74 protein-coding genes and 2 pseudogenes are annotated in these 84,342 nt (G+C 45.7%); 32 read left to right on the plus strand and 44 right to left on the minus strand.

Annotated elements, in window-relative coordinates; all coding sequences use genetic code 11:
* Positions 1–233 precede the first annotated feature (233 nt).
* Both B092_RS0110045 and pgi read right to left on the minus strand, forming a co-directional pair.
* Complete coding sequence (locus B092_RS0110045) at positions 234–1,340, minus strand: glycosyltransferase (protein ID WP_018575108.1); 1,107 nt, start codon at positions 1,338–1,340, stop codon at positions 234–236.
* 12 nt (positions 1,341–1,352) lie between these two features.
* Entirely contained in the window at positions 1,353–2,927 is a 1,575-nt protein-coding gene (gene pgi / locus B092_RS0110050; RefSeq protein ID WP_018575109.1) for a glucose-6-phosphate isomerase, read from the minus strand.
* A gap of 132 nt (positions 2,928–3,059) precedes the next feature.
* On the opposite strand from pgi, the gene galU reads away from it, so the two are divergent.
* From galU to B092_RS0110065, 3 genes are all read left to right on the plus strand, one after another.
* The gene (gene galU, locus B092_RS0110055) at positions 3,060–3,902 is read left to right on the plus strand and encodes a UTP--glucose-1-phosphate uridylyltransferase GalU (RefSeq protein ID WP_018575110.1); all 843 of its coding nucleotides are present in this window, start codon (positions 3,060–3,062) and stop codon (positions 3,900–3,902) included.
* Between the two features lie 8 nt (positions 3,903–3,910).
* Complete coding sequence (locus B092_RS0110060) at positions 3,911–4,780, plus strand: acyl-CoA thioesterase (protein ID WP_018575111.1); 870 nt, start codon at positions 3,911–3,913, stop codon at positions 4,778–4,780.
* 156 nt (positions 4,781–4,936) lie between these two features.
* Complete coding sequence (locus B092_RS0110065) at positions 4,937–6,247, plus strand: hemolysin family protein (protein WP_018575112.1); 1,311 nt, start codon at positions 4,937–4,939, stop codon at positions 6,245–6,247.
* 71 nt (positions 6,248–6,318) lie between these two features.
* Here B092_RS0110065 and B092_RS0110070 read toward each other — a convergent pair whose 3' ends face one another.
* On the minus strand, positions 6,319–6,996 hold the full coding sequence (locus B092_RS0110070) for a Crp/Fnr family transcriptional regulator (RefSeq protein ID WP_018575113.1): 678 nt from the start codon (positions 6,994–6,996) through the stop codon (positions 6,319–6,321).
* 173 nt (positions 6,997–7,169) lie between these two features.
* On the opposite strand from B092_RS0110070, the gene B092_RS0110075 reads away from it, so the two are divergent.
* The 7 genes from B092_RS0110075 to B092_RS0110105 all read left to right on the plus strand — a co-directional run bounded on the left by B092_RS0110075 (position 7,170) and on the right by B092_RS0110105 (position 15,578).
* Positions 7,170–9,107, plus strand: a complete 1,938-nt coding sequence (locus tag B092_RS0110075; protein ID WP_018575114.1) for an AMP-dependent synthetase/ligase — start codon at positions 7,170–7,172, stop codon at positions 9,105–9,107.
* A gap of 12 nt (positions 9,108–9,119) precedes the next feature.
* Positions 9,120–9,908 carry an ABC transporter ATP-binding protein gene (locus B092_RS0110080; protein WP_018575115.1) on the plus strand — a complete coding sequence of 263 codons (789 nt, stop codon included), beginning with the start codon at positions 9,120–9,122 and terminating at the stop codon, positions 9,906–9,908.
* A 12-nt stretch (positions 9,909–9,920) separates the two neighbouring features.
* Positions 9,921–10,850 (plus strand): branched-chain amino acid ABC transporter permease, encoded by a 930-nt coding sequence (locus tag B092_RS0110085; RefSeq protein ID WP_018575116.1) that lies wholly within the window; start codon positions 9,921–9,923, stop codon positions 10,848–10,850.
* A gap of 23 nt (positions 10,851–10,873) precedes the next feature.
* Complete coding sequence (locus B092_RS0110090) at positions 10,874–11,938, plus strand: branched-chain amino acid ABC transporter permease (RefSeq protein ID WP_018575117.1); 1,065 nt, start codon at positions 10,874–10,876, stop codon at positions 11,936–11,938.
* Between the two features lie 101 nt (positions 11,939–12,039).
* Positions 12,040–13,374: an ABC transporter substrate-binding protein gene (locus tag B092_RS0110095; RefSeq protein WP_018575118.1), complete on the plus strand. Its 1,335-nt coding sequence runs from the start codon at positions 12,040–12,042 to the stop codon at positions 13,372–13,374.
* Between the two features lie 33 nt (positions 13,375–13,407).
* Positions 13,408–14,265 carry an ABC transporter ATP-binding protein gene (locus B092_RS0110100; RefSeq protein WP_018575119.1) on the plus strand — a complete coding sequence of 286 codons (858 nt, stop codon included), beginning with the start codon at positions 13,408–13,410 and terminating at the stop codon, positions 14,263–14,265.
* Between the two features lie 14 nt (positions 14,266–14,279).
* Entirely contained in the window at positions 14,280–15,578 is a 1,299-nt protein-coding gene (locus B092_RS0110105) for a phenylacetate--CoA ligase family protein (protein WP_018575120.1), read from the plus strand.
* A 93-nt stretch (positions 15,579–15,671) separates the two neighbouring features.
* On the opposite strand, the gene def is transcribed toward B092_RS0110105, so the two are convergent.
* Entirely contained in the window at positions 15,672–16,196 is a 525-nt protein-coding gene (gene def / locus B092_RS0110110; RefSeq protein WP_018575121.1) for a peptide deformylase, read from the minus strand.
* Positions 16,197–16,342: 146 nt separating this feature from the next.
* Here def and dprA point away from each other — a divergent pair, with 146 nt between their 5' ends.
* On the plus strand, positions 16,343–17,254 hold the full coding sequence (dprA, locus tag B092_RS14195; RefSeq protein WP_018575122.1) for a DNA-processing protein DprA: 912 nt from the start codon (positions 16,343–16,345) through the stop codon (positions 17,252–17,254).
* A 64-nt stretch (positions 17,255–17,318) separates the two neighbouring features.
* Here the strand turns inward: dprA and B092_RS0110120 are convergent, their stop codons facing one another.
* From B092_RS0110120 to B092_RS0110165, 10 genes are all read right to left on the minus strand, one after another.
* Positions 17,319–18,230, minus strand: a complete 912-nt coding sequence (locus B092_RS0110120) for a hydroxymethylglutaryl-CoA lyase (protein WP_018575123.1) — start codon at positions 18,228–18,230, stop codon at positions 17,319–17,321.
* A gap of 27 nt (positions 18,231–18,257) precedes the next feature.
* Positions 18,258–18,704, minus strand: a complete 447-nt coding sequence (locus B092_RS0110125) for an HIT family protein (RefSeq protein ID WP_018575124.1) — start codon at positions 18,702–18,704, stop codon at positions 18,258–18,260.
* A gap of 14 nt (positions 18,705–18,718) precedes the next feature.
* A complete protein-coding gene (gene trpC, locus B092_RS0110130) occupies positions 18,719–19,519 on the minus strand; it encodes an indole-3-glycerol phosphate synthase TrpC (RefSeq protein ID WP_018575125.1) in 801 nt (266 codons plus the stop codon).
* A gap of 23 nt (positions 19,520–19,542) precedes the next feature.
* A complete protein-coding gene (gene trpD, locus B092_RS0110135) occupies positions 19,543–20,583 on the minus strand; it encodes an anthranilate phosphoribosyltransferase (protein WP_018575126.1) in 1,041 nt (346 codons plus the stop codon).
* A gap of 61 nt (positions 20,584–20,644) precedes the next feature.
* Positions 20,645–21,220, minus strand: coding sequence for an anthranilate synthase component II (locus B092_RS0110140; RefSeq protein ID WP_018575127.1), 576 nt, complete (start codon positions 21,218–21,220; stop codon positions 20,645–20,647).
* A gap of 25 nt (positions 21,221–21,245) precedes the next feature.
* Positions 21,246–22,769: an anthranilate synthase component I gene (gene trpE / locus B092_RS0110145; protein WP_018575128.1), complete on the minus strand. Its 1,524-nt coding sequence runs from the start codon at positions 22,767–22,769 to the stop codon at positions 21,246–21,248.
* Positions 22,770–23,144: 375 nt separating this feature from the next.
* A complete protein-coding gene (locus tag B092_RS0110150) occupies positions 23,145–23,858 on the minus strand; it encodes a phosphoglycolate phosphatase (RefSeq protein ID WP_018575129.1) in 714 nt (237 codons plus the stop codon).
* A 1-nt stretch (position 23,859) separates the two neighbouring features.
* Entirely contained in the window at positions 23,860–24,564 is a 705-nt protein-coding gene (gene rpe / locus B092_RS0110155; RefSeq protein ID WP_018575130.1) for a ribulose-phosphate 3-epimerase, read from the minus strand.
* A gap of 37 nt (positions 24,565–24,601) precedes the next feature.
* Positions 24,602–25,792, minus strand: coding sequence for a 2-methylaconitate cis-trans isomerase PrpF (gene prpF, locus B092_RS0110160; RefSeq protein WP_018575131.1), 1,191 nt, complete (start codon positions 25,790–25,792; stop codon positions 24,602–24,604).
* Positions 25,793–25,912: 120 nt separating this feature from the next.
* Complete coding sequence (locus tag B092_RS0110165) at positions 25,913–26,278, minus strand: pyrimidine dimer DNA glycosylase/endonuclease V (protein WP_026253727.1); 366 nt, start codon at positions 26,276–26,278, stop codon at positions 25,913–25,915.
* Between the two features lie 435 nt (positions 26,279–26,713).
* On the opposite strand from B092_RS0110165, the gene B092_RS15460 reads away from it, so the two are divergent.
* Positions 26,714–26,851, plus strand: coding sequence for a hypothetical protein (locus tag B092_RS15460; protein ID WP_018575133.1), 138 nt, complete (start codon positions 26,714–26,716; stop codon positions 26,849–26,851).
* Positions 26,852–26,860: 9 nt separating this feature from the next.
* Here B092_RS15460 and B092_RS16145 read toward each other — a convergent pair.
* Positions 26,861–27,040, minus strand: a pseudogene (locus tag B092_RS16145) (IS1634 family transposase); the annotation flags it as partial.
* Between the two features lie 138 nt (positions 27,041–27,178).
* Complete coding sequence (locus B092_RS0110175; protein ID WP_018575134.1) at positions 27,179–28,765, minus strand: DEAD/DEAH box helicase; 1,587 nt, start codon at positions 28,763–28,765, stop codon at positions 27,179–27,181.
* 511 nt (positions 28,766–29,276) lie between these two features.
* Here B092_RS0110175 and B092_RS0110185 point away from each other — a divergent pair.
* The 6 genes from B092_RS0110185 to ubiM all read left to right on the plus strand — a co-directional run bounded on the left by B092_RS0110185 (position 29,277) and on the right by ubiM (position 38,113).
* Entirely contained in the window at positions 29,277–30,101 is an 825-nt protein-coding gene (locus tag B092_RS0110185) for a hypothetical protein (RefSeq protein WP_018575136.1), read from the plus strand.
* A 158-nt stretch (positions 30,102–30,259) separates the two neighbouring features.
* Complete coding sequence (hemE, locus tag B092_RS0110190) at positions 30,260–31,330, plus strand: uroporphyrinogen decarboxylase (RefSeq protein ID WP_018575137.1); 1,071 nt, start codon at positions 30,260–30,262, stop codon at positions 31,328–31,330.
* Positions 31,331–31,420: 90 nt separating this feature from the next.
* Positions 31,421–33,619 carry a primosomal protein N' gene (locus tag B092_RS0110195; RefSeq protein ID WP_018575138.1) on the plus strand — a complete coding sequence of 733 codons (2,199 nt, stop codon included), beginning with the start codon at positions 31,421–31,423 and terminating at the stop codon, positions 33,617–33,619.
* A gap of 15 nt (positions 33,620–33,634) precedes the next feature.
* Positions 33,635–34,627, plus strand: a complete 993-nt coding sequence (locus B092_RS0110200; RefSeq protein ID WP_018575139.1) for an asparaginase — start codon at positions 33,635–33,637, stop codon at positions 34,625–34,627.
* Between the two features lie 29 nt (positions 34,628–34,656).
* On the plus strand, positions 34,657–36,777 hold the full coding sequence (locus B092_RS0110205; protein WP_018575140.1) for a UvrD-helicase domain-containing protein: 2,121 nt from the start codon (positions 34,657–34,659) through the stop codon (positions 36,775–36,777).
* 136 nt (positions 36,778–36,913) lie between these two features.
* The gene (gene ubiM, locus B092_RS0110210; protein WP_018575141.1) at positions 36,914–38,113 is read left to right on the plus strand and encodes a 5-demethoxyubiquinol-8 5-hydroxylase UbiM; all 1,200 of its coding nucleotides are present in this window, start codon (positions 36,914–36,916) and stop codon (positions 38,111–38,113) included.
* Here the strand turns inward: ubiM and mnmM are convergent.
* Positions 38,099–38,713 carry a tRNA 5-(aminomethyl)-2-thiouridylate-methyltransferase MnmM gene (gene mnmM / locus B092_RS0110215; protein WP_018575142.1) on the minus strand — a complete coding sequence of 205 codons (615 nt, stop codon included), beginning with the start codon at positions 38,711–38,713 and terminating at the stop codon, positions 38,099–38,101. The genes ubiM and mnmM overlap by 15 nt on opposite strands.
* An 84-nt stretch (positions 38,714–38,797) precedes the next feature.
* Between mnmM and B092_RS0110220 the strand changes: the two genes are divergently transcribed.
* On the plus strand, positions 38,798–39,328 hold the full coding sequence (locus B092_RS0110220; protein WP_018575143.1) for a copper chaperone PCu(A)C: 531 nt from the start codon (positions 38,798–38,800) through the stop codon (positions 39,326–39,328).
* A gap of 48 nt (positions 39,329–39,376) precedes the next feature.
* Here B092_RS0110220 and B092_RS0110225 read toward each other — a convergent pair whose 3' ends face one another.
* From B092_RS0110225 to B092_RS0110275, 10 genes are all read right to left on the minus strand, one after another.
* Positions 39,377–40,171, minus strand: coding sequence for an alpha/beta fold hydrolase (locus tag B092_RS0110225; RefSeq protein ID WP_018575144.1), 795 nt, complete (start codon positions 40,169–40,171; stop codon positions 39,377–39,379).
* 52 nt (positions 40,172–40,223) lie between these two features.
* A complete protein-coding gene (ybgF, locus tag B092_RS0110230) occupies positions 40,224–40,889 on the minus strand; it encodes a tol-pal system protein YbgF (protein ID WP_018575145.1) in 666 nt (221 codons plus the stop codon).
* Positions 40,890–41,089: 200 nt separating this feature from the next.
* The gene (gene pal, locus B092_RS0110240; RefSeq protein ID WP_018575147.1) at positions 41,090–41,575 is read right to left on the minus strand and encodes a peptidoglycan-associated lipoprotein Pal; all 486 of its coding nucleotides are present in this window, start codon (positions 41,573–41,575) and stop codon (positions 41,090–41,092) included.
* A 287-nt stretch (positions 41,576–41,862) separates the two neighbouring features.
* A complete protein-coding gene (gene tolB, locus B092_RS0110245) occupies positions 41,863–43,146 on the minus strand; it encodes a Tol-Pal system beta propeller repeat protein TolB (protein WP_018575148.1) in 1,284 nt (427 codons plus the stop codon).
* 75 nt (positions 43,147–43,221) lie between these two features.
* Entirely contained in the window at positions 43,222–43,557 is a 336-nt protein-coding gene (locus B092_RS0110250; protein ID WP_018575149.1) for a TonB C-terminal domain-containing protein, read from the minus strand.
* Positions 43,558–43,608: 51 nt separating this feature from the next.
* Complete coding sequence (tolA, locus tag B092_RS0110255) at positions 43,609–44,790, minus strand: cell envelope integrity protein TolA (RefSeq protein WP_018575150.1); 1,182 nt, start codon at positions 44,788–44,790, stop codon at positions 43,609–43,611.
* A 12-nt stretch (positions 44,791–44,802) separates the two neighbouring features.
* Entirely contained in the window at positions 44,803–45,243 is a 441-nt protein-coding gene (tolR, locus tag B092_RS0110260) for a protein TolR (protein WP_018575151.1), read from the minus strand.
* Position 45,244: 1 nt separating this feature from the next.
* Positions 45,245–45,922, minus strand: coding sequence for a protein TolQ (gene tolQ, locus B092_RS0110265; RefSeq protein WP_026253730.1), 678 nt, complete (start codon positions 45,920–45,922; stop codon positions 45,245–45,247).
* A gap of 14 nt (positions 45,923–45,936) precedes the next feature.
* Positions 45,937–46,377, minus strand: coding sequence for a tol-pal system-associated acyl-CoA thioesterase (ybgC, locus tag B092_RS0110270; protein ID WP_018575153.1), 441 nt, complete (start codon positions 46,375–46,377; stop codon positions 45,937–45,939).
* Between the two features lie 71 nt (positions 46,378–46,448).
* Positions 46,449–48,188 carry a proline--tRNA ligase gene (locus tag B092_RS0110275; RefSeq protein WP_018575154.1) on the minus strand — a complete coding sequence of 580 codons (1,740 nt, stop codon included), beginning with the start codon at positions 48,186–48,188 and terminating at the stop codon, positions 46,449–46,451.
* A 224-nt stretch (positions 48,189–48,412) separates the two neighbouring features.
* Between B092_RS0110275 and B092_RS0110280 the strand changes: the two are divergent.
* From B092_RS0110280 to B092_RS0110295, 4 genes and pseudogenes are all read left to right on the plus strand, one after another.
* Positions 48,413–48,994, plus strand: a pseudogene (locus B092_RS0110280) (RNA pyrophosphohydrolase); the annotation flags it as partial.
* A gap of 372 nt (positions 48,995–49,366) precedes the next feature.
* Positions 49,367–50,656, plus strand: coding sequence for an arsenic transporter (locus B092_RS0110285; RefSeq protein WP_018575156.1), 1,290 nt, complete (start codon positions 49,367–49,369; stop codon positions 50,654–50,656).
* A gap of 34 nt (positions 50,657–50,690) precedes the next feature.
* Entirely contained in the window at positions 50,691–51,413 is a 723-nt protein-coding gene (gene arsH, locus B092_RS0110290) for an arsenical resistance protein ArsH (protein WP_147277851.1), read from the plus strand.
* 76 nt (positions 51,414–51,489) lie between these two features.
* Positions 51,490–51,801 (plus strand): ArsR/SmtB family transcription factor, encoded by a 312-nt coding sequence (locus B092_RS0110295; RefSeq protein ID WP_018575158.1) that lies wholly within the window; start codon positions 51,490–51,492, stop codon positions 51,799–51,801.
* A gap of 22 nt (positions 51,802–51,823) precedes the next feature.
* Here B092_RS0110295 and B092_RS0110300 read toward each other — a convergent pair whose 3' ends face one another.
* Genes B092_RS0110300 through gshA form a run of 5 tightly spaced genes read right to left on the minus strand, consistent with a single transcriptional unit; the run spans position 51,824 to position 59,874 of the window.
* Positions 51,824–53,350, minus strand: a complete 1,527-nt coding sequence (locus B092_RS0110300) for an efflux transporter outer membrane subunit (protein WP_018575159.1) — start codon at positions 53,348–53,350, stop codon at positions 51,824–51,826.
* A gap of 22 nt (positions 53,351–53,372) precedes the next feature.
* Positions 53,373–54,500 carry an ABC transporter permease gene (locus B092_RS0110305; RefSeq protein ID WP_018575160.1) on the minus strand — a complete coding sequence of 376 codons (1,128 nt, stop codon included), beginning with the start codon at positions 54,498–54,500 and terminating at the stop codon, positions 53,373–53,375.
* A 3-nt stretch (positions 54,501–54,503) separates the two neighbouring features.
* Positions 54,504–57,269, minus strand: a complete 2,766-nt coding sequence (gene rbbA / locus B092_RS0110310) for a ribosome-associated ATPase/putative transporter RbbA (RefSeq protein WP_018575161.1) — start codon at positions 57,267–57,269, stop codon at positions 54,504–54,506.
* 32 nt (positions 57,270–57,301) lie between these two features.
* Entirely contained in the window at positions 57,302–58,270 is a 969-nt protein-coding gene (locus B092_RS0110315; RefSeq protein WP_018575162.1) for an HlyD family secretion protein, read from the minus strand.
* Between the two features lie 20 nt (positions 58,271–58,290).
* Positions 58,291–59,874 carry a glutamate--cysteine ligase gene (gshA, locus tag B092_RS0110320; protein WP_018575163.1) on the minus strand — a complete coding sequence of 528 codons (1,584 nt, stop codon included), beginning with the start codon at positions 59,872–59,874 and terminating at the stop codon, positions 58,291–58,293.
* Positions 59,875–60,027: 153 nt separating this feature from the next.
* Between gshA and B092_RS0110325 the strand changes: the two genes are divergently transcribed.
* The 7 genes from B092_RS0110325 to B092_RS0110355 all read left to right on the plus strand — a co-directional run bounded on the left by B092_RS0110325 (position 60,028) and on the right by B092_RS0110355 (position 67,064).
* Entirely contained in the window at positions 60,028–60,627 is a 600-nt protein-coding gene (locus B092_RS0110325; protein WP_018575164.1) for a hypothetical protein, read from the plus strand.
* A gap of 94 nt (positions 60,628–60,721) precedes the next feature.
* Positions 60,722–61,885: a homoserine O-succinyltransferase MetX gene (gene metX / locus B092_RS0110330; RefSeq protein ID WP_018575165.1), complete on the plus strand. Its 1,164-nt coding sequence runs from the start codon at positions 60,722–60,724 to the stop codon at positions 61,883–61,885.
* On the plus strand, positions 61,882–62,532 hold the full coding sequence (metW, locus tag B092_RS0110335; protein ID WP_018575166.1) for a methionine biosynthesis protein MetW: 651 nt from the start codon (positions 61,882–61,884) through the stop codon (positions 62,530–62,532). The genes metX and metW overlap by 4 nt, the downstream gene beginning before the upstream one ends.
* Positions 62,533–62,550: 18 nt before the next feature.
* Positions 62,551–63,831 carry an AmpG family muropeptide MFS transporter gene (locus B092_RS0110340; RefSeq protein ID WP_018575167.1) on the plus strand — a complete coding sequence of 427 codons (1,281 nt, stop codon included), beginning with the start codon at positions 62,551–62,553 and terminating at the stop codon, positions 63,829–63,831.
* A 194-nt stretch (positions 63,832–64,025) separates the two neighbouring features.
* Positions 64,026–65,696, plus strand: a complete 1,671-nt coding sequence (locus B092_RS0110345; RefSeq protein ID WP_018575168.1) for a carbon starvation CstA family protein — start codon at positions 64,026–64,028, stop codon at positions 65,694–65,696.
* An 80-nt stretch (positions 65,697–65,776) separates the two neighbouring features.
* Entirely contained in the window at positions 65,777–66,040 is a 264-nt protein-coding gene (locus tag B092_RS0110350) for a cory-CC-star protein (protein ID WP_018575169.1), read from the plus strand.
* A 16-nt stretch (positions 66,041–66,056) separates the two neighbouring features.
* Entirely contained in the window at positions 66,057–67,064 is a 1,008-nt protein-coding gene (locus B092_RS0110355; protein ID WP_018575170.1) for an ArsA family ATPase, read from the plus strand.
* A 51-nt stretch (positions 67,065–67,115) separates the two neighbouring features.
* Here the strand turns inward: B092_RS0110355 and B092_RS0110360 are convergent, their stop codons facing one another.
* From B092_RS0110360 to B092_RS0110370, 3 genes are all read right to left on the minus strand, one after another.
* Positions 67,116–67,868 carry a 3'-5' exonuclease gene (locus tag B092_RS0110360; RefSeq protein ID WP_018575171.1) on the minus strand — a complete coding sequence of 251 codons (753 nt, stop codon included), beginning with the start codon at positions 67,866–67,868 and terminating at the stop codon, positions 67,116–67,118.
* A 9-nt stretch (positions 67,869–67,877) separates the two neighbouring features.
* On the minus strand, positions 67,878–69,761 hold the full coding sequence (locus B092_RS0110365; protein ID WP_018575172.1) for a DUF294 nucleotidyltransferase-like domain-containing protein: 1,884 nt from the start codon (positions 69,759–69,761) through the stop codon (positions 67,878–67,880).
* A 137-nt stretch (positions 69,762–69,898) separates the two neighbouring features.
* A complete protein-coding gene (locus B092_RS0110370; RefSeq protein WP_018575173.1) occupies positions 69,899–71,608 on the minus strand; it encodes a sulfate adenylyltransferase in 1,710 nt (569 codons plus the stop codon).
* Positions 71,609–71,851: 243 nt separating this feature from the next.
* Between B092_RS0110370 and B092_RS0110375 the strand changes: the two genes are divergently transcribed.
* The gene (locus tag B092_RS0110375; protein WP_018575174.1) at positions 71,852–75,328 is read left to right on the plus strand and encodes a hybrid sensor histidine kinase/response regulator; all 3,477 of its coding nucleotides are present in this window, start codon (positions 71,852–71,854) and stop codon (positions 75,326–75,328) included.
* Between the two features lies 1 nt (position 75,329).
* Here B092_RS0110375 and B092_RS0110380 read toward each other — a convergent pair whose 3' ends face one another.
* The 3 genes from B092_RS0110380 to B092_RS0110390 all read right to left on the minus strand — a co-directional run bounded on the left by B092_RS0110380 (position 75,330) and on the right by B092_RS0110390 (position 78,076).
* Positions 75,330–76,001: a response regulator transcription factor gene (locus tag B092_RS0110380; RefSeq protein ID WP_018575175.1), complete on the minus strand. Its 672-nt coding sequence runs from the start codon at positions 75,999–76,001 to the stop codon at positions 75,330–75,332.
* A 102-nt stretch (positions 76,002–76,103) separates the two neighbouring features.
* A complete protein-coding gene (gene actP, locus B092_RS0110385) occupies positions 76,104–77,765 on the minus strand; it encodes a cation/acetate symporter ActP (RefSeq protein ID WP_018575176.1) in 1,662 nt (553 codons plus the stop codon).
* The gene (locus B092_RS0110390; protein ID WP_018575177.1) at positions 77,762–78,076 is read right to left on the minus strand and encodes a DUF485 domain-containing protein; all 315 of its coding nucleotides are present in this window, start codon (positions 78,074–78,076) and stop codon (positions 77,762–77,764) included. The genes actP and B092_RS0110390 overlap by 4 nt, the downstream gene beginning before the upstream one ends.
* A 231-nt stretch (positions 78,077–78,307) precedes the next feature.
* Between B092_RS0110390 and B092_RS0110395 the strand changes: the two genes are divergently transcribed.
* Positions 78,308–78,742 (plus strand): PaaI family thioesterase, encoded by a 435-nt coding sequence (locus B092_RS0110395; protein WP_018575178.1) that lies wholly within the window; start codon positions 78,308–78,310, stop codon positions 78,740–78,742.
* Positions 78,743–78,756: 14 nt separating this feature from the next.
* Here B092_RS0110395 and B092_RS0110400 read toward each other — a convergent pair whose 3' ends face one another.
* The 6 genes from B092_RS0110400 to tnpA form a co-directional block, all read right to left on the minus strand.
* Entirely contained in the window at positions 78,757–80,001 is a 1,245-nt protein-coding gene (locus tag B092_RS0110400) for a DUF445 domain-containing protein (RefSeq protein WP_018575179.1), read from the minus strand.
* Positions 80,002–80,112: 111 nt separating this feature from the next.
* A complete protein-coding gene (locus B092_RS0110405) occupies positions 80,113–80,550 on the minus strand; it encodes a hypothetical protein (protein ID WP_018575180.1) in 438 nt (145 codons plus the stop codon).
* Between the two features lie 114 nt (positions 80,551–80,664).
* Complete coding sequence (locus tag B092_RS0110410) at positions 80,665–81,894, minus strand: nucleoside recognition domain-containing protein (RefSeq protein WP_018575181.1); 1,230 nt, start codon at positions 81,892–81,894, stop codon at positions 80,665–80,667.
* 42 nt (positions 81,895–81,936) lie between these two features.
* Positions 81,937–83,442 (minus strand): tripartite tricarboxylate transporter permease, encoded by a 1,506-nt coding sequence (locus B092_RS0110415; RefSeq protein ID WP_018575182.1) that lies wholly within the window; start codon positions 83,440–83,442, stop codon positions 81,937–81,939.
* A 20-nt stretch (positions 83,443–83,462) separates the two neighbouring features.
* Positions 83,463–84,014: a tripartite tricarboxylate transporter TctB family protein gene (locus B092_RS0110420; RefSeq protein WP_018575183.1), complete on the minus strand. Its 552-nt coding sequence runs from the start codon at positions 84,012–84,014 to the stop codon at positions 83,463–83,465.
* Positions 84,015–84,158: 144 nt separating this feature from the next.
* The coding region (gene tnpA / locus B092_RS15175; protein WP_018575184.1) for an IS200/IS605 family transposase at positions 84,159–84,342 on the minus strand (184 nt) is incomplete at its 5' end.

Raw genomic sequence — 84,342 nt, forward strand, 5'->3', positions numbered from 1 at the left:
CACTTTCAATCACTTGCTTACGCAAGGACTGAAAGACCTTATCCATCTCCTCAGGCGTCATCTTTTCTTTTACGATGGCTTGAGCTAATTCAGTTATTTTGTCGTTATCCATGTCAATACTCTCATCCTATCTATAGGTTATAAGATTAATTAAATATCGACATTTACACAAAGGATTTTATAGTCTCTTATATGGTGATACATTAGGACCGGTACAGAGGGTTCCACTAAGTTCATTTGATAAGTTGCTCCAGCCAGCGTCTGTAGCTGTTAATTGTTAGTTTCCCAACTTTATCCAAGGTAAATCGTTCATCATCGATAACAAATTGATAACCCGCCTCACCCATTTGTGATCTGAGTTCGGGAGAGGTGATGAGTTTCTCTAACGCCTTTCTAAAGGCTGAAATATCCTGTAAAGGTACTAAAAAGCCACTGACTCCTGGTTTAATCATTTCAGGAATACCGGTTACCTCATAGCCTACTGTTGGCAGCTTAGCTGCACCGGCTTCAGCAAAAACCGTACCAGACGCTTCAGTGTGCGAGGCGAGTGCAAAAACATCAAAATCACCCAGCAGAGCAGGGACATCATTGCGCCGACCGAGTAAATGCACTTGTGCGTCTATATCTAAGTCTTGAACTTGTTGTTTTAAATTGTTTAAGGCTTGACCATCACCAACGATGACTAAGTGTAATAGTCGATGCTGTTTAATTAAGGGCGCCATGGCTTCAATTAGCTCATCCATGTGCTTTTCTTTGCGAAGAACAGCCACGCTGCCCACAATAATGGCGGATTTATCTAAGTTTAGTTCTTTACGTAGTATTGGCTCAGGTAATGGCTTAGGTAAATTGACCGGAGGGCCGATTACGTCAATGTGCTCAGGCATAACGCCTTTATTGATTAGCATTTGTCGTACGAACTGACTTGGCGTGATTACTCGATGCGGAATGATGTTGTAGGAAAGCAAAGAACCGATAGGCTTGGCTAAGTGACGTGTCCGTACAATTAGCGGTATCCTCGCTAAACGTGCCGCTAGGCCTGCGAGGATCGTGTCTTGACGACTATTGGTGTTGACCACATCATAAGCTTTGTTACGCATTAATTTTCTCATTGAGAAAACGGCCGGCCAACCGCGTATGCCCTTGCGGATATCAACGGTATGAACTTCGAAACCGTCATCTCTTAAGTGACTAACCAATTCTGCGTTCGGCATACATAAAGCTTCTACATGATGCCCGTTTTCACGCAACTTTAACATGAGTCGATGAATGTAACGCTCTTGGCCGCCGTAGGCATTGGCATGCTCTGTAAAAAGAATTTTCAGGGGTCGTTGTGAAGACATAAAATTTCCTTTTTAAGCTTTAAACTGATTGATCCAATACTGGGTGGATTGGTCCAGATTTACGTGTTTTTCTTGTTTAGTCTTTCCAACACTTAAAAGCTCATAAATATCATCCGCCAGGACCTTACCTAATTCCACACCCCATTGGTCAAAAGGGTTAAGCCCCCAAACTACTGCTTCTACAAAGACTTTATGTTCGTACATGGCAAGAAGTGCGCCAAGAGAGAAGGGTGTTAATTGGGGCAAGACAATCAGGTTGGAGGGTCTACCACCGGGTTGCTTGCGATGTTGGGCTAACCAGCGAGCTTTATCAGGCTCCATGCCCTTACTTAGATTTTCATTTTCTGCCTGAGTAGTTGATTTGCCGTGTAACAAAGCTTGGCGTTGAGCTAAACAATGGGCTAATAGCTTTTTATGGTGCTGCTGCCACTGGTGATCGGCTTCTTTACAAACGATAAAATCGACCGGTGAACCTTCGCTACTTTGGTGCAGCCATTGGAAGAAAGTGTGTTGTGCGTCGGTGCCAGGCATACCCCAAACTACAGGACCCGTTGGAACTTTGATGTCTCTACCTTGGTGGTCGACGGATTTGCCTAGCGACTCCATCTCTAATTGTTGTAGATAGGGGATTAAATAGCTAAGTCTGGAATCATAAACTGCTAAGTTGCGAGAACCATAGCCAAGCACGCTTCGATTGGCTAACTCTGCTAAAGCTAATTGAATTGGCGCATTTTCTTCAAACGGTGCATTGAGGAAATGTCGGTCCATCGCATGAGCGCCACTTTGTAGTCCGGCCAATACGCTTGAGCCTACGGTTAAGCCGGCAGCTACGCCGACAGCTGACCAAAGTGAAAAACGACCACCAACCCAATCCCAGAAGCGGTAAACATTGTGTCTGGGAATGCCCGAAGCCTCTGCTACCTCAGGATTGGCAGTTACGGCAATCATATTGTTGCCGGCATTGACTCCTGCTGCTTCAAACCATTCACGAGCGCGAGCGGCATTTTCCATGGTTTCAGCGGTACGGAAAGATTTAGTAGCGACAACTACTAGTGTATCGTGGGGGTCTAGGCCTGCCAATCCACCTTCGATTGCGTGGCCATCAATATTGGATACAAAACGGATTTGACGCCACGAACCAGCATAACCAAAAGCTTGAGTGGCTAAGCGTACGCCCCAATCACTACCACCTATGCCAATATGGACAATATTGCGCCAGCGGCGATCGTTATCTACGCGACGCACTAGTTCCAGCACGCGTAGACGCTCACTTTGTACCTCATTCAAGGGTTGTGGTTGGCGCAACATAGTATGCCAAGCTGCTCGGTCCTCAGTGGTGTTAAGATGTTCGCCGTCAAATAAAGCTTGTCTTAAGGTGTTTAGCTGTCTGGCTTTTAGCAAGTCTTGACCAGCCTGGTTTAACTCGGTAGAGCTACGTTGCGCGCTTAGATCAATACTTAAGCCTGCGGCATCGAGAATTACAGTCTGCTCACAGTTAATCTTGGCACTTAAGACGGATTGTTTAAACTGCTCCCATTGAGGCAGTTGGTCCAAAGGCTCAAGCTGTTTTAATACATCGTGCTTCATAAAAAGTTTTAGTACCGGGTTAATTGAGGGTAAATAGCTTTACTTAATGTTCTCTGATTTTATATTATAATCCGAGAATTAAAAGTTAAATTAGCGGATTTGATAAGTACATTGATATTTTAAAGGATAAAAATGAACCCTGTTCGTAAAGCCGTATTTCCTGTCGCCGGGTTAGGTACCCGCTTCTTGCCAGCAACTAAGGCTATGCCAAAAGAAATGTTGCCAGTTGTGGATAAACCTTTGATTCAATATGCGGTAGAAGAAGCAGTTAAGTCAGGTATTACTGATTTAATCTTTATTACAGGCCGTCATAAGCGTTCCATTGAGGACCATTTTGACTATATGCCTGAGCTTGAACACGAGTTGGAGCAAAAGGGTAAAGAGGAGTTACTTGGAATTGTTCGCGGTATTTTACCAAGTAATGTGAATTGTATTTATATCCGTCAGCCAGCACCTCTGGGTTTAGGGCATGCAGTATTGTGCGCAGAGCCGGTCGTGGGTAATGAACCATTTGCGGTATTGCTGGCCGATGACTTGATTGATGCCGATGTACCGGTAACACAGCAATTAATTGATGTGGCTCATGCTTTTGGTGGTAGTGTTTTAGGCACCCAAGTGGTGCCACGAGAGGACACTAAAAAGTACGGTATTATTGCCGGTCCATTGGTTGGCGATAGCGTACGGCGAGTGGAGCAGATTGTCGAAAAACCTGCACCTGAAGATGCACCATCTACCTCTGCAGTTGTGGGGCGTTATATTTTAGAGCCGGAGATCTTTGAGCATCTGAGACACACTCAAAAGGGTGCCGGTAATGAAATACAGTTAACCGACGGAATTGCAGCAATGTTGCAAAGTCGTAAGGTCTTTGGTTTTGATTATGATGGCGTACGTTATGACTGTGGCTCCAAAGAGGGTTTCTTCCGAGCCAATATTGCTTTAGGTCAAAAGTATCACGGACTAACGTTTGAAGACTAGCTATTAGGATGAGTATTTTAGATCGTTTGATTTCTCAACTTGCACTTGAGCAGGTCGATGAGATGCGCTACGTAGGTCGTAGTACAGATATCTTTCTTTCGGGTCGAGTCTTTGGTGGTCAGGTCTTGGGTCAGGCATTGATGGCAGCTAATTACACGACGCCGGATGATCGCTTTGCGCATTCGATGCACGCTTACTTTGTGCGAGCAGCCGATGCTTCATTACCTATTGAGTATGTTGTCGAAAATATCCGCGATGGTGGCAGTTTTTCTGTGCGTCGGGTGAGCGCCAGTCAGCAAGGTAAGTTTATTTTTACGTTGTCCTGCAGCTATCAGACAATAGAAAGCGGTTTAGAGCATCAAGTGATGATGCCGGCGGCTCCTGCACCTGAGGACTGTGTCTTAGAGCAGGATATACAGCAGGAATTAGTCGAAAAAATCGGTGTGACCAAGTGGAATGCCCGCCTCAAGCGTGAGCGACCGCTGGAGGTGCGTTTAGTACATCCGGAGTTGCAGTTGGAGCTTGGTCATCATGAGCCTAAAACGATGTATTGGATTAGAACCAATGGCGTGATGCCGGACGATCAGCGTTTACATCAGGGCATGTTGGCCTATGTCTCAGATTTTTATCTAATGAGTACGGCATTATTGCCACATGCTCGTCGACATTTTGACCCGGATATGCAAATGGCAAGTCTCGATCATGCACAATGGTTTCATCGTCCTATCAATATGAATGAGTGGGTGCTGTATGTCGCTGAGTCCACTTCTGCTCAGGCTGCACGCGGTTTAGTGCATGGTACGTTCTTTAATCAGGCAGGCGAATTAATTTCCAGTGCAGCCCAAGAGGGGCTAATGAGGCAGCGGATAATTAAGTGAGTTCACAGAATTGTCATTTAATTTTGCTAGACTCATCCGTCTAATTCCATTAAGCTATTTACATTGTACTTAACGTTTTTTTACCTAAGCTTATTTTTAAAGACAAACTTAGGTACTTGTCAAAAGTTTCCGCTTGGAGGTTTAGCTTAAACACGTATGATCGGTGTTCTGATTATTTTATTTTTAATTTTGGTCAATGGCGTTTTTGCCATGTCCGAAATTGCCCTTGTATCAGCAAAGCGCATGCGCTTACAGCAGCAAGCAGATCAAGGTGATGCATCTGCGGCTGCCGCCCTTATTTTAGTAGATAATCCCAGTCGTTCTCTATCTACCATCCAGATTGGTATCACGCTAATCGGCATCTTTATGGGTGCCTTTGGTGAGGCATCGATTGTTACTCATTTAGCCCCGGTGTTCGAGGGGATAGGCCTTAGCGAGCAAACCGCTAGAGCCGTAGCCATGTCTTTGGTCGTGTTGGGTATCACTTTCTTTTCCTTGATTTTTGGTGAGTTAGTGCCAAAGCGTGTGGCCATGAATCACGCTGAGGGCATTGCCACCTTTGTTGCCCGCCCGATGACTATTCTATCCAAAGTGATGGCACCTTTTGTGTGGGTTTTATCCGTGGTGACGGATTTGGTCTTACGAGTCTTACGTGTCGACAGCAAAGATGACCAGCTGACCGAAGAGGATATCAGCGGTATTTTAAAAGAGGGCGCGACCGCCGGTCTATTTGAAAAGACAGAGCATGATATTGTTACTCGTGCGCTTAGCTTGGATGATCAAAGTGCGCTGACCATCATGACGCCGCGCAATGATATTGCTTATATTGATTTACAAAACCCGCTTAATGAGACCTTGCTCTACATCGCGGATAGCAGTTATTCGCGTTTTCCGGTTTGTGATGGTGGGTTGGATAATATCATTGGCGTGATTGATGCCGGTACACTTTTCGAGCAGCAAATCCGCGGTCAGGCGATCGATATCCGGGCACTGGTGACACCCGCCCGTTTCGTTCCTGAAACCAACTCTGCCATGGATATTCTGGAGTCATTTCAGGAGTATCGTTCGGAGATGCTGATCGTTATTAATGAGTATGGCGAGGTCGAGGGCTTAGTGACTTTGCGTGATGTGCTTAAGGTCCTGGTTGGCTATAAGATTCCTATGCATGATGACGGAGAGCTTGAAATTGTGCAGCGTAAGGACGGCTCGTGGCTGATCGATGGCGGAGTGACTCTTGACCGTTTTAATGAGCTGTTTCAAGTGGATTTAAAATTCCCGGATCATGAGGATAATTACCATACCTTGGCCGGATTTATTCTCAATCAGTTGGGTCGAATCCCTTCAGAAGCTGAGAGTCTCGAATGGAGCGGCTTCTATTTTGAAGTTGTCGATATGGACAAATATCGTATTGACCGGTTGTTAGTCAGAGGCCCTGAATACGCTGAGAGCACGACCGACGAGGCGTAGCACATCTCAGGTTTAGCTTTAAAAGCCTACGTTATGCAGACCAATGACATTGGTGCGTACGTAGGCTTTTTTTATATTTCTTCTAATGATTCTAAGCCGTGTAAATCATTAATTACCACACTGCGATATTGCAATTCGATAAAACCCGCAGCGGTCAGTTTTTTTAGTGCACCGTTAGTGCGCTGTCTGGAAACGCGTGCTAAATAACCGATTTCTTCTTGGGTGATATTTAATTGGCGATTATAGTTATCATCAGCGTAGTTGGGCATACGTACCAATTCGGCAATGCAACGAGCCACTCGAATGTCGGCATTAAACAAGCGATCAGACTCAATACGACCGATAAACTGCCCCATCCGGTGATTGAATTGATCTAATAAGAAGCGGTTGAAGGTAATGCTATTGTCCAATAGCCAGAAAAAAGTATCCACCGGCATTTTAGCGATTTGGCTGTCACGTAATGTGACCAAATCATAGCGTCTGGGCTCATGTTTCAATAAAGCGCCTTCACCTACCCAACCTCCCGGCGGTACGCCGGTTAAGGAAGCCAGTTTGCCGTCGGCGGTGCCAACGGAGATACGTACTAACCCTTCGATAACACCAATCCAATGGCGTGATGGGTCACCCTTTCTTGCAATGAATGACCCTGATGGGTGCTCTTGTAAAAGAGTCTCATCAATGACGCGCTGCTGCTGTTCAGCAGTCAAAATGGTGAACCAAGGAGTCGTAGATAGACGTGTTTTAAGCATCAGTACTTTCCCTAAAATCTGGTTAAATGTCACTATGGGAACAATTAGATTACATTTAAAAGCATATATTTTCAATGTGATTATTACAAATAGTAAATTTTTAATCGTGTGTCTAAGCCATAATTAGCACATTTAAAATAATTAAAAGCACCATATTAAGGAGACAATTAGATATGGTCACTCAGCAAAATACGGCAGATACTTTTGCCAAGTTGCTTTTAAAGCATGCCAAGGAGCGTCCTACGCAGCCGGCTATGCGCGAGAAGGACTTAGGTATTTGGCAGACCATCTCTTGGGCGGAGATGGCTGATGAAGTGCAAAGTCTCGCTCATGGTTTTATTACCCTTGGTGTTCAAAGAGGTCAGCACGTTGCGATCGTCGGTGAAAATCGTCCTCGTCTGTACATGAGCATGATGGCAGCACAGAGTTTAGGCGCTATTCCGGTACCTATGTATCAGGATGCCGTGGCACAAGAGATGGTTTATGTCCTCAAGGATGCGGAAGTCAGTGTTGTGGTAGTGGAGGATCAGGAGCAGGCAGATAAGATGCTGGAAGTGCAGGAGCAGTTACCTCTTTTACGCCATGTTATTTACGATGATCCTCGCGGTATGCGTAATTACAGCGAAGATATATTGACAGCATATACCGACTTCTTAGCGCAAGGTAAAGCTCACCGCCAACAGCACCCTGATCTATTTATGCAGCACGTGGAGTCCATACGTGCCGATGATACGGCAGCTATGTTTTATACCTCAGGTACGACCGGCAATCCTAAGGGTGTGGTGTTGACTCATCATGCGCTGATTGATCGTGCCGCAGTGATTGAGCGTTTAGAAAACTTAACAGCAAAAGAGGATGTGCTAGCTTATCTACCACCTGCGTGGATTGGTCAAAATATGTTCTCTTATACCCAGTTCTTGGTGACCGGCTTTACGGTGAATCATCCCGAGTCGCCGGAGACGGTGTCTATCGATATGCACGATGTGGGTCCGACCTATTATTTTTCACCACCGCGTGTCTTAGAAGAGCTCTTGACGACTGTCAGTATTCGCATGGAAGATGCGGGTCGCTTTAAAAAGTGGTTGTACAAATACTTTATGGGCGTCGCCACCAAAACCGGTCTGCGTATTTTCGATAAGGAATCGGTAGGATTCAAAGACCGCCTGTTATATGGATTGGGCAACTTCTTTATTTATGCACCGTTACGTAATGCACTTGGAATGAATCGTATCAAGGTAGCGTATACGGCGGGTGAGGCGATTGGTCCCGATCTTTTCCGTTTTTATCGTTCGATCGGGGTCAATTTAAAGCAGCTTTATGGTTCAACTGAAACATCCGTGTTTGTCTGTGTGCAAAAAGATGGTCACGTCGAGGCAGATACCGTAGGTCCGGCATGTGAAGGTGTCGAGTTGCGTATCGTTGAGAGTGGTGAGCTACAGATTAAAAGCCCCGGTTTATTCCGTGAGTACTACAAAAACCCTGAGTCAACCGCCGAGTCCTTTACCGAGGATGGTTGGTATCACACAGGTGACGCAGGTATTTTGACTGAAGATGGTCAATTAAAAATTATTGACCGTGCCAAGGATGTTGGCAAACTCAACGATGGTCGTATGTTTGCGCCGAAGTATATGGAAAATAAGCTTAAGTTTTTCCCATTTATTAAAGAAGCGGTTGTTTTTGGGGCCAATAAAGACTACTGCACCGGCTTCATTAATATCGACTTAGAAGCGGTAGCTAACTGGGCTGAGCGTCGTAGTTTAGCCTATGCAGGTTATACCGATTTGGCCTCTAAAAAAGAGGTTTATGCATTGATCAAAGAGTGCGTTGAAGAGGCCAATGCAGATGTCGCGAGAGACGAGCAATTATCCGGTTTACAACTTCATCGTTTCTTAATTTTACATAAAGAACTGGATCCCGATGACGGTGAATTAACACGTACACGTAAGGTGCGTCGTAACTTCATTGTTGAAAAGTATGGTGTATTAATTGATGCTCTTTTTGAGGGCAAACCCAGCCAATACATCGAAACTGAAGTGCGTTATGAAGATGGTCGCATCGGTAAAATCAGTGCTGATCTTAAGATTGAATCAGCCAAAGTGGTTGCAGTATAAGGGAGCGATAAAATGCAGCATCAGCGTAACATTGGTGAGGTTATCCTAGACCTAGATAGCATTTCGCTTTCTTTTGGTGGGGTAAAAGCGCTAACAAATATTTCTTTTGATATTAGAGAGCATGAGATCCGCGCGATTATCGGTCCTAATGGTGCCGGTAAGAGTTCGATGCTTAACGTGATTAATGGGGTGTATACACCTCAAGAGGGCAAAATCACACTGGACGGTGTGGTTTTCGAAAAAATGACGCCGCGTCGTGCGGCCACTAGAGGTATCGGTCGAACTTTCCAAAACTTGGCCTTGTTTAAGGGCATGAGTGTGTTGGATAACATCATGACAGGCCGTAACCTACGTATAAAAAGCAATATTCTTTCTCAGGCGTTCCGCATTTTTGGCGCTGAAAAAGAAGAAACTCAGCATCGTGAATTTGTTGAAAATATCATTGATTTCTTAGAGATTCAGGCCTATCGCAAGGTGCCTGTCGGGCGCTTACCTTATGGTTTACAGAAGCGTGTTGACTTGGGTCGTGCCTTAGCAATGGAGCCAAGACTCCTACTATTGGACGAACCGATGGCAGGTATGAACATTGAGGAAAAACAGGATATGTCGCGTTTTATTCTTGACGTCAATGATGAATTCGGTACGACCATTGTCTTAATTGAGCATGACATGGGTGTTGTGATGGATATTTCTGATCGTGTGGTCGTTCTGGACTACGGTAAGAAAATCGGTGACGGTACGCCTAGCGAGGTACGCAATAACGAGGAAGTTATTCGTGCTTATCTTGGTGCAGAAGCGTAGGGAGGAGCCAACATGTCTTATTTATTAGAAACTCTGTTTGGCGGCCTCATGAGTGGCATGATGTACGCCTTAATCGGTTTAGGCTTTGTTCTTATTTTTAAGGCCTCCGGTGTATTTAACTTCGCCCAAGGGGCCATGGTGTTGGTCGCTGCCTTATCAATGGCGCGTTTTTCAGCTTGGTTACCACAATGGCTGGGTTTTGAGAGTCTGATTCTGGCTAATGTCTTAGCCTTTATCATCAGCGCCATCTTGATGATTATCTTTGCGATTGCTATTGAACGGTTGGTGTTGCGACACTTGGTTAATCAGGAAGCAACGACTTTGTTGATGGCGACCTTAGGGATTAGTTATTTCTTAGATGGTTTTGGTCAAACTCTCTTCGGTAGTGCGATGTATACCATTGATGTGGGTATGCCCAAAGATCCTTTGTTTGTCTTGGACCAGGTGTTTGAGGGCGGTATATTATTGAGTCTCGAAGACTTGACTGCCGCTGTGATTGCTGCGGCTTTAGTGGCGGTCTTAGCTTTATTCTTCCAATTTACACCGACCGGTCGTGCGTTGCGTGCCGTCGCAGACGATCATCAAGCGGCTCAATCTATCGGTATTCCATTAAATAGAATTTGGATCATTGTATGGGCCGTTGCCGGACTGGTTGCGCTCGTGGCAGGTATTATCTGGGGGTCCAAGTTCGGTGTGTCCTTCACGCTGTCAACAGCCGCGTTACGCGCGTTGCCGGTCGTTATCTTGGGCGGTTTAACCTCTGTTCCGGGAGCGATTGTTGCCGGTTTAATTATTGGTGTCGGTGAGAAGCTTTCAGAAGCTTATTTAGGTCCCTTCTTGGGTGGTGGTATCGAAAATTGGTTCGCTTACGTACTCGCTTTAGTGTTCTTGTTATTTAGACCACAAGGGTTATTTGGCGAAAAAATTATCGACCGTGTTTAGTTAGGGCCTAAGGAGTATACAACATGTTTTACCGTGAAAATGGTCAGTTTAAAACCAGTTATAGAGCAGATCAGCAGATTTTTCCGATTCGACAGGACCGCATTGCGATTTTGTTAATCATTGCCTTTGCTCTAATCATTGTGCCGCTATTTGCTTCGAATTATTTCTTAAGTGCGATTTTAATTCCTTTTTTAATTTTGTCATTAGCAGCCATTGGATTAAATGTCCTCGTTGGTTACTGTGGACAGATTTCTTTAGGTAGTGGCGCATTTATGGCAGTGGGTGCCTATGTAGCTTGGAACTTTGGTGTACGGATTCCGGAGCTTCCCTTGATTGTCCAACTATTGATTGGTGGTTTTGGGGCAATGCTGTTCGGTATTCTGTTCGGTATTCCGAGCTTAAGAATCCGTGGTCTTTATTTGGCAGTTGCGACCCTTGCAGCACAGTTTTTTGTTGATTGGTTGTTCTTAAGAATCCCTTTCTTCACTAATTACTCAGCATCGGGCAGCGTGTCTGTGGGTCGTTTAGACTTTTTTGGCTTACCGGTGCAAACGCCAATACAAAAGTACATTTTTGTTTTGTTGATTGTTATCGCCTTAGCCATATTAGTTAAAAACTTAGTGCGTGGTGCGATTGGTCGTGAATGGATGGCGATTCGTGATATGGACGTTGCTGCCTCTGTGATTGGTATTCGTCCGATGTACGCTAAGTTAAGTGCATTTGCTGTGAGCTCTTTCATTATCGGTATTGCCGGCGGTTTGTGGGGCTATATCCACTTAGGTTCTTGGGAGCCGTTAGCGTTTGACTTGAATCGTTCACTACAGCTTTTATTCATGGTGATTATTGGTGGTCTGGGTTCGATTTCAGGTAGCTTCTTTGGTGCTGCGTTTATTGTGTTGTTACCGATTTTCTTAGCGCGAGTGCCTGAACTATTTGGCCTAAATATTCCGGTCGATACAGCAGCACATATTGAACACATGATTTTTGGTTCGTTAATCGTGTTTTTCCTGATTGTGGAACCTCATGGATTAGCTAGATTATGGGCGATTGCACGAGAAAAACTAAGAATCTGGCCATTCCCACACTAATCGCAAAAAAGTGATAAACAGCTACGTTAAGAAGAGCGAAATTAAAACTAAAAAAGAGATATATCTTATTAAAACAATGACTTCATTGATAGGAGACAAAGATGAAGAAAACTATTGTAAAAACATTAGCTGCCTCTATGCTGGTTGCGGGTACTTTCGGTGTCAATGCCGCCCTTAAAGCGCAAACTGCAGAGCAATATGTGCCGCTGCTGACTTACCGTACCGGTTCCTTTGCGCCTTTGGGGATTGCTTGGGGTGACGGTAAAATTGACTACCTTGAATTGGTCAATGCACAAGGCGGTATCAATGGCGTAAAGATTCGCTTTGAGGAGTGTGAAACAGCATACGCCACAGACCGTGGTGTGGAGTGCTATGAGCGTATGAAGCATGCTCATGGCGGTGCCGCTGCTTTCGATACACAGTCAACCGGTATTACCTTCGCCGTAACAGATAGAGCGCCTGATGACAAGGTGGTTGTGCAAACGACTGGCTATGGGCTTTCACAGTCAGCCGCCGGAGCCTACTTTGAGTGGAACTTCCCATTATTAGGCCACTACTGGACTGCTGCTGATGTCGCGATTCAGCATATTGCTGAGGGTATGGGCGGACTCGATGGCTTAAAAGGTAAGAAAATTGCACTTGTTTATCATGACTCACCTTATGGTAAAGAGCCGATTCTTTTATTACAAAAGCGTGCTGAAGCTCATGGCTTTGAATTACAGCTTTACCCGGTCACTGCCCCGGGCGTTGAGCAAAAGTCAACGTGGTTGCAGATTCGTCAACGTCGTCCCGATCATGTGATCCTATGGAGTGCGGGTGTGATGACGCCGACCGCTATTCGTGAGGCTCAAGCAACAGGTTATCCACGTGACAAAATCATTGCTATTTGGTGGGCCGGTTCTGAAAATGACGTCAAAGACATTGCTCAAGTGGCAAAAGGCTATAAGACCATCACCTTACACAACTCCGTGGGTAAGGATTTTGGGGTATATAAACTGCTAGAAGATGAGGTTTATGCTAAGGGTAAGGGCGTGGGCAAAGGTAATGATACCTATGGCACCATTGCTTATAACCGAGGCATGATGATTTCTTTTCTAACAACAGAAGCTATCCGTACGGCTCAAGAAAAGTACGGTGTCGGTCAGCATATGACGCCGGAGCAGATTCGTTGGGGTTTTGAAAACCTCAATATTGATGATGCGCGCTTAGAAGAAACCGGTATGGCGGGTATGGTGCGTCCGGTGCATACGACATGTGAAGATCACGTGGGTGGTGACTGGGCTCGCATTGCACAATGGAACGGTTCAGAGTGGGATGTTATCTCTGATTGGATGCAAGCAGATCAGGAGTTTGTTGCGCCAATCGTAAAAGAAGAAGCCGAGAAGTATGCTGCCGCTAAAGGCATGACTCCTCGTGATTGCTCTACCGTAGAGTAATTTAACGTTAGTTAACAGTAGTTGGAGGTTGTTATGCAAAGCCAAGTAATACAAGAGAGCCAAAAGACCGTTGCGGTAGTACCTGAAAATGACATCATATTGGATGTTAACGGCATCGAGGTTATTTATAACCACGTTATTTTGGTGTTGAGAGGGGTTTCTCTCGCTGTACCCAAAGGGAAAATAGTGGCTTTACTGGGTGCTAACGGTGCCGGTAAAACGACTACTTTGCGTGCGATCTCCAACTTGTTAAAAAGTGAACGCGGAGAGGTCACCAAGGGTAGCATCACTTATAAGGGTGAAGAAATCCAAAATTTAACCCCCGCTGATTTGGTCAAGCGTGGGGTTATTCAGGTGATGGAAGGGCGTCACTGCTTTGAGCATTTAACCATTGAAGAAAATCTACTAACCGGTGCGTATACTCGCAACATGAGTCGGGGTGATTTAGATGCCAGTCTAGAGATGGTGTATCAATATTTCCCCCGACTTAAGACACGGCGAGCCAGTCAAGCCGGCTATACCTCTGGCGGTGAGCAGCAAATGGCAGCGATTGGGCGAGCGCTGATGGCCAATCCGGAGATGATTTTATTAGATGAACCTTCGATGGGTTTAGCACCACAAATTGTTGTTGAGATTTTTGAAATCGTTCGGGATTTAAATACGCGCGAGGGGGTAAGTTTTTTATTAGCTGAACAAAACACGAATGTGGCACTACGTTACTCAGATTATGGCTATATCTTGGAGAGTGGCCGGGTGATGCTCGATGGGTCAGCAGAAGAGCTTTTAAATAATGATGACGTAAAAGAATTCTATCTAGGTATTGAGAGTGGTGATCGCAAGAGTTTTCGCGAGGGCAAGTTTTATCGCCGACGTAAACGCTGGTTAGCCTAAAGGAGGGGCGATATATGGATAGTACAGTTAGGCAACGCAACAAAGAAAGTGCTTCGCCCTATTACAGCACACGTGAAATAAGAACAGAGGAAGAAAGAGAGTTTGAGCTGTTTGCTCAACTACGCCATAATCTGCGTGCGTTAATATCAACCACGCCGCGTTTGGCTGAACAGCTCGACGGTATCGATATTAGTCAGATACAGTCGCGAGAGGATTTAGCGGCAATCCCGGTTGTTCGAAAGTCTACTTTAATGTGCCAACAACATAAATTGCGTGGTGCTGAGGAAGTTGGGACGGGTGTATTTGGTGGTTTTACCGATATTTCTTGGGGGCAGGTCGCACGAGTGTATGCTTCACCCGGTCCGATTTATGAGCTAGATACGAATCGCCCTGACTATTGGCGTATGGCTCAAGCCCTATATGCTGCCGGGATACGACCAACTATGTTGGTACATAATTGTTTTTCTTATCATTTTACCCCCGCCGGTAATATGCTTGAAAGTGGTGCATTAGCCCTTGGTTGCTCTGTATTTCCGGGTGGGATCGGGCAGACCGAGCTGCAGGTGAGAACAATGCTGGATCTACGGCCACAGGCCTATACCGGGACCCCCAGTTTTTTAAAAATTATTCTTGAAAAGGCAGAGGAGTTAGGTGAGAAGATAGATAGTCTGAAGTATGCGGTCTTAACCGGGGAGGCAGTTACCCCGACGATGCAAGCGTGGCTTGCGGAAAGGGGGATTGATGGTTATCAGTGTTATGGTACGGCGGATTTAGGATTAATAGCTTATGAAACAAATGCGCGTGATGGTCTAGTGGTCAGTGAAGATATTATTGTCGAAATTGTACGCCCGGGTACGAATGAAGCAGTCGCCGTTGGTGAGGTTGGTGAACTCGTTGTCACAACGCTCAATCCGGACTATCCTCTGTTGCGTTTTGGGACCGGTGATATGTCGATGATTCTCAGTGGGCCTTCGCCATGTGGGCGGACTAATATTCGTATCAAAGGCTGGATGGGTCGAGCCGACCAGAGCGTCAAGGTGCGAGGTATGTTTGTCCATCCGGAGCAGGTGGCCGAACTCAGTAAGCGCTTAGATGGAGTAGTTAAAGCGCGCATGATTGCCGATGGCAAGGTGGGTAGTGACAATCTCACGCTTCAGCTTGAGCGTGCGGACAATGCAGATGAGGCTTGGCTTGCTAAAGCAGCAACAGTTGCTCGCGAAGTAGTCAAACTGCGTGTTGCCATTGAGGTTGTGCCGGTTGGCTCTTTGCCAAATGATGGGACAGTGATTCAAGATAGTAGGGATTACGAATAGGTAGTTCAATGCAGTTAAACGACACATGGCAAGAAATTTACTTTCTTGCCATGTGTTTGTGGACCGCACTGAAGCTATCTTGTGTTGAAGCGATTACACTCGTTGTGTTTCTTTAATTGCTTCACGTTCTGCTTTTTTAAGCTTGGTTCTGATGCGGTTTTGTTTGAGGTTTGACAGATGCTCTACAAATACTTTACCTACCAAGTGGTCAAGTTCATGTTGAATACAAATAGCTAATAGACCATCGGCATCAAGTGTGAACTTCTCGCCATGCTCGTCAAGTGCTTCAATGGTCACTTCAGAAGAGCGTTCGACCTTGTCATAAATGCCGGGCACGGATAAACAACCCTCTTCGTAGACTGTTTTTTCATCGCTACGAGCAATAATTTGAGGGTTGATCAGAACTAATAACTGGTCACGCTCTTCAGAGACATCGATGACGACAATACGCTCATGAATATCAACTTGAGTGGCGGCTAGACCAACGCCCTCAGCATCGTACATGGTCTCAGCCATGTCTTTGACGATCTGACGGACACGATCATCAACTTCCGAAACCGGCTTAGCAATCTTGTGTAAGCGAGGATCCGGGTACTTAAGAATAGGTAATAAGGCCATTATTTAATATATAAAAATCATTAAGATACGCCTATTTTAACATTTTAAGATAGATGTTTTGAGCCATGTAGTGAAATCATTTCAATGATAATGGCAAAATATATACAGCTGTAGATGAGCGTGAGTGATCTTTTTGAGGATATTGGATGTCAGCTATTCACATTGAGGAAATTAAAGCGTGGTTACGTTTTAGTATGGAGCCGGGCATTGGTTCGGTCAGTGGCCGGGAGTTACTGAGTAAGATTGGTTTACCACAGTTGATTTTTGACGCTTCGTATTCTACTTTAGCGTCTTTTTGTTCATCTAAACTAGCTCGACAGTTAAGTACTCCAGTGAGTGATGAGATAGAGGCTCGTATCGAGCTTACGTTGCAGTGGCTTCAAAGCAGCCCTTTGCACGGGATATTGACCTGGCCGGACGAGATGTTTCCTCGTGAGTTGTTTGAGTTGCATGATGCTCCGCTTCTGCTTTACTATGCCGGGCAAATTGAGACCTTAAGCAAACCTAAATTGGCCATTGTCGGATCGCGCCACTCCACTGCCGGGGGCAATGATAATGCACGTGCTTTTGCGCGCTATTTTGCTAATAAGGGGTGGGCGGTAGTAAGCGGTTTAGCCTATGGTATTGACAAGGCTGCGCACGAAGGCGCTTTGGCATCAGGTGACCCACATTCAACAATTGCCGTGATGGCGACAGGGCTGGATATTGTCTATCCGGGTGAGCATACAGAGCTAGCCGTACGCATTCGTGATAATGGCTTGTTATTAAGTGAGTATGGCATCGGTATGCAAGCAAATGCTTTTCACTTTCCTCAGCGTAACCGTATTGTTGCCGGTGTAAGTCAGGGAGTTCTAGTTGTTGAAGCAGCTCGTCGTAGCGGTTCCTTAATTACTGCCAAGCAGGCTTTGGAGTATGGTCGGGAGGTGTTCGCTATACCCGGCTCCATTCATTCGCCGTTGGCCCGTGGTTGTCACCAGCTCATCCGTGAGGGGGCGAAGCTGGTTGAGAGAGCTGCTGATATTGAAGAGGAGTTGAGAGCGGCTGACATCCCTTCATAGCCATCGCAGTAAAAGTACAGGAAGCGCCAAGAGAGGCGCTCCCTGTAATAGACCTAGGGAGTGCCTAGTTGGTAGCACACTTGGCGATCATCGCACGGCCTACGCTGCTCGCATTTTGGCGACCAATAATGTCAGAGATCCACTGACCGATTTGTACTGTTTTATCTAAATCCATACCGGTTTCAATCCCCATACCATGGAGCATATAGAGTACATCTTCGGTGGCGACATTACCCGTAGCCCCCTTAGCGTATGGGCAGCCACCTAAGCCTGCGACAGATGAGTGGAAAATGCTGATTCCTGCTTGCATTGAGGCGAGGATATTGGCTAAGGCTTGTCCATAGGTATCATGGAAATGACCGGCAACTCTTTCTTTGGGGACAATTTCAGTGACTTTGCTCATCACTTCATAGACATGCGCAGCCGTAGCAACACCGATAGTATCGGCAATGTCAATTTCGTCACTGCCCAGATCCTGCATACGCTTAGTGATATCCAGTACGGATTCGACGCTGACTTCACCTTGGTAGGGGCAGCCAAATGAGGTGCTGATACTTGCTCGTAGTAGTACGCCTGCTTCTTTGGCTAAGCGTGCAACATCACGAAAGCGTTCAATGGATTCAGCAATAGAGCAATTGATGTTTTTTTGGGAGAAAGCTTCACTTGCTGCACCAAAAATAACGACCTCATTGACACCATTGGCTAAGGCGCCTTCAAGGCCTCGGATATTGGGCGTGAGGGCGGCGTAAACTACCTTAGGATTACGCTCAATCCCTTGCATCACTTCCGTGGCATCCGCCATTTGTGGGACCCATTTAGGGGAGACGAAAGAAGCTGCCTCAATTTTGGGGGCGCCTGCCTCAACTAAACGGTTGACTAATTCAACCTTAGTGTCGGTTGCTACAAATTCTTTTTCGTTTTGTAGGCCATCGCGCGGACCTACTTCGACAATTGTCACCTTTTTTGGGAAATCCATTTTGTCTACACTCCAATTTATTAATTATTAATAGACTGATTTTAAACGATCTACTAAGACAGACTCATATCGAGCGAGTAAATTTTTTTGTTTGTTTAAATAGTCACTTATTGCATGATGGCTAAGTTCGTATTTAGCCGTGGACCAGATAGCGTCCGGATAGTGAGGGTCATCTTTAAAGCGTGGAATAATATGCCAATGCATATGTGGAACCATGGTGCCAAATTGGGCTAAGTTGATTTTGGCGGGTTCCAATACCTCACGTTGAACCTCTTCGACTAAATACACGAAGTCCATTAGCTCATGGCGTTGGGTTGGACTGAGCTCGCTCATTTCCTTAATATGTGATTGATATATCACACGAGTAAACGCAGGGTAGTACGTATCATTTGCATTGATAATACGTACTAAGTCGTTTTGCCAGAGTAAACGACCGCCTACCTCATTGCACAGTACACAATGTTGCTCGGACATGTACGCGCTTCCTGTTAGTCTTGAGCCATCATGGTCGCGAGCGCCTGACCCGGATCCTCTTGACGCATAAAGGCCTCACCGATAAGGAAACCGTAGATATCATTATCATTCATGAGCTTGACGTCATCTTTGTGCAAAATGCCGCTCTCTGTAATAAGGAGACGGTTTTGCTCTTCAGACACCATATCTTTGAGGCGAATGGTGTTGTGAATGTCTGTTTCAAAGCTGCGGAGGTCACGATTATTAACACCGATTAAAGGTGATTTAAGCTTGAGTGCGCGTTCCATTTCTTTTTCATCATGGACCTCAACCAACACGTCCATTTTAAGTTCAGTGGCAATTTGCTCAAAGTCATGCAATTCCTTATCATCTAAAGCCGCTACGATCAATAAGATGCAATCGGCACCGAAGGCACGAGCGCGATAGATTTGATAAGGGTTGACCATAAAGTCTTTACAAAGTACGGGTAAAGAGCAAGCAGCACGTGCACGACGTAAGAAGTCATGAGAACCTTGGAAAAACTGTGTTTCGGTCAGTACTGACAGGCAGGCTGCGCCTCCTGTCGCGTAGCTCATTGCAAGTGCATCAGGTTCAAAATCTTCTCTGATAATTCCCTTAGAAGGTGATGCTTTTTTGATTTCTGCAATGACTGCATTTTGTTTGGCATCAATACGCTCTTTGAGTGCATTGGCAAAGCCTCGAGTATCTTGACGGGCCTCAGCCTCTCTTAGAAGGTCATTGCTGCTGCGTATTTTTTTGAGCTCAGCAACTTCTTCTCTTTTTACATCAAGAATTTTTAATAAGATATTGTCCATTATCCCTCCATTACTTCTATTAACTATGACAATTGTGGTTTTAGCGTTTGGCTAAATTCACAGAATTTCTGCATTGTGTTGAAAGCCGCACCGCTAGCTAAAAGCTCTCGAGCAATCTCAATACCCTCTTTGATTGTGTCAGCTTTATTGCCGGCATAAATGGCAAGACCTGCATTTAAAATAACAACATCCAAGGCCGGACCCGCTTCGTTTTTTAGGACGCTAAGGATAATATCTCTGGATTCTTCTTTATTTGTTACGCGGTAGCTACGATTAGAAACCATTTGCATACCAAAGTCTTCAGGGTGAATTTCATATTCGGTGACCTCACCGTCTTTGAGCTCACCGACCAGTGTGGTTGCTCCAAGCGTGGCTTCGTCCATGCCATCTAAGCCGTGAACGATGAGTACGTGATTAGAACCAAGTTGCTTCAATACACGTACTTGAATACCAACTAAGTCGGGGTGAAAAACGCCCATCAGTTGGTTACCGGCACTGGCAGGGTTAGTCAAAGGGCCAAGAATATTAAACATGGTACGGACACCAAGGAGTTTGCGTACCGCGGAGACGTTTTTCATGCTGCTGTGGTGATAAGGCGCAAACATAAAACCAATGCCGGTGTTTGTTATGCTCTCAGCAACACGTTCAGGCGGTGTTTCCACAAAAGCGCCAAGCGCTTCTAAACCATCGGCGCTACCGGCAGGACTGGAGGCACTACGATTGCCATGTTTGGCAATCGGCACACCGGCGGCTGCCGCGACAAACATCGCTGTCGTGGAAATGTTAAAGGTATTACTGCCATCGCCACCAGTACCGCACATATCGAGGGCTTCTTCCGGTTTTTCTAAAGTCACAGTTTTGCTGAATTCACGCATGACTCGGGCGGCGGCGGTGATTTCATCCACCGTTTCTTTTTTGACACGCAGCCCCATTAAAAAAGCAGCAGCGATTTCCGGTGGCATCTCACCTTGCATAAGATTGCGCATCAGGTCGACCATCTCGTCTTCGAATATTTCACGATGCTCGATAAGACGTGTTAGGGCTTCTTGATAAGAAATTTTCATTTGATTACTCCGCACGGTAGCTGGATCTAAGAAAAAACATAGCTATACCGGCTTATTACTATTATTTAGCGTATTTTAAAAAATTATTAAATAACTCGTGACCATAGTCACTAAGCACGGATTCAGGATGGAATTGCACACCGAAAACAGGCAGTTCCTTGTGTGCAACGGCCATGATTTCACCATCGTCTGTTTCTGCTGTGATCTCTAAACATTCGGGCAGTGTGTCACGCTCAATGGCTAAAGAATGATAGCGAGTCACCGTGTACGGCGAAGGGATATCAGTAAATATATCGGTGCCGTGATGGGTGATAGTCGAAGTTTTGCCATGCATTAATTGCTTGGCGCGAATGACATGACCTCCAAAAGCCGCACCGATTGATTGGTGGCCTAAACAAACCCCCAAAATGGGTATTTTGCCGGCAAAATGCTTAATTACTTCAATCGAAATGCCGGCTTCAGCAGGCGTACACGGACCGGGAGAGACGCAAATCAGATCGGGATCCATTGCTTCAATTTCTTCAATGCTGATTTCGTCATTGCGAGCAACAATCACCTCAGCACCGAGTTCACCAAAATATTGCACGATGTTATAGGTAAAAGAATCGTAATTGTCGAGCATAAAAAGCTTAGTCATTATTATTTTCCTTACTAAGTTCTGATTAAATCGGTTGATCGAGGCCGTATTGAACCTGCTCTGCTGCACGTAATACGGCACGTGCTTTGTGCTCTGTCTCTAACCATTCGTTTTCCGGGATGGAGTCAGCGACGATACCGGCCGCGGCTTGTACGTAAAGCATGCCGTCTTTGATGACTGCAGTACGAATAGCAATGGCCATGTCCATTGAGCCATTGTAGCTAAAGTAGCCTACAGCACCACCGTAAATACCACGACGTACCGGTTCCAGCTCATCAATTAGCTTCATCGCCTGGACCTTGGGTGCTCCGGTTAATGTGCCGGCAGGGAAGGTGGCTCGCAGTACGTCAAGCGCATCCAAGTCGTCTTTCAAAACTCCCTTGACATTTGAGACAAGATGCATGACGTGAGAGTAATTTTCTACAGTCATCTGCTCAGTGACTTCCACCGTACCGGTTTTTGATACGCGACCAATATCATTACGAGCTAAGTCGATTAACATCACATGCTCGGCAATTTCTTTAGGATCATTTTGTAGCTCTGTGGCTAACGCCTTGTCTTCTTCCGGCGTTTTGCCGCGAGGACGGGTACCTGCTAATGGGCGGATAGTGACTTCTGTTTCCTCTTTACCTTCAGTGTTTAGGACGTGCTCCTGGCGTACTAAAATCTCCGGCGATGAACCAACAACATGGAACTCACCGAAATTGTAGTAGTACATAAACGGTGATGGGTTGAGGGAGCGTAACGAGCGATATAAAGAGAGTGGTGAATCACGGAAAGACTTATTGATTACTTGACCGATTTGGACTTGCATCAAATCGCCTGCGGCGATGCGTTCTTTTGCTTTAATAACAGCAGCTAAAAAGTCCTCTTTGGCAAAAGTGCGCTCTTCTTCTGTGACTAAACTGGCTAAGCTGTATGGAATAGCCACTGGTTGGCGAAGCATACGACGAAGTTCTAACAATCGCTTTTTGCCTTTGGAGTAGCTGTCACTTTCGGAAGGGTCAGCATAAACTAATAAGTAGGTGCGCCCAATCACGTTGTCGACGATGACTGCTTCATCGATATGCATCAACATGATATCCGGAGTGCCTTCACCTTGACCGTGTGGAAATGGCTTAACTGCCGGGCCTAAGCTGGGTTCCATATGGCGTACTGCATCGTAGCCGATATAGCCTGCTAAGCCACCGGTAAAACGTGGAACCCCCGGGCGATTAGCGACCTTAAAACGATCCATGTAGTTGCGGATAAACTCAAAAGGGTCGCCTTCGTGAGTTTCTACGACCTGACCATCCGTAATTAACTCAGTGGTTGTGTCTTTGCTGCGAATGACTGTACGTGCCGGTAAACCAATAAAGGAGTAACGCCCAGAACGCTCACCGCCCACGACGGACTCGAGTAAGCAAGTCATTTTTCCGCCATTTTTATCGTTATGAGCAAGTTTTAAATAAATGCCTAAGGTAGTGTCTAGGTCAGCGTAGGTCTCCTGCATTAGAGGTATGCGATTGTAGCCTTGGGCTTTTAATGCGTTGAATTCTATTTCAGTCATTTTATTTACTCTCATGTAATGGTTTTTTAATTGACCGGGAGTTAGTGCACTTTGCTTTAAATGTAAAAAAACCCGGTCATGTAGGATGTACCGGGTTTAATACGTTAGTTTGTAATGTGTGGCTTGTTGTCAGAATGAGTTGTTTAACTTGAACTTATAACTCTAAATGACGCAGCCTCAGAACGCGATTAACCCAGCACGCAGCAGCCACCAGCGCCAGTAATAGGCGATGTTGTTATAAGCATAAGCGATAGGATTAAATTGCATCATAGTGAAAATAGGCTTGTCTAAGGACAAAATATTGCGATTAACGAAAATGGTAACACAGATTTATGAAGAAAGTATGACAGCGTTTGATTTTTAAACAAAAGCTGCTTAATTGTTGTTCTTCCTTTTTGTGTTTTCAGCATGAATCCAATTAATTGCCATATGCATATCGTCTACCAGAGCACCGGGCTCAGGTTGGTTAATAGTTTGACCCTCGTTGTAGCCATAAGGTACGACCAGGCAAGGTAGGCCGGCAGCGTTGGCGGCTTGTGCATCATTTAGTGAATCGCCGATAAGTACCGCCGTGTCAGCCGTGCTGCTAAGCTTTTCTAAAGCTAATAAAACGGGTGCCGGGTGAGGTTTTTTGTGCTCACACGAGTCACCACCAATGATCGCATCAAAGTAATGGCTGATCCCTTTTTTATCCAGCAAGGGTAGGGTGAACTCAATCGCTTTATTGGTGACAACGGCGAGTTTATAACGCTCTGTCTTGAGTTGCTCTAAAGCCTCGGTGACTGTCGGATAGAGCTCGCTAAAGAGGCCGTTGTTGGCATGATAATGGCGACTAAATACCTCTTTAGCTTCTTGTAAAAGATCAGGCGCTACTGTCTTGGCATTAATGTCATTAGCTAGGAATCGAATAATAAGACGTTCTAAGCCCTTACCAACAAAGGTGCTAAGCGTTTCAATAGGGAGGGTGGGGCGACCCATCTCCGCTAGACATTGATTAGCGCAATAGGCGAGCTCGGGCATGCTGTCAATTAACGTGCCATCTAAATCAAATAGCACCGTGTCGATAAGTGGGGTAGTTTCTTTCGTCATACTAAGTATTGATTAATTTACCATCTGCCAAATCAATTTCTTTACGCATTTGCTGGATCACTGTTTGGTAATTGTCCGATCCGAAAATAGCTGAGCCGGCGACAAAGGTGTCTGCCCCAGCAGCACGAATAGCGCCGATATTGTCCGCTTTGATGCCGCCATCAACCTCTAAGCGGATAGGCTGTCCGCCAGCGGCAACCCAATCATCAATGCGTTGGCGAAGTTGGGTGATTTTGTCCATGGTTGACGGAATGAACTTTTGCCCGCCAAAGCCCGGGTTAACAGACATTAATAAGACCATATCTATTTTGTCCATCACGTAATCCAATACGCTTAAACTGGTCGCAGGGTTTAGTACTAAACCGGCTTGGCAACCAAGTTCGCGAATTAAGTTTAATGAGCGGTCGACATGCTTTGAAGCCTCGGGGTGGAAAGTGATCATATCAGCCCCCGCTTTTGCAAATAGTGGAATAATGCTATCAACAGGCTCAACCATCAGATGTACATCAATCATGGCATCAGTGTGTGGACGAATAGCTTCACAGACCAAGGGTCCAATTGTGAGGTTCGGTACATAGTGATTGTCCATTACATCGAAGTGAATCCAATCAGCGCCATCAGCGATGACTTGCTTAACCTCTTCGCCTAAGCGAGCAAAGTCAGCTGATAAAATACTGGGAGCAATGATGGCAGGAAGCTTATTCATAGTTGATGCCTTTTATTTGTAGAATGTGTTGAAAAGTTTAAAAGCAGTCGCTGGGTATATGAACCCAGCCACTCATTAATATACGGGCGCTGCGACTCATAATGGCTTTTTTAACTTGCCATTGCCCATTGTCCAGTACCGCTTCTGCGCCGACGCGTAAGGTGCCTGATGGGTGGCCAAAAGTAACGCTCTGGCGATCACCGCCACCTGCCGCTTGGTTTACCAAGGTGCCCGGAATAGCAGCAGCGGCGGCAATAGCAACAGCAGCAGTGCCCATCATGGCGTGGTGTAACTGACCCATCGATAGCGCACGTACATGCAAATCAATGGTGTCGGCTGTGATTTCTTTGCCACTCGATGTGGTGTAGTCTTTTCTGGGAGCGACAAACGCTATTTTAGGTGTGTGCTGGCGATCTTTTGCTTCTTGAACGTCTTTGATGAGACCCATTGCTTTAGCACCGTAGGCTCTAATTTTTTCAAAACGTTCGAGGGCCTCAGGATTGCCATTGATATCGTCTTGTAATTCAGTGCCCTGATAACCTAAATCATCTGCGTTTAAGAAAATAGTCGGAATCCCGGCGCTAAGCATGGTTGCCGGGAAGGTGCCAATGCCGGGAACCTCCAGCTCATCGACTAAGTTGCCGGTGGGAAACATGGTCGCACCTTTGTCGCCATCGTCATCTGAAGGATCGATAAATTCAATCACAATTTCAGCGGCCGGGAAGGTTACGCCATCTAATTCAAAATCACCCGTTTCCTGTACTTGCCCGTTGGTGATGGGTACGTGGGCGATAATTGTTTTTTGAATATTAACTTGCCAGATTTTGATCGTACAAATGCCATTGTCGGGAATTTTAGCAGGGTCAATCAGTCCGGCATGAATCGCAAAGGGTCCAACGGCAGAGCTGAGGTTGCCGCAATTACCGCTCCAATCAACGAAGTCGTTATTGATGCCGACTTGACCAAATAAATAATCTACATCATGATCGGCAATGCTGCTTTTGCTGATGATTACTGTCTTGGAGGTTGATGAGGTGGCGCCACCCATGCCGTCTATCTGCTTGGCATAAGGGTCTGGACTGCCAATCACACGTTTTAATATGGCATCTCGCGCAGGGCCCGCTTGTTGAGCCGCATCGGGTAAATCAGTTAGGCTGAAAAATACTCCCTTGCTAGTGCCTCCACGCATATATGTGGCAGGGATTTTAATCTGTGCGGCGTAAGTCATATTCATCTCCATGTCAGTTGTTTTTAAGTTTTATTTACCTGAATGATTATAGTGCTTTTGCATAAAAATTTCCGCTGGTGTTTTGCTCACTATGCCGGATTTGATTACGTTTGCAATGAGCTACTTACTACGCTCCTTGATACGTTGGCGATTGATGGCTTGAGCTTCTGCGGTTGGCACCCAGTCCTTCCAAAAGTGATCTGGAATATTTGGAAAATCTTCACGCTGTACACCATTAAAGGAAGGATTGTAGTTACGCCTTTTCATTTCTTGAATGAGCTCAGCATGACGTTTAACTAAATAGCCAAGGCGAGTATAAAAAAATAACATATGGCCTTTACCCAAGGTATATCTTTCAGGTTGCTCAAAACTTTTGCGTTGTGCAGCTTTTTCTGCGAGAGCAAATACTCGAGGTAACTCGCGATATTCGGCCACTAGGTGAGGGCCGCTGAGCTCTTCGACTGGAATGCAGTTAATTCGGGTCATGGTTTGATTTTTGTCAGGGAACAATTGAGAGGGGATATATTGTACGCTATTGTTTTAGCGTTCTTAAAGGGGGATAAGCTGTGATGAGGGTTATTGTTGAATTTCAATGCTTATATTAAATATTATCATTTTCTAAACTAAAGTCTGGATAAGGTACGTCTTCATGCTGGTATCATTAAAGTTATCCTTCTGGTGCTAGTGGGATAGTTTAAGACTAACGAAATTTGCTCTATTCTAAGTTCGATGTTAAAAAATGAAGAATGGCAGTATTCATATGAAACAGGCCAAGACAACCTATTTACTACTTTATTATTTTGCCTAACTCCATCGCAACTAAGAAGTCATCTGAAAGGTTCCTACAGTCGGAATACGAGAGAGTTAAGAACTTTTTAATGTCAGCCGATAATCGGCTTGAGATACAAGGTTTTATTTTATGTGTTAAAAGCCCTTGGCTTAAGCTTTGAACGTATTAATAGCGCAATTCGTATTGGGATTGGACGATTTGATACGAAGCAGGATATTTTGACGTTTGTAGATAAGGTATCGAGGGTCTTAAAAGAGTTTGAAGTGTAAGCAGTAAGGCTTCTCTTGGTAAAGCGCTATCTCCAGGGTCTTGTAAATACTGTAGGCGCTAAAGACTAAGCAGATATGGGCATGAATTCGCTTTTCTAAGCGATGGTATATTGGACGAATGCGCAGGTCGATCTTGGGCATCCGGAAGGCTTTCTCTATCTGCCAGAGCTGGCCGTAATGCGCCAACATTATTGATTTATAAGGGATGATCGGGTGATCCGAGAGAAAAGTGACGAAGATATGAAAAAAATACCGGCGCAGTCCTGAGGCTGCATCCGGTATTTAGTCTATGTGATTGTTGCTGCGCCTGATAGCGTCAGCTGAACTTTAGTATGACATACGCTCTGTTACCGCACGGTTAACTCGTTCGATTAGCGATTTGCTATCTTTGCGAAGCTTGCGGCTTGGGCGAACTCCATCTTGGTGAGCGGTGGCAGGAGCTGATTCTTGGTCGCGATTGCGTGAGCGCTGCGACGATTGGGAGGCGCGTTGTTGGCGTCCCGGTTGACCTTCTTGACGGTAGCGCGGGCGCTCTTGGCGGTCTGCACGCTCTTCATAACGGCGAGAACGAGTCTCGATCTTGCCTTCAGGGCGAGCAAAGTCGTTGTCTAAGCGCTCGAAGTCAGAACGTCTGCCACGGCTTTCGTTGCGTGGTGCACTGTCGCTGCGTTGCTCGAAGTTGCGATCTTGACGAGCACCACTGTGACGTTTAGCGCCATTACCGGCTTTGCGACGACGGTTATTAGAAGAGGTGTTTTTAGGCTTGCTGCTTTGACGAACAGGCTCTAAGCCATCGATAGTTTCAACCTCAATGGTTTGACCGGTAAAACGCTCAATTTTCTTTACTTTAAAGTTTTCAGCAAACGTGGCGAAGCTATAAGCACGACCATCGCGCCCAGCACGACCGGTACGACCAATGCGGTGGACGTAGTCTTCAGCTTGCATCGGCAAGTCAAAGTTAATAGCGTGGCTAATGCCTTGTACATCAATGCCGCGAGCAGCAACATCGGTTGCTACTAATACATGTAATTTACCATTTTGCAGTTGGGTAATAGTGCGCGTACGCTGGCGCTGATTCATGTCGCCGTGTAATGCAGCGGCTTTGTAGTCGTTATCTTTTAAGCGTTCAGCTAAATCGTCAGCACTGCGTTTGGTCGCGGTAAATACGATGGCTTGATATACGGGCTCATTATCTAAAATATGCTCAAGTAAGCGGAACTTGTGGCCTGCATTGTCAGCGTAAAGTAGAGACTGCTCGATATTCTCGTGACGTTGTGTTTGGTTGGCCACGTCAATGCGTAAAGAGTCTTTAAGCATGCTGGCGGCTAAATTCGCCAAGGTTTTCTCGAACGTAGCAGAGAACATAAGGGTCTGACGAGCGTCAGGCGTATGCGCTACGATTTCTTTCATGTCGTCTAAGAAGCCCATATCAAGCATGCGATCCGCTTCATCAAGGACTAAGGTTTCGATGTTGCTTAGATCAACTCGACCCGCATTGAGATGGTCGATAAGACGACCTGGAGTTGCTACCAATACATCAACGCGACGCTTAAGAGCGTTGATTTGTGGACCATAAGGCATACCACCAACAACAGTAGCGACGCGAATGCCTCTCATGCCTGAACTGTACTGTTTAGTCGCATCAGCAACTTGCATTGCTAATTCGCGTGTTGGTGTCAAAACTAATAAGCGCACACTTTGTTGCTTACCGGCAGGCGTGGTCGCCATGCGGTGTAATGCGGGCAATGTAAAGGCGGCTGTTTTACCACTGCCTGTTTGTGCGCTAACAATCAGATCCTTGCCTTCAAGCGCGGCAGGAATCGCTTTTGCTTGTACTTCGGTGGGTTGAGTGAAGCCAGCTTTATTTAAGGCTTCCAGTAATACTGGTGCCAATCCTAATGATTCGAATGACATAGTTTTTCCTAATAAATCTCGTGTCGGTTTATATCGAGCCGACCGGATCAACGCATGGTGGAACTACGTCAGGGGTAGGAGCGATAATATACAAAAACGATTTGTTTATAATTAAAATAATCGCAATTGTCTGATTGAACTTTGCTAAATCTTTTGTTGCGATGTGCTTTGACCCATAGATATGTATGGGTGATGTAGAGACTTGCGACGTCAGTAAATGAATGTCGAGCTTTACAGATAAGACTATCAATTATATAGGGTTTTTCCTGAGAGTCAAGGGATTCTCTTGGTTTTTTTGACGATGTTAGGTTTTTTCGATGGAACTGTTGTTTTATGGTTTGGGATCTGTCTTTGTGGCTTGTCATGAAAGGGTGGTCAATAAGGCTTGGTTGCTAGTCACCCGAATCGTCTTTTCGTTTTGTACGTATTTAAGGGTATGTTTTAAAGCGCGATTTTTCTTTAAGCTGATTAATTCATTTGGTATGTGGGATTGGCTTAATGAGGGTATGTTATGAAGCAGGTGCTTGATTGTGCTATTTTGCATTTTGGGCAGCAACTTGATCCTGGCGCAGTGACTCAACTTAGTGAGGTTCAACACAAGCTTAAGCATCGGCGTTTAAGATGTCATGAGCTTGATTTATCTGAACGGTTGATGATTTCTGATGAGTTATTGTTTAGAGAAGATGATCGGCAGTTTTTACTGATGCAGCTTTTACGCTATGATGTGGCTGTTTTTATTCTTAGTACAGAGACTTTAAGTTTAGCCAGGCGTTTTTTGTTTTATTTGCATTGCGCTGAGGAATTGAACAAGGGCTTTTGTCCAATGATTGCGCTTGCTACGGGTGTGCAGTCAGTGGCTATGATTGATTTAATGCGATTAGGCCTAAGTGATTTTATGCACTCACCGGTTGATCACGATGAATTAAGAGTGCGTCTATTTGCTTCAGTAAATAAACCGCTGTTAAGACTGCCTACTGAATCTGAGGTGGTTGATCCTCCAAGACAAAGCTCGTCTGCCACGGCCATGTCCTATTTTCCGCAGCATGAGCCTAAGCGGGAGTTTTTTGAGGGTTTGTTGCGTGATGTCGAGCAGCAAACAGGTCATTATGCCTTTGCTTTTAGCGACAGCCAAGCGGTTTATTTTGCTGAGAGTTTTAAGGAAGCTAAGCAAAATGTGGTTGATCGTTTTGAGCACGGCTATTTGAGCTATATGCTGCGTTCAACTAACGGCAATATTGCTCAAGCAGCGATACTAGCTAAAAAAAATAGGCGCTCATTTTGGGAGCTGATGCGTAAACACAAGATTGATGCAGAAGAGTTTCGTCCGGAGCTTTGATCAAATCGGTTTGTTTAAACAAGGGCAGTCGTTTATAATTTGGCATTAAAAAATAAATTTAGTAGCAGAAAAGCCAATGAAGTTCAAGGTTTATTTGGAGGTGCTCGAGCGTTTAGCACCTCTCGCCGCTGCTCCGTCTTATCGTTACCGGAGGTTTAATGTTTCCTACCTTACAAAATGATGTTTTCTTACGTGCTTTAAAGCGTGAACCAGTTCCCTATACGCCATTATGGTTGATGCGTCAGGCCGGGCGTTATCTGCCGGAGTATCGTGAATGTCGTGCTACAGCAGGTTCATTCATGGGGCTAGCTACTAACCCCGAGTATGCTTGTGAGGTGACATTGCAGCCAATCCGTCGTTTTGATTTGGATGCTTCCATTTTATTTGCTGATATTCTATTAATCCCTGATGCCATGGGCCTTGATTTGGAGTTCATTACGGGTGAGGGGCCCCGTTTTGCTAAGCCTGTGGATAGCGAAGAGCGTGTTGCTGAGATTCAGGTACCTGATATGGAAAAGCTGCGTTATGTGTTTGATGCAGTTACCCTAATCCGTAAGGAGTTGGGCGGCAAGGTGCCTCTAATCGGTTTTGCCGGCAGCCCATGGACTGTAGCTTGCTATATGGTCGAGGGTGGTTCCACTCGTGAGTATCTTAAGATTAAGACGATGATGTACCAACGTCCTGATTTGCTCAAACAAATCCTTGAAATTACAGCGAATGCGACGGCTATTTATCTAAATGAGCAGATTAAGGCCGGTGCCCAAGCAGTGATGATTTTTGATAGCTGGGGTGGCGTCTTGCCTGATGGTTTATTCCAGCAATTCTCCTTAGCTTACACTCAAAAGGTCATTGATGAGTTGACGCGTCAGCACGAGGGTGAAGATATCCCCGTTATCGCCTTTACCAAAGGCGGTGGTTTATGGATCGACCAAATTGCTAATACCGGTGCAGATGCAGTCGGTTTAGATTGGACGATGAGTTTAGCGCGCGCCCGTCAGGTAACCGGCGATAAGGTTGCCTTGCAGGGCAATATTGATCCGATGGCCTTGTTTGGTACTGAGGAGAGCTTACGACAAGAAGCTCGTCGTGTGATCGATGATTTCGGTCATGTTGGCGCGGGTGGCCACGTATTTAACTTGGGTCACGGTATTTCTCAATTTACTAATCCGGAACAGGTCGCCGTGTTAGTTGATGAGGTGCACAATTACAGTAAGCAGTACCATAAGTAATTCGTATTGCTATTTCTATTAGTAGAAATAGATCTTAGAGCCCATTTTTCTTCGGATTAGTGGGCTCGTTTTGACTGGAGAGTATTCTTTATGCGGCAGCCTTGGGTGCGAGTAGCCTTAGCTTTACCTTTAGGTGATTTATTTGATTACCGTTTGCCCGAGGGTATGGAAGCCTTAATCGGTCAGCGTGTACGCGTCCCTTTTGCCACTAAAGAACTCATTGGTCTAATCATAGAAAAGCCGTCAGAGCCTGCGTACGAGGAGTCTGCAATCAGGGAGGTGCTGGAAGTGTACGATGACTTGCCACCTATGCCTACCGATTGGATCGAGTTTGGTGGTTTTGCCGGTACTTATTATCAGCGCCCTTTGGGGGAGGTACTGCTACCAAGCATGCCAAAGCCGTTACGCAATCCAAAGGCATATACCAGTACAGCCGCTTCAGGTAGTCCGGTCAATCGCTTATTAACAAGACGAGCTAATGCAGCTAAAAAAGCAGCTAAAGCGGCGGCTAAAGCAGCTAAACTAGCCAAGAATCAATCTCAAGGTGTGGGTGTAAAAGTTGACCTTACTGCGCCAGACAAGGGAGTTGTTGGGCCGTTTCAAGAATCGGCCGTGCGCCCTCAATTATCTAAGGAGCAGCAGCAGGCTTTAGACCATATCACCCAAATTGAAGGTTATCGCACCGTGTTACTGCATGGCGTAACCGGCAGTGGCAAAACAGAGGTTTACTTGCATGCAGCCGAACAAGTGATGGCAGAGGGTAAGCAGGTGATGGTGTTGGTGCCGGAGATTAACCTGAGCCCACAGTTGCAACGTAAGTTTCAAGAGCGTTTCCCTAACGAGGAAATAGCGGTTATGCATAGTAGTCTCTCAGATGGCGAGCGTCTTGCAGCTTGGGTGGCAATACAGACTCAGCAATCCAATATCATTCTGGGTACTCGGATGGCTATTTTTGCGCCTGTACAAAATTTAGGTTTGATTGTGATTGATGAAGAGCATGATCCTTCTTACAAGCAGTTGGATATGTTGCGCTATTCAGCAAGAGATTTGGCTGTATGGCGTGCTCATCAGTTAAATATCCCGGTGGTTCTCGGTTCGGCAACGCCGTCTTTAGAAACTTGGCATCATGCCAAAGAGGGTAAGTATGACCTTTGCACCTTGACGGAGCGTGTCGGTGCGACCGCGTTTAAACCGACCTTTGAGTTGATTGATATTCGCAAAGAAAGGTTAGTGGAAGGGATTAGCCAGCCCATGCTTGATGAGATTGCTCATTGTCTTGAGCGAGGTCAGCAAGCCTTGGTTTTTATTAATAGACGTGGCTTTGCGCCGGTTTTGCATTGCCCTTCATGTGCTTGGAATAGTGAGTGTACGCGCTGTTCGGCTTTTATGGTGATGCATCGCCTAGCGAAAGGTCCTAATGGACCTAATGTCTACGGTTTGCAGTGTCATCATTGTGGTTTGCAAAGCCGTCCACCCAGAGCCTGTCCGGATTGCGGTAACCTTGATATTCAGCCCTTGGGACGAGGTACACAAAAGGTTGAGGAATATTTAGCGCAGCAGTTCCCTAACGCGCGCATTCAACGCATTGATGCGGATAGTACCAAGCGTAAGGGGCAGGCGGAGGAGTTGTTTAACCTGGTTCACGAGGGAGAGGTTGATATTCTCATCGGCACGCAGATGGTGTCAAAAGGGCATGATTTTAGAAACCTCAATTTGGTCTGCATTTTAAATGCGGATAGCGGTTTATACAGTCATGATTTTCGATCGTCAGAGCGATTGTTTGCGCAGTTATTGCAGGTGGCGGGTAGAGCGGGACGACATTTGCCGGGAGGCAAGGTGATTCTACAAAGTAATGAAGTCGATCATCCGCTCTTCCATGCTCTTAGACTGCAGGATTATGAGCTCTTTGCTGAGCATTGTTTGCAAGAACGACGGATAGCAGCATTGCCGCCTTTTTCTTTTCAGACCTTAGTGACTGCGACCGGCAGGGATATTGTCAATTGCTTGGCTTTTTTAGAAGAGATTAAGACCTTAGTCAATCAGGCAGGGAGCTCTGGCGAATCGAATCAGCAAGCGTTGGCTGAGGCAAGGCACGGGGTACGTTTTTATGATCCGGTCCCTCTACGCATTGTGAGGGTGTTTCATGTCGAACGTGCACAGTTACTCTTGGAGTCACAGTCGCGAGCAAGGTTGCAGCACTTCTTGCCTATTTGGCAGGAGTTTATTCCCGCGATTGCTAAAAAACATAGGGTCCAATACGTCATTGAGGTAGACCCTTTAGAGATTTGATTGAGGTATGACACAGTGAATCATCCAAAAATTGCTTTGATTGGTACAGGCGGCACTATCTCTTCGTTTGTAGATGACACCTTGGATGTCTTGAATTATCCGGATATCGGTCAAAAGTATGAGGTTCGGGAGTTACTTAAGCAAGTGCCTGAGCTTACGCGTATTGCTGAGATGGTGCCTCTAAATTTTGATGCAGTCAGCAGCTCACTTATCGGTCCTAAGCAATGGCTGCGAATTGCTCAGTTGATTATGGCGCATGAGCAGGATGTTGATGGCTTTGTTATCACTCACGGCACAGGTACGCTTGAGGAGACTGCCTATTTTTTACATCTTGTTTTAAAGACGACAAAGCCGGTTGTATTGGTGGGGGCGCAGCGACCTATCAGTGCCTTGAGTTCGGACGCCAAAATGAATTTAGTTGCGGCTACACGTGTGGCGGCGTCGTCTCAGGCAGTGCAACAAGGAGTGTTGGTCGTACTCAACGATGAAATACATTCGGCGCGTGATGTCACAAAAAGCTCAACGTATCGTTTGCAGGCTTTTGTCAGTCCTGATTTTGGCTTGTTGGGTCACGTTGACTCGGATAAACTTTGTTTTTATAGGCAACTAACGACTCCTCATACGATTAACACGGATTTTCATTTTGCAGAGCTTGGTGCTGATTTACCGCGAGTAGATATTTTGTACAGTTATGCGGGAAGCGATGGTGTAGCCGTTGATGCTTTTGTCGCAGCGGGCTGTCGTGGTATTGTCAGTGCCGGTTTTGCGCCGGGATTAGGTACAGCAGGCGAGTATGAGCAGTTATTGGCAGCACATGCGCAAGGTGTGTTAATTGTACAAAGTAGCAGAGCAGCTAGTGGTCGAGTGGCACCACGCCACTATTTACAAGAAAATAGAATAATCGCAGCGGGTAATTTATCACCGCAAAAAGCTCGTATATTGCTGATGTTAGCGCTAACAAAAAGCACAGAGATAGAAGTCATTCAAGACTTTTTTGATCGCTATTAAGTAATAAATCATATTTTTAAAGTTTTTGTATGTCGACGCCTCCTTTCGCTTCTTTGAGCACTCAAATTCAAGGTCTTAATCCAATGCAGCAGGAGGCCGTGCTGTATTTGGATGGTCCTTGTCTGGTGTTGGCGGGGGCAGGAAGTGGTAAGACACGAGTGATCACTCAAAAAATCGCTTATTTACTCAATACCTGTGGTTATAGCGCCAAAGGCGTGCTGGCGTTGACATTTACCAATAAAGCGGCCAAAGAGATGGTCGAGCGCTTAAAACCTTTAGTTGAACCGAGCTTAATCAAAGGGCTGACGGTGTGTACCTTCCATGCGCTAGGCGTGCGGTTTTTAAGGGAAGAAGCGCAATTCGCCGGGCTTAAGCGCGGTTTTTCAATTTTAGATGCGACGGATGCGGCGAGTATCATTCAAGAAATGCTGAGTACGACAGATAAAGGGCGTATTCGCGCAGTTCAGCAGGTTATCTCTTTGTGGAAAAACCAGCTAATTATGCCGGACCAGGCAGAAACCCTTGCTCAAACGCCTGATGAACAGGATGCGGCTAAGCTCTATCGCAGTTATGAGGCAACGCTAAAAGCTTATCAGGCAGTGGATTTTGATGATTTGATTTTATTGCCGGTGATGTTGATGCGTGAGCATGAGGAAGTGCGTGAGCGTTGGCAAAAGCGTATTACGTATTTGCTGGTCGATGAGTATCAAGACACCAATGCTTGTCAGTATGAGTGGGTTAAGTTACTCACGGATTTTCGTCAGATGTTTACCGCCGTTGGTGATGATGATCAAGCCATTTATGCTTGGCGTGGTGCGACGGTAGAAAATCTCTCGCGCTTGATGACAGATTATCAGAAAATTAAATTAATTAAGTTAGAGCAAAACTATCGCTCCGTAGGGCGGATTTTAGAAGCAGCAAATAATGTGATTGCTCATAATCCCAATGTCTTTTCTAAAAAGCTGTGGTCGGCTTTTGAAGAAGGGTCGCCGGTTCAAGTGGTGAAGATGGAAAATGACAAGGCGGAGGCTGAGACAGTCGCTATGCGCATTACTCAAGCGCGGTTCCAGCAGCGAGCAGATTGGAAAGACTTTGCCGTGCTTTATCGTGGTAATCACCAGGCTCGGGTGATTGAGCAGGCATTTAGGGAAATGCATATACCTTATGTGATTGCCGGTGGTCAAAGTTTTTTTGATAAGGCCGAGGTGCGCGATATCTTAGCGTATCTGCGGTTGCTCGTTAATGAAGAGGATGATCCGGCATTTATCCGCGCAGTGACCACACCAAAACGTGGCATTGGTCAGGCAACACTTACCGGTCTTGGTGAGTTGGCGTCTGCTAAGGGAGTTAGTCTTTATGAAGCCATTTTTGAAGATGAACTGATCAATCATATTAATGAAAAGCAATTTCAAGCCTTGCGCTCTTTTGCTCATGTCATAGAAAATATCAGATGGCAGGCGAATCGTGGTCGTTCGCCGGTGCGGGCGGTTGATTTATTGAGTAATCCTGAGTTGTATCGTAGCGAAGAGCGTAAAGCACCGGCGCTTTTAGATGAGTTGATGTCTTTTATCAATTATGAGCGTTATTTATACGAGACGCTAGAGGAGCGAAGTGCTTTATCCCGCTGGCAAAATGTCCAAGAGCTCATTACTTGGTTAAAAAGCAAAGCCCTCGAAGAGGATATGGATTTTATGCAGTTAGTGCAGCGTATCGCCTTGATTACGATGTTGGAGCGCAGTGAGGACGAGGAAGAGATTGATGCAGTCAAGCTGAGCACAGTGCATGCCTCTAAGGGCTTAGAGTATCCCTATGTGCATCTTATCGGTGCTGAAGAGGGGCTCTTGCCACACTTGGGCAAAGATGACGAATACGGTGACCCTAACAAAGAAGATGGCGGCTATAGCGATCGTATCCAAGAAGAGCGTCGCTTGATGTATGTGGCGATTACGAGGGCGCAGAAGCACCTCACTGTGACTTGGTGTAAAAAGCGTCGGCGTGCGCGTGAGGACATTATTTGTGAGCCTTCACGATTTATTGTGGAGATGGGTTTGGAGAGTGGTGTTGAAGTGGAAAAGTATCCATTTCAAGGCATGTCACCCCAAGAACGTCTGATGCGTCTGAGAGAAATGTTGACTCAAAAAAACAGTTAATCATTTGACTGGACGCAATGAAAAGACCATAACAGGATTGTCCTTATTGCCCGTAGTTGGCTAGGCTTTGTTAAACTCATATTTAGTATGAGTAGAAAAATAAAATAGGCTCAATCGAGCAGATAGAGGATTTTTGATGATACAAGAAAATCAATTAGATAGCGATATCATTGTGATTGGTGCGGGTCCCGCGGGTATTAGTTTTGCTCGAGGCGTGGCTCCTAGCGGCTTAAGAGTGACGTTGATCGAAAAAAGCCCGGAGTCGGTGTTGGCTGACCCACCTTATGATGGTCGTGAAATTGCATTGACCCATACCTCTCGCGATATTATGCAAAAGCTCGATATGTGGCAGCGAGTGCCCGATGACGAGATTTATTTCTTGCGTGAAGCTCATGTGCTTAATGGCGAGTCAGATTATTCTCTCAGTTTTCCACACCCCAAAAAAGTGCGTGGGCGTGAGATTGACACTTTGGGCTATTTAATTTCTAACCATAATATTCGTCGTTCAGCCTATGATTCGATCAAGCATTTTGACAATGTGAACTTTCAAACGGGCCAAGGCGTGGTTAAGGTCACAACCGATGCACAAAAAACTACTGTTACCTTAGAAGACGGTAAGGTCCTGACAGCCAAAGTATTGATTGCTGCCGATAGTCGATTTTCTAATACACGTCGCCAGTTAGGTATCTCAACCGATATGCATGATTTCGGACGCACAGTGATGGTCTTCCGTACCGAGCATACGTTGCCTAACAACGAAACTGCGACTGAGTGTTTCTTCTACGGTCGAACCTTGGCTTTATTACCTTTGGGCGACTATATGACAAATTGTGTGGTGACCATTGACTCTCATCGTGCCCAGGAGATTCTTGGCCTGAGTCGAGAACAGTTGGGCGCAGAGATGATGCGTATGCTCAGTAATCGCTTTGGCGAGATGAAGGTGATTAGTGATGTGCATAGCTATCCTTTAGTGGGGGTGCACGCCAGAAGCTTTGTGGCTGAGCGTAGCGCGTTGATTGGTGATGCCTCTGTGGGTATGCACCCGGTCACTGCTCATGGGTTTAATCTTGGCCTTGCCGGTGCAGATATCTTAGCAACAGTGATTAGTGAGGCCCATGCTTGTGGTGAGGATTTCTCTTCACAAGAGGTCCTTAAGCGCTACGAACGTAAGCATATGCCGCATACCTTGTTCTTGTTTCATGGTACCAATGCTATCGTGAAGCTTTTTACAAATGAGCAAACACCTGCGCGTTTCCTACGTTCAGCGGTGGTGCGATTAAGTAATAACCTACCACCGGTGAAGTTTCTTATTAGCCGTCAATTAACTGGTTTTTAGTTTTTCTACGGCCAACACATAAGGTGCAGGAGCTGCGGTGTTTTCAAACTGATAACGCAGGCTTCTGTACCGTCTTGTATCCACTTGCTTAATCCAATGGTTGAGTGCATCCTGCTCAACGCGGCCTTGTTCGTGGCCCGGATAAACCACAATAATTAATACGCCGCTCTCTTTTAGTAGCGTCAGCGCCTGTTCGATCGCGAGTAGCGTGGTATCAACTTCTGTGGTGATTAGCTTGTCTTGACCCGGTAAATACCCGAGATTAAAAAGTACCACGGACACTTCGTCATTGACGGTGTCCGCCATAAATTGGTGGCCGCGTAAATGCAATTTGCAGCGCTCTAATAAATTGTGCTCTTGTAATCGCTCTTGGGTTCTTTGCAATGCTTGAGGCTGGATATCAAAGGCATGTACAAGGCCATTGGGACCCACCCACTGTGCTAATTTGACCGTGTCATAACCATTGCCCATGGTTGCATCGATAACCGTGTCTTCGGGCTTGATGGACCTTTTGGCTAGGCTGTCTGCAAAGTGAATGATCTGCTCAAAAATGAAAGGTCCTTTGCCAAAACTGTGCTTTACCTGTTTGTCGGTGCTCATCGTGTCGATTAGAAATAAGTGGTTTTAGAATGGTAGTTGCTATATAGTATCAAAACTTATACGTTCTGACTAAGGAGTAAGGAAGTGAAAAATACTAAGTTTGTCTTGGCAGGAATGGCTGCTGTTACGATGGCGTTTACTGCATACGCTCATCAGCACCACCAACACGAGCATCTACATCATCATGGTGAGCATGCGCAGGTTGAGTTTAGTGGCCACGAAAAGGAGTTAAGTGACGTTGAGTTTTCGCGCTGTTGGGTCCGTTTAGTGCCCGGTGCCCGTCCTTCTGCGGCTTATTTTGATATCAAAAATACCGGCGCTGAAAGCATTGCCTTAGTCGGTGTACGTGCGGATAAATTCACTGATATGATGCTGCATGAGACGACGGTGGTTGATGGTGTAAGTAAGATGAGCATGGTCGATAAGGTCGTGATTGAGGCGGGTCAAACAGCCAGTTTTGAGCCTAAAGGCAATCACGTCATGCTGACCGCAGAATCAGATGATGCAGTAGCTGTTGGCGATACGGTGAATTTGCAGTTTAAGTTTGAAGGCGAGCGGGTGGCCAGTACTGAGTGCTTAGTCAAGCCAATAAATTCTTTATCATTTGAAGGCTAATTAGCGCTACGCTTATCTGCTGATAGCTATACATATCGGTGCAGGAATTTAAGCGCCGATATGCTCCAGTACAATTTGATTAAAGGCCTGCGGCATGGCTAGATTCATGCCGTGGGTGGCTTTGTCCAGGATGTGTACTGCTGTTTTTGGCCATAGCTTTGAAAGCTCCTCAATGATGTGAGGAAATGGTTCGGGGCTTTGACCGCCACCAATTAGGCTAATGTTGAGTTGACCGAGTGGGGCGAGCTCATCCCTATCAAAAAGTACAGGCGGTTCATTTTGTTGTAACACCAGGGTCTCAGCATTGTCGCGTACCATGCGCTTAAACCAAGGCACCATTTTGTGCCACGTACCTTCACCACTGACTGAATCAATAAAAATTTCTAAACCATCGTCTACTGCACCGGAAACAATCATGGTGAGTGCGTAGGCTTTGGTATAAATACTCGCTTCGAGTTCATCAGGCGTGCGTAAGCCGGGATCGGCAAGGATAAGAGAGGCTATCTTCTCAGGTGCTTGTTGAGCCATACGAACGGCAACAGCTGCTCCCCTTGAATGGCCTAGGATATGCGCTTTTTCAAGATCTAAATGGTTAAGTAGGGACAGTAAATCGGCTGCATGCTGCTCGGCACTAAACCCATTAGATTCTGGCTGTGTGACAGGCCAATAGTGCCTCAGGCTTGGGATGATAAGACGACACTCGGCAGCAAGTGCGGTTTCCTGCCAACGCCAGTAGCGATAATCGCAAAGTGAGCCATGGATTAACAAGACGGCCTCACCATTGCCCTCATCAATAAAGGCTTGGGTCAGGCCGTTAATACTAACTTCTTTTAGTTGTGACACGCTGAATATGCTTTGATCTTTAAGTTTTGCTGTCTTTAATGCTTATTTGTGCTTAGTACATTTTTAAACGCTCTTCAGCGGTATCGGCTGCCGGAGAGTTAGGGTACTGGCTAATAACGCGTCGTAAGGTTTCTTTGGAGCCTTCGATGTTATTTAGTTCGAGTTGGCTGCCCGCTACGACCAGTAGCGCATCACCTGCTTGGGGGTCTTGTGGGTAGCTGCTAACCATACGCTCTAAACGACTGATGGAACCCTGGAAGTCGCGCGTAGCATAATAGCTGCTGCCCTCGTAGAAGCGGGCACTAGGAGTCAATACGCTATTAGGATAGGTATTGGCAAAGTTATTAAGAGCTTGTGCCGCTGTTTCGTATTCGCCTTGGCGGAACAGGTTGATCGCGTTGTCATAGTCACGCTGCTCATTAGGATCGCCAACCTGCGGGTTAGGGCCGAAGTCATAGTAGTCTTGTTCAACTGACGCCTGCGTAGCAGAGTGATTGATGCTCTCTAACTGACCGCGCAACTGAGCGACTTCTTTTTGTAATGCTTGAATTTGATTTGATAGCTCCAAGCGTGATAAGCCGGCCATTTTAAGTTGTGAGCGTAGTTCTAAGATAGCTCGTCTCGCATCTTCATCTTCAAAGGCTGCTGCCGGAGTGGTAAAGCCGGCTCCTAAAAGTGCAGTACTACAAACTAATAAGGAGAGTTGACGTTTTAACATGCTTGACATTCCTTGGTGGTTTATCGTTTGGATCGCAAAATAGATTATAAGCCACTACATGAGGCTAAGTTTTATCCTAGCAGAAAGAGTGTGTTTATTGCAGCGACAGATGTTGCTGTTTGTTGCAAAAATAATGCCACAACTGAGTAGCTGCGGCATTATTACAACATCAGGTAAGTTAAATACCGGTGCTGTTGTGCTTAGCGGATGTAGTTAATGTCCGCACGGCGGTTTTGAGCGTGTGCTTCTTCAGACCAACCTTGGGCTGCAGGACGCTCTTTACCGAAGCTGACTGCTTCAATTTGAGCACCGTTAACACCGCGGTTAACTAATTGTTGAGCTACGGCAACTGAACGACGCTGACCTAATGCTAAGTTGTACTCAGAAGAACCGCGGGCGTCAGTATTACCCTCAATACGGATACGTTGCTGGCCATTGGCAGCTAGGTATTGAGCGTGCATTTGAACTAAAGGCAAGTACTGCTCTTCAACATTGTACTGGTCAAAGCCGAAGAATACAGAGCGTTGTTGAGCTAGTGGGCTGTTAGGGTTGAATGGATCCATTACTGCACCAGTTTGAGTGCCAGTAGTACCGGTGTCAGTAGTTGTTGTTTTTGTAGAGCTACACGCTGCTAATGTTGTTGCTAAAGCAGCAATAGCAAATGTTTTTACGATACGTGATTTCATGTAAAAACTCCTCTTTCATGATTAATTAAAAATTTTATTTTGCAAGCTAACAGTGGTCGCAAAGCTTGAAAACAGTTCGCTATACCGCCTAAATTGAGTTCTAGTTAACTGTGTCCACCAATGCCAGACTATGCAACAGAGCGTACTACCTCTTAATTAAAGAATATAACAGGTTTAAAGCATTTGGTGAAATAAATCGTGAAATATTTTGCGTCTCAGTGAAAAAAACTTCAACATATTGCTACAAGTGTTGTTTAGAACTCCTCACTGAGTGCTACAGATAGTTTTTATTCGACAAATGGTCCCCAGTCTGCGCTGCTGATGCCGCTGACTGTGCTGGGGATGATTTGTTGGTTGGTTCCATCGATATTAACTAAAGCTAAGTTAGAACCGCTTACGTAAAGAACTTGCATACCATTTGCTGAAAAACTTGGTGAAAGATCATTGGGGCCTCGAGTCAGTAGTTGGTCGCCTCCGCCGCCAAGATTGGTCAGAGCGATTGAGTAGGCACCACCTCTAAGGCTGGAGTTGACTAGTTGCAAACCGTCAGGCGAGATGGCACCGGATACGTTTTGTGAGCCATTAAACGTGACTCTACTTGCATTGCCGCCATTTAAGCCGCTACGGTAAATCTGCGGGCTGCCGCCACGGTCACTGGTAAAGATAATTCCGCTACCGTTAGGGAAGAAGTAGGGTTCAGTATCAATTTCTGCTGAGTTGGTGATTTGACGAGCACTTTCGCCACCGCCTGCACTGATAATGAAAATATTTGATAGGCCATTCTTACTGAGTGCAACCGCCATTTGGCTACCATCAGGAGACCAAGCCGGGGCGCTGTTGTTGCCTTTAAAGTTTGCTGCTACCGTGCGATTGCCACTGGCTAGGTCTTGTACATAAACGACGGGCTTGCCGCTTTCGAAGCTCACATAAGCAAGCTTCTGACCATCAGGAGACCATTTAGGTGAAATGATGGATGAGTTTGAAGACGCAACAACCTGAGCTCCTTGGCCGTCAGAATCAGATACATATAATTGCTTACCAGATACAAAGGCTAAACGCGTAGAAAACACACCCCGAACGCCGGTTTGGTTTTCATACACTGCATCTGCGACTCGGTGGGCTTGGCGGCGAGCATTGCTACCGGTAACCGTTTTGCTTTCAATGATGCTTTGCTGTACCGGATCAAGAAGGCCGTAATTAACAGTGCCGCCTGTACTGGAGCCATACACTAGCGGACTTGAGATCTCTAGCGCATTGATGGCGGACCAGTTGGGGGTGCCGGCTGAGTCAGTGCTGACTGCTTCAACTCGGTTAACCTCAAACTCACCGGAGCGAATTAAATCTGCTGCGACGACATCCGCGATTTCTTGGCCATTTGGACCGGCAAAGTTGGCTACCGTAATTGGGTATTTAAAGTTTTCTTGTCCGCTAGAGGAAAGAGGCACATAAAGCTGAGCATGAGCAGCGCCCATACCTAAACTTAAAGCAATAGAGGTAATAATACTACCTGCTACGCGAAAAAGGCTGGTGCGTAGGCTTTTAGCTTTGCGTGGAAATAATGCTGTAGTCATAGCAGTTCATCTCCTGAAAATAGATGCTTTGATTAAAGGTTGAATATCAATTAAGTTAACACAAGTTTTTTACAGTTAGCGCGTATATTTAAAAACGCCATTAAAACGTGAGTTACGAAGTGCTTCCGGGTATTTCGGGCAGTCTTTTAGCGCTTTGATAACCGCCTGATCAAAGGCTTTTTCTCCCGAAGGGTGGGTGATTTGAGCGTCGCTAGCCTGCAGTTTATCGTCCACAAGCACCTCGTAGTGTGCTTTTAGGTTATCTTGTCTATAGGCAAAATGCAGTTTTGCGTGAGCGCACTCAAGAATCGTCTGGTTTAATTGCTCATGATTTTTATCAGTGTCTGCATGAGCAACGTTAATACCAAGAAAAGCGACCAAGAGGGTGGTAGTAGCTATTGTTTTAATCATAGGTTTCATCTCCATAATCTACGTGATGTTAACGTGCAAACATGCTTAGTGCTAACGTGTGTAATTAAAATGGCCACTAAACTTCGAGCTGCGAATTGCTGCAGGGTAGTTTTGGCAGGCTTTTAGAGCATTAACCACTGCGTTATCAAAAGCTGGATTACCGGAACGACGGGTGATTCTGGCGTTGGTCGCTTTTAAGTTGGCATTGATCGTTACTTCATAATGCGCGGTGAGGCGTTGATTGCCTCCAAAACGGAGTAATGGTTGTACACAACGTTGAATGGCTTGGATTGTTGCGTTGTTGCCACCGCCACCACCGCGTTGATTCTGGGCATTACGACCGCCTTGAACACCGGCAATACTGGCGATATCACCACGCATTGCGCCACGCACATCCGCGCCTTGGCGATTGGCTTGGGCTTTGGTTTCTGCCGCGGCTTTGGCATCGGCAGCCGCCTTGGCCTCAGCTTTTTTCTTTTCTTCGAGTTCAGCTAAGCGTTTTTTCTCAGCTGCCGCTTTTCGCTGCTCTTCTTTTTTGCGCTCTTCTTCCTGTTTGGCAAGTTCTTGTTGGCGCTTTTCCTCGGTTTCACGCTTTTTGCGCGCTTCTTCTTGCTTAGCAAGCTCCTGCTGACGTTTTTCTTCCGCTTCTTGCTTTTTACGAGCTTCCTCTTGACGGGCTAACTCTCGCTGACGTTCTTTTTCAGCCTCACGTTTTTTGCGCTCTTGCTCTTGGCGCGCAAGTTCTTGCTGACGCTGTTCTTCCTTGCGAGCTAATTCCTGCTGACGTTTTTCCTCTTCTTCTCGTTTGAGTCGCTCCACTTCGCGCTTTTTCTCGAGCGCGATTTCAGGATCTTCTTGCTCCGCAGGCGGTACGCTTTCAGCGACCGGTGGGGTGACAGCGGGTTCAGGCTCAGGTGCTGCCTCTTCGGTCTCTGCTTCCGGCGTAGGTTCAGGTTCGGGCGCAGGCTCCGGTTCAGGATCTATCTCGTCCTCGTTGACTGTGTCTTCCTCGGCCGGATTCATCGTTGCTGTTTCGGTAGGCGCTTTGAGAATTTGCTCCGTACCCTCAGCCCAAAGCTCAAGCTGAATAGGACCAGCAGCTTGCTCAGGCTTCAGTAACAGGCTGACAATAATGAGTATGACAATGGCAGTATGAAACACCAAAGAGCCTATCAGGCCTTTGGAGTTGTCGCTGCGTTCATAGTACTCGTTAGGGTTCTCAAACTTACTCATTGACTATATTAACTACTCGTTATTGCTCTTTGTTTGATTAACCATCAAGGCTAGGCGAGTAACGCCGTTAGAGCGCAAAGTATCCATGATCTGCATAACTTCCTCATAAGGAACCTTGCCGTCAGCCGCAATGACTACGGGTGTATCCGGCTGCTGAACAAGCATTTGTACCTCACTGAGTAGCTCGTCTTTGGCAATGTCCTGAAACTCTGAGCCTGCATTGCGTAAGCGAATGCTGAGACTGCCATCTTCAGAGACCTGGATTTCTACGGGTGTAGCAGGAACCTCGGTGGCTTGACCGACGGACGGTAAATTAACCACCCCGGGGGTAATCATAGGGGCGGTCACCATAAAAATAACTAGTAGCACCAGCATGACGTCAATGTAGGGTACTACATTCATCTCATTTGTACGGCGCGTACCGCGCTGGCGACGACGTTTATAAACTTTCATTTTAGCGAAGCTGGCGTTGTAAAATATTTAAAAGTTCGTCAGAAAAACTGTCGAAACGGCTGGCAATTTTGTCGTTTTCGGTGGTGAAATAGTTGTAGGCCAACACCGCAGGGATCGCTGCAAATAAACCGATGGCTGTGGCGATTAAGGCTTCAGCGATACCCGGAGCGACAGCACTTAATGTAGCGTTAGTTGCTGTGGATAGCCCGATAAATGAATGCATAATACCCCATACTGTGCCTAATAAGCCGATGTATGGACTGACAGAACCTGTTGATGCCAAGAAGTTAAGCTTGGTGTCCAAGCTGTCAAGCTCACGTTGAGTGGTTGCTTGCATAGCGCGATAGGTGCCATCGACAATTAGGTCGCTGTCGCCTTGGGCATTGCGGCGGCTACGTAGAAACTCACCCATACCGGCATTAAAAATACGTGCTAAGGGGCCGCTCTGGTCTAAATCTCTACTGACGCGCTGATGCAAATCGGAGAGCTCCTTGCTTTGCCAAAAGTCTTGCTCAAACGCACGGGTTTGGCTCATCGCACGCTTGACTTGAAGGTATTTGCTGATGATGATTGCCCAAGATAATACAGAAGCAATAACTAATATCAGCATGATAATTTGCACAGGCAAACTAGCATTAAGAATAAGTGAAATAACCGACATAGAGTCTTGTGTTTCGATCGGTGGCATAGCGATTAATTATCCTGAACAGAAAGAAATAAACTACGAATATCAGCCGGAATAGGGGCTGGCTTAAAACGTTGAGAGTCTACACAACAAACCTGAATGGAACTTTTGACAAGTACTTCGCCGTTTCGTTCCGCGATTTGTTCAAAAGTGCATGATGAATTACCGACCTTAGTTAATCTTGTCTTGATGTTTAAAAGATCATCCAAACGGGCCGGACTGCGGTAGCGAACTTGGGTGCCAACAACAACAAAAATACGCTGTTGCTCTTCAGCTAACTTAGCTTGATTGACACCTAGTGTACGCAGCCATTCGGTTCGAGCGCGCTCAAAGAACTTTAGATAGTTAGCATAAAAGACCACACCACCTGCGTCGGTGTCTTCGTAGTACACACGTATAGGCAGAATAAAGGTGTTGCTTTGGCCTTGTGGTGATTGAATATCGCTCATAGACAATTGGTCAAGTTAGTCATAGTCTACCCTGTAAAATTAACGGGGTAGACATTAAATAAAGGGTTATATTACTGATTTTTTAGCTGTTGATAAAGATTTAAAACGTAAGCATTTAAGTCAGTGACACTCACCTTTTCAGATTCAGCAGCGGCACGCAATTGAACCTCGACTTCCTCGTTGGCTAAACCACGATCGCCGATGGTGACACGGATTGGCACACCGATTAACTCCCACTCAGAGAACATCACGCCGGGGCGACTGTCGCGGTCGTCAAGTACGACGTCTACACCTGCTTTGAGTAGGGCGTTGTAAAGTTCGGTTGCTTTTGTGCGGACAGCCTCACTCTTACCCCAGCCAATTGGGCAGATCACTACTTCAAAAGGCGCCATGCTAATTGGCCAGATAATCCCCTTATCATCATGGTTTTGTTCGATCGCAGCGGCAGCAATACGGCTAACACCAATACCGTAACAGCCCATCTGTAAATACTCCGCCTTGCCTTGCTCGTTTAAGAAGGTTGCGTTTAGAGCCTTAGAGTAGGTGTCACCTAAAAAGAAAACGTGGCCCACTTCAATACCACGCTGAATGGCTAGTGTGCCGGTTCCGTCAAGTGTCGGATCGCCGGCAACGACGTTACGAATATCAGCGATAATTGGTTCAACTAAGTCACGGCCCCAGTTGACACCACGTAAATGGTAGTCTTCTTTGTTGGCACCACAGACCCAGTCGCTCATGTTGGCAACGGTGCGGTCGGCAATAACTTGAACAGGCTTCAAGGTGTTGATAGGGCCTAAAAAGCCCGGGTTCGTACCGAAATACTCACGGATTTCGTCCTCGGTTGCTAAGCGGTAGCCGTTTTTCAGGGCATCTAATTTAGACGCTTTAACCTCGTTAACATCGTGATCACCACGAACTAATAGCAAGCAGATTTGATCCTTGCCATCATCATCTGTCGTGTGGTAGACGACAGATTTAACAGTTTGAGCTAAAGGTAACTCCAGTTGACCGGCAACGAGTTCGCATTTGTTAGCGTTAGGAGTGTGAACCTCTGCTAATTCCTCTGTTGCTTCAGCGCGTTCAGGGATTAAGCAGGTGGCTTCAGCTAATTCGATATTGGCAGCGTAGTCAGAGTTTGGAGAATAAACGATTTCGTCTTCACCTGTATCGGCAATGACTTGGAATTCATGGCTGCGTGAACCGCCAATCGCGCCGGTGTCTGCGGCAACGGCTCTGAAATCTAGGCCCAAGCGGGTGAAAATGCGCACATAGGCATCGTACATTTTGTCGTAAGAGATACCGGCGCCGGCTTCATCCTTGTCAAAAGAATAGGCGTCTTTCATAGTGAACTCACGACCACGCATGAGGCCAAAGCGAGGACGGCGTTCATCGCGGAATTTGGTCTGAATATGGTAGAAGTTGACCGGTAGCTGGCGCCAGCTTTGGATTTCGTTGCGGGCAATATCGGTCACTACCTCTTCGGACGTAGGCTGTATGATAAAGTCGCGTTGATGGCGATCCTTGAAGCGTAACAGCTCAGGACCGTAGGCTTCCCAGCGACCTGACTCCTGCCATAGTTCGGCAGGCTGTACAACCGGCATTAATAATTCAAGTGCCCCCGCGTGGTTCATCTCCTCGCGGACGATGTTTTCAATTTTGCGTAATGACCGTAATGCTAAAGGCATGTAGGTGTAGATACCGCCAGCTAGACGGCGAATCATACCGGCGCGCATCATCAGTTTGTGGCTGACAACTTCTGCTTCAGCAGGCGCTTCTTTTAATGTATTAATATGAAATTTTGACGCTAACATAGATGTGTTTTTAGATTAATTGTCTTAGATCAGTAGTTTAGACCGAATTTTACATTGTATTTCTAATATGGGCGTGCGTCCTCTGGAGTTGAGTGGAATTTAAAAAAAACACGCTGAGAATGAGAATGAATGAGCTTAAATTTCTCTTTTTGGGCAGTTTTGGTGTCACTTACAAAAAGAACCGTATAATTTAATGTAACGGAATTGATTATAGGTGGAACCTCATGTTGGATCGAGATGGTTACCGCCCTAATGTTGGAATTATTCTGCTCAACCAAAATAATGAGGTTTTTTGGGCGAAACGAATAAGAGAAAAGTCTTGGCAATTTCCTCAGGGGGGCATTCAACGAGGTGAGAGCCCTACAAAAGCGATGTATAGAGAGCTTTATGAGGAAATTGGTTTAAAACCTGAGCATGTAAGAATTTTAGGGCGAACGCGTACTTGGCTACGCTATAACGTGCCCGACCATTTTATTCGTCGGGACTCAAAAGGAATATATAAGGGACAGAAGCAGATTTGGTTTTTATTAAGATTGGAAGCTCGGGACTCGAGTATTAGTCTTAGAACAAGCCCAACCCCGGAGTTTGATGCCTGGAAATGGCATCCTTTCTGGGTGCCTTTAGATGCAGTGATTGAGTTTAAGCGCGATGTTTACAGAAACGCACTCGATGAGTTGGTGCCGCTGCTGCCTCAGGAGATGAAGCGACGACGGCCGCGTACTCAGCTCTACAAGGTGACGTCACTTAGCGTTAGCGTCACCACTGAAATCAACGTCCGTGTCAAGACCAAGACCAACGTTGAGCCTACTGAGGGTTCTAAGTCTTTAGGGGCTCAGGGTGCACCTAAAAAGCTTGCAGCCAAATCACCGAAACGCAATCAGAACTATTTGCGACGTCGAAATAAGAGTAAGCGGATAGTAAAATCTTAAACCACACTAAGTGGTTGTAAGCTTGAGATTAGTCCAGTCATGCTGTAAAACGCAGACTGGACTTCTGTTGTGTCGTTGTTGGCCACAAGGCCAAACTCTTAAGATTTTAATTCACTTTTTTAAAGAAAGAGCCTGGTTGTATAGAGCAGGTTTCTGTGTATTCATTGACATCATTTCAACTATATTTGTATTATTGAAATGATTTTAACGCTGTTTACTAAGAACTCATCTTAGCCTTAGGAATATGTTGTGTTAGTTGCTATTTTGATTTTTGTTTTGACCTTGACTTTAGTAATCTGGCAGCCCCGTGGCTTGGGTATTGGCTGGAGTGCGTTAATTGGAGCAGCGGTAGCCCTTGCTTGTGGCGTGGTGCAATGGACGGATATTCCTGTGGTTTGGGGAATTGTTTGGAACGCCACCGCAACGTTTATCGCGGTCATTATTATTAGTTTGCTCTTGGATGAGGCTGGTTTTTTTGAATGGGCTGCTTTGCATGTTGTTCGTTGGGGCAAGGGCAGAGGTATTACGCTGTTTGCGTTAATTATTTTGCTAGGGGCTGCGGCTGCGGCTTTATTTGCTAATGACGGAGCTGCGCTAATTCTGACGCCCATTGTGATGGCAATGTTAACAGCAATGGGTTTTTCTGCTGCAGCAACATTGGCATTTGTCATGGCAGCGGGCTTTATTGCCGATACGGCCAGTTTGCCCTTGGTGGTGTCTAACTTGGTCAATATTGTTTCTGCGGACTACTTTGCTATTGGCTTTACCGACTATGCGGCAATCATGGTGCCGGTTAATTTAGTGTCTGTCTTAGCAAGCCTGGGTGTGCTAGTATTGTTTTTCAAGCGAGATATTCCTATTAGCTATAGTTCAACGCATTTATCACCGCCGTTTAAAGCGATTAAGGACCCCGTTACCTTCAAGGCGGGTTGGGGTGTCTTGATTTTATTACTTATCGGTTTTTTTGGCTTAGAGCCTTTAGGTGTGCCTGTGAGTGTCGTAACAGCGATGGCGGCGGCATTGTTACTCGCGGTCGCTGCCCGTGGTAAGGTGATTAGCATAAATACAGTCTTGAGAGGTGCGCCATGGCAAATCGTTGTTTTTTCATTAGGTATGTATTTGGTGGTGTATGGCTTACGCAATGCCGGTTTAACGGATTATATTGCCTTGTTATTAAATAAATTTGCAGAAGGCGGGGTATGGGGGGCAGCATTAGGCACTGGTGTACTTTCCGCGGTGTTGTCTTCCATTATGAATAATATGCCTACCGTGCTAACTACTGCGCTATCTATAGAAGCCTCCGCTGCGAGCGGTTCAGTAAAAGAAGCCATGGTGTATGCAAATGTGATTGGCAGTGATCTAGGGCCTAAGTTCACCCCTATTGGCAGCTTGGCTACGTTGCTCTGGTTGCATGTCTTAGCGAAAAAAGGCACCACAATCAGTTGGGGGTATTACTTTAGAGTGGGATTGGTGTTAACCACGCCTGTTTTGTTAATTACTCTAGTGGCATTGGCTATACGTTTAGGTGCGTTGTCTTAAAGCAAAGATCGCTTCAGCATTTATGAAAAAGGATATGAAATTGTTAGATTTAAATTTCCCCAGTCTTGATGAATCATTATTAGAAGCCCCTGATTTAAATCGGCTATTACCCAAAAAAGTCACACCACATCCCCCTCGTCTTGTATTGCTTTATGGTTCTTTACGTGAGCGCTCATATAGCCGCTTTGTAACTGAAGAAGCCGCCAGAATATTGAATAAACTGGGTGCTGAAATCCGCATTTTTGATCCTCGGGGCTTACCGCAGCCTGATGGAACGACGGAGGATCATCCAAAGGTTAAAGAGTTACGGGATTTGGTGCTTTGGGCGGAGGGGATGGTTTGGACATCTCCAGAGCGTCATGGGGCGATGACAAGTATTTTAAAGGCGCAAATTGATTGGATTCCCTTGTCGGTTGGGGCTTTGCGACCTACGCAAGGTAAAACGTTAGCTGTCATGCAGGTGTCGGGCGGCTCACAGTCCTTCAATGCCGTTAATCAAATGCGGATTTTAGGGCGTTGGATGCGGATGATCACCATCCCTAATCAATCCTCTGTGCCCAAAGCATATTTGGAATTTGATGAGGATGGCCGCATGAAGCCGTCTTCATACTATGATCGTATTGTGGATGTGATGGAAGAGCTCATGAAGTTTACGTTACTGACTCGTGAGTGTAGTGATTATTTAGTTGATCGCTATAGCGAGAGAAAGGAAAGTGCTGACGAGCTATCCAAACGAGTGAATCAGCGTAGTATTTAGTTTGATCAGAATCGCTGAGAGCCTAGTTGTATAGGGCGGCGAAGCTGTCAATCACTCAATAGATTTTTTAATAGAGATGGAAAAAAAAGAGGCAGTAACTAAATTTGATGCATTAGCTTCAGAGCTTAGACTTGATATTGTGAAGCTACTGGTGCAGTTTGGCGAGGATGGTTTAGTAGCAGGAGAAATGAGTTCACAATTGGATATTCCACCAACGAATCTGTCTTTTCATCTCAAGACGCTAACACATGCCGGTCTTGTCTATGTAGAGCAAGAGGGGAGGTATCAGCGCTATCGTGCTAATACCTCGGCATTGATGGGCTTAGTTGAGTATTTAATGGAGAAGTGTTGCGACAAGCAAACTAAAGCAAAAACCGGGTTGTGTTAATTCTTAAAACCAAACTGGTAACTTAGCTGCTTAATGACGTGCTATGACTTCCGTCATTGAGCAGACCGCTATCGCTTTGACCTGTGCCTGTGTTGTCTTCTGCCTGCCAGCCTCCGCCTAGTGCTTTATATAAGTCCAACATCGCTTGGCTTTTAGCCAGATTTAACTCCAGCAGTTGAGTTTGTAGCTCATTAAGTTGCAGGCGTGATTCAAGTACCCGGTCCAGGGTGGCTTCTCCGTGTTCAAAAAGCTTTGTCGCTGCGGTAACTTGGCGTCGTGAGCGATTATTTGCTTCTTGTAGCTGGTCTGCTTGTTGACGTAAGAGGTATTGGGCATGATAGGCACTGTCAACATCTGCAAGTGCTGAGAGTACTGAGTGGTCATACTCCAATAAGGCTGCTCGTAGCTTGGCATCTTTGCTGTCAATATTGGCTTGGATGCGTCCGGCAGTAAAAATAGGCAGTTGCACGCCAACACTGACCAAACTGGAGAAACCGTGCATATCAGGTAAGTCACTATCTAAGCTGATCACTCCTCCTTGGCCTAAGAAATTGATTTTAAAGCGCGGTAGTAAGTCGGCCTGCGCGCTGGCTAATTGAGCCGATGCTGCGTAAACCAACGCTTGGTTGGCACGTATATCGGGTCGGCGATTAAGGACATTGGCAGGCGTTTGTCCGCTTGGCATGGGTGGTGTTTGTGTGGCTAATAGGCGTTGTGTCGGCTTCAGTTTAAAGTGTTGTGGCACTTGGCCGATTAAGACAGAAATGCGACGTTCTGCCTCTGCCTTTTGTGCTTCTAATATGGTGCGGGCAGCCGTAGCCGCCTGGATTTGAGTTTCGATTTGTAGCCTATCGTAGGCCGTTGCTTGACCTGCCTCAAAACGACCGTTGACATAGCGTAATAAGCTGTTTAAATGCTGTATTTGTTGGCTACTAAGGCGCTGCTTTTCGCCAAAGTACATCCATTGGCTATAGTAATTCGCGATGTCTGTGCTTAACAGCATCTGTGCCGCGTGCCATTCTTCAGCGCGAGCAATGGCCCCTTGGGTAGCTGCATCAATATCCGCTTGCTTATGTCCAAAAAAGTCCGGCTCCCATGATGCCGCAAGGCCCCCACTAAGGCCGGCGGCATCTAAGCTGAGGTGCTTATCGCCTAAGTTGGTGTCGAGCGTGCCTAAAAGCTCACGAGCATCACGACCGATCGGATTACGCACGCGGTTGGCAGTGCCGATAGCCGTTGCTGTAGCCCCTACTTCAGGGCCTAGATTAGCTCGAGCAGCGCGTGCCATCGCACGGGCGCTTTCCAAATTGGCACGGGTTGCCGCTAGGTCTTTATTGTTGTTGAGGGCTAATTCAATGAGCTCAGTTAATTGCGGGTCCTCCCAACTTAGCCACCATCGATCTAAGTCAACGGCCATTGAACCCAGAGAATATTCAAAACTGTCAGGTAATTCTACATCGCTTTTTAGATTGAGATCTGTGCCTGCACAAGCTGTTAATAGGCTCGTTATGAGGATTAGGGCAAGTGGTTTGGGATTGAAGTAACTCATTGGGTCATTAACCTTGGTGTTATTAGCCTTGATTGCTTAGCATTTTTTTAAAGCGAAATAGCGCTAAGGTAAAAAATACAATGGCCATGATGCTCATATAAATTAAGTTTGGCCAAATAATATCGATGCCGGCTTGGCGATTAAGGATGTTTTGTGTGGTTTGTACAAATTGTGTTTGTGGCGAAAATAATGTCATTACTTGCACCCAATCGGGCATGCCTTCGCGAGGAGATTCGCCACCTGATAAAAGTCGCATAACCACATAAACCGGTATCACTAGTAAACCGAATTGTGGCATAGTGGGTGCGATAGTACTTAATAAAATGCCTAAGGAGCTGACTGAGAATAGGAAAATCATCAAGCTCAGTAAAAATAAAGGCACTGACCCTACCAGCGGAATTCCAAGCCATAGATTGATCACCAAATATAGGGACAAGACGGATGCGATGGTAATGACAATGGAGTTACTGATGACTTTGGCCATGGCAATTTCAAAGGCCCTTACAGGCATGACTAGCAAGTGTTCAATCGTACCACGCTCTTTTTCACGAATAATGGCTGCACCTACTAACAGCATCGCGAGCAAAGACGCATTAGACACAATTTGCATGGGTCCGGCGAACCAAGTGTAATCTGCATTGGGATTGAACAGGACCTTGGTGACCATCTCCATCGGTAGCTGAGAGAGGGGATTGCTTTGTAAAAAGTAGGTCGCTGTTTCTTCCATGACGACTTGTTGTATAAATGCAGCCCCAAGGCCGGCTTGGCTAACCGCCGTTGCATCAATGAGTAGTTGTAAGTCGGGATTGCGCTGTTGAATGAGATCTTTCTCATAATTTTCGGGAATAACGAGGATAAAGGTGTATTGACTTGTATCCATTAAGCGATCGATTTCATCTTGCTCAATCAAAACAGGCGTTTGAAAATGTGGTGTTCTTAAGGCATCAATGAGACGCCAAGAGAGTGCAGAGCGGTCTTCATTGACAACAGCTACGGCGCCATTTTTTACTTCAACTGCAATCCCTTTAGCGACAGAGTAGGTCGCGACGCTAAACATGACAACAATCAGCCCCATCAGTACATAGTCACTTAGGACACTTTTAAATTCTTTTTGACAAAGATTCCAGATATTTCTTAGCGTGATCCACATACTCTATTTCTCCTGCTTTTTTAAAAAGCTGCTGGCTAATAATAAGTAGCTAATGGCAAATGCAGCGAGAATTAAATAGTAGTTCATAAAATCAGGCCAAGATAGGCCTTTGGAAAAAGAACCGATGATGATTCTTTGAAACCAAGCGCTTGGAAACAGGTGAGCAATCCATACATTGGCCCCTTCTAATGAGGAGACTGGGGTCAGCATGCCGGAGAAGTTTAAGGATGGGATCATCGTTAAAATAGCAGAACCAAAAATAGCGGCTACTTGAGAGGTGGCAAAGCAAGAGACTAATAACCCTAGTGAGGTGGCGGCCCAAGCAATGCAAAAAGCGCCAAAGAAGAGCGCGCTGAAAGAGCCGGTAATAGGCACTTGTAGAATCAGTATAGAAATCAATAGCAAGATAAAGAAGCTCAATAATGCCATCATGATGTAGGGAATTTGTTTCCCTATCAAAAACTGCATGACGGTCGCAGGTGAACCATAAAGATTCACAATCGAACCGATCTCCCTTTCGCGGACGACACCTAGCGCAGTCATCATGGCGGGTATGAGCATCATGGACATCATCATCATGCCGGGGGCGATTGAAACAATGCTGTTAAAGGATTGGTTATAGACAAAACGTGTTTGTAATTGGGCTGCGGGACTCGTACTGTGCCCCATTTCTTGAGCTAAGTTTTGGCTATAGCCACTCATGATGCCGATGAGATAAGACTTAATGTTTTCACCTGTAAATGGCATGGAACCATCCACATAAAACGACAGCTCGGGTTGGCGCTGTTGTATGAGGTCCAAACCGAAATCTGGAGGTATCTCTACTACAAGGCGAATTTTACCAGTTTGAATAATATGTTCAAATTCCTCATCATTGTGAAGTACCATGCGCTGATTGAAGTAAGGTGAGCTGCTCAGTTGCGTGATCAGCTCTTGGCTGATTTGACTTTGGTCTTGGTCATACACCGCAAAATTAATATTGCGCACATCAAAGGTAATACCTAAGGCAGAGAAAAATACCAGAACAACAGGTCCGAGCAGCACGAACAGTAGACGTACCGGATCACGCAATAATTCTTTGTTTTCACGTACCGCAAAAGCGAGAATATTATTGATGGGGCGACTTCTTGGTTTGGCTTGTTCTTGATGGGTATGGGGCGAGTTTAGTTGTGGTTTTTCGTTGGTTAATTCGGGTGATGCATGGGCTTTGTCGTGATTTTCAGCCTCTTCTAAATAGGCAATAAACGCTTCTTCAAGATTTTCTGCGTTTTGTGCTTCGACCAGTGCTTGGGGCTTGTCTTGGGCTAAGACTTTGCCCTGGTGCATAAATGAAATACGATCACACCAACCTGCCTCATTCATGAAGTGAGTCGAGACAAAAATGGTGATCTTGTCATTACGCGAGAGGTTGATCAGATAATCCCAAAACATATCCCGGGCAGAGGGATCAACGCCTGAGGTCGGTTCATCTAAAATTAAGACTTCAGGTTTGTGCAGACATGCCGCAGCGAGTTGTAATCGTTGCCTCAAGCCCAGAGATAATGAGGAGGGCAGCTCATCTTCATAGTCTTTGATTTTAAACTTCTCTAAAGAATCCTCTACTGCAGCCACGGCGTCCTGAGTGCTTAATTGGTAAAGTTTGGCGTGCAGATCAAGATTTGCGCGAACCGTTAATTCTTCATAGAGTGAAAAGCTTTGTGACATATAACCGACCCGCATGCGGGTATTGATGTCGTTGGCGTCAGTTGCTTTGCCAAGTAACTCTGCCTTACCGGAGCTGGGTTCCAGTAGACCAGTAAGCATTTTCATGGTGGTTGATTTACCGCAACCGTTAGATCCTAGAAAACCAAAAATTTCACCGCGAGGGATCTCAAAGCTGACATTGTCTACGGCAGTAAAATCACCAAACTTTTTGGTGAGATTTTCAGCCTTAATGGCTAGTGGCGCGTCTGGATCCGCTTCAAAAGGCGGGATATTGTCAAAGTCAAAATAATAGTCGCGTTCAGGCAGCAGTTTGACGTAGGCTTCTTCTAAGGTTTTACTGTTCGTGTTTTTTAACACGTTTTTTGTGCTGTCGGCCGCCAGAAGCTTACCGGCATTCATCGCCAACAAGTACTCAAAGCGCTCTGCTTCCTCAATGTACGCCGTGGAAACAATCACCGTCATGCCTTCAGATTCTGCCTGTAACTCGTCGACTAAATCCCAGAACTGACGACGAGATAAGGGGTCAACGCCGGTCGTAGGCTCATCTAAAATCAATAAGTCCGGATCGTTAATGAGTGCGCAGCATAGACTGAGTTTTTGTTTCATACCGCCGGAGAGCTTAGCGGCTTGTCGATCTGGAAAAGGATCTAAGGCGGTGGCTTTGAGTAAACGCTCGATTTTTGCTTCACGCTCATGACTGCTTAAGCCATATAAGTTGGCATGAAACTCAATATTTTCTTTGATACTGAGGGTGGGGTATAGGTTTTTGCCCAAGCCTTGGGGCATAAAAGCAACTTTAAAGGCGTTGTCTTCACGCTCGCGGCGTATGGCGACATCATTGCCTAATACCTTGATGGAACCTTGCTGTAGTATTTTTACGCCGGCAATGAGCGATAGTAGGGTGGATTTACCTACGCCATCAGGGCCGATGAGACTGATTGTCTTACCGCGTTCAATACGTAGGCTGACATTATTAACCGCCTCGGTTTTGCCATAGTGATGACTAACACCTTCAACCTCAACGGCATAGCGTTTGTTTTCGGAAAGGTCGTGTTGATTAGACATGGCAGGTAGCGTGTAAGTTTAGCGGTTTGAGTTTAAGGTAAGCTCACCTCAAGTTCTGAGGGCCATTGCTCAGCAGTGGTTTTTACATAGCCTATCCCGGTCAACCCGCTTTTTAGGTAGTTCTGATGAACGATGGCTACCTCGGCAGGTATTTTAAGCTCGACACGGTAGGTGAGTTTTTGACGTTCTTCGCTGGTTTCCACTGTTTTGGGTGTAAATTGCGCTTGCGCTGAAATAAAACTGATTGTCGCCGGCCAAACATAATCCTGCCCATCCAGCAAAATGCGTGCTTCGTCACCCAGTCCAATCCGGCTAATACTTTCTGTAGGTAGATAAAGGTACATGCGTGTATTGCTTGGGTCGAGTAGACTCATGACCGGATGGCCGGCAGCGATCACATTACCCGGTTGGGCAAAGCGATACTCGACGATGCCGTCAACGGGTGCTTGTATCACTAAATCACGGGTGGTGGCTTGGGAAGCTTTGATTTGAGCCTCCGCCTGTTGTACCGCTGCCTCGGCTTGTGCCTTGGCCGCTTCGGCGGCCTCTACCGCTGCTTGTTGAGCATTCACTGCAATTGAACGCTTATTGAGCTCTGTTGCTGAAATTAAATTATCGCGACGCAGTGCTTTGGCGTTGTCCAGCTCCACGTGTGCTAGACGCAATTGCTCTTGGTGTGCCTTAATCTCAGCGTCTGCTTGTGCGACTGCTTTTTCAGCCTGAGTACGTTGGGCAAGGGCGGCATCTAATTGACTGTCGTACTGATCAGAAGAAAGAGTGACGAGATCATCACCTTTTGCTATGTTGTCACCTTCATCTGTGAGAACCTCTGCCACACGTCCTGCATATAAGCTGGCTACATCAATTCGTTCTAGTTGTAAGCGCCCATTGGAGCGAGCAAAACCTTCAGGCTCACGGTCTAGCTGCTGTTGGTTATAGTAATAGGCACCAGCACCAACGATGATGACTAGAATAAATAGAATAATCCAGGATTTTTTCATATGCAGATCGCTTGTTTGGTTTAGATGGCTTCAGATTCACTTTCCGCTTCGGATTCGGGTTTGATCAGGCTATTTTCAAAACGAACCATATACTCTTCAAAACTGATTTGATCACTTGCTTCAATCTCTGCCTGTGCCTCTAAAGATCGTGCAGTTTCTGCTTTATAAGCGCCTTCGACGGCTGGCGTTAAATCGATATTGCGAAGCTGTGTAGAGTGCTTAAAGCTGTTTTGCTTAGTAAACTCATTAAAGCTTAAACCACTATGTTTGACTACGTCAAGGTAGCGTGCAGAAGGTGTCAAGTTGACATCCTCAAGTTTCGCTTTTTGGGCTGCCAGTGCTTGGCTATGTGCTTTAGTTTGGTATACCTCATCAAGTAGCTCTGCATAGGGTAGTAGATTGTCCATAATCTCCAGCCCCCAAGTTTTGAGCTCTACTGTGCGCCCTAAGCGCTCTAAGGTGAGTCCGGGTTTGCGACCTTCAACCACGACTTTGCTAAAGTTTCTATCCGTTTCATCGCAGTCATCGTCTGCATTAAATAGAGGACTGTTTTCAGCGGCACAATAAACTAAGAAGGTGTCTAAGAAATAAGCCGTCTCGGGACTGATGCCCAAAGGCTCAAAAGGGTCAATATCTAAGCAGCGAACCTCAATATACTGTACGCCACGGTTAATTAAGGCGTTGTTAGGGCGCTCACCGTCTTTGGCTGTGCGTTTTGGCCTAATGCTGGCGTAGTACTCATTTTCAATTTGTAAAATACTGGTGTTTAGCTGAACCCATTCGCCATCACGGTGGGTGCCAATCTCTACGTATGGCTGCCAAGGCTTGGTAACCGCGTTGTAAATCAGAGAAACATAACTTTCGACATGGTTGTAGCAGGTACGGATATTAGATTGGGCGTCACTGGTGTAACCTAAATCGCTCATGCGTAAGCTGGTCGCATAAGGTAGGTAGAGACTATCTTCATCAAAGGCTTCTAGGCCATGGTTGCGACCCTCTAAAAAACTACGATTAACTAGCGGGGAGGCACCGAATAAGTACATTAACAACCAGCTCGCACGCTTAAAGTTGCGGATTAAGCTCATATAGCCGACTGATTGGCGCTGCTTAGGATCACTGATCGTCGGTTCTAAATGCTGCCATAGCGCCGGCGGTAGGGAAAAGTTATAGTGAATGCCGGCGATGCATTGCATGGATTTGCCATAGCGTTCGGCTAAGCCTCGACGGTAGACATGCTTTAGCATGCCGCTATTAGAGGTGCCGTAGTAGCCAATTGGAATCTGCTCTTCGGGTGGTAAGGCACAGGGAATGGACTGCATCCATAGCGACTGCTCACCAATATGTTGTAAAACAAAACTATGGACTTGCTGTAAGTCTACAAACAAACTATCAACATCATGAAAAGGCTTAGTCACCAGCTCCATCAGAGCTTCGGAGTAATCAATGGTGATCGACGGGTGGGTCAAGGCAGATCCTAGCGCTTTAGGGTGAGCGTCCAGCGCATAGCTTCCTTGTCCGTCAATGCGTAGGGCCTCTCGCTCGATACCTCTACCAATTTGCGCTAATAAGTCCTGCTGGGCTTTTATTGTTGTAAATTTAGACACAATGTGATCCTGTGAAATTCTTCAAACTAAACTAACTAAAAATAGTATTTATGCTTATGTTAGCCTTATTAGTAAAGTTCCATTGTAATTCTTTCTGTGGTTGTGGGCTTTTTGTTTTAATTTAGAGATACTAATAGTTTTTAGGAATCAACTATGGCGTGGCGTGATATTCATTCAATCAAGCGGTTTTTTAATAAAACCGTCCTGATTTCTGTGAGTTTATGTTGTGTGTTGCTATTGAGCGCATGTCAGGAGCAAGCGTGGTACACCGAGAGTGACACGGTCGATGGCTATCAGATCACGGCAGAATTTCCCTCTAAACCTTCTATTATGACACGCACTTATCAATTGCTAGCTGATGAAGTCGCTGCGCCTTTGAATATGGTGCAGTGGTTCGCTACGGATAGTGAAAATAGCTTCAATGTGAGCTACATTGTGGTGCCTAACCATCTAGATACTGATGTCGTTGTCAAGGAGTTATTACGTAGTATGACATTAAAACGAGACCCTCGTTTGGGCGTAGCGCCTGCTGAGTTTGTAGCGGAGTATGAGCAGGATTTACCGGCGATAGGTGAACCGTTTGATGTCGGGGTTAGTCTAGAGTCCAGGCACCTCAGTGCGACGGCGATGGTTGTACAAGAGGGTAATTTAGTCGTGCAGCTATATGCCGCAGGCGTGGGTAGTAATAAGAACTTCAACGATCAGCGCCAGCGCTTTTTTGAGCAGTTTAAAATTGGTGCTACAATCCCTTAATTGGGTTTTAAATTTAGCTCATCATTCGTGTTTGTGACGCCGATTTGTATGCTTGCGGGCGTCTAAAAATCCCGCTAAAAAGGTTTTCATTCATATGTCTATCAGTATTTCTCCCTCATCTGTCGGTTTAGTAAGACCGGAGTATATCTCCTTTAGTGAGCCGCTCGTATTAAGCAGCGGTCAGTCTTTATCTGAGTACACCTTAGCCGTAGAAACTTACGGCACGTTAAATGAGGACCGCTCCAATGCGGTGTTAATTTGCCATGCGCTTAATGCTTCTCACCATGTCGCCGGTATTAATCCGGACGACCCCAAGGATATCGGTTGGTGGGACAATATGGTGGGTCCGGGTAAACCGGTCGATACCAATAAGTTTTATGTGATTGGTATCAATAATCTAGGCTCTTGCTTTGGTTCTACCGGTCCTGCGAGTATTAATCCACAGACTGGTAAGCCGTGGGGGGCGTCATTTCCGGTCGTGACTGTTGAGGACTGGGTTAATGCACAAGCTCGGTTAGCCGATTATTTTGGAATCAAGCAGTTCGCTGCAGTGATGGGCGGTTCATTAGGCGGTATGCAGGCATTGAGTTGGGCAATTCAATGGCCGGAACGCGTTGAGCATTGTGTCGTGATTGCCAGTACGCCCAGCTTATCGGCGCAAAACATTGCCTTTAATGAGGTTGCTCGTCGCGCTATTACCAGTGACCCTGAGTTTCATAATGGTAGCTTCTATGCGTATGACACCGTACCAAGTGCCGGTTTGTCGGTCGCTCGTATGCTGGGTCACATTACCTATCTATCAGATGACGACATGTCCACCAAGTTTGGTCGTGAGCGTCGAAACAAGGCAGAAGACGGTCGGTACCGATATGGCTTTGATGTAGAGTTTGAGGTGGAATCTTACTTGCGTTATCAGGGTGAGAAGTTTTCTAAGTACTTTGATGCCAATACCTACCTGCTAATTACGCGCGCCTTGGATTATTTTGATCCGGCCAGAATGTACGGTGACGGTGATTTAGGCCAAGCACTTAAGCATTTAAAATCTCGCTTTTTAACCGTGTCTTTTACGACTGACTGGCGCTTTCCACCGGCGATGATGCGTGAGCTCGTGCAGGCGCTATTAAAAAATCAGCATGAGGTGACTTATGCTGAAATTGATGCGCCTCATGGGCATGATGCTTTTTTATTAAATGATTCAACCTACCACGGTGTCGTGCGCGGTTATTTTGCAAAAATTGCTAAGGAGCGTGCGCTATGACTCATGTAACTAAAGCGACCAACGCCAACGGTGCGATTCGTATTGACCTCAAGGAAATAGCTGACTGGATCCCAAGCAACAGTCGAGTCATGGACTTAGGCTGTGGTACCGGTGAATTATTGAACTACTTACAGCTTAATAAAAAAGTCACAGGTGTGGGTGTAGAGATTGATAACGAGCGCATTGTGAGTTGTGTGGAGAAAGGGGTTCCCGTCGTACAGCAAAACCTTGAAGACGGTTTGGCACTTTTTGATTGTAAGCAGTTTGACGTGGTAGTGCTGTCACAGACCTTACAAGCGATGGTTAATACGGAGCATATCCTCAAGGAAATGGCACGTGTTGCAGATTATGGCATTGTTTCTTTCCCGAACTTCGGTCATTGGACCCACTGGTGGTCTATTTTCCAAGGCCGTATGCCGGTAACAGGACAAATGCCTTATGAGTGGTATAACACACCAAATATCCATCTGTGTACGCTCAAGGACTTTGAGGATCTGGCAGCACGTCTGGGCTTATGTATTATCAAACGCTCCACATACAATAATGAAAAGCGGGTTGACTTTTTACCGAGCTGGCGTAGTTCATTAGCGGTCTACTATTTTAAAACGCCACGTGAAGTTCAGGCATCAAAGCGCTCAGCCGCCTAAAACCCAAGGAATTTCTACGTGCTTTATAAGTATATCCAACCTTACCTAAGTCCTCGCGTTTTGCCCTTGTTTTTATTAGGTATCGCGAGTGGTTTACCATTGGCTCTGTCGGGTGGTACGTTCCAAGCATGGGCTACGGTGTCCAATGTCTCCCTCCAGCACATTGGTTTTCTGACCTTAGTGGGTATGGCCTATACCTTTAAGTTTATTTGGGCTCCTTTTATTGATCGCTATGTACCGCCGTTTATGGGGCGCAGGCGAGGTTGGATGGCGTTAACGCAAATCGCTCTTGCCGTTGTTTTGGTGCTAATGGGGCTGTTGAATCCTGCAGAACATTTGTTGTTGCTGGCGCTGTTAGCTACCGTATTAGCGTTTTTATCTGCTACACAAGATATTGCGTTTGACGCGTATAGTACAGAAGTCCTAATCCCCGAAGAACGAGCAGCGGGAGCGGCGATTCGTACCTTGGGCTATCGGGTAGGGATGATAATTTCCGGTGGCTTAGCCTTAATTATCGCTCCTCAATGGCTCGGTTGGGGCGGTACTTATATGCTCATGGGTGCGATCATGGCGGCGTGTGCCGTGGTCAGTTTTTTATCACCGGAGCCTGATGAGATACAAAAGCCCCGCAGCCTTGAAGAGGCGTTCGTGCTGCCTTTTAAGGAGTTTTTCTCTCGTCCTGAAGCGTGGGCTTTATTGCTACTTATTGTGTTATACAAACTGGGCGATGCGTTTGCAGGGGCGTTATCAACCACCTTTCTGATTCGAGGTGCGGGCTTCTCGCCGGAGTTAATTGGTACCGTCAATAAAATTTTAGCGGTGATTGCGACCATTTTGGGGGCGTTGGTTGGCGGTTCACTCATGAGTCAATGGGGTACTTATCGTGCCTTGATGATTTTCGGGATCTTACAGGCAATATCAAATTTTGGTTATTATGTTGTGGCTTCTTTTCCCGGTAATGTGCCGATCATGGCGACAGCCATTGGGATTGAAAATATCTGCGGAGGTCTTGGGACGGCGGCTTTTGTGGCGTTGGTGATGGGGCTCTGCGATGTCCGTTATACTGCGACGCAATTTGCGTTACTAACAGCGCTAGCCAGTGTCGGTCGCGTCTTTTTAGCCGGTCCTTTAACACCACCGTTAGTAGAGCGTTTCGGTTGGGACGGCTTTTATTTACTCACTGTCCTTATTGCTATTCCCGGGTTGTGTTTGCTCTGGTTGTACCGCGATCGTATAAAGCGTATTGATGAAAAAAAGGTGGTGCTTGAACCTCGCCCTGCTTCTACGACGGCAGATTAAATTTCTGTCTTAGGCCTTGGGATTTACCCTTGTTATCCCGTTTTTTTGCTTCAAAATGCTTCAAAAAGTAATGACACCATTATAGAATGACGTTTAGTCTGAGCTTAAACTGTATCAATTAGCCATCGCTATGAGGTGCTATCTCTGATGTGTGAGTGCTCAGCTACATTCATTTTATCGAGGAGTATTTGAATATGAACTCTGTCGTCATCCTGATTATCGGATTGGGTTTAATGTCGCTGGGATATTTTATCTATTCGCGCTTTATATCCGAGAAAATTTTTGCTTTAGATCCTGACTTTAAAACACCTGCACATGAGTTCAACGACGGCGTTGATTTTGTGCCAACCAATAAGTTCGTGCTTTGGGGACATCACTTCACTTCCGTCGCTGGAGCAGCGCCTATTGTGGGTCCAGCAGTCGCTGTGATTTGGGGATGGTTCCCTGCCTTCTTATGGGTCGTCTTTGGGACGATTTTCTTCGCTGGTGTACATGATATGGCTGCCATTTGGTCTAGTGTGCGTAACCGCGGTCTTTCTATCGGTGCCGTTTCAGGTATTGTGATCAGTAAGCGCGCAAGAGCCTTATTCTCAGTCGTGATTTTCTTATTACTCTTGATGGTTAATGCAGTGTTTGCAGTCGTAATTGCTGGCATGATGATCAAAACGCCATCTGCTGTTGTTCCCGTGTGGGGTGCTTTAGTGGTAGCCTTCTTTATCGGTCAAGCGATTTACCGCTGGAAGCTTAATCTGCCCTTAGTGTCTTTAATTGGTGTGGTCGCTCTCTATCTTCTCATTTATATTGGTCCAATGGTACCTGTTGTCTTGCCTTCTGAGATGATGGGGTTACCGGCCAATGCTTGGTGGATTATTTTCTTATTCGTCTATGCCGCCGTTGCTTCAATCTTGCCAGTATGGATGTTACTGCAGCCTCGTGACTACATTAATGGCTTGCAACTATTTATTGGTTTAATAGTTTTATATGTTTCTTTCTTGATTTATCAGCCAGAGATAGTAGCGCCTGCTTACAATACGGATTTGCCGGCTAATACGCCGTCGATAATGCCATTACTGTTTGTGACGATTGCGTGTGGTGCGATTTCAGGCTTCCATGGTATTGTCGCAACAGGTACTACCTCTAAGCAAATTAATAAAGAAACAGATGTGCGTTTTGTTGGCTACTTCGGAGCGATGGGTGAAGGGATGCTTGCTTTAGCATCGATCTTAGCTGCAACTGCTGGTTTTGCGACCTTAGTCGATTGGCAAGCGGTTTATCACTCATTTGGTCAAGGTGGTGCTGCTGCCTTTATTACTGGTGGTGCTGCGATTATACACGAGGGTGTTGGTATCAGTCCTGAGCTTTCTGCAACGATGCTCACTGTGATGGCTGCCTTATTTGCAGGTACAACCATGGATACAGGGGTACGTTTACAGCGCTATATATTCCAAGAATGGGGTGAGCAGTACAATATCAAGACCTTGAAAAAAGGTCCACCTGCGACTATTTTTGCAGTAGCTTGCTGCGCCTTATTAGCTTTTGGTGCAGGCGGTCTAGATGGTTCCGGTGGTATGATTATTTGGCCTTTATTTGGTACAACTAACCAAATCATGGCTGGTTTAACGCTCTTGGTTGTTAGTGTGATGTTGCTTAAAGCAGGGCGTCGAGTATGGTATACATTAATTCCAATGGTGTTTTTACTCTTTATGACAGTCATCGCCTTATTGCTACAGTTAAAGCAGTTCTATGCTCAAGGTAATTGGTTATTAATTGTTTTAGATATCATTATCTTAGCGTGCTCTATTCTCGTGATTTTAGAGAGTGTTTCAACACTAAAACGTTTCTGGCCTAAAAAAGCCAGCAGCTAATTAGTTCTTTGTTTTAAATAAATATAAGCCTTGTGCTCAATCGAGCATCAAGGCTTATGTTGTCAATAGGGGGTGGTTTTATGCCTATTCGAAATAAAATCCAGGCCTTTTTAGAGGGGTTGGATGAGTTTTATCACGCACCATATCGTCGCACATTAAGTCGTGCCTATCGAGATGAGCAAGATTTATTTATGTTGATCGTCTTTGCTGAAAGTTTAGGGATACCTAATAGCATGAGCTATTACACTTTAGAGCTGCAGCCTATTTTGATGGAGGAATTTCATGAGTGGCATTTACGTATGGGGATGGAGCATTCACCTTTAGATCGTTTTGGTTGTTGTTAGTGTCGAGGGAGAAATTATGGATGAGTTATTAACTGATGTGTCCAATAAGTCAGTGATATTTGTAGGTGGTAAAGGGGGCGTTGGGAAGACAACCCATGCAGCTTCTTTAGCCACACGTTTAGCCGCTAGTGGTAAAAAAGTGTTAATTGTTTCAACTGACCCTGCTCATAGTCTTGGTGATGTTTTGCAATATCAATTAAGTGGAGAAATAACCAAGATTAATGACAACCTGTCAGCGGTGGAAATGAGTCCTCACAAAATTGTCGATGAGCATTTTTCTCAGGTCATGGATACGATTAAGGGTTATGCGATGCCCGAAATGATTTCTAAGCTGAAAGAACACCTTGAGGCGTCAAAAGCTTCGCCAGGTGCGGAGGAGGCAGCAGTATTAGAAGCCATGTGCCGTTATATTGTTGATTATCCTAAGCTAGGCTTTGAGCATGTGGTTTTTGATACGGCTCCTACGGGCCATACTTTGCGTCTACTTGAGTTGCCGAAATTGATGAATGCTTGGACCGAAGGCTTGATGAGCCAACAGGGTCGCCAGCAAAAGATGCGTGAGGCGGCTAAGCCTTTTTGGGATAAAAAAGCAGATGAGCAACCTGAGTTGATGAGTGAAGACAAAAATAGTCGATGGGCCAAAGCCCTAGATGTACTGAAAAAGCGGCAAGAATTATTCCACGATGCCGGACACATTCTTGATGATCAGTCACGTTGCAGTATCGTATTGGTGATGATTCCAGAAATGTTACCACTCGCCGAAACCCGTCGTGCAGTATATCAATTGTCACATTTTAAGATGCCGTGTCATCATTTGATTATTAATCAGGTGTTGCCTGAGCCTGAAGAAGGTAATAGTTTTTGGAAAAGTCGTTATGAGCGTCAAGCAGGGATTATTAGTGAAATTGAAAAAGACTTTCCAAAGCAAAATAGATATTATTACGGCCTACAGGCAAAAGATATTCGTGGAGTGGACGCATTGGGTAGTTTGAGTACAATTTCTTATAAAAAGGCACAATCTTAAACTGTGTTGGAGTGTGACTAGGTCGTGGCGTTTGACTTGCGACCCTATATTCTACTGGGTGCCATGTAGTTGGCGATGAGTTTTTCGAGCGCGTTGCTCCATTTTATAGAGTGTTTGCAGCTCCATGCTTTGACCGATAGAAAGCGAGCTGCTGCTTTTTAGTGCTTGCTTCATGACAATTTGCATTAGCTCAGCCGTTGCAATAGCGTCAAAGACAGCATGATGTCGAGCAGGGTTTTTGATTTGAAAATGTGAGGCCCAGAAGTCCAGACTCTGACGTTTGGTACTTATGTCAGGCAAAAAGAGGGGAGCGAGGAAAGCCACATCAAACCAGGTGTGCTGCTTTAGTTCAATGCCTAGATGCTGCCTTAGCGCTTTATCCAACATGGGTTGGTCAAAACCTACATGATAGGCAATGAGAGGAGCTTTAGCCATAAATTCTAAAAACTGCATTAAGGCCTCAGCAGGCTCAATGCCAGAGCGTTGGTCACTGTCACCAATATGGTGAATAAGGATATTTTCTTTGCTGCTACTCTCATCTTGTTTCAGGATAATTTGAAAGGACTTAGCCAGAGGGATTAAACCATTTTCTATACGACAGGCACCAATGGCGATTAGTTGATCATTTTTAAAGGAAAAACCACTGGTCTCTAGGTCAAGTACCACAAAGTCGCTTTCCATAAAGGTCTTTCTTAGGTTGGTAGTAGGCAAGGCTTGCCAAGCGCTTAGTCTACGTTGAATATCTTGACTAAGCATCGGAGCGGGTGCTTTTTTTCTAGAAAAGATAGAATGCAGTAATGACATCACATCATCCTAGAGCCGATATTTGTGCGCAAGGCTATGTTGAATATTGCGCATCAGACGAAAACTTTCTCTCAGTACACGTTTGCTTAAATCATCCAGTTGCTGTGGATTGATGTTATTACTGAGCGGTAAGCCTTTGTCCTCTAATTCAAAGTGGTGCTTCATGCGGATTAACTGAATAAAAGCAAAGCTTTCAATGCAACCTTGAATTTGTTTGGCCTGTAAGTCTCCCTTAGTCATCACATCACTTAGGCGTTCCACTGTATTGGTAGCGTGAGAACCGTGCTTTAAGGCCAAAATACGGGCAATATCGACAATAATGGCTGAACCATTGAATTTTAAATTAATCGTGTCATCATCGCGTGTAGCGAATTCCTTAAATAAACCTAGTGGTGGGCGATTACGTAGGGCATTTTGAGTCATAAAGCGTAGGAATAAGCCCTCGCTAGACACAAAGTTGCTCAGCCAGTCCCTGAGTTGCTCAGCAAGTGATACATTGCCAGCAATCCCTTTGAAGTCAAAGTAAATAGTGGCGTTTAATAACGCCTCAGGGTCGGGGTTATTGATCCAGTGGCTAAAGCGTTGGCGCCACTCAGTATCGCTTAAGCAGCACTCTGGGTTCATGGCCATAATATTGCCGGTACAGAGTGGAAAACCCAACTTATCCAGGTCGTTATTAACGTCTTTGGCAAAACTCAATAAGGTTGCGCGGGTACTTGCTCGGTTGTCATTATCTTTAAAAATGATGCCATTGTCTTGATCTGTATAAAAAAGCTGTTCGTCACGCCCCTCAGAGCCCATGGCAATCCAAGCAAAATCAATTTGCTCAACCTCTGGGTGATCATTAAAGCGTAGTTTAATCGTTGCTCTAACTACTTGATCATTTAGATGTGAAATAAGATGGGTTAATTGTTCGATAGCGATGCCTTGCGCCATCATGTTTTTAGCGAGCTTTTTAATATGTTGTAGGCTGAGTTTTAGATCGTCTAAATTTTTTGCGACTTCGATGCCCTGCGAAATGTCTGTTAGGCCCACACGTTGGAGGGCAAATAGATCGCGCTCAGAAATAACGCCAAGTAGCTTTCTGTGATTGTTGATCACAAAAATATGCCTAAAACCATGCTTCGCCATAATCAGAGCAGCTTCGTAAGCTAAGTCATCAGCATATAGTGCAATGGGGTCGACCGTCATAAAGTCCGCAATTGGACTATTTAAATCTGCTTCAGGGATAGTCACTCGGCGCAAGACATCGTTAAGTGTAAAAATTCCCAGTGGTTGACTGTCTTCGTTGACAATTGCCATGGAACCGATATTAGTCTCGGCCAATATCATAAGCACTTCTTTTAGTGGTGTATCGGGTTGGCAAGTAATCACTTCACGTTTGATTACGGCACCTAGTTCGAGTGATAAGGGCTGTTCATCACTTTGCTTGTTGACATGATGGTTTTGGATAATGCGCTTAGACTCTTCTAATAAAGAGGCCAATCGCGCCACGCAAAATCCCTTAAAGATGGGGCATTCTTCTCGCAAGCGATGGAAGATAGCGGCTGGCACCTGATAGACAAAGCAATCAGTGATGGCAATAAATTGACTGGTGTTGGGCTGATTGGAAATGAGCGGTCCATAGGGGAAGGCATCACCTTCTTCATATTCAAAGGAGCTTTTTAGGTGAGCGGGGTCTTTTGCACCGCGAAGGCTTTCTACTAAGCCCTGTTTGACAATGATAAACAGGTCGGGAGGGCCATCAGTTGTTACGTCCATGATGACTTCGTTGGCTTTGAAGTAATTAGTTTCGCAGTGTTCGGCAAGCAGTGTCAAAAAGGGTGTTTCCATTTTTTGGAATGGATAGTATTGCCGTAAATGAGTGATTGTTGCTTTAATAACTTCATCCATGAATCACCTCAATTTGATTGCTGTTTACATGAAAAAGCGTAACCGCAATAATGAGAAGGCCGGTTACGCTTAAGAGTTAAGGAAACTCCTGGGCCTTAATTGATAGGGATTAAGGCCTAGGAAGTGGAGTTTAGATGTTAGTCATTATCCGCACCGCGATATCGCTTGTATTCTAAAACGTTCCAACAACGTTCAGCGAGCGTATCGATATCGATGGCTGAAGGCGCATCGGTCAGTAGCTTTTTGGCAACTTCGATCTCTTTTTCAACCTCAGCACGGTCTTGATACATAAACTCATCGGATGCAACCTCTGGCGCATTGGATAATTTCTCTTGTAAGTCAGAGATAGTGCGCTCTTGCATACGGACCATATCACGACGAGCGTCGCCACGCCATGTTGGTTGTAGCGTACGGTTATGATCAAGTAATGCGGTGTATTCACCATAGACGTCTTTGTAAATGTCGGTCGCATGATAACGCGCATCAAAGGTCGCTTGCTCTAAATCGAGGAGGGTCAACTTCTCCATCTCTAAAGGTACACGACGCTTGGAACCACCAAGACGGGTGTAGTGCGTGTAGTAAGGGTACATACTCTTAATTACCTTACCGACCGGTAAAACACCTTTGCCATCAGCATCAACACCCTTAGGCTGTACACCCTGCATACCGGCTAAAGCAGACTCCGGACGGATAACCTCTTTAGGTGGTACGAAACCGTAGCGTAGCATCTCTCGAATGCCGGTGCCGGAAATGTTTAAACGGAAGCGCTCATCGTGCGGGCATGTAGCTTCTGTCGCATGGCTTGAGCAGCGAGTGCAGTAGAAAACCTCTTGGAAAAAGCGTACATCAATACCCATTTCTTCGGGCGTGTACTCATCAAAGATGCTATGTGCTGCGTATTTGTCATAGTAGCTACCGGTACCAGCGTGGTCACGACCAATGAGAGCATGGGTACAACCGTAGTTTTTCATGAGGAGTACGTGTAAAACTGCCTCACGAGGGCCTGCAAAAATATAGGTAACGCGTAGTGGACCTAAGATAGCACGATCTTTTGGATAGTAAGTATCCAGTACGTTACGATAGGCCAACATACGATACTCATGACGTACATACTCACGCTTAGCCATTTCAACGAGTGGCTGTAAGAAAACGCCGTCAACCTCTTCTAAGGCATTACGATGAATGTACTCGTGACCGCGGTGTAGCGGGTTAGCACCGGTAATAAAGCCGGCGACACTCTTAAAACCGCGCTCTTCGTAGAACATTCTCCAGGTGTCTTTGGGCTCTAAACGAAGCTTCTCAAACGGTCCCCAGTCAGCACGCTGTAATAAGTGTAAAGTACCACCAAGGGATTTATTACCCATACGGCGATGAATGGAATCTACGCCGGGGTGATTGCGGTCTGTGGTACCAAATAAACTCTGTGCGCGATGCTCTTTATCATAGTCAAAAATATCCTCGATGGCTAAAATAGCAACCGGCTCATTAGAAGAGTCAATGAGTGCTACCTCGCTACCTACCTCTAGACCGGCGATAATCTCAGCGTTACGATCACCAATTGGAGCAAAACTGATAGGTACCGGCCAAATCGTGCCGTCACTGAGGCGTCCTTTTTCAAGTACAGACATGTAGTCATCTTTGACCATAAACCCCTTGATGGGTGATAGTACACCGGTACAAATCATCTCAATGGTGATGACTGCTTCAAGGTCAATACGGATACTTGGCAATGAGCGTGCACGCTCAATTTCAGAAGCACGCTTGTCTTCCGGTACAAGCTGATCAACTAACACACCGCCGTGAGGCTTTTGTGGGTACTTGTCAAAATTTAATTCTGGGTAAGGCATAATGTCTCCATGCTTTGTTTTAGGTTTTAATTAATTCTTGTCGATTAATTCGACCATCGTTATTTGTAGCTCTTATGGTTATAGTTTGATATCGATCAAGCGCTACTAATAAGTAGGACTTAGCGATAACACTAACTTGAGTTGTAATAGTTAGTAATAGTTATGAGCTTTTATTATCATATCTACAATATACATCCAAAGTTCTCATAAAAAACAGGGGACTCGACTAAAGTAGGAGAGCATATGTCACCAACTTGGGTGATTTTGGCCTCATTTATTTATTTGGCCATTTTGTTTGGCATTGCGTGGGCAGGTGATCGTTATCCTCTGTATGAAAAGCGAGCTTGGCTGCGGCCGACGGTTTATAGTTTAGCGCTTGCTGTTTATTGCTCTTCTTGGACTTTTTATGGTGCCGTAGGAAGCGCAGTGCGCCATGGCTGGGGCTACCTACCTATTTATTTAGGGCCATTTTTGATGATGGTTTTTTTTTGGCGTTTTTTAGAGCGCTTGGCGCTAGCTGCTCAGACCCAAAAAATCGTCTCCATTTCTGACTTTATGGCGAGTCGCTATGAGCGTTCACAGCGGTTAGCCGGCTTAGTGACGATCGTTGCTTTAGTCGCTGTCGTGCCATACCTAGCCTTGCAGTTTAAGGCCGTGACGATGAGCATTGGGGTGTTTATAGGTCATGAAATATCATCAATTATTTTCGGTGATCCGGCGCTCTATGTGGCTGCACTAATGGCACTTTTTGTGATTGTTTTCGGTACTCGCCAAGCGGATGCGACCGAGCATCGCCCCGGTTTGATGTTAGCCATTGCAGCGGAGTCATTGATTAAATTAGTCGCCTTGATAGCCGTCGGTATCTTTGCTTTTATTTGGCTGACGGTCGATGATTTAGATGCTGTGGGGGCGATTCATACCTTGACACAGCATACCTCCTCCATGAGTTTCGTCGGTCAAACCTTACTGGCTTTTGCTGCCGTCATTTGTTTGCCACGTCAGTTCCATGTGGCGATTGTTGAGAGTGGCGATGTTAGAGATATCCGCTCTGCACGTTGGATTTTTAGCCTGTATTTGGTGTTGATCGCCTTGATGGTCCTGCCTATTACGATGGTTGCATTTAATGTCTTTGAAGACTCATCGGCCGCAACTACCGCCGTGATGGTCGATAGTTATGTGTTGCTTTTGCCATTATATAAAGCACAAAAGGCGTTAGCCTTATTAGTGTATATCGGTGGCTTTTCAGCCGCTACCGGCATGATGATTGTGACTAGCGTGGCGTTATCGACCATGGTCAGTAATGACTTAATCATGCCCTATTTGTTGCGTCGTGGTTGGGCCGAAGGGAGCCGTGGCGATTACTCCAAGACCTTATTGTGGGTGCGTCGCGGAGCAGTGTTTTTTTTAGTGATGGCTGCCTATGGTTACTATGCGGGCACCGGTTCAGAAACTGCTTTATCTGCTTACGGCTTAATGGCTTTTGCTGCGGTGGTGCAGTTTGCGCCGGGCTTGATCGGCGGTTTAAGCTGGCTTGGTGCAAGTCGTCGCGGTGTTGAGGTAGGTTTAGCCATAGGCTCTTTGGTGTGGGCTTACACCTTGCTATTGCCAGCCTTAGCAGATGCCGGGTGGTTTTCTGATGCGTGGGTTGAAAGAGGTCCTTTTGGCATTGAGTGGCTCATACCGTATCGGCTATTTGGCTTTGGCAGTATGGACCCATTAACTCATGGTACGTTTTGGTCGCTCATATTTAACACCAGTTTTTTTCTACTAATTTCCTTGCTCAAAGGCCCCAGTCTTGCCGAAAGATTGCGTGCCAGAACTTTCTTGGACCCCTATGCCAAAAATCGTCGTTTAGAGACAATGAATGTACCGGGTAACTTATTAGTTCATGATTTACTCGTTATTAGTGGCCGGATTGTGGGTGAGGCGAGAGCGATGTGGTCCTTTGAAATCCACGCTAAAGAGCGGGGATTGGTACTTAGTAAGGATTTAAAGGCGGATGCCGAATGGGTTCAGTTTACTGAGTTGATGCTGGCCGCGGTGGTCGGTGCCGCTTCTGCGAGATTAGTTTTAGGAAGCGCGCTACGTGGTTCCGGGGTCGAGGTTGATGTCATTGTTTCGGTGCTTGATGAAACGAGACAAGAGCTCAGTTTTAATCGTGATGTATTGACATCAACGCTGGAAAATCTGGAACAGGGTATTAGTGTGGTTGATGCGGATATGAACTTAGTCGCATGGAATCAAAAGTATAAGGAATTCCTTGATTTACCTCCCAGCCTACTAAAGCTTGGGCAGCCGGTGTCAGATATCATGTATTTTAATGCGATGCGCGGTCGGTTGCGTTTGGTTGATAGTGGTAATGTCACCGAGTCAGTCGAGCGCCGTTTGAACTATATGCTTGAAGGCAGTTCTTATTCGGCTCAGCGCTTGATTCAAGATAATCAAGTGATTGAAATACGTGGGCGACCCCTTCCGGGCGGTGGTTACGTGACCAGCTATACCGATGTGACAGATTTTAAACGAGTCGAAAAAGAGCTGTTGGAAATTAATATGAATCTGGAGCAACGGGTTGCTGAGCGAACTGAAGCGGCTGAAAAGGCTCAGCGGTTACGTAGCTATTTCTTAACAGCAGTGAGTCATGATGTATTACAACCGATTAATGCGGCCAGATTATTCGCGACATCACTCCAAGATGTTGATGACGATGCTGAGCAAATGCGCCACTTAGCAGAGAGGGTAGATACCTCTTTGCGCGCAGCTGAAGAATTATTAGAAGGGTTATTGGATATTTCTCAGTTGGAGTCGGGCAGAATGCAGGCAGAAATTCAGGTTTTCAATGCGCAGGAGCTTTTGGACGACTTATATCAGCAATATGCGCCTTCTGCAAAGCGTAGGAAGTTACGTTTAAGTCTTCATATGAAACCGGTTTATGTGCGGAGCGATATGCGTTTATTGCGTCGAATTTTACAGAACTTCTTAGCCAATGCCTTACGTTATACCCAAGAAGGGCGGATTATTCTTGGCGGTCGAGTACGTGGCAATCAGGTTGAGTTTCAGGTGTGGGATAGTGGGCAAGGTATTCCACCTAATCACCTGGAAAAGATTTTTGATGAGTTTCAACGTTATGAACAAAGCTTTGATTGGGGTGAGCGAGGGCTTGGTTTAGGCCTGTCAATTTGTCAGCGTATCTCGGTTCTGTTAGGTCATACCTTGGCGGTCAGGTCAGAGGTAGGCAAGGGGAGTATGTTCAGTGTCAGCGTACCCTTGGCCAATGAGAAAGAGAAAAATCACCAACAAGAGCATCTCCCACATAGCTCTGCTGCGTCGTCTTTATCAGGTATGCGAGTATTGTGTCTTGATAATGACTTGGAGATTTTGCAGGGCATGCAGGTATTGTTAACTCAATGGGGAGTAGAGGTTATTGCTGCTACGACGATAGATGATGCCTTGCAGATGATGGATCAAAAGCCTCATGTGCTGTTAGTTGATTATCATCTGCATGATCGATTGGATGGTTTAGACAGTTTAGACGCTTTGCGAGACAATGCCCGCCATTTGCATGGTGCTTTGCTAACGGCCGATGGTAGCGATGAGTTGCGTAACAAGGCCAGACAACGCGGCTATATTGTGCTTACAAAACCGGTTAAAGCGGCCAGTTTACGTTCGTTTTTAACTGCCCAGTATGAGAGTGTTAAGCCTAAATTTGATGGCCTCAAATAATCTATTCATCTAAAAAATCAAGTAGCTCTTGTTCTGTTTTGTTTTGTAGCTCCAGTTCATAAGCCAGTAGAACGGCTTGCGTGCGATTATTGACACCGAGTTTGCGTAAAATGGCGGTCATATGGGTTTTAATTGTTGTTTCAGAAACCCCCAGATCATAAGCAATTTGCTTGTTTAATTGACCGCTAGTGACTTTTTGCAAAACCCGTAATTGTTGGGGTGTCAGTTGGCTAACCAGTTTTGCCGCTTCTTTTTCTTTACTGCTGACTGCTGGCGTACTTTGTGCGTTTTTAGGCAACCAAATATTACCCATCAATATTTGATCGATGGCCTCACAGAGCATATCAGTATCAGCTGATTTTGGAATATAACCCATCGCGCCGTGATCAACGGCTCGACGCATCAATACAGGATCCTCGTGCGCAGAGATGATAGCAATCGGTAATTGTGGGTGATGTGAACGTAAAAAGACGAGAGAACTGTAGCCCTCGGCACCGGGCATATTGAGGTCTAGTAATAACAGGTCGGCTTCGGCGTGAGCGTCGACTAAAGCAAATAATGAGTCAGTATTTTCAGCTTCGTAAATGTTGGCACTGGGATAATGCTTACCAACTAAACCCCGTAATGCCTCACGAAATAAAGGGTGGTCATCAGCGATTAATAATTCATTCATCTAAGTTATCCGAAAAAGCAAAAGGGGTACAATTGAGATAATTGACCCCCTTTATTATATGCATATTTAATTGCTTAAATGTACATATAGGCTAATCGCAACTTAGTGAGCAGATGCTTGGCTGACACCGAGGCCTGTTTGAGCGCGTACGCTTAGGCCGTCGAAAGCAGCTTTTTCTGTGGCAGCGTCTGCACTCTTATCGGTAACAGAGAAGAACCAAATTGAGATAAACGCTAACGGGATAGAAAGAATGCCTGGGTTAGGGAATGGTGTAATGGCCTCAGCGAAACCAAATACATCGACCCAAACGGTAGAGCTTAATACGACCCACACAGTCGCGGTAAATAAACCGATGAAGCCACCAATCGTAGCACCGCGAGTAGTACAACCGCGCCATGAGATAGATAGCACCAGCACAGGGAAGTTAGAGCTCGCTGCAATAGCGAAAGCTAAGCCCACCATGAAGGCTACGTTTTGATTCTCAAACACGATACCCAAGATAATCGCTAAGATACCTAGTGCAATGGTAGATAGACGAGAAATACGCATCTTTTGCTCTTCGGTCACATTACCTTTGGCGATGACGTTGTCATACAAGTCATGAGAAATTGCAGCGGCACCCGCGAGTGATAAGCCGGCAACAACAGCCACGATGGTTGCAAAAGTAACAGCTGCTAAGAAGCCCAGTAATAACTCACCACCGACCGCATTGGCTAAGTGAACGGCTACCATGTTGGTACCGCCAATGAGGTCGCCAATTAAGTCGAAGCTACCATCAGGGCCGCGATTAAATAGCTCAGGGTTCTGGCTGAGGTACCAAATTGCACCGAAACCGATGATGAAGGTTAAGAGGTAGAAGTAACCGATAAAGGTACTGGCCCAAATAACTGACTTACGAGCTTCTTTGGCGTTGGCAACAGTAAAGAAGCGCATCAAGATATGTGGTAAACCGGCAGTACCTAAGGCTAATGCTAAACCGAGAGATAACGCGTTAATCGGGTTAGAAATCAGGCTCTGGCCAGGGGCCAAGATACCAGGACCATCTCGGTGAATTTCCACCGCTTTTTCTAGCATGAAGTCGACGTTAAAGTTGAAGCCTTTGAGTACTAAGAAGGTCATTAAGCTGGCACCGAATAGCATCAGTACGGCTTTAATGATTTGTACCCAAGTCGTTGCGGTCATACCACCAAAAGCGACGTAAATCATCATTAGAGCACCAACGATGATAACGGCGAATTTGTAGTTAATACCAAAAAGTAACACGATGAGCTTACCGGCACCGACCATCTGTGCAATTAAGTATAAGCAGATAATGAGTAGTGAGGCACTGGCGGCTAGCGTACGCATTTGTGTTTGCTTTAAACGGAAAGCAGTAACGTCAGCAAAGTTATATTTGCCGAGGTTACGTAAGCGCTCTGCGATTAAGAACATCACCGTTGGCCAACCGAACATAAAGCCAATGGCGTACACCATGCCATCAAAGCCGCTGACATATACCATACCGGCAATACCTAAGAAGGATGCGGCTGATAAGTAGTCACCGGCAATGGCTAAGCCGTTTTGGAAACCGGAAATACCGCCACCTGCGGTGTAGAAGTCTGAGGTGGATTGAGTCTTACGTGCAGCCCACCAAGTAATACCCATGGTAGCCGCAATAAAGATTAAGAACATGATGATGGCCGGCATACTGGGGCCACCGGTAGCAGCATGAGCGATGGAGCTGGAGCCTGCTAATAAAAAGAGAGTCGCAAACAGTTTAGTCATTCTTGAATCTCCTTAAGAACTTCTTTAAGCGCTGGATCCATTATTTTGTTACAAATAATGGTGTAAATGATAATGAGGACACTTGCACTGATCAGTACTAACGTGCCTAATGCAATACCGACACTCATGGTCATATTACCGATAGGCTGACCCATGAGATGGTTGGCGAAAGCCACTAATAAGATGAATCCGGCATAAATCACCAACATGATAATAAAGAAGGTATTGTTAATACCATTTCTTTTGCTGGCCAACGCTTGATACTTCGGATTGGCTATCAACTTGGCGATATGATCGCTAGAAGTAGTCATAATTGTCTCCTGAGTAATAGTTATTATTGTGTTACTTGGTTTTAATTGAGGTTTGAAAGATTGCGTCTATTGCAATCGCTGGCGCTTTGATAGCACTCTGAAAATTAATATACTTTTAGTAGATTTTTTTGAATACAAGACTTTGGTAGTAGATCTAGGATTAGGTGGCTTCTAAGCCAGTAAGTACAGGGCTCCCAGTCTATGACAGGGTTAACGATATAGGGGTTTAGCATGAGTAGTGAGTTAAAACTTGAAAAAGCTGAGATTGAGGAAATCACCGCTTTTTTGGCAACCGATTTTCCACAAATGCCGGTTGATGTATTGAGCGTTGGTGATGGCCGTGCACGTGTACGACATGTGGTGACTGATGCGGACTTACGCCCGGGTGGCACCATATCCGGGCCCACCATGATGGGGCTGGCTGATGTGACGTTATATATTGCTATTTTGGGTGAAATCGGTATTGTTCCTTTGGCGGTCACGACCAATCTCAATGTGTCTTTTTTAAGAAAACCGGAAGGTGGTAAAAATCTAATTGCCGATTGTAATTTGCTGAAATTGGGACGTACCCTGGCGGTAGGTGAGGTTTATATTTATTCTGAGGGACAAGAGGACAAAGCAGTGTGCCACGTGGTCGGCACATACGCTATCCCGGCAAATAAGTAGTGGGTGAGAGGGACTTAGAGTAAGCTGTTAATAAAATGAATCACTAAGCCGATTAAGCCGCCAATCAGGGTGCCGTTGATACGGATATATTGTAAGTCCTTACCCACTTCCAATTCTAAGGTGTTGTTGAGTCTGTCAGCTTCCCAGTTGCTCACTGTCGTACTGATAAATAACGCGATTTGGTGACGATTTTTGCGGAAATATCGATAAGCTACTTTGTGAACCCACGGATCGAGTGTTGCCAGCAGTGTGTTATTTTGTTGCAGGTTCTCCGCCAGCCTAGTGATTTGTCGGTGTAGCTGCGTTTTGAGTGTGGATTCGTCGGCCTCTATCGCGGTGATGACTGATTGCTTGAGGCTATACCAAATATCATAAGCAAAGCGTTCCAGTTTCTCGTCTTGCATCAAGTCTTCTTTGATGGAGTTGAGGTTTTTATGCCATGTTTCGTCGGTTAGAATTTGATGTTTGAGCTCCCATAGTCGTGCAGGAATTTCTCGATAAACCGCGTGCTTCGGATCGTTTTCCAGTTCCAGTAAAAAGGTGATTAGGGAAATAGTGATCTCCTTGGCAATTTTCTTGTCTACCGCGTCAGGAATCAGCTTATAACTTTTTTCTTGGACTAAGTTATAAATGTCCTTGTGATTGTGGACTATATAGTTTCTAATCTCTTGTGAAATGGTGGTGATAAACTCTTGGTGCCATCGTTTATCCAGCACAAAATCAATGACACCGGCGGCCACTTTATGAGCTTCCATGCCGTCAGACATCGCTAAACCCTGCTTTTTAATAAAGGCCACGACCTCTCTATCGTCCAGTTTGTGTAAGGTATCTAAGATAAGTGCAGAGCCTTCGCGGGTAATGACTTCTCGCGTGCTTGCTTTGGATAACCAATCAACAACAAATTTCGATGGTTGTAAGCGCTCAATATAGGGGCGAATATTGTCATCACTAAGAAATTTATCGACGATAAATTTGCCTAAATTATCACCAATTTGCGTCTTCTTTTTTCTAATGATATTGGTGTGCGGTATTTTTAGACCTAAGGGGTGATGAAAAAGTGCCGTCACTGCGTACCAGTCAGCCAATGCACCAACCATGGCTGCTTCAGAAAAAGCGCGTAGGTAGCCTAGCCAGCGTGGTGAAGATTCATCTTGAAAAATGATGCAAGCAATAAAAATCACGACCATCAGGGCAAAGAGACCTGTGGCGCGGGCTTTATGAAGGCGGAGCTGTTTTTCCTTGCGTTGTTGATCGCTCATGTGTCTTGGTTGTTAGCTGCAGAAAATGACAAAGTCTGTGACGATATTAAACACAGACTTTATCATTGTACTGAGAATGAGCTTATGCGGATAAGAAAGGGTATATTTAAATTACCAAGTAATAACCTCTTTGAGGGTTGTATCGTCCTTGGCGATAAATTTAAGTTTCTTCTCAGCCCCGTTGCTCGTGGCGCTTATTTCGTAAGTACCGGGCGTCAGTTGTAAATACAGTAGGGGGCCGACCTGATTGTCTTCAAATACAAGTTCTTGCTGAGCGTTGATGATGCGCACTTGAAGATTATTTAAATAAGCACGATCAGAAGCATTGGCAAAACTGAATTGCGTGTTGTAGCTGGCTGCGGATTGACTTAGCTGATCCAACTCTTCTTGACCGATACCACCGGTTTGGTAGCTCACTTGATGCTCATTAGTCTCCTGACGAACTTGGGCATGTGCCAAACTATAACCGGTCAAGGCTAAACCAAAGCTGAGTGCAGTGGTTAAAAGAATGCGTTGAATTTGTGCTTGGTAGTGAGCGATAACTTTCATCTACAACTCCTATATAACTTAGATCTAACATCTAACACCCATTGTATCTGTCTAATATGACAAGAGTAGTGAGCATTTATTGCAGTTTTTTTACAAAATGTTAGTGCGATTCAGTTAAGCAAAAAACAGATAGGTCACAAAAATTGCTACAACCACGCCGGCTAATTCGGCGATTAATGCACATGGCAGTGCGTGGCGAGTGTTCTTAATGGCGACGGAGCCAAAATAGACTGCTAAAACATAAAAGGTGGTTTCAGTCGAACCTTGGATAATGGCTGAAGCGCGTGCAGCAAAGTCATCCGGACCGCGAGCATTCATCAGTTCAACCATTAGGCCGCGGGCACCGGACCCACTGAGCGGCTTCATTAAGGCTACCGGTAGTGCCTCAACAAATCGACTATCAAAACCTAAGATTTCGACGACATAACGTACGCCATTGACCATATAATCCATGGTGCCGGAGCTTCTAAAGACGGATACAGCAACAAGAATAGCGACCAGGTAGGGAATGATTTTGACCGCTACCTCGAAACCCTCTTTCGCCCCTTCAATAAAGGCATCATAGGCGTTGATCCCTTTGATAAAAGCCATAAAGATAAAAGAGACAAAAATCCCGAACAACATGACATTGCCGAAGACCTTGGATATCACATTAATTTCTTCAGGTGCGAGGCTCGTAAAATAGAGCAGCGTACCAATGACGATGGCGGTCAGACTACCTAAATACAGCAGTACGGTGCGATTTAGAAGATTAATTTTTTGATATAAAGAGACTAATAATAAAGCGGTTAGGGTAGAAAAAAATGTCGCAATCAGAATCGGTAGAAAAACATCTGATGGATAGGCAGCGCCTGCTTGTTGGCGTAAGGCAAGGATAGAAATAGGCAGGATGGTCAGGCTTGATGCGTTAAGCGTAATGAACATAATTTGTGCATTCGTTGCCGTGTCCGGTTTGTCATTGAGTGTTTGCAACTCTTTCATAGCCTTTAGGCCGAGTGGTGTTGCTGCATTGTCCAGACCTAGCGCATTGGCTGAGAAGTTCATGAGGATAGAACCCATGGCCGGGTGATTTTTAGGAATGCCGGGGAAAAGGTGCTGAAAGAAGGGGTTCACCAAACGCGATAAAAAGTCAATCACGCCGGCTCGTTCGCCGATTTTCATAATGCCAAGCGCAAACGCCATAATCCCGATGAGACCGAGAGCAATCGTGGCGGCTGTTTGTGAGCTATCAAAAAGCGCATTAACAATATCTTGGAAGACCTCGGTGTCGCCGTTGAGTAATTTAATTAATGCGACACCGAAAGTGATAAAAAAGAAAAACATCCAAATAATATTTAACGCCATAACCGCTCCCTTGTTGTTATGCTCATTATGCCCAATGAATGATTAATCCTCTTCTACAAAGGCCTCTTCACGTTTTTTCTTGATCGCCGGTAGACTGACCAAAAGAATTAGGAAGAGCGCTAAAAGTAGCAGTGAAGCTGATAGCGGGCGGGTGACAAAGGTGCTGAAGTCGCCACGTGACAATAAGAGCGCGCGGCGGAAGTTTTCCTCCAGCATAGGGCCCAGTACGACGCCTAGCAGTAAGGGAGCAGCCTCACAGCGTAACTTCGTCCAGAGGTAACCGACGATGCCGAAGATAGCCATCATATAGATATCAAAGACGTTATAGTTTAGGGAGTACACACCTATCACGCAGAATAGTGTAATCGCTGGAAAGAGGACTCGATACGGGACTTTTAAGAGCTTAATCCATAGGCCAATCAGCGGTAAGTTCAAGATAACCAGCATGAGATTGCCAATCCACATAGAGACAATCAATGCCCAAAACAATTCGGGGTGATTTGCCATTACTTGGGGACCAGGCTGGATATTATGAATCGTCATGGCGCCGATCATTAAAGCCATGACAGCGTTGCTCGGTATACCTAAGGTTAAGAGCGGGATAAAAGAGGTTTGAGCGGCTGCGTTGTTAGCAGACTCAGGGCCTGCCAGACCGGCAGGGTGGCCTTTACCAAAACGCTCCGGTTGTCTGGTGATTTTTTTCTCTAAGGTGTAAGAGGCGAAAGAAGAAAGTACTGCGCCACCACCAGGCAAAATACCAAGCGCCGAACCAATCGCCGTACCACGAATAACCGCAGGGTAGGATTCTTTAAACTCCTGTTTGTTAGGGTAGAGTTTACCGATTTTGTCGGTGATGTTAACCCGTTTTTCTCGTTGGGCTAAGTTATTAAGAATTTCAGCAAGACCGAATACGCCCATGGCGATGACTGCGAAATCAATTCCATCTTGTAATTCAGGAATATTAAAGTCAAAGCGTGATACGCCGGAGTTTACATCCGTTCCGACAAGACCGATAAGTAAACCGACAATAATCATACAAATGGCTTTGATCAAAGAGCCTGAAGCAAGGACAACGGCGCCGACCAGGCCTGTTACCATCAATGAAAAATATTCGGCCGGTCCAAATTTAAAGGCGATTTCCGTGAGTGGAGGAGCAAAGGCCGCTAATAGGAAGGTAGCAACAGTACCGGCAAAAAATGAACCGAGTGCAGCAATGGCCAGTGCAGAGCCTGCCCGTCCATTTCTTGCCATTTGATGACCATCGAGCACCGTGACAACGGCTGAGGTTTCACCGGGCAAAGCGACTAAAATAGCCGTGGTCGAACCGCCATATTGAGCACCATAATAAATACCGGCAAGCATAATAAGACCGGCGGTAGGCGGTAATACATAGGTCAAAGGCAGTAGCATGGCAATGGTCGGCACCGGTCCAATGCCGGGCAAAATGCCGATGAGCGTGCCCAATATGCAGCCCATAAAGCAATAAAACAGATTTTCGGGTGTGATGGCAGCAGATAGACCCAGAGCTAAGTGTTGTAATAATTCCATAGTAGTCAATTGCCCTTTAACTAGACTTTTTGAATCAACTTACGAGAGAGAATGCTTAGCGCAATGAGCATCCCGATAGGTATAAAAATTTTGGCGGTCAATGACCAATCTGCCAGTTCGGCAGGGTAGAGAGGAAAGACTAAACCCAGCCCTTTAATAAAGGCCAAATAACAGAACCCGACCAGAGCAATGGCTGTCCCCAAAGCCACTTTGAAGCTAAACTCATGGCTTGCCAAACCGCTAAAAATAACGAGTGCGACGATAGAGACATAGAGGCCTAAATTGTCGAGCATGAGCGCAGAGAGGAAAATAGAGCCGAGAAATATAAAGACCAGGTCCCAATCAAACTTTTCGATATCGCCTTCGCTTGATTGCTTCTTACCTAGGCTGAAAATGGTAATTATTGTACCTAAAACGAACAGTAACAGACCCAGTACAAAGGGGAAATAACCAGGTCCCATGCGTGCTGCCGTACCTAGTTGATAGTTGGTAGCGGATAGAATGGCAAAAAATGCTCCGATTATCATAAACATTAAACCGGACCAGAAATTCTGTTGGTTCTTAATAAACATGTGTATCCTTCTGCCTTATTGGGTTGTTTTTCATGGTTGAGTGCTTAGAGACTCAGAGTAGGTGGGATTTTACCAAAATGCGCGGAAAGCCTCGTCGTTTAGGGCGAGGGTGAATAGCGCGGACGGCAACGCCGTCCTTTGAATCTATGGTGGCGTTTGCTGTTGCTCGATATACTGTCGAATGATTTCAATCGGCGCGCCGCCACAGCTTCCAGCAAAATAACTTGGCGACCATAAAGCCCCTTTCCACAGTTTCTTTTTAATGTTGGGGTAGTTCTTTTTTCGGATAAGAAGACTGGATATACCCTTTAGGCTATTAACCAGTTTT

This window comes from Oligella ureolytica DSM 18253 (assembly GCF_000373745.1).
GTDB lineage: Bacteria > Pseudomonadota > Gammaproteobacteria > Burkholderiales > Burkholderiaceae_B > Oligella > Oligella ureolytica.

Bases quoted from the DNA above. Each gene is read 5' to 3' on its own strand.
- B092_RS0110195 (WP_018575138.1), top strand. From the start codon at position 31,421: ATGCGGCAGCCTTGGGTGCGAGTAGCCTTAGCTTTACCTTTAGGTGAT.
- B092_RS0110305 (WP_018575160.1), bottom strand. From the start codon at position 54,500: ATGTGGATCACGCTAAGAAATATCTGGAATCTTTGTCAAAAAGAATTT.
- B092_RS0110085 (WP_018575116.1), top strand. From the start codon at position 9,921: ATGTCTTATTTATTAGAAACTCTGTTTGGCGGCCTCATGAGTGGCATG.
- pgi (WP_018575109.1), bottom strand. From the start codon at position 2,927: ATGAAGCACGATGTATTAAAACAGCTTGAGCCTTTGGACCAACTGCCT.
- B092_RS0110140 (WP_018575127.1), bottom strand. From the start codon at position 21,220: ATGACTAAGCTTTTTATGCTCGACAATTACGATTCTTTTACCTATAAC.
- B092_RS0110165 (WP_026253727.1), bottom strand. From the start codon at position 26,278: ATGACCCGAATTAACTGCATTCCAGTCGAAGAGCTCAGCGGCCCTCAC.
- B092_RS0110185 (WP_018575136.1), top strand. From the start codon at position 29,277: ATGAAGCAGGTGCTTGATTGTGCTATTTTGCATTTTGGGCAGCAACTT.
- B092_RS0110080 (WP_018575115.1), top strand. From the start codon at position 9,120: ATGCAGCATCAGCGTAACATTGGTGAGGTTATCCTAGACCTAGATAGC.
- B092_RS0110395 (WP_018575178.1), top strand. From the start codon at position 78,308: ATGAGTAGTGAGTTAAAACTTGAAAAAGCTGAGATTGAGGAAATCACC.
- B092_RS0110375 (WP_018575174.1), top strand. From the start codon at position 71,852: ATGTCACCAACTTGGGTGATTTTGGCCTCATTTATTTATTTGGCCATT.
- metW (WP_018575166.1), top strand. From the start codon at position 61,882: ATGACTCATGTAACTAAAGCGACCAACGCCAACGGTGCGATTCGTATT.
- B092_RS0110095 (WP_018575118.1), top strand. From the start codon at position 12,040: ATGAAGAAAACTATTGTAAAAACATTAGCTGCCTCTATGCTGGTTGCG.
- B092_RS0110205 (WP_018575140.1), top strand. From the start codon at position 34,657: ATGTCGACGCCTCCTTTCGCTTCTTTGAGCACTCAAATTCAAGGTCTT.
- B092_RS0110070 (WP_018575113.1), bottom strand. From the start codon at position 6,996: ATGCTTAAAACACGTCTATCTACGACTCCTTGGTTCACCATTTTGACT.
- pal (WP_018575147.1), bottom strand. From the start codon at position 41,575: ATGAAATCACGTATCGTAAAAACATTTGCTATTGCTGCTTTAGCAACA.
- B092_RS0110420 (WP_018575183.1), bottom strand. From the start codon at position 84,014: ATGTTTATTAAGAACCAACAGAATTTCTGGTCCGGTTTAATGTTTATG.
- actP (WP_018575176.1), bottom strand. From the start codon at position 77,765: ATGACTAAACTGTTTGCGACTCTCTTTTTATTAGCAGGCTCCAGCTCC.
- B092_RS0110345 (WP_018575168.1), top strand. From the start codon at position 64,026: ATGAACTCTGTCGTCATCCTGATTATCGGATTGGGTTTAATGTCGCTG.
- B092_RS0110410 (WP_018575181.1), bottom strand. From the start codon at position 81,894: ATGGCGTTAAATATTATTTGGATGTTTTTCTTTTTTATCACTTTCGGT.
- B092_RS0110250 (WP_018575149.1), bottom strand. From the start codon at position 43,557: ATGATTAAAACAATAGCTACTACCACCCTCTTGGTCGCTTTTCTTGGT.
- hemE (WP_018575137.1), top strand. From the start codon at position 30,260: ATGTTTCCTACCTTACAAAATGATGTTTTCTTACGTGCTTTAAAGCGT.
- B092_RS0110400 (WP_018575179.1), bottom strand. From the start codon at position 80,001: ATGAGCGATCAACAACGCAAGGAAAAACAGCTCCGCCTTCATAAAGCC.
- B092_RS0110120 (WP_018575123.1), bottom strand. From the start codon at position 18,230: ATGGATTTCCCAAAAAAGGTGACAATTGTCGAAGTAGGTCCGCGCGAT.
- prpF (WP_018575131.1), bottom strand. From the start codon at position 25,792: ATGACTTACGCCGCACAGATTAAAATCCCTGCCACATATATGCGTGGA.
- B092_RS0110350 (WP_018575169.1), top strand. From the start codon at position 65,777: ATGCCTATTCGAAATAAAATCCAGGCCTTTTTAGAGGGGTTGGATGAG.
- B092_RS0110360 (WP_018575171.1), bottom strand. From the start codon at position 67,868: ATGTCATTACTGCATTCTATCTTTTCTAGAAAAAAAGCACCCGCTCCG.
- B092_RS0110300 (WP_018575159.1), bottom strand. From the start codon at position 53,350: ATGAGTTACTTCAATCCCAAACCACTTGCCCTAATCCTCATAACGAGC.
- B092_RS0110045 (WP_018575108.1), bottom strand. From the start codon at position 1,340: ATGTCTTCACAACGACCCCTGAAAATTCTTTTTACAGAGCATGCCAAT.
- B092_RS0110325 (WP_018575164.1), top strand. From the start codon at position 60,028: ATGGCGTGGCGTGATATTCATTCAATCAAGCGGTTTTTTAATAAAACC.
- B092_RS0110125 (WP_018575124.1), bottom strand. From the start codon at position 18,704: ATGTCCGAGCAACATTGTGTACTGTGCAATGAGGTAGGCGGTCGTTTA.
- B092_RS0110380 (WP_018575175.1), bottom strand. From the start codon at position 76,001: ATGAATGAATTATTAATCGCTGATGACCACCCTTTATTTCGTGAGGCA.
- B092_RS0110370 (WP_018575173.1), bottom strand. From the start codon at position 71,608: ATGCCTTACCCAGAATTAAATTTTGACAAGTACCCACAAAAGCCTCAC.
- B092_RS0110315 (WP_018575162.1), bottom strand. From the start codon at position 58,270: ATGAAAAAATCCTGGATTATTCTATTTATTCTAGTCATCATCGTTGGT.
- B092_RS0110100 (WP_018575119.1), top strand. From the start codon at position 13,408: ATGCAAAGCCAAGTAATACAAGAGAGCCAAAAGACCGTTGCGGTAGTA.
- B092_RS0110175 (WP_018575134.1), bottom strand. From the start codon at position 28,765: ATGTCATTCGAATCATTAGGATTGGCACCAGTATTACTGGAAGCCTTA.
- B092_RS0110415 (WP_018575182.1), bottom strand. From the start codon at position 83,442: ATGGAATTATTACAACACTTAGCTCTGGGTCTATCTGCTGCCATCACA.
- def (WP_018575121.1), bottom strand. From the start codon at position 16,196: ATGGCCTTATTACCTATTCTTAAGTACCCGGATCCTCGCTTACACAAG.
- rpe (WP_018575130.1), bottom strand. From the start codon at position 24,564: ATGAATAAGCTTCCTGCCATCATTGCTCCCAGTATTTTATCAGCTGAC.
- galU (WP_018575110.1), top strand. From the start codon at position 3,060: ATGAACCCTGTTCGTAAAGCCGTATTTCCTGTCGCCGGGTTAGGTACC.
- B092_RS0110150 (WP_018575129.1), bottom strand. From the start codon at position 23,858: ATGACGAAAGAAACTACCCCACTTATCGACACGGTGCTATTTGATTTA.
- rbbA (WP_018575161.1), bottom strand. From the start codon at position 57,269: ATGTCTAATCAACACGACCTTTCCGAAAACAAACGCTATGCCGTTGAG.
- B092_RS0110105 (WP_018575120.1), top strand. From the start codon at position 14,280: ATGGATAGTACAGTTAGGCAACGCAACAAAGAAAGTGCTTCGCCCTAT.
- B092_RS0110065 (WP_018575112.1), top strand. From the start codon at position 4,937: ATGATCGGTGTTCTGATTATTTTATTTTTAATTTTGGTCAATGGCGTT.
- B092_RS0110075 (WP_018575114.1), top strand. From the start codon at position 7,170: ATGGTCACTCAGCAAAATACGGCAGATACTTTTGCCAAGTTGCTTTTA.
- ubiM (WP_018575141.1), top strand. From the start codon at position 36,914: ATGATACAAGAAAATCAATTAGATAGCGATATCATTGTGATTGGTGCG.
- metX (WP_018575165.1), top strand. From the start codon at position 60,722: ATGTCTATCAGTATTTCTCCCTCATCTGTCGGTTTAGTAAGACCGGAG.
- B092_RS0110090 (WP_018575117.1), top strand. From the start codon at position 10,874: ATGTTTTACCGTGAAAATGGTCAGTTTAAAACCAGTTATAGAGCAGAT.
- B092_RS0110365 (WP_018575172.1), bottom strand. From the start codon at position 69,761: ATGGATGAAGTTATTAAAGCAACAATCACTCATTTACGGCAATACTAT.
- trpC (WP_018575125.1), bottom strand. From the start codon at position 19,519: ATGGACAATATCTTATTAAAAATTCTTGATGTAAAAAGAGAAGAAGTT.
- B092_RS0110390 (WP_018575177.1), bottom strand. From the start codon at position 78,076: ATGACTACTTCTAGCGATCATATCGCCAAGTTGATAGCCAATCCGAAG.
- tolA (WP_018575150.1), bottom strand. From the start codon at position 44,790: ATGAGTAAGTTTGAGAACCCTAACGAGTACTATGAACGCAGCGACAAC.
- trpD (WP_018575126.1), bottom strand. From the start codon at position 20,583: ATGAAAATTTCTTATCAAGAAGCCCTAACACGTCTTATCGAGCATCGT.
- B092_RS0110355 (WP_018575170.1), top strand. From the start codon at position 66,057: ATGGATGAGTTATTAACTGATGTGTCCAATAAGTCAGTGATATTTGTA.
- mnmM (WP_018575142.1), bottom strand. From the start codon at position 38,713: ATGAGCACCGACAAACAGGTAAAGCACAGTTTTGGCAAAGGACCTTTC.
- ybgC (WP_018575153.1), bottom strand. From the start codon at position 46,377: ATGAGCGATATTCAATCACCACAAGGCCAAAGCAACACCTTTATTCTG.
- tolB (WP_018575148.1), bottom strand. From the start codon at position 43,146: ATGACTACAGCATTATTTCCACGCAAAGCTAAAAGCCTACGCACCAGC.
- ybgF (WP_018575145.1), bottom strand. From the start codon at position 40,889: ATGTTAAAACGTCAACTCTCCTTATTAGTTTGTAGTACTGCACTTTTA.
- tolR (WP_018575151.1), bottom strand. From the start codon at position 45,243: ATGAAAGTTTATAAACGTCGTCGCCAGCGCGGTACGCGCCGTACAAAT.
- trpE (WP_018575128.1), bottom strand. From the start codon at position 22,769: ATGACTGAAATAGAATTCAACGCATTAAAAGCCCAAGGCTACAATCGC.
- B092_RS0110405 (WP_018575180.1), bottom strand. From the start codon at position 80,550: ATGAAAGTTATCGCTCACTACCAAGCACAAATTCAACGCATTCTTTTA.
- B092_RS0110295 (WP_018575158.1), top strand. From the start codon at position 51,490: ATGGAAAAAAAAGAGGCAGTAACTAAATTTGATGCATTAGCTTCAGAG.
- arsH (WP_147277851.1), top strand. From the start codon at position 50,691: ATGAAATTGTTAGATTTAAATTTCCCCAGTCTTGATGAATCATTATTA.
- B092_RS0110275 (WP_018575154.1), bottom strand. From the start codon at position 48,188: ATGTTAGCGTCAAAATTTCATATTAATACATTAAAAGAAGCGCCTGCT.
- B092_RS0110060 (WP_018575111.1), top strand. From the start codon at position 3,911: ATGAGTATTTTAGATCGTTTGATTTCTCAACTTGCACTTGAGCAGGTC.
- dprA (WP_018575122.1), top strand. From the start codon at position 16,343: ATGTCAGCTATTCACATTGAGGAAATTAAAGCGTGGTTACGTTTTAGT.